The sequence below is a fragment of the Flavobacterium aquariorum genome (assembly GCF_003254745.1).
In the GTDB taxonomy this organism is placed as follows: Bacteria; Bacteroidota; Bacteroidia; order Flavobacteriales; family Flavobacteriaceae; genus Flavobacterium; species Flavobacterium aquariorum.
The window spans coordinates 403,701-491,842 of the sequence record NZ_QKXH01000003.1; the positions used below are offsets into that span (position 1 = coordinate 403,701).

The 88,142-nt window shown below is 35.1% G+C and carries 66 protein-coding genes and 1 tRNA gene (1 of these 67 only partly in view); 29 read left to right on the forward strand and 38 right to left on the reverse strand.

Annotation, left to right across the window (positions count from 1 at the left end; translation table 11 throughout):
* The 8 genes from gatB/aspS to DOS84_RS07110 all read right to left on the reverse strand — a co-directional run.
* Positions 1-2,530, reverse strand: partial view of a bifunctional amidotransferase subunit GatB/aspartate--tRNA ligase AspS gene (gene gatB/aspS / locus DOS84_RS07075; RefSeq protein WP_111409416.1) — the 5' portion only. It extends 800 nt beyond the left edge of the window; the window shows 2,530 of its 3,330 coding nt (coding positions 1-2,530); its start codon is at positions 2,528-2,530; its stop codon lies off the left edge, out of view.
* Positions 2,530-3,927, reverse strand: a complete 1,398-nt coding sequence (locus DOS84_RS07080; RefSeq protein ID WP_111409417.1) for an amidase — start codon at positions 3,925-3,927, stop codon at positions 2,530-2,532. Before DOS84_RS07080 ends, gatB/aspS begins: the two co-directional genes overlap by 1 nt.
* A 4-nt stretch (positions 3,928-3,931) precedes the next feature.
* Complete coding sequence (locus DOS84_RS07085) at positions 3,932-4,201, reverse strand: Asp-tRNA(Asn)/Glu-tRNA(Gln) amidotransferase subunit GatC (protein ID WP_207802027.1); 270 nt, start codon at positions 4,199-4,201, stop codon at positions 3,932-3,934.
* Between the two features lie 260 nt (positions 4,202-4,461).
* The gene (locus DOS84_RS07090) at positions 4,462-6,087 is read right to left on the reverse strand and encodes an amidohydrolase (RefSeq protein ID WP_111409418.1); all 1,626 of its coding nucleotides are present in this window, start codon (positions 6,085-6,087) and stop codon (positions 4,462-4,464) included.
* A gap of 87 nt (positions 6,088-6,174) precedes the next feature.
* On the reverse strand, positions 6,175-6,624 hold the full coding sequence (locus DOS84_RS07095) for a hypothetical protein (RefSeq protein ID WP_111409419.1): 450 nt from the start codon (positions 6,622-6,624) through the stop codon (positions 6,175-6,177).
* Positions 6,625-6,663: 39 nt separating this feature from the next.
* A complete protein-coding gene (locus tag DOS84_RS07100) occupies positions 6,664-8,475 on the reverse strand; it encodes a TonB-dependent receptor (RefSeq protein ID WP_243636332.1) in 1,812 nt (603 codons plus the stop codon).
* A 74-nt stretch (positions 8,476-8,549) separates the two neighbouring features.
* On the reverse strand, positions 8,550-9,413 hold the full coding sequence (locus DOS84_RS07105) for a PhzF family phenazine biosynthesis protein (protein ID WP_111409420.1): 864 nt from the start codon (positions 9,411-9,413) through the stop codon (positions 8,550-8,552).
* Between the two features lie 9 nt (positions 9,414-9,422).
* A complete protein-coding gene (locus DOS84_RS07110) occupies positions 9,423-12,437 on the reverse strand; it encodes a tetratricopeptide repeat protein (RefSeq protein WP_111409421.1) in 3,015 nt (1,004 codons plus the stop codon).
* Positions 12,438-12,652: 215 nt separating this feature from the next.
* Between DOS84_RS07110 and DOS84_RS07115 the strand changes: the two genes are divergently transcribed.
* Both DOS84_RS07115 and DOS84_RS07120 read left to right on the forward strand, forming a co-directional pair.
* Positions 12,653-13,336: a cell division ATP-binding protein FtsE gene (locus tag DOS84_RS07115; protein WP_111409422.1), complete on the forward strand. Its 684-nt coding sequence runs from the start codon at positions 12,653-12,655 to the stop codon at positions 13,334-13,336.
* Positions 13,336-14,223 carry a glycosyltransferase gene (locus tag DOS84_RS07120; RefSeq protein WP_111409423.1) on the forward strand — a complete coding sequence of 296 codons (888 nt, stop codon included), beginning with the start codon at positions 13,336-13,338 and terminating at the stop codon, positions 14,221-14,223. Before DOS84_RS07115 ends, DOS84_RS07120 begins: the two co-directional genes overlap by 1 nt.
* Before the next feature lie 3 nt (positions 14,224-14,226).
* Here DOS84_RS07120 and DOS84_RS07125 read toward each other — a convergent pair whose 3' ends face one another.
* From DOS84_RS07125 to DOS84_RS07135, 3 genes are read right to left on the reverse strand one after another with little or no spacing between them, the layout of a single operon-like run.
* A complete protein-coding gene (locus tag DOS84_RS07125) occupies positions 14,227-15,318 on the reverse strand; it encodes a glycosyltransferase family 4 protein (RefSeq protein ID WP_111409424.1) in 1,092 nt (363 codons plus the stop codon).
* A complete protein-coding gene (locus DOS84_RS07130; protein ID WP_111409425.1) occupies positions 15,315-15,719 on the reverse strand; it encodes a sugar 3,4-ketoisomerase in 405 nt (134 codons plus the stop codon). The genes DOS84_RS07125 and DOS84_RS07130 overlap by 4 nt, the downstream gene beginning before the upstream one ends.
* A 1-nt stretch (position 15,720) precedes the next feature.
* Positions 15,721-16,818 carry a glycosyltransferase gene (locus DOS84_RS07135; RefSeq protein WP_165830405.1) on the reverse strand — a complete coding sequence of 366 codons (1,098 nt, stop codon included), beginning with the start codon at positions 16,816-16,818 and terminating at the stop codon, positions 15,721-15,723.
* 52 nt (positions 16,819-16,870) lie between these two features.
* On the opposite strand from DOS84_RS07135, the gene DOS84_RS07140 reads away from it, so the two are divergent.
* Complete coding sequence (locus tag DOS84_RS07140; protein WP_111409427.1) at positions 16,871-17,773, forward strand: glycosyltransferase family 2 protein; 903 nt, start codon at positions 16,871-16,873, stop codon at positions 17,771-17,773.
* A 14-nt stretch (positions 17,774-17,787) separates the two neighbouring features.
* Here the strand turns inward: DOS84_RS07140 and DOS84_RS07145 are convergent, their stop codons facing one another.
* From DOS84_RS07145 to DOS84_RS07165, 5 genes are all read right to left on the reverse strand, one after another.
* Positions 17,788-18,552, reverse strand: coding sequence for an acyltransferase (locus DOS84_RS07145; RefSeq protein WP_243636333.1), 765 nt, complete (start codon positions 18,550-18,552; stop codon positions 17,788-17,790).
* Positions 18,545-20,032, reverse strand: a complete 1,488-nt coding sequence (locus DOS84_RS07150) for an oligosaccharide flippase family protein (protein WP_111409428.1) — start codon at positions 20,030-20,032, stop codon at positions 18,545-18,547. Before DOS84_RS07150 ends, DOS84_RS07145 begins: the two co-directional genes overlap by 8 nt.
* A gap of 4 nt (positions 20,033-20,036) precedes the next feature.
* The gene (locus tag DOS84_RS07155; protein WP_111409429.1) at positions 20,037-21,116 is read right to left on the reverse strand and encodes a DegT/DnrJ/EryC1/StrS family aminotransferase; all 1,080 of its coding nucleotides are present in this window, start codon (positions 21,114-21,116) and stop codon (positions 20,037-20,039) included.
* Positions 21,113-22,090, reverse strand: a complete 978-nt coding sequence (locus tag DOS84_RS07160; RefSeq protein WP_111409430.1) for a GNAT family N-acetyltransferase — start codon at positions 22,088-22,090, stop codon at positions 21,113-21,115. Before DOS84_RS07160 ends, DOS84_RS07155 begins: the two co-directional genes overlap by 4 nt.
* Positions 22,091-22,221: 131 nt before the next feature.
* Positions 22,222-22,827, reverse strand: a complete 606-nt coding sequence (locus DOS84_RS07165) for a trimeric intracellular cation channel family protein (protein WP_111409431.1) — start codon at positions 22,825-22,827, stop codon at positions 22,222-22,224.
* 161 nt (positions 22,828-22,988) lie between these two features.
* Here DOS84_RS07165 and DOS84_RS07170 point away from each other — a divergent pair, with 161 nt between their 5' ends.
* The 6 genes from DOS84_RS07170 (at position 22,989) to nudK (ending at position 30,500) form a co-directional block, all read left to right on the forward strand.
* Positions 22,989-23,774: a TrmH family RNA methyltransferase gene (locus tag DOS84_RS07170; protein ID WP_111409432.1), complete on the forward strand. Its 786-nt coding sequence runs from the start codon at positions 22,989-22,991 to the stop codon at positions 23,772-23,774.
* A gap of 64 nt (positions 23,775-23,838) precedes the next feature.
* Complete coding sequence (locus tag DOS84_RS07175) at positions 23,839-25,389, forward strand: serine hydrolase (RefSeq protein ID WP_111409433.1); 1,551 nt, start codon at positions 23,839-23,841, stop codon at positions 25,387-25,389.
* A gap of 139 nt (positions 25,390-25,528) precedes the next feature.
* On the forward strand, positions 25,529-27,748 hold the full coding sequence (locus tag DOS84_RS07180; protein ID WP_111409434.1) for a RelA/SpoT family protein: 2,220 nt from the start codon (positions 25,529-25,531) through the stop codon (positions 27,746-27,748).
* 344 nt (positions 27,749-28,092) lie between these two features.
* The gene (locus DOS84_RS07185) at positions 28,093-28,572 is read left to right on the forward strand and encodes a Fur family transcriptional regulator (RefSeq protein ID WP_111409435.1); all 480 of its coding nucleotides are present in this window, start codon (positions 28,093-28,095) and stop codon (positions 28,570-28,572) included.
* Between the two features lie 18 nt (positions 28,573-28,590).
* Positions 28,591-29,862: an adenylosuccinate synthase gene (locus DOS84_RS07190; protein WP_111409436.1), complete on the forward strand. Its 1,272-nt coding sequence runs from the start codon at positions 28,591-28,593 to the stop codon at positions 29,860-29,862.
* A 56-nt stretch (positions 29,863-29,918) separates the two neighbouring features.
* Entirely contained in the window at positions 29,919-30,500 is a 582-nt protein-coding gene (nudK, locus tag DOS84_RS07195) for a GDP-mannose pyrophosphatase NudK (protein WP_111409437.1), read from the forward strand.
* A 56-nt stretch (positions 30,501-30,556) separates the two neighbouring features.
* On the opposite strand, the gene DOS84_RS07200 is transcribed toward nudK, so the two are convergent.
* Positions 30,557-31,195: a peroxiredoxin gene (locus tag DOS84_RS07200; protein WP_111409499.1), complete on the reverse strand. Its 639-nt coding sequence runs from the start codon at positions 31,193-31,195 to the stop codon at positions 30,557-30,559.
* A gap of 104 nt (positions 31,196-31,299) precedes the next feature.
* The gene (locus DOS84_RS07205; RefSeq protein WP_111409438.1) at positions 31,300-32,211 is read right to left on the reverse strand and encodes an AEC family transporter; all 912 of its coding nucleotides are present in this window, start codon (positions 32,209-32,211) and stop codon (positions 31,300-31,302) included.
* A gap of 74 nt (positions 32,212-32,285) precedes the next feature.
* Between DOS84_RS07205 and DOS84_RS07210 the strand changes: the two genes are divergently transcribed.
* From DOS84_RS07210 to meaB, 3 genes are all read left to right on the forward strand, one after another.
* Positions 32,286-32,768, forward strand: coding sequence for an RrF2 family transcriptional regulator (locus DOS84_RS07210; protein WP_243636334.1), 483 nt, complete (start codon positions 32,286-32,288; stop codon positions 32,766-32,768).
* A 56-nt stretch (positions 32,769-32,824) separates the two neighbouring features.
* A complete protein-coding gene (locus tag DOS84_RS07215; RefSeq protein WP_111409440.1) occupies positions 32,825-33,466 on the forward strand; it encodes an NAD(P)-dependent oxidoreductase in 642 nt (213 codons plus the stop codon).
* Between the two features lie 92 nt (positions 33,467-33,558).
* On the forward strand, positions 33,559-34,647 hold the full coding sequence (meaB, locus tag DOS84_RS07220) for a methylmalonyl Co-A mutase-associated GTPase MeaB (RefSeq protein WP_111409500.1): 1,089 nt from the start codon (positions 33,559-33,561) through the stop codon (positions 34,645-34,647).
* A gap of 83 nt (positions 34,648-34,730) precedes the next feature.
* On the opposite strand, the gene DOS84_RS07225 is transcribed toward meaB, so the two are convergent.
* Complete coding sequence (locus tag DOS84_RS07225; RefSeq protein WP_111409441.1) at positions 34,731-35,672, reverse strand: NAD-dependent epimerase/dehydratase family protein; 942 nt, start codon at positions 35,670-35,672, stop codon at positions 34,731-34,733.
* Between the two features lie 329 nt (positions 35,673-36,001).
* On the opposite strand from DOS84_RS07225, the gene DOS84_RS07230 reads away from it, so the two are divergent.
* A complete protein-coding gene (locus DOS84_RS07230; RefSeq protein WP_111409442.1) occupies positions 36,002-37,624 on the forward strand; it encodes an ArnT family glycosyltransferase in 1,623 nt (540 codons plus the stop codon).
* Between the two features lie 67 nt (positions 37,625-37,691).
* Here the strand turns inward: DOS84_RS07230 and DOS84_RS07235 are convergent, their stop codons facing one another.
* Positions 37,692-39,632: an LTA synthase family protein gene (locus DOS84_RS07235; protein ID WP_111409443.1), complete on the reverse strand. Its 1,941-nt coding sequence runs from the start codon at positions 39,630-39,632 to the stop codon at positions 37,692-37,694.
* 631 nt (positions 39,633-40,263) lie between these two features.
* On the opposite strand from DOS84_RS07235, the gene DOS84_RS07240 reads away from it, so the two are divergent.
* Genes DOS84_RS07240 through DOS84_RS07250 form a run of 3 tightly spaced genes read left to right on the forward strand, consistent with a single transcriptional unit; the run spans position 40,264 to position 43,224 of the window.
* Positions 40,264-40,977, forward strand: a complete 714-nt coding sequence (locus DOS84_RS07240) for a glycosyltransferase family 2 protein (protein ID WP_111409444.1) — start codon at positions 40,264-40,266, stop codon at positions 40,975-40,977.
* Positions 40,977-41,609, forward strand: a complete 633-nt coding sequence (locus DOS84_RS07245; protein WP_111409445.1) for a lipid-A-disaccharide synthase N-terminal domain-containing protein — start codon at positions 40,977-40,979, stop codon at positions 41,607-41,609. Before DOS84_RS07240 ends, DOS84_RS07245 begins: the two co-directional genes overlap by 1 nt.
* Entirely contained in the window at positions 41,590-43,224 is a 1,635-nt protein-coding gene (locus tag DOS84_RS07250) for an ArnT family glycosyltransferase (RefSeq protein ID WP_165830406.1), read from the forward strand. Before DOS84_RS07245 ends, DOS84_RS07250 begins: the two co-directional genes overlap by 20 nt.
* On the opposite strand, the gene DOS84_RS07255 is transcribed toward DOS84_RS07250, so the two are convergent.
* The 3 genes from DOS84_RS07255 to DOS84_RS07265 all read right to left on the reverse strand — a co-directional run bounded on the left by DOS84_RS07255 (position 43,225) and on the right by DOS84_RS07265 (position 45,894).
* Positions 43,225-43,452 (reverse strand): hypothetical protein, encoded by a 228-nt coding sequence (locus DOS84_RS07255; protein WP_056247475.1) that lies wholly within the window; start codon positions 43,450-43,452, stop codon positions 43,225-43,227.
* 82 nt (positions 43,453-43,534) lie between these two features.
* Positions 43,535-44,443 (reverse strand): prohibitin family protein, encoded by a 909-nt coding sequence (locus DOS84_RS07260; protein ID WP_111409446.1) that lies wholly within the window; start codon positions 44,441-44,443, stop codon positions 43,535-43,537.
* A gap of 68 nt (positions 44,444-44,511) precedes the next feature.
* Entirely contained in the window at positions 44,512-45,894 is a 1,383-nt protein-coding gene (locus tag DOS84_RS07265) for an MATE family efflux transporter (RefSeq protein ID WP_111409447.1), read from the reverse strand.
* A 223-nt stretch (positions 45,895-46,117) separates the two neighbouring features.
* On the opposite strand from DOS84_RS07265, the gene DOS84_RS07275 reads away from it, so the two are divergent.
* Positions 46,118-46,627, forward strand: a complete 510-nt coding sequence (locus DOS84_RS07275) for a hypothetical protein (RefSeq protein WP_111409449.1) — start codon at positions 46,118-46,120, stop codon at positions 46,625-46,627.
* 55 nt (positions 46,628-46,682) lie between these two features.
* Here DOS84_RS07275 and DOS84_RS07280 read toward each other — a convergent pair whose 3' ends face one another.
* The gene (locus DOS84_RS07280; protein ID WP_111409450.1) at positions 46,683-48,446 is read right to left on the reverse strand and encodes a cytochrome c peroxidase; all 1,764 of its coding nucleotides are present in this window, start codon (positions 48,444-48,446) and stop codon (positions 46,683-46,685) included.
* Between the two features lie 82 nt (positions 48,447-48,528).
* Positions 48,529-49,983: a PhoX family protein gene (locus DOS84_RS07285; protein ID WP_111409451.1), complete on the reverse strand. Its 1,455-nt coding sequence runs from the start codon at positions 49,981-49,983 to the stop codon at positions 48,529-48,531.
* Positions 49,984-50,431: 448 nt separating this feature from the next.
* On the opposite strand from DOS84_RS07285, the gene DOS84_RS07295 reads away from it, so the two are divergent.
* The 3 genes from DOS84_RS07295 to DOS84_RS07305 all read left to right on the forward strand — a co-directional run bounded on the left by DOS84_RS07295 (position 50,432) and on the right by DOS84_RS07305 (position 53,086).
* Complete coding sequence (locus DOS84_RS07295) at positions 50,432-51,268, forward strand: DUF6929 family protein (RefSeq protein WP_111409453.1); 837 nt, start codon at positions 50,432-50,434, stop codon at positions 51,266-51,268.
* Positions 51,269-51,278: 10 nt separating this feature from the next.
* Positions 51,279-51,995, forward strand: coding sequence for a 3-ketoacyl-ACP reductase (locus tag DOS84_RS07300; protein WP_111409454.1), 717 nt, complete (start codon positions 51,279-51,281; stop codon positions 51,993-51,995).
* Between the two features lie 551 nt (positions 51,996-52,546).
* A complete protein-coding gene (locus DOS84_RS07305; RefSeq protein WP_124020620.1) occupies positions 52,547-53,086 on the forward strand; it encodes a hypothetical protein in 540 nt (179 codons plus the stop codon).
* A gap of 122 nt (positions 53,087-53,208) precedes the next feature.
* On the opposite strand, the gene mtaB is transcribed toward DOS84_RS07305, so the two are convergent.
* Entirely contained in the window at positions 53,209-54,537 is a 1,329-nt protein-coding gene (gene mtaB, locus DOS84_RS07310) for a tRNA (N(6)-L-threonylcarbamoyladenosine(37)-C(2))-methylthiotransferase MtaB (RefSeq protein WP_111409456.1), read from the reverse strand.
* 524 nt (positions 54,538-55,061) lie between these two features.
* On the opposite strand from mtaB, the gene DOS84_RS07315 reads away from it, so the two are divergent.
* A complete protein-coding gene (locus DOS84_RS07315; protein ID WP_111409457.1) occupies positions 55,062-55,583 on the forward strand; it encodes a hypothetical protein in 522 nt (173 codons plus the stop codon).
* Positions 55,584-55,685: 102 nt separating this feature from the next.
* Here the strand turns inward: DOS84_RS07315 and DOS84_RS07320 are convergent, their stop codons facing one another.
* The 10 genes from DOS84_RS07320 to DOS84_RS07365 form a co-directional block, all read right to left on the reverse strand.
* Positions 55,686-56,213: a GNAT family N-acetyltransferase gene (locus DOS84_RS07320; RefSeq protein ID WP_111409458.1), complete on the reverse strand. Its 528-nt coding sequence runs from the start codon at positions 56,211-56,213 to the stop codon at positions 55,686-55,688.
* Complete coding sequence (locus DOS84_RS07325; RefSeq protein WP_111409459.1) at positions 56,213-57,031, reverse strand: Cof-type HAD-IIB family hydrolase; 819 nt, start codon at positions 57,029-57,031, stop codon at positions 56,213-56,215. The genes DOS84_RS07320 and DOS84_RS07325 overlap by 1 nt, the downstream gene beginning before the upstream one ends.
* 113 nt (positions 57,032-57,144) lie before the next feature.
* Entirely contained in the window at positions 57,145-57,363 is a 219-nt protein-coding gene (locus tag DOS84_RS07330; RefSeq protein ID WP_111409502.1) for a putative signal transducing protein, read from the reverse strand.
* Between the two features lie 109 nt (positions 57,364-57,472).
* Positions 57,473-58,192 carry a DEAD/DEAH box helicase gene (locus DOS84_RS07335; protein WP_111409460.1) on the reverse strand — a complete coding sequence of 240 codons (720 nt, stop codon included), beginning with the start codon at positions 58,190-58,192 and terminating at the stop codon, positions 57,473-57,475.
* 80 nt (positions 58,193-58,272) lie between these two features.
* A complete protein-coding gene (locus DOS84_RS07340; protein ID WP_111409461.1) occupies positions 58,273-59,436 on the reverse strand; it encodes a sigma-54-dependent transcriptional regulator in 1,164 nt (387 codons plus the stop codon).
* 48 nt (positions 59,437-59,484) lie between these two features.
* Positions 59,485-60,801, reverse strand: a complete 1,317-nt coding sequence (locus DOS84_RS07345; RefSeq protein WP_111409462.1) for an ABC transporter permease — start codon at positions 60,799-60,801, stop codon at positions 59,485-59,487.
* 96 nt (positions 60,802-60,897) lie between these two features.
* On the reverse strand, positions 60,898-61,818 hold the full coding sequence (locus DOS84_RS07350) for an ABC transporter ATP-binding protein (protein WP_111409463.1): 921 nt from the start codon (positions 61,816-61,818) through the stop codon (positions 60,898-60,900).
* 281 nt (positions 61,819-62,099) lie between these two features.
* Positions 62,100-63,212 carry a molecular chaperone DnaJ gene (gene dnaJ, locus DOS84_RS07355; protein WP_111409464.1) on the reverse strand — a complete coding sequence of 371 codons (1,113 nt, stop codon included), beginning with the start codon at positions 63,210-63,212 and terminating at the stop codon, positions 62,100-62,102.
* 98 nt (positions 63,213-63,310) lie between these two features.
* Positions 63,311-63,886, reverse strand: a complete 576-nt coding sequence (locus DOS84_RS07360) for a nucleotide exchange factor GrpE (protein WP_111409465.1) — start codon at positions 63,884-63,886, stop codon at positions 63,311-63,313.
* Positions 63,887-64,204: 318 nt separating this feature from the next.
* Entirely contained in the window at positions 64,205-64,657 is a 453-nt protein-coding gene (locus tag DOS84_RS07365) for a DUF4442 domain-containing protein (protein ID WP_111409466.1), read from the reverse strand.
* Between the two features lie 481 nt (positions 64,658-65,138).
* On the opposite strand from DOS84_RS07365, the gene DOS84_RS07370 reads away from it, so the two are divergent.
* The 6 genes from DOS84_RS07370 (at position 65,139) to DOS84_RS07395 (ending at position 70,527) form a co-directional block, all read left to right on the forward strand.
* The gene (locus tag DOS84_RS07370) at positions 65,139-65,594 is read left to right on the forward strand and encodes a DUF4870 domain-containing protein (protein ID WP_111409467.1); all 456 of its coding nucleotides are present in this window, start codon (positions 65,139-65,141) and stop codon (positions 65,592-65,594) included.
* 133 nt (positions 65,595-65,727) lie between these two features.
* Entirely contained in the window at positions 65,728-66,057 is a 330-nt protein-coding gene (locus DOS84_RS07375; RefSeq protein ID WP_111409468.1) for a PadR family transcriptional regulator, read from the forward strand.
* A 5-nt stretch (positions 66,058-66,062) separates the two neighbouring features.
* Positions 66,063-67,784, forward strand: coding sequence for a PspC domain-containing protein (locus tag DOS84_RS07380; protein ID WP_111409469.1), 1,722 nt, complete (start codon positions 66,063-66,065; stop codon positions 67,782-67,784).
* Positions 67,785-67,790: 6 nt separating this feature from the next.
* On the forward strand, positions 67,791-68,858 hold the full coding sequence (locus DOS84_RS07385; protein ID WP_111409470.1) for a M23 family metallopeptidase: 1,068 nt from the start codon (positions 67,791-67,793) through the stop codon (positions 68,856-68,858).
* Positions 68,859-68,869: 11 nt separating this feature from the next.
* On the forward strand, positions 68,870-69,610 hold the full coding sequence (locus DOS84_RS07390; RefSeq protein ID WP_111409471.1) for a head GIN domain-containing protein: 741 nt from the start codon (positions 68,870-68,872) through the stop codon (positions 69,608-69,610).
* A gap of 83 nt (positions 69,611-69,693) precedes the next feature.
* Positions 69,694-70,527 carry a GIN domain-containing protein gene (locus DOS84_RS07395; RefSeq protein WP_111409472.1) on the forward strand — a complete coding sequence of 278 codons (834 nt, stop codon included), beginning with the start codon at positions 69,694-69,696 and terminating at the stop codon, positions 70,525-70,527.
* A 90-nt stretch (positions 70,528-70,617) separates the two neighbouring features.
* On the opposite strand, the gene trxB is transcribed toward DOS84_RS07395, so the two are convergent.
* Positions 70,618-71,565, reverse strand: coding sequence for a thioredoxin-disulfide reductase (gene trxB / locus DOS84_RS07400; RefSeq protein ID WP_111409473.1), 948 nt, complete (start codon positions 71,563-71,565; stop codon positions 70,618-70,620).
* A gap of 149 nt (positions 71,566-71,714) precedes the next feature.
* Here trxB and DOS84_RS07405 point away from each other — a divergent pair.
* Positions 71,715-71,789 (forward strand) — tRNA-Pro (locus DOS84_RS07405).
* A gap of 142 nt (positions 71,790-71,931) precedes the next feature.
* Here the strand turns inward: DOS84_RS07405 and DOS84_RS07410 are convergent.
* On the reverse strand, positions 71,932-82,134 hold the full coding sequence (locus DOS84_RS07410) for an HYR domain-containing protein (RefSeq protein ID WP_111409474.1): 10,203 nt from the start codon (positions 82,132-82,134) through the stop codon (positions 71,932-71,934).
* A gap of 1,168 nt (positions 82,135-83,302) precedes the next feature.
* Here DOS84_RS07410 and DOS84_RS07415 point away from each other — a divergent pair.
* Positions 83,303-88,142 (forward strand): beta strand repeat-containing protein (locus tag DOS84_RS07415; RefSeq protein WP_207802028.1); only part of this gene is annotated, 4,840 nt, incomplete at its 3' end.

An 88,142-nucleotide genomic window follows, 5' to 3' on the forward strand; every position in this document is an offset into this window, starting at 1 on the left:
CCTTGATACATTTTACAATTCCGCCATCTTCAATAGGTTTGCTAAATACTTGAAAAGTAGTATCTTTTACAATGCCGGTAATGTCTTGCATTTTCAATCCGTAACGCAAATCTGGTCTGTCACAGCCATAGAAATCCATAGCATCTTTGTATGTAATAACTTCAAACGGACGCAAAATCCACTTGTTACCATATATCTTTTTAACTACTTCATTAAACATTTTTGTGTTTAAATCTATAATCTGCTGCATACTTGAATAGGCCATTTCCATATCCAATTGCGTAAATTCCGGCTGACGATCTCCACGAGAATCTTCATCTCTAAAACAACGCGCAATTTGAAAATACTTTTCATAACCGCTCACCATTAACATTTGTTTGAACTGCTGAGGCGCTTGTGGCAATGTATAAAAGAAACCTGCTTGTTTACGTGTAGGAACAATAAATTCACGTGCTCCTTCATCGGTTCCCGCACTTAAAATTGGGGTTTCAATTTCTAAGAACTCTTCTTCATCTAAAATGTCACGCAATAATTTAATTACTTTATGACGGTTTACGATTGCTCTCCTAACCTCTTCATTTCTGTGATCCAAGAACTTGTATTGAAAACGAATTGCCTCGTTCGTTTTGGCAGCTCTTTTAATTTCAAAAGGCAAGGTTTTGGATAAGTTTAAAATCTCTAATACCGAAGTTTCCAATTCAATTTTACCTGTACGCAAACCTGCATTATAATCATCTTCATTACGGCCTACCACTTTACCAGTAACAGAAATTACCGATTCCGGTTTTAATTTCACCAACTCATCTATATTAGGAAATGATTCTCTACTAATTCGTACTTGAAAAATCTCATAACTGGAATCACGTAAATCAATAAACATCAATTCACCATGGTCACGAACACTGGCAACCCAACCGGACAATATCACTTCTTGTTGGATATTTTCTTCGGATAATTGTGAAATTTTATGCGTTCTATAAATATCTTTTATAATAATAGGAATTTCAGGAAGCGATTCTTCTTGACTTTCTTTATTCTCTACAACTGTTTCTTTGGAAACTTTTTCAGATGCTTCTTTCTTTTCTAAAATAGCAGCAGCTCCTAATTTATCTAAAATAATTTGACGAATTACTTTCCCATTCGCTCCTTTTCCAATAACTCCTAAAACTTTACCAACCAAAATACCAGCTTTCCCTTGGTCCCCAGCTTTAATATCATTGGCAACAGCCTCATTTTCTGAAATTACAGTAGTTATAACCTCTTGAATTGTATCTTCAGAAATGGTATTGTCTTCAAAATACTTATTGTAATCAAAAGTTCTGTCTTTTAAATAAGCTGTTATTGCATTTTGAACCAAAACCGCAGTGATTTTTTCGGCCTTGAATAATTTAAAAATATCCGTTAAATGGGCAATACTATGGATTTCAGTATAATCTTCTGCCTTAATATTGTTTGCCAAAGTTTTGGCAACAAATGAAGGATCTTTGATTTCATTATTTATTTCCACAAATGTTTGTGAACGCAATTTATCTGCTGTGAAAAATTTAGCGTCTTGTGGCAAAACACCTCCATTAATTAAAATAGATTCTACTGCATAAGGCAAAGCACTTGTATCTACCTTAATCGCTTCAATTTCGGCTTTAATATTTACAAAAGGCAAATCTGGCTCAGAAATAAAACGGTAATCCGCTTCAAATTCTTTTTTACGCATTACTTTGGTCTGCTTTAAATCGGCATCCCATAATACAGTTGTTTGATCAGGTCGAAACTCTTTGTGCTCTATAAAATAATTGAACTGTTTTTCCACTTCTTCCTTCAAAGCTTCCACCATAAACTTAAACGAGTTCAAGTTTTTGATTTCCGTTCTTGGATTTAATTCATAACTGTGTTTTTTTCGCAAAGACACAGAAACATCCGATTTAAATTCTCCTTTCTCCAAATTCGCTTCAGAGATTCCCAAGTTTTGAACTATACGTTGAATGTATTGTGCATAAGTTGAAGCGTCTTCAATATTTCTAATACAAGGTTCCGTAACAATTTCAATCAACGGAACACCTGCTTTATTAAAATCAACTAACGAAATTTTCTTTTCGTGCATCAATTTTGCAGCATCTTCTTCAATATGAACCTGAGTTAAATTTACGGTAAATTGAGAACCATCATTTCTATAACAAGAAACTTGTCCATCAGGAATTATTGGATTGTGAAATTGCGTTATCTGAATATTTTTTGGATTGTCTGGGTATTCGTAATGTTTTCTATCCCAAGATATCACTTCATTACTAAATGACGAACCTACAGCTTTTCCAAAATAAATTGCCTTTGTAATCGCTTCTTTGTTTAAAGCAGGTAAAACGCCCATTTGCCCAGTACAAACCGAACATATATTTTCGTTAGGTGTTTCTATTTCTTGATTTGGACAAGAACAAAACAACTTGGTTTTGGTATTCAATCGAACGTGTGTTTCCAGTCCAATTACCAATTCTAAATCGTGGGCTTTTATAGCCGCAGTTAATTGCTCCAATTCCATTATATTGTATCTTTTAAGAAGTTAGCAAACTTCAACACTAATTCATCACTATTTTTTGCTGCAGTAATTTGCAATCCTGTGCTTGTTCCTTGTGGCACGGTCAAAGTTGGTAATTGTCCCAAACTAAAGCCAACTGTGTAAGCATCAGACAAATACATCGCCAAAGGATCTTTCAAACTGTCTCCAATTTTAGGAGGAGTACTTGGTGTAACTGGCGATAAAATAATATCCACTTCTTGAAAATCTTTACTGAAGTTTTCAGAAATCTGATCTCTTAAAGCCAATCCTTTCAAATATATTTCATCAGAGAAACCTTGAGACAACACTTGGTTTCCTCCCACAATTCTACGTTTTGTTTCTTCTGAAAAATTTTCAGATCGAGTCACTGCATAAGTTTCAATTAAATTTTCAGCTTCAATACGGTTACCATAATTTGTTCCGTCTAAACGAGACAAATTCGAAGCTGTTTCAGCCATTGCTAATGTATAGTAAGTCGAAACCAAAATATCCGATTTGAAAAAATCCAATTCTTTTACTTCAATTCCTTTGGCTTTTATTTTTTCGATACTTGCTAAAAAATCAGATTTTATTTGAGCATCAATAGCATCACTTTCAATAAAATTTTTAAAATACCCTATTGTTTTTACGCTTGAAGTTGCAATCGCATCTTCACTAATTTCATTTGAAGTAATTGAAGTTTGATCTTTTGGATCTTTTCCGCTCATTACGTTCAAGACAATTCGAATGTCTTCAATTGATTTAGCCAATGGGCCAACACAATCCGTAGAAGATGCATAAGCCATAAGCCCGTATCTGGAAATCCTTCCGTAAGTTGGTTTAAAACCATAAATATGATTGTACCCGGCAGGCTGACGAATTGAACCTCCAGTATCTCCACCAATAGAAAAAACAGTATATTCTTTTGCAACGTTGACAGCAGATCCACCGCTTGAACCTCCAGCAACTAATGTTGGATCGATAGCGTTTTTTACAGCACCAAAAATAGTGTTTTCGCTAGAAGATCCGTGACCAAAACTATCACAGTTTTCTTTTACCAATGGTATAGCGCCCGCATCCAATAATTTCTGAATTGCAGTTGCAGTGTAAGGAGATTTATAATTTTTTAACAACTCAGAACTTGCAGTAGCGTAAGTTCCTTGCAACATATATACATCTTTAATTCCAAAAGGAATTCCTTCTAACAAACCTATTTCTTCTCCGTTTGCAATTTTAGCATCTACTTTAGCAGCTAATTCCAAAGCCAAAGCATCTAATAAAGAATTTACTGAATTATAAGTATTTTGTTTAAGTAAGTCTAATTTTTCTTGTACCAAAGCCGTACAAGTTATTTGTTTTGACACCAGTTGTTGGTGTATTTTTTTTATTTGAGAATCCATTTTTTTATCCTTCTATAACTTTAGCAACTACTAAAAAACCATTTTTCTTGTTCGGGAAGTTTTCCAAAATTATTTGTTTCTCAATAGCCGAACTCTCTATCACAACATCTTCTCTTAAATTATTTACAGACACACAATTACGATTGACATTATTTGCAGCATTATTATTTGTTGGAATTGCATTTTTGATTACATCAAATAATTGGTTCACGCTCTCTGAGGGCTGTGCTCCTTTAATACTCGACAATATGTCGACTGTCATTGTTTTGCTCATAATTTCATTTAGTTTTAAAGTCAAACTTTTAAGGTGGCGAATTTACAAAAGTTTTATTAGGGAATCATGTTTATTTTAATGATTTCAACTGTTCTCAACATAAAAGAACAACATTTTAACATTATGTTAAATTTAATTACAATATGTAACAGTATTTCAAAATAGTTTAGGCAGAATAGAGAATTTCGCAAAACTGCAAAAGAATCAAATCCGTTTTTTGAGTTATAAATTGTGATTTTTTTACTTTTTGCCAAAAAAAATTATTTCACTTTCTCCCCTTTCAAAAACACTTGTGTAGGTATTAATTTAACCATTTGATTTTCTTCAACTTTCATCAAATCCTGATCAAACATTACAAAATCGGCCCATTTACCCGCTTCAAGACTTCCTTTTTCTTTTTCTTCAAAATTAGAAAAAGCAGCCCAAATCGTCATTCCTCTCAACGTTTCTTCCCTTGTCAAAGCATTTTCCATTTGAAAACCAGCCTTTGGATAGTTCTTAATGTCTTTTCTTGCAACAGCAGCATGAAAAGTAAGCATTGGATTTACTTCTTCAACAGGAAAATCTGTACCCAAAGCAACTATTCCTGCTTTTTTAAGTAATTTTTTATAAGCATAGGCATTTTTCAATCGTTCGTTACCCAATCTTTCACCTGCCCAATACATATCAGATGTGGCATGAGTAGGTTGCACTGAAGGAATTATTCCAGTCGCGAAATAATCAAAATCGGCTTCTTGAATCACTTGTGCATGTTCAATTTTCCATCTTCTGTCTTTTTTACCAGTCAATGCTTCTTTGTATATTTTCAACAAAACGGTATTTGCAGAATCTCCAATAGCATGTGAATTCAACTGAAAAGGAGAACTGCCAATTTGTTTGGCTACATTTTTTAATTCTTCCACAGAAGAAAGCAACGTACCATATTGTTTCGGACTATCCGAATAAGGTTTATGCAAACAGGCGCCACGAGAACCCAATGCACCATCTCCATACATCTTAAAAGAACATACATTTAAGTTATTGGTTTTGCAAATTCCTTTTTTCAAGTACAAATCGATATTCTTCTGATTTGCCGTAATCATCGCATACACATTAATTTTCATAGCTTTTGCTTTTTGCAAGCTATCCATCAAATTAATGACATCCGGATCTAAACCAGCATCATTGACTGTTGTCAACCCATATTGAAACATCACTTTTTCGGCGTCTAATAATCCAGCGATTTGTTTTTTTCGATTTGGTTTAGGTATTATTTTGAAAACCAACTCCATTGGATTATCAATTAAAATCCCATTAGGTTCACCATTTTCCAAAACTATTTCTCCACCAGAGACTTTTGTCGATTTTGAGATTCCTGCCAATTTCAAAGCCAAACTATTTACAACAATTGCGTGACCATCTATACGATTTAAAACTACCGGAATATTTGGAAAAACTACATCTAAATCTTCTTTCGTTGGAAATTTAGCTACTTGCCAATCATTTTGATCCCATCCATTTCCAATAATAAACGTAGATTTTCTTTCTTTTTGATATTTCTTGATTCTATCAATTACTTCAGTCATACTTTTGGTTCCCCGTAAATCGACTTCTTGCAGACTCAGTCCATAACTATAAAAATGACAATGGGCATCATACAACCCTGGATAAACAAATTTCCCTTTTGCATCAATAGTATTTTTGGAATCATAAGAATTTGCTATTTCATCATTGGAACCAATAGCCACAATTTTACCAGATTGAATCGCCATAGCCGAGGCTTTACCAAAATCTTTATTTACGGTATAAATATTGGCATTCGCAACAATAGTATCTACAGCAATCTTATTTTTTTGATTACACGAAACCAATAAAATCAATGAAAGCAGAAAAGAAATTTTCTTCATAATAAACAGTTTAGTTATTGGAGCTAATATAAAAAAAAGAGCTCCAATAAACTGTAAATTACAGAATGAATTGTTTAAAAGAAAAAACTATAAAATTTCTTGTATTGTGTATTTGGTGGTATTAATCTCAAAAGCAAATCCAACTTTATTTCCCATCAATTTATTTCCAAGCGGGGATTGTGGAGATAAAGCAATAATATTAATACCGTCAACGTTGATTTTTGGAAGAGCAAGACTTAAGTACAAATAAATCCCATTGGCTTTTACTAGACTTCCCAGAATAATAGTTTCTGCTACAACCGAAGAATCTAATTTATCCAAAACGCTTTTTTGAGTCAATACTTCTTTGAGTTTCGTATTGAGTTTTTCCTGTTCAATATGCATCATAGACAAAGCCGTCTCATGCTTATCACCTGCCGAACCTTTGGCATCATTTTTAGAATCTTCGGTCAAAGCCGCAATCATGTCCCTGAAAGCATCTATTCTATCTTGAACTAATTGATGGTAACGATGGTATATTTTTTGTTTGAAAGTCATTTATTAGACTACTTAGATTTTTAGATTCTTAGATTTTTTTTAAAAATCAAATTTATAATTCCCTCCCAACATCACTTGAAAACCTTGAACTGGATAATTCAACCATTTTTGGTATCCATTATTCATAATGTTATTGGCTTTTAAAAAAGTAGTAAATCGTTCACTGTATTTGAATCGAATATTCGCATTCAAATCGAAATAACCATCCAATGTGATTGGTCCCGGAGCAGTAACATAAACTATATCGGTATTTAGTTGCTGGTCCTTACGTTCACCTACATAAAACAAATTTATACCAGCAAACCATTTTTCGGTAACCATAAAATCAACTTTGGAATTGAATTGAAGTTCTGGTAAATTCCAAGCTTCTCCTTGTATTTTATTGGAATAACTATTAATAGTTACATCAGCTTCTACTGTAACACCTTTGGCTAAATCCGCTTTAATTTCTCCGTAAAGACGTATGGTTTTCATATCATCATAAATTACTTGAAATGAATTCCCAAAAGCATAATTGGCATTTGTATTCTTTTCATTGTAGTCATTGCTTTTAAACAACGCTTTGTTTTCATCATATATGTATGAAGCTTTTACATCATAACTCACAGTGCTGGCCAATTTTCCCTTTAAACCTGCGTGAACATCATACAACTCATTGGTTGGCTTAATCTCCAATGTAGGAGAAACAAAAGGATTCGCGTCAACAAAATCTTTATAGGTATTTTGTTGCAAGTTCCCAATTGCACTTGTATAAAATATCATCAAATCACCCACAACATTATAAGAAGCCGTTACCGATGGATAAACATAAAACTTATTGCTCGTGTTATTCTTACCCATACTATAAACCAAGCCAGCTCCAATGTCGATTGTCCAATCGTCTCTTTTCATAACAAAACTTGGCACTATTCCTAAATTTGTAAAGCCGTATTTAATATCTGCTGTATTTGTTCCTGAATAATCTTTCTTAAAACTACCATCAACATAATCAACAAACACTTTGGTTTTTATTGCTTCATCCAAAACATCAAACTTAAAAGTTGGTGCTAATAAAAATCGATTCTCCGCCGAACTGTACGCATCCGAAAAGTGAGTAAGTTCTAGTTTAACATCTTTCAAAAGGGCTTCTTCAAAAACCAGTGAACCACCAGCCGTGATTGTATTGTAAGATTGTTGTGGATTAATACCATTAACCAAAGCCATACTTTCTGGAAGAGTTAATGTATTTCCAAAATCGGCAGGCAGCCCATACCAATTATAAATTTGATTCTGGTATCCTAGTTTTACATTCCAAGCCATTTCCTGCTCATTTGACCCATAAATCAAATCAATTTTGGTATCATAATAAAAGTCGTCCAAAGTAATCTCTTTTATTCCTCCCTGCGAAGAATTATGACGAAACATTCCTCCTATATATTCATTATTATTAAGATCTTCATTCACATACAATTCGGCATTCAAAGAACCATAATTTCCAATTCCGAAAGTTGCATAATTTTTAAACAAACGTTCTTGCTTTGCTTTCTCAACTCCTTGTGCATTTCCTTTGGAAGGAGAAAAAGTTGAAGCCACGGGAAAAGGCAAAATCGAATATTTCACAATTTCTTTTTTAGCATTTTCATCATTTGTAATCACTGGAACTTCATTTACTTTGAAAGCATCAGAGATTGTTGGCGTATATGGCTTAACCACATTTACCACTTCTGTCCCAATATTGTCATTTTTATCTTTTTTGTCTTGTGCAAAAGATAATTGTGAAAAAAACAAGAGTAAAACCCCCATCGTAATCCTCCCCTCAATTGAGAACATTGATTGTTTATTTATGAATGCTTTTATGTTTTTGATTATCATCTTTGCTGTTTTTTCTATCTCTGTTTTCTAATTTCTGCCTTCTTTATTCTGCCTTCTTTATTCTGCCTTCTCCTTTACACTTCCCATTCACCTTTTGCAATGAATTGTGTTTTCCCTCCAATTTTAATATCAAAATTATCTCCAGACAATTCCCCGTCAAAATAAATTCTTGAAGGACGATTGATAAAATCTCCTTGATGGTTGATTGTTTTAATTTCTGGCGAATGGTATTTCAAAAGAAAAGCCTGCAGACAAGTACTCGCACTTCCTGTCCCTGCATCTTCAACCAATTGATTATTTTCGATACAAAACATTCTGCTGTAAAGTTCTCCTTTATCAAAACAATACAAATACAGCGCTCTATGATTTGTTTTACAATGCCATTGCAACCACTCATTCATTTCACCCAAATCAAAACGTACACTTTCTAAAGCCTTTATACTACTCAAGGGAACAATCACAAACGCACTTCCTGTAGTTACTTCCTGAATGGGTAATTTATCCTCAAAATCTGCACTAGTTAAATTACTAAAAGACAAAATATCTGATTTTGCGAAAATATCTAAAAAACGAGGTTGTGCCGCCTGTAACCAAACCAAATCACCTGTTTGTTGAATCGGAATTTCACCAATTGGCACCGATAATTTAAAATTTCGAGGATTCGTCTCCACTATTTTATTCATCAAAACCCAAGATGTCCCTATAACTGGATGGCCTGCAAACTGCATTTCGTGTTCTGCTGTAAAAATTCGAATTGCGGCACTATTATTTTCTGGTTCAATCTTGGTAATAAAAGTGCTTTCGGCAAAGTTAATTTCCCGTGCAATTTTCTGCATTTCTTCGGTATTCAAACCTTCCGCTTCCAAGAAAACGGCCAGTTGATTTCCGGCATATTTTTCCTCTGCAAAAACATCTACTATATAAAAAGGTAATGTCATTCAGCTTTTCTATTTAGTTATTGATGAATTTGTTTTGGCTTCTTCAGTTTTTATTCTGTTCAATTCCGTTTTAGCTTCTTCAACCACATCGGAATAGTCAGTGAAATTTTCAATCACATTATCCAAAACATAGGTCGCTTGATAACTGTCTTTTAAACCATAATAGTTCTTCGCCATTAGAACCAAGCCTTTGGCTCCAAAATAACGGTAACTAGAATAATTTTTGGCTAATTTTTGAATAGCCGCATTTGAAATCTCAAACTTTCCTTCTTTATTTTTAAAATAAGCATCATAATACAACGCTTCCGCAGCCAGTTCTCCTTTGCTCACACTTAGTAATTTTGCGTAAGCAGTTTTAGCTTTGGCTTCATCACCAGATTGCATAGCAGAACGGGCAACGATGATTTGGGCATCACTTTTTACATTTTCCTCCGCTTTTGGATTCGCCAACACCTTGTCGGCATAAACCACTGAATTTGGATAATCCTTTGTTTCATAATAACATTTCATCAAATTCGCTTGCGCAAAAGTCTTATTCTGTGGAAAATCTGCTTCTTTTTCTATACGAACCAAAACCGGAATTCCTTTATCACAATTTTTATCTTTCAAAAATATTTGCGCTAATCGAACCAAAGACTGCTCAGTATATTCACATCTAGGCTGTCTTATCACATACTCATAATTAGGGACCGATTTACTTTCTGAACCTTCAGCGTAAAGCAATTGTGCCAATTGAAAATTGGCCTTCAGGATATTTACACCATTCGGAAATTTGGCGACATAACTGCTGTATCCTGAAATTGCTTGTTTATTATTTCCTTGCCCTAACTGTTTCTCGGCAGCCTCAAAAGTATCATTATCCAATTCCAAATCGGTCACCGCAACAAAATCTAATGTGCGTACCCAAGTGGCATATTCATCCACTTTTCCGTTATCAACATAGATCAATCTGGCAGTAGAAACCGCTTCGTAAGCTTCGGGAGTTTTAGGGAAATCAGAAGCCACTTTTTTAAATTTGGTTAAAGCCAAATCATCTCGATCCGAATTATAATAAACCAAACCTTGACGCAAAACTGCCCTTGATGTATACGAACTGTTTTTGAAAGTTGTCACTAATTTATCATAGGTTTTTATGGCCAAATCCTGTTTGTTTTCGGCAACATAAGTATTCCCTAATTCAAACAAAGCGTCATCTTGGTAATCTGATTTTGGATATAATGTCAAAAACGCATTGAGTTCTTCTATCTTTTTACTGTTTTTCGAAAGAAATCCATAACAAAGCGCTTTTTGGAAATAAGCATAATCAGCATCAACACTTTTGGATTCTATTACCTTAATATAAGCATCCAATGCTGATTGGTATTTCGTTGTTACGAATCTACAGTCGGCAAGACGTAAATAAGAATCATTCAAACGAAATTTATCCGCTTTATTATTGTCGATTTGGTTTTGGAAAGAATTCCCGGCAGCTTCGTATTCTTTCAACTTAAAATTAGCGTAAGCTATATTGTAATTTACGTTTTTAAACTCAACTGTTTCTTTGGCTTTTGCCAAATCCGAGAATTGCTGATAACTCAACAAGGCTTCTTTGTAGTCTTCTAAATTATATTCGGATTCCGCTTTCCAAAAAGTGGCACGTGCAGTTATAAGGGCATCCTTTTGTTCTTTTACTGCTTTTTCAAACATCGACAAAGATTCGGAATAATTCCCTTCGTTATATAATTCCAATCCTCTATAAAAAACTACTTTTTGATAGGCAATTCTATTTTCTGGAGTTTTGTTTTTCTCCAATAAAACCAATGCTTCTTTGTAGTTTTTGGATGAAATATAAGAATCAATCAACAGTTTTTCTATAACATCATTATTTGGATTCGTTGGGTATTTATTGATAAAACCCAATAAAACTTCAGGAACACTTTGGTACGAATTCCCAATTTCATAGCTCAATTTGGCATAATTAAAACTGGCATCTTCCTGCAATTTTAAATTAAAATTCATTTCGGAAGCATTCTTAAAAGCATTCAAAGCTTGTTGCTTTTTATTAGATTCCAAGTAACTTTCTCCCAAATGGTAATAAGCATTTTGGGCTATGAAATCGTTTCCATCAATAATTTTGTTGAATTGCGAAATGGCATTTTCATAATCCTTTTGTACATAATAGGCATAACCCAATTGGTAGAAATCGGTATTATTCCATTTCCCTTTTTTGCCTTTATATCCAACCAAATAAGGGATCGCTTTATCGTATTGTTTTAAATTAAAATAGCTTTCTCCAATAATTTTATTCAATTCTGATTTTTCTTCAGGAGTAGAATTCGGCATTGCTTTGATTCCTAAATCGATAGCTTTTTGAAAATCCCCCGATTTGAAACTCATATCCGATTTGTAGTACGATAATTTTTCGGCATACTTTTCATTGCCCGAAACTTGGTCAAATTGTTTATTAGCCTCTACATAATCATCAGACTCATAAGCCATAAAACCCATGTAATATTTGCTCTGAGTACCGTATTCATCAGTATTGGCTACTTTACTAAAATATTTTTGGGCTTCTTTTGTTTTTTTGGAATCAAAATAAGCATATCCTTTTTGAAAATTATACTTGTTGCGTTCACTGTCTTTCAGGACACTTTCATCTACCCTATTAAACCATAGCAAAGCTTCTTTAAAATCCCTGTGATCGTAATAATAATACGCAACATCAATAAAGGCTTGATTTTGCTTACGGCTTGCTGGATATTCTTCAACGAAACGATTAATCAATTCTTCAGCATTATCCTGATCGGTACGAATGGTACAATTCGCAATGTAATAAGCACAATCTGATTGCAAACCTTCGGTCGTGGCAACAGCCTGAACATTCTTAAAAATGATTTGCGCTGAAGCATATTGTTTGTCCTCATATAAAGAGAGTGCTTTATCGAAGTCTTTTAATGGGTAAGTGTAAATGGTCGATTCTTGTGAATAAAGGGACGTTATTTGAACAGTAAAAAGGAATAAAAAAAGTCCGGGAAGTTTACGCATTGTTGTTTTTATTTAATGTTCAAATATATTTAATCTGATTCTATAACGAAAGGCTGACAGCTTTTATTATAAACTATTTTTAAACGGATTCCACATCCTCTGCCTAACTCCAAAGGAGAGTGGAGCTTGAATTGGAATTTGAAATTTAATTTTTGCATTTTACTTTTGTATTTGGATTTTATCTTTTTACTTTTACCCAATAAACAAATTCTATTATGTCACAATCAGTACTGTCTTTAAAAAACGTAAACATATACCAAGAAGGAAAAATTATTTTATCTGATGTTAATTTAGAGGTCAATCACGGCGAATTTATTTACATCATTGGAAAAACAGGTTCTGGAAAGAGTAGTTTGTTAAAAACATTATATGCCGATTTGCCATTATTAGAAGGCGAAGGCAAGATTGTAGAATTTGATTTGGCCACTTTAAAAGAAGATGATATCCCGTTTTTGAGAAGAAAATTTGGTATTGTTTTTCAAGATTTTAAATTACTACCAGATCGTTCTGTAAAAGACAACATGCTTTTTGTTTTGAAAGCAACTGGTTGGACGGATACAAAAGAAATGGATGCCAAAATAAACGAAGTACTTGACAAAGTAAACATGAAAGACTTTGCAAGCAAAATGCCTCACCAACTCTCTGGCGGAGAACAGCAACGAATAGCTATCGCAAGAGCATTATTGAATGATCCAGAATTTATTCTTGCCGATGAGCCAACAGGGAATTTAGACCCGCAAACCAGTATTGAAGTTCTTGAAGTTTTAAGAAAAATCAATGCCAATGGCAAAACAGTTATTATGGCTACGCATGATTATGCTTTGTTAATGAAATTCCCTAGCAAAACCTTAAAATGTGAGGATGCCACCATTTTTGAAGTGGTACAAAGAACGGTGTAATGTTATCAATTCTTATCCCTGTATATAATTACAATACATTTCCACTAGTTTTAGAATTACACAAGCAATGTTTGAATTGTGGAATTGAGTTTGAGATTTTATGTCAGGATGATGCTTCAGGCTTAAATTGGAATACCGAAAACCAAAAAATAAACTCTTTAAATAACTGTTCCTTTTTTATTAATAATTCCAACCTCGGAAGAGGCGAGAACATTAATTCATTAGTAAAACAATCGAAATACAGTTTGTTGCTTATAATGGATTGCGATACTTTTCCAACCCAGAATAATTTTATTCAAAAATATTGCGAAGTCATTCCGAATACATCAGTCGTATTTGGAGGTATTCGATACGAAAAAAAAACACCTCGCAAAGAGCAACTTTTACGTTGGGTTTACGGAAATAAAAGGGAATCTCTTTCACTTGAAAGCAGGAATAAAAATCCTATTTTCAATGCACTGACTTCCAATTTATTGATCAAAAAAAAAATTTTAGAACAAAACCCTTTTGATCTAACCATTACAAAATATGGCTATGAAGATTTGTGTTTTCTCTCGGTATTAAAAACAAAAAGCATTAAGGTTTCTCATATTGATAATCCAACCTATCACTTGAATTTAGAGACTTCAGTTATTTTTTTAGACAAAACAAGAACAGCTATTAAAAACCTAGTTTACATTATCAATTCAGGTAAATTCCCAAATATCGAGAGCAAAATCAATTCGGTTTATATTATTTTAAAAAAGTTAAGACTCGTTGCAATAACGACTTGCATTTTCAACAAAACAGAATCAGCGATGATTTCTAATTTACTTTCCAATACCCCTTCCCTTTTTCTATTTGACCTTTATAAATTGGGCTACTATTGTAATATTCAATCCAAATAATTATTATTTTACCAAACTCTCAAAAAGAGCTTTCCATTGTTGCATTATGCATTCTAAATCATACTTCTTTACACTCTCTTGAGCATTTTTACCCATTTGCATTCTCAAATTTTCATCTTCAATAAGTAACTTCAGTTTTTGAACAAATGAATCTGCATTTCCATCTTCAATCAAAAAACCATTTTCTCCATCATTTATAATTGCTCTTGGGCCAATTGGACAATCATAAGCTATACAAGGCAAACCAGAAGCCATCGCCTCAAGCAATACCATTGGAAAACATTCGGAACGAGAAGTCATAACATACAAAGATGAAGACAAGTATTTTTCTGAAATATTTTTTACGGGTTCCTTTAATTTTACATTGAATTCCATTCCCAACTCTAGAACTACAGATCTTAAATGCGCTACCGAATCTCCATAAATATCTAATATCCAATCGGGGTGTTCCGCGACCACTTTTTGCCAAACAATCAGTAATCGATCCAGTCCTTTTTCATAAGAATTCCGAGCAACCGCGATTACTTTTTTTGGTTTTAAATTTGATATGTTTTCGTTTTGGATCCAAGATGGATTTGGAATTACCAAACCGTTATTCACATTCCATTCTTTCAAACTTTCATTTGACAATGCTACTACTTTTGAAAATTTATTTGCACCAAAATCTTTGAATTTATATTTAAGCGCGTTTTTAAATTTTGAAATCAAATCCGATTTCAATTGTTTTTCTTCTATATATTTTGAACCGTGACATTCAAAAACAATCGGAATTGCATCAGAAATAATAAATGGAATCGAAAAGGCTTTCAGACCATTATCACAAACCATAATAACATCCGGTTGAATGATTTGTATTTTACTTTTTAAAGATTTCCGAAAAGAATTAAAGAAATTAAAAATCGTTCCCTCCAGCATCATATCATGGAAAACAATCTTTTCATGAAAAGAATAAAATAATAACGAGTTTCCTTGATTTTGCGTAAGAACATGAACCTCATATCCAAACTTTTCGATAAGATAATTCAGTTTTAGCGATAAGACTCTGGCGACTCCACCTTCATTATTTAGTTTGGGAACTATAAAGAGCAATTTCATTTTTTTGAAATCAAAAATTCATCAAAATCCCTTATATAATCTTCTTCCAAAAAATCATCAGAAGCCAAAACCAAACAAACAGCGCCAGAAGAAAAGTTTTCCAATTCACGCCAAATTCCTATTGGAATCAATAATCCAACATTCGGTTTGTTTAGTAAATAACGTTTTTTTTTCGTTCCATCATTTACGGTTACTTCAAAACTCCCACTCAAAGCAATGAGCACTTCTTGTTGTTTAATATGGGCATGTCCGCCTCGAAAAGCATTGCTTGGCACATCAAAAAGATAATAAACCCGTTTGAATTCAAAGGGCAAAAAATCACTTTGAATAATCCCTAGATTCCCCCTTACATCTTCAACAACAGGTATTTTTAATAATTGAATCGTGTTTACTGTTCCCATTTTAAATTGTATTGATTTGCATTAAATCCAACCATTGTTTTCCTATTGTTTCCAACAAAAATGGAGTTACACTTTCTTTTGCATTTTGCTTACAATATTGATATAATTTTTCATCCCCAACCATTACATTCATTGCTTCTGTAAGTTTTTCTATGTTTTGGTCCTCTACTAGAATTCCATTTTTTAAATTACTGATAATTTCTCCTGGACCGCAAGGACAATCAAACGAAACAACTGGAGTTCCACAAGCCAACGCCTCTAAAATTACATTAGGCATTCCTTCATTTTTACTGCTCAAAACTAAAAATCGAGCATTTTTTAGATATTTAAAAGGATTATTTTGATAACCCAAAAAATGCACAAAATCAGATACATTAGACTCTTTTGCTGCTTTTTTCAATTCTTTGCTATCTCCTTCTCCAACTATTACAAGATGAATTTGTTTGTCCTTTAAAACAGAATTGGCATAACTCAAAATCAATTTATCAAACTGTTTTATATTATTTTCATATTGCCCAATTGCAATTATGTATTCAAAATCAATAGTAATTGGTTCATCACACTTTTCATAAATCTGCTCCAAATTAACCGGATTTGAGATCGTAATTACATTGTTCAACTGATGTTTCTTGACAATTAATCCTTCCATTTGATTGGTTATTGCGACATTGGCATAACAGTAATTGTACGTTAATTGTGTCAACCAAGAATTATTTGGCATATAATGGTCAATCAAAAAACTATGGACTGTAAAAATTGTTTTTGTATTATAAATAAATCTGGCTAATATTAATTCCTGAATGACTTTGGTTCGAAAACGAAAATCAATAATAAAATCAAAATCGTTTTGTTTAAGATACTTTCGCAAAGAAACTAATCGTTTCATTTTATTGAATAGGCCGTTACTTTTGTTCTTCAGCAAACCCAAATTGACCAGTTTCCCGGAGTATGGATACGAGACTTCATCCAAAACAATAATAATATGAACATCAATATTATTCTGGGCAAAGAAAACAGACAAATTCGCCATCACTTTATCACTACCGCCTCCACTCAATCGATAACCGATTAATGCAATTTTATATTTTTTGTGAGGCAATATCATTTTCGTTTTGTTATTTTCGTCTCAAATATAACTATTTTAAAAAATAATGCAGGACAATCCACTCGTTACTATTATTTGTTTGTGCTACAACCACGAAGCGTACGTAGTTGAGAGTTTGAATTCTGCCATTAATCAATCGTATCCTTCAATTGAACTCATAATCGTTGACGATTGCAGTAATGATTCTTCGAAAGCCATAATTAGAACTTGGCTCAAAAAAAATCCTGAAATTCAGTTTATCGCCAATGAAACCAATTTAGGAAATACCAAATCCTTTAACAAAGCTCTAGAATTGGCCAAAGGAGAATATGTAATCGACCTTGCTGCTGATGATGTTTTATTACCTAATTGTGTGACGTTGCAAATGAATGCTTTCGAGAACAGTCCTTATAAAAACCTTGGAGTTGTTTATGGCAATGTTGAATTGATTTCGGAAAACGGCTCGTTCGACTCTTATTATTTTCCAGTAAACAATCAAAAAAAAGCAATCGAAAACAGAATTACAGGAGAAATTTATCAATCGGTTCTTTCTGGAGGTAATAGTATTTGTTCGGTATCAGCCATGATTAAGAAAACGGTATTCGATCGTTTACAAGGTTATGATGAAACATTGGCTTATGAAGATTTGGATTTTTGGATTCGGGCTTCTCGCCTATATGAATTTGATTTTATCGACGAACCTCTTGTTCAAAAAAGAATAGTTGCAAATTCATTAGGGAGTGATTTCTTCAAAAAAAATGATAGTCGAGCCAAGAAAATAAATCATTCTACGTACATAATCCTAAAAAAAGCAATCACACTAAACCAAACTAGAGCCGAAGATTTGGCTATTCAAAAAAGAGTACATCATGAAACTATACACACATTAAGGATTAATGAGTTTGGTTTGTTTTTGAAGTTTATCGGATTACGGATTTTGTTGATTAAGAGAAAGTTTTTTAAACATTGATTATTGTTTGAATACTATAACTGAACAATCAAATACTTCATCAAAGGCTCTTTCTCGTTTTCCCAATCACGGCTATAATTATTTTTCAAGAGCTTGACCGGAATCCCTCCTAATAAAATATTACTTCCAAAATTTGTATAATCTTTATTGCACAAAGAATTTGAGGCAACAACACAAAAATCAGGAGTTCTAGTATTTGGCATTATCGAAATTCTGTTGGAAAATGCATTATAACTACCAATATAGATTGGGCCTTTTAGAGGATAATGTTCACCTGTCAGCGTGTTTATCATAGGGTGAAAATTGGTGTCCATTATTTGTGATTCATGCCCTATTCTTGACCAATCTCCAATAACAAGTTTATGGGTACAAATCACCTTAACACTGGACCCTAAACAAGACATATACCCAAACTCACAGTCGGCATTTTCGCCGACATACAAAATAATATCTTTCCCCATATGTGCGTATCCATTGAATGTTAGCTTTCCATAAAGTGAAAGTTGCGCAATTCCTTTAGATCTAATTTCTATTTCAAATTGTTGTCCAAATCCAATCATCGCTGTTTTGATTGGTCCGTTTATTTTGATTTCACCTTGAATGCTTTGAAAATGAACCTTCCCGTAAAAAAAGACAGGAAGCTTTTTTGCGGTTTGAAAAGGAAATTTTTTAAAATTAAAATAAAGCGTTTTTGTCCAATTTACAGAATAATAAAATTTTAATTTATGATATATCGAACGCAATTTGCAATACATTTTCTTCACCATCTTCTTAAACATTTTTTTTCTTATTAATCGAATTAAATAAAAACTTAAGGCCTATTTTTTCATTCAAATGGTACAAAACAAATCCTAACGATAAAATTATCATAACCGCCATCAAGCTGTATTTTAAAATTGGATTTGGTATGTATCGCATAAAAAAAGTGGCAACGCACATGACGATGCAAATCATATAAGCACGATAAAATTCAGCATCAAAACAGAAATCATACCGCATCTTTGTAATGATTTTTACAGCGAATAAATGTATTAAATAATAAATCAAGAAACTAAAGCCAAGTCCTTCTAAACCATAAAAATAATATCCCAGTATATTTAAAATCACAGACAAAAAATTAAATCCTAAAGCGGTTTTAATAAAAATTTTCGAATCTCCTTTCGCAATTAATATATAACCCATTGACCACGAAACAGCCCGAAACAACATCGCCAGTATTCCAAAACATACCATTGGGATAATCGAAATGAATTTTGACGTATATAAAATTTTTATAATAAGCGGAACAAACGTTAAAAATAGAATTATTATTGGAGTTATGATAAAGATGGACATATAGGATTGCTCCATCACACTAATCCTAATTTTTTTGTTATCGTTGCAAATTGAGGATAATTTCGGAAAATAATCGGTACTCATTACTGCAAAAACAATTCCCACATAAGAATTCAGCAAGGTAAAACCTGCATTATAAAATCCTACCTCTTTTAAACCTCCATTTTTTCCAATATAAATCTGAATGATATAAGATGCCAATAATGTCAGTAATCCACTTAATGTAAGCATCACTCCAAGTTTGATTATGCTTTTCCCTTCAATGATTAGTTGGGCATTAGAAACAGTCGATTTTTCAATTTTAATCTTTCTTGAATAATAAAAAGATACCAACAAAGATGAAACAGCCGTTACCACAATCGTTGGTACAATGGCATCAATTCTATAAAAATAATACAAAGGAGCGGAGAACAACAGTCCTGTCAAATTTCCATAAAAATTAGCTTTGGCCAATATTTTTAATTTTCGTAATCCTTGAAAAACCACCATTTGCCCTACAGACAACTGCTTAAACAACAACGTTATTGACAGATAAACAAACAGATAGCTGTAATTTGAATTACCGAAAGTGAGTTCGCTTAACCAACTTGAAAACAATGCAACCATCAATGTTCCAAAAATCCCCGTTACAAATGCAATTTTTTTAACTATTGCAATTATTGGAGAGACCGTGTTTAAATCTGCTGAATTATACTGTTCAGAAATGTGTTTTATGGCAGATGTTTCTATTCCCAAACCTGTAATGCCGCTAATCATATTCAGTGCTGAATTCAACAACGAAATAATTCCCATTCCAGCTGGTCCAATAAATATTGCAATCAATTTTGTCCTCACAATTGAAATAATAATATTTAAAAATTGCATCCCGCCAAAAATAGAGGTCGCTTTTACAATTTGCAGATATGAAGATTTACTTTCGGACACTATTTCAATATTTATTTAAAATTTCGACAACATAATCCACCTCCTCCAATGTCATAACTGGACTTATAGGCAAACTCAATACTTCTTTGTGTATTTTTTCGGTTATCGGGAAAGATAAATTATTCCACGATTCCAAAGCCTTTTGCTGATGTGGTGGAATCGGATAATGAATCACCGTTTCTATATTATTCTTTGCTAAATAGTTTTGTAGATCTTCTCTGTTTTGGGTTCGAATAACAAAAAGATGAAAAACATGATTGTTACTTAAATCCCAAAAAGGCAAAGTGATTTTATCATTCTTTATTTCGGACAAATAACCTTTGGCAATGGATCTTCGTTTTTCATTATCGGTATTTAAATTGGATAATTTCAGGTTCAAAAAAGCGGCTTGCAATTCGTCTAATCTGGAGTTAACTCCTATAAAATCATTTTGATATTTGATTTCTGAACCATAATTGCGAAGGGATTTTATGGTTTTTGCGAGCTCGGCATCATTCGTTACTACAGCACCTCCGTCTCCAAGAGCTCCGAGATTTTTTGTTGGATAAAAACTATATGCTACTACCGATTGTTGATTACTGATTGCACCTGATGATTGTGCTGCATCTTCAACCACAATTAAATTATTTCGATTCACAATTTCATTTATAGCATCCATTTTGGCCAATTGACCATAAAGATGAACGACTAGAATGGCTTTGGTTCTTGATGTTATTTTATCTTGAATTAAAGTCGGGTCAATATTATAAGTTTCTAACTTTGGCTCGACCAAAATTGGTACTAAATCAGCTTGAAGAATGGCGAGTATACTGGCAATATACGTATTGGCGGGTACAATAACTTCGTCTCCTTTTTGCAGTTTTCCCAGTTGAATATATCCTTTAAAAATCAGTGTTAATGCATCTAAACCATTCCCTACTCCTATGCAATATTTAGCACCACAATATAGAGCAAAATTGATTTCAAACTCCTGAACTTCCTTACCTAAAATATACCAACCACTGGACAAAACCGATTTCAATTTTTCTTGAAAAGCAGTTTCATAGGGTTCGTTTATTTTTTTTAAGTCTAAGAATTTTATCATTTTATGACATTTTCAAGTTTTGAATAATTAATCGTTTCTACTTCATAAAAATCCTGTAATACGGTACTTGCACCAAAACTTTCTTTCCAAAAAGACAATCCTTTATTGAGTATTCTGCCTTGATTTAAATTGGAAGTTCCAAAATCAAAAAAACGCTTCTCCTTAAAAATTTCAGTTATTAAGTGATGGTATAAAAAATCTAAACTCCCTGTTGCACTTTTGTTTTTATCTGCGGAAATATATTGCGAATGAATTACATTTTCGCTTTCAAACAATGTCGCTCCAGCTACAATTTGGTCTTTATAATACACATTAAATTGGCTAATGTTTTTAGAAAATTTTCTTTTTAAATCTGTAATTTCTTCTAAACTATGAACCGGTTTTGCTTGATATTTTTTTTCTAAATTTGGAATCAATATAGTATTCCAAAAATCATCAAACTGATCAACTTCTCTAATTTCCAAATTATTTACCATTCCTTTTTTTACACCTTCTTTCCTTCCGTTTGCTATTAAAATTGGTTTAGATAAATCAATTACAGAAAGTGTTTCCCTTCTAATTAATTGGGCTTCCGCCAAAAAAAGAGCATAATTTAATTCTTCGGCTGGTTTGTTATGATAGATGGACGGCAAAGTTTTGACTTGGATTTTGGAAATTTTATTTTCATTTAAATAAAACAAAACGGCTTTGAAAACAAGAATTACCGAGGCTAATTTTAATTTCTCCCCATAAACTAAACCTCCATATGTTAATCCTTGATGGGAATAAACTACATTTTCAACTCTACTGGCGGGTAAAACGGCAACTACTTTTTCGTCCTCATAAACCACCAAAGAATAATCCTCGAATCGATCTTTGTGGTAATCCATAAAATCACGATGAAACAGAAAAGTAGCGTTCTTGGCTTGGCTTATAAAAGTATTCCAATTGGAATAATCACTTTCTTGATATCGTTTTACAGTATAGTTTTTCACAATTGAGTATTAAAGAGTGGAAAAGTACACAATTAGGGTAATATTATAAATACGAATTGCAAAAAAACGTGAATAATCAACAATAAAAAAACAAACAACGTTTTCACACCCGAACGATAAACAAAATGACTTTATTTTTTATGTTCTATAGGAGAAAAGTGCCACTTATATTTTACGGCCAGTAAACGAATGACAATAATAACCAATGAGGTAATGAGGTACAAAATTTCATTCTCTAAATTCATTTTTCGAAGTATAAAAAATACGATTCCTCCCAAAATACAGATCGTTGCATAAACTTCCTCTCGAAAAATAACTGGAATCTCGTTACATAAAATATCCCGAATGACGCCTCCAAAACAGGCGGTCATGGTTCCTAAGGCGATACAAATAGTTGGATGAAGTTGGTATTCTATTCCTTTTTGAATTCCGATTAAGGTAAAAACACCCAATCCGATAGTATCGAATAAGGCTAATGAAGTGCGGAGTTTATCTAATCTTTTTCGGAATAGTATTGTCAAAATAAAACCTAAGGTAATCACATACACATAGGTCAAATCCTGCATCCAGCCAACAGGCATGCGTCCTATCATAACATCACGCAAAGTTCCACCTCCAACTGCGGTCACAAATGCAATGATGAAAACGCCAAACGGGTCTAGTTTTTTACTCATCGCCGTTAAAGCGCCTGACATGGCAAATGCCATGGTTCCGATGATGTCAAGTAGGTGAAACATTGATATTTTAGAATTTAGACTGCAGTCCCGATAGCTATCGGGATAGATTGCAGATGTACTTAAGATTTCAAAATTAAATAAAAAACGACTTACTATTGATTATTTTAAGAATTTAAAAAATGGTAGTACCTTAGCACCATAATAACTTAGCACTTTTACCTTTGAAACAAATCACTTCCATCCAAAATCCTTTTATTAAATCCTTGGTGCTATTGCAGGAAAAAGCAAAAGCCCGCAAACAATCGGGAACGTTCTTAATTGAAGGAAAGCGTGAAATTTCACTTGCCTTAAAAGGAGGATATGAAATAGAAACGATTTTGTTTTTACCCGAAGTTTGTTCGGAAACGGAAACCCGTAAATTATCGAATAACGCTGAATTGATAGAAATTAATAAAGATGTCTATCAAAAACTAGCATATCGAGACACTACCGAAGGTATTTTGGCTATAGCCAAAGCCAAATCGATGCAGTTATCCGATTTACAATTATCCGAAAACCCATTGATTATTATTGCCGAAGCCCCGGAAAAACCGGGAAATATTGGCGCTTTATTACGTACCGCCGATGCCGCAAATCTTGACGCTGTGATTATCGCCAACCCAAAAAGTGATTTATACAATCCAAATGTGGTTCGGTCGAGCGTTGGTTGTTTGTTTACCAATCAAATTGCAACAGGAACCACTACTGAGATTATTGCTTTTTTGAAAGAACGAAACATCAATTTTTATTGTGCCACGCTACAAAACTCCACTTCATACCATACCCAAGATTACACTTCGCCAACTGCATTGGTTGTAGGAACAGAAGCCACGGGACTGACACAGGAATGGCGTGATGCTGCCACCCAAAATATCATTATCCCAATGCAAGGCGAAATTGACAGTATGAATGTTTCGGTAGCCGCAGCAATTTTAATATTTGAAGCTAAAAGACAGAGGGGATTTTAAATTGTAGATTTTAGAATAAAACACATAGATAATATAGATTTCCAGATTTAATTACATAAAAAATATGAAAAAAATTAGCCTTTCACTTTTAGTACTTCTTGCATTTAGCGTCCATTCTTTTGCTCAGATTTCGGAACAAGAAGTGGACAATGTTGTTAACAGAACTTTAACCGCCTTTAATGTTCCAGGAATTGCAGTAGCGATTGTAAAAGACGGGAAAGTGGTATTGGCAAAAGGGTACGGAGTGAAATCTATACTAACCAATGAAAAAGTCGATGCAAATTCACTTTTTGGAATTGCTTCCAACAGCAAAGCTTTTACAAGTGCTGCTTTGGCTATGTTAATAGACCAAGGCAAACTAAAATGGGACGACAAAGTCATTACTTACCTGCCAAATTTCAAAATGTACAATGATTATGTTACCAACGAATTTACGATTCGGGATTTACTGACTCACAGAAGCGGATTGGGACTTGGCGCAGGAGATTTAATGATTTGGCCTGACGGAAGCAGCTTTACCGCACAGGATATCACACAAAATTTACAGTATTTGAAACCGGTTTCTGCTTTTAGAACACAATATGATTATGATAATTTATTATACATTGTTGCAGGAGAAGTTGTTCATAAAGTAAGTGGTATGAGTTGGTGTGATTTTATTGAAAACCGAATCATGAAACCACTCGAAATGAATAACAGTGCAGCTTCTTTTGTTCGCCTGAAAGACACCACTAATGTTATTGCACCTCACGTTCCTATTCACGGAAAACTAAAAGTAATTAAGCGATACCAAAATCAATTGTTCGATGCAGCAGCTGGAATTTATTCTAGTGTAAATGACATGAGCAAATGGATAATTATGCAATTGAATAATGGAAAATACAGCCCAGAAAACAAACAATTATTCTCCGAAAAAGAACATACCGAAATGTGGACTCCGCAAACTATAATTCATGCAGTAACAAAACCGCCTTACAATACTCATTTTAGTTCTTATGGATTGGGTTGGTTTTTGAGTGATGTAAAAGGATACAAACAAGTGACTCACACGGGAGGATTAGAAGGAATAGTGACTCAGGTGACTTTAATTCCTGAATTAAATTTAGGGATCGTAGTATTAACCAACCAGCAATCGGGTGCGGCTTTTAACGCGGTAACCAATACTATAAAAGATAGTTATCTAGGCATCAAATCGGATGATTATGTCACTGTTTACAGTAATAGAGTAAAAGCCACCGAAGAATCGGCTGATAAAGTAACTGACGAGGTTTGGGCATTGGTTGCCAAAAACAAAAAAGAAAATAACAAAATTAACATCAACAATTACATTGGCACCTACAAAGACAATTGGTTAGGCGAAATTGTAATTAGTGAAAAGAAAGGAAAATTATATTTTGCATCAAAAAGATCTCCACAACTTTCGGGAGAATTATTTCTTTATAAAGACAAAAATTTAGTGGTAAAATGGAATAATGCTTATTTCCATGCCGATGCCCATTTGTTTTTTGAATTTGATGCAACTGGAAAAGCAATTGGCATCAAAATGAAACCGATTTCCGAACTTACAGATTTCAGTTACGATTTTCAGGATTTGGACTTTAAAAAAGTATTGTAGACTGCAGAAGGCAGAATTCAGATTACTAAATTCTGCCTTCTTAAATCTAAAATCTACAATTTAAATTCCAAAAATCCCTCCTCCTTCCCTTGTATATTCTCTAATTTTTTTTTATATTTAAGAATTGAACCATGCCGTTATGATAGAAATCGATATAGAAAAAGAAAACAAAGCAATTGCTCAAGAATATAAAGAGTTATTACGCATCAGTTACCAAACCTTGACCGCAGAGGATAAAAAACTGATACGCAAGGCTTTTGATGTGGCAGTTGATGCCCATAAAGACCAGCGCCGTAAATCAGGAGAAGCCTATATTTTCCATCCTATTGCCGTCGCCAAAATTGTAGCTTCCGATATTGGTTTGGGAGCAACTTCCATCGCCGCAGCCTTAATGCATGATGTTGTTGAAGATACACCAATCACCGTCAAAGACATTGAAAAAATGTTTAATCCCAAAATCGCCCAATTGGTTGAAGGATTAACCAAAATATCATTGGTACAAAAAGACCTCAATGTATCGATGCAGGCCGAGAATTTTCGCAAAATGCTATTGACCCTTAATGACGACGTTCGGGTAATCCTCATTAAAATTGCAGACCGATTGCACAATATGATGACCATGGACTCCATGGAAGATTACAAACAAGTCAAACTGGCATCTGAAACCTTATACATTTATGCGCCATTAGCGCATCGATTAGGACTTTATAAAATCAAAAACAAACTGGAGGATTTAGGGCTAAAATATACTGAACCTGAAAGATACAACTCCATTGTCAGCAAAATAAGAGAAACCAAGGAAGAACAAGATTTATATATCAAAGACATTTCTGAAGTACTCCAAAAAGCATTGGATGAAGAAAACATAGATTACATCATCAAAGGCAGGCCAAAATCCATCTATTCTATCAATAGAAAAATGTTGGCTCAAAATGTGACTTTTGACGAAGTTTACGACAAATTTGCCTTGCGTATCGTCTATAAATCAAATCCACATGATGAAAAATTCCTAGCTTGGAAAATTTACTCCATTGTGACGGACCATTACAGACCCAGTCCAAGTCGTTTACGTGACTGGATTTCCTCACCAAAATCAACTGGTTACGAAGCATTACACATTACCGTAATGGGGCCAAAAGGTCGTTGGGTAGAAGTACAGGTGCGAAGCGAGCGCATGGATGAAATTGCCGAAAAAGGATATGCAGCACATTACAAATACAAAAACGGAGCCACCGAAGAAAACGGTCTCGACGTTTGGTTAAACCTTTTGAAAGAAGCTCTCGAAAACTCCGAAACAAGTGCAGTAGATTTTGTGGAAGATTTCAAAATGAACCTATATTCCAAAGAGATTTATATTTTTACCCCAAAGGGAGAAATCAAATCTCTGCCCAAAGGTGCCACTTCATTGGACTTTGCTTTTAGCATCCACTCCGAAATTGGAATAAAAACGAGAGGAACAAGAGTCAACGGGAAATTAGTTCCTTTAAATTATGAATTGAAAAGTGGAGACCAAGTAGAAATTATCACATCTCCTAACCAAAAACCAACCATCAACTGGCTGGATTACGTAACCACTTCAAGAGCAAAAAATAAAATTAGAAACGTCCTCAACGAGAACACCAAAAAAATTGCCGAAGATGGAAAAGAACTTCTTACCCGTAAACTAAAACACCTAAAAGTCACACTAAACGAGCAAAGCATCAACGAATTGGTCAACTTTTTTAGGCTAAAAACGAGTTTGGATTTATTTTACAGAGTGGGTGTAGGTTCCATTGACAACCAACAATTAAAAGATTATGCTGCCCAAAAAAGCAACACTTTAATCAACTTTTTCAAAAACAAAATCAAGCGTTCCCATAGCACTGCCGACGAAGATATTCACAAACAAGTCATCAGTAGCAATTACGATATGCTCGTTTTTGGAAAAACACACGACAAACTCGATTACAAATTATCTAGCTGTTGCAATCCCATCCCAGGAGACGAAGTTTTTGGTTTTGTAACCATAAATGACGGTATCAAAATCCATAAAAAAGACTGTCCAAATGCCATTTCTCTTCAGTCAAATTATGCATACCGAATCATGCAGGCCAAATGGATCGATTCCACCCAGCAAGACTTCAAAGCCACCATCAACATCATGGGAATGGATACGTTGGGACTTACAAATGAATTGACAAAAGTGATTTCAAACAACATGAATGTAAACATTCAAAGCATTTCTCTTAACGGTGAAGCCGGTATTTTCAAAGGTCAAGTATCCGTAATTGTGCCCAACATCACCATTCTGAAAAAATTAATGGATAACATCAAAAAAATTGACGGAATCGACAAAGTAACCCGAGTGTATAAAAACTAACAAAAAGCATTCAATACAAAAACAAACTTTAAAAGTCAAAATTGTGATAATCGCAACCAAAAGACAAAAACAAATAGTTCCAAAAACCATTTGGGCGTGCCACCATTAGGAAAAGAGGCCAACTTAACTAACCGCCGATTCGGCCTCTTTCCCTAATGCTGTCGGGCTATCCGTGCTACTTCGGTAGCTTGCTCCTATCCCTCACGCACTAAGCCAGATCAGTAAGTTTTCATAAAAAACATCTTCTATTATCCGTCACCATAGCCAAAAAAATAAAACACTGGATTTAGAATTAAAACTCTAAATTTTTATACTTTTAAAATAATAATTTATCTTTGCAAGATATGACACTCATTTCCACAGATAACAACAAAAATCAGGAGATTGTAAAAAATGTTTTTACAATGTATCTCGAAAACAAAGGACACCGCAAAACACCAGAACGGTATGCTATCCTTCAAGAAATATACGACAGTGAGGAACATTTTGATATAGAAAATCTATACCTCAAAATGAAAAACAAAAACTACCGTGTCAGTAGAGCAACCCTTTACAATACAATAGAATTATTACTGGACTGCGCTTTGGTTCGCAAACATCAGTTTGGACAAAATCAAGCACACTACGAGAAGTCCTATTTTGACAAACAGCACGATCATATTATTATGACCGATACTGGTGAAGTAATTGAATTCTGTGATCCACGAATTCAAACTATCAAAAAAACAATCGAAGAAATTTTTGATATCGAAATTACCAATCATTCCCTATACTTATACGGAAACAGAAAAAAGACAAACGCAGAAAATACAATAGAAAATTAACTACAAATAAAACATAGAATGACTGTAGATTTATTATTAGGATTACAATGGGGAGATGAAGGAAAAGGTAAAATTGTTGACGTTCTTACATCAAATTATGATATAATTGCTCGTTTTCAAGGAGGTCCAAACGCAGGACACACTTTAGAATTTGATGGAATAAAACACGTTCTTAGAACTATTCCATCAGGAATTTTTCATAAAACTGCCATAAACATTATCGGAAACGGAGTGGTAATTGACCCAGTAGTTTTTCAAAAAGAAATTGAAGGTCTTGAAAAATTTAATTTAGACATAAAAAGTAAATTAATCATTTCTAGAAAAGCACATTTAATCTTACCAACACACCGCTTACTGGATGCAGCTTCTGAAGCTTCAAAAGGGAAAGCAAAAATTGGTTCTACACTTAAAGGAATTGGTCCAACTTACATGGACAAAACGGGTAGAAACGGATTACGTGTTGGAGATACAGAATTAGAAGATTTTAAAGAACGTTACAGAGCATTGGCTGACAAACACGAAGAAATGATTAAATTCTACGATGTTAACATTCAGTACAATTTAGTTGAAATGGAAAAAGAATTTTTCGAATCTATCGAAGTTTTAAAATCATTAGACTTTATTGACAGCGAAGAATACTTAAACCAAGCTCAAAGAGCAGGAAAATCTATTCTTTGCGAAGGTGCTCAAGGTTCATTATTAGATGTTGACTTTGGAACATACCCATTTGTAACGTCATCTAATACTACTGCAGCTGGAGCTTGTACAGGTTTAGGAATTGCCCCAAACAAAATCAAAGAAGTTTACGGGATTTTCAAAGCTTATGTAACTCGAGTAGGTAGCGGACCTTTCCCTACTGAACTTTTTGACGAAGATGGAGCTACAATGGCCAAAGTTGGAAACGAATTTGGATCAGTAACCGGAAGACAAAGACGTTGCGGATGGTTAGACTTAGTTGCATTAAAATACGCTGTTCAAATCAACGGAGTAACACAATTAATGATGATGAAAGGCGATGTTCTTTCTGGTTTTGAAACGTTGAAAGTTTGTACGGAGTACAATTACAAAGGAAAAACCATTTCGCATTTCCCTTACAATATCGAACCGGAAAATGTAACTCCAGTTTTCAAAGAATTCAAAGGATGGCACCAAGATTTAACTGGCATGACCACTTACGACCAATTGCCGATTGAATTAAAAGAGTACATCGAATTTATAGAAAAGGAAGTAGAAGTTCCAATAAAAATTGTTTCTGTTGGACCAGACAGAAAACAAACAATTCTAAAATAATAAATTAACGTCTCGATAAATCGGGACGTTTTTTTTAGCACTTAAAATTAAATCCCATGAACAATCCTAAAATAAAAAACTTAAAAACCGAACTACTTTCCGATAATTGGTACACCTTAAATAAAATTACCTACGACTATCAAAAGAAAGACAATACTTGGGAAACTCAAATTAGAGAAGCTTACGACAGAGGAAATGGAGCTACCATATTGCTATACAACAAAAGGAATAAAACTGTAATTCTGACTCGGCAATTTCGATTACCAACATACCTAAATGGCAACAAATCAGGCATGATGATAGAAGCGTGTGCTGGACTATTAGACAAAGACCACCCAGAGCAGTGCATTATCAGAGAAACCGAAGAAGAAACAGGTTATTTACTTCCCGCAGTACAAAAGATTTTCGAAACATATATGTCTCCCGGATCAGTAACAGAGATCATCTATTTTTTTATAGGAGAATATGATGAATCCATGAAAGTAAGTTCTGGTGGGGGCTTAGAACAGGAACATGAAGAAATTGAGGTGCTCGAAATGCCTTTTGACCAAGCATATGGTATGATAGAATCCGGTGAAATAAAAGATGCCAAAACCATTATGCTATTGCAGTATGCAAAAATCAATAATTTGGTTTAATGCTAAAAAAAGAGTACTATATCTTAAAATAGTACTCTTTTTTTTTAATTCAAGACTTATAAATTAGGTTGTGGTGTCATACGCAAATATGGTTTAATACGAGTATGCCCTTTTGGAAACTTGCCAGCAATATCACTATCCGAAATAGCCGTAGATATTACCACATCTTCCCCATTTTTCCAGTTAGCAGGAGTAGCAACACTGTAATTAGCCGTCAATTGTAAACTGTCAATGACCCTAAGCAATTCTTCAAAATTTCGCCCTGTAGAGGCAGGGTAAGTCAACGTCAATTTTATTTTTTTGTCAGCTCCAATCACAAAAACCGAACGAACCGTAAATTTATCACTCGCATTGGGATGAATCATATCATAAAGCATAGCGACTTCTTTATTTTCATCAGCAATAATTGGAAAATTAACTGTTGTATTTTGAGTTTCATTTATATCTTTTATCCATTCCTTGTGAGATTCTAAACCATCAACACTTAAGGCAATAACTTTTGTATTTCTCTTAACAAATTCAGGATAATAATTCGCTACTGTACCTAATTCAGTAGTACAAACTGGTGTAAAATCAGCTGGATGCGAAAACAATACACCCCACGAATCGCCTAACCATTCATGAAATTGTATAGTTCCCATTGATGTTTCTGCTTTAAAATCTGGAGCAGTATCTCCTAATCGTAATGTTGACATAATTCTAATGTTTTTAGTTTCCTTAAAATTAAATAAAAAAACAACAAACACTAGAAAAAATCATGAATGTAATTACTACAAATCAAACAGTTACTCAAATATTCTCAAATTAAACGGACTACAAAGTACCAAAACAACAAAGTGAAAAATGAAATAGGAATTCCAAAACCAATCATCATACTACTCAATCTTGGTTTCAACCCATAAGTAGAAGCTAATATGCAACCCGTAATCATAGGTGCCATCGCCGATTCTAATATAGCCACTTGAATATCTTTCGAATGTTGATGTAACACTATCACGTATAAAAAATAGATAATGGCAGGAGTCAAAATTAATTTATAAAACAATCCCAAACCTAAAAAATCCCAATGCATACTCCTTTTTTCAAAACGCAATTGCAATCCCACTGAAAGTAATGCCAAAGGAGTCACTGCACTACCCACCGACTTGAATAACCATTGTTCCCAATCTTGAAAATCGAATTGAAAAAAATTCATCAAACAGGCTATACAAAAAGTAATGAATGGAGGAAAAAAAGCAATCTTTTTGGCTATTTGCACACTACTCAAACTTCCCTTCGCATAGATCGTGGCAACCAAAATGCCCAAAGTAGAAAGTACCACAAAAGAACCTGGCTGATCAACGATAATGGCCGTTTTCAAACCCTCCTCTCCATACAATGCTTCAATTATTGGAAAACCTAAAAAAGAAGTATTACTAAGTCCCGCACAAATAATCAAACAACCTATGAGCTTTCTTGGCCATCCTCTTTTTTTCCCTAAGTAACTAAAAAAGAAATAAGAAACAACAAATCCTATCCAAGCCACTCCAATCGGAAACAGTAATTGATTGTCCCACTTAATTTTCGGAATATAATATAACGCTAAAGCGGGAAGACAAATATAGACGACAATCCAATTTAGAATCTTATGCGCATTTTTGGGTATTTGCTTTATGTTTTGCAAAATAATACCAAGGAATAAGAAAACAAAAATGAGAATAAAGTTGTTCATCGCATAAAATAGAACACAAAAATACCACTAAAAACACTTTAAGCAAAACCAATCTATTTAATTAAACGCAATAAGTGAAAAAAATATTTAACCAAAGTAATGCATCAATTCAAAATAAACAATACATTTGCAATAAATTTTATTACAGTATGATTTCAGGAAAGTTTGCCATCACATTACATATCCTAACATTGCTTTCTAAATTTCCAGATGACTATTTATCATCAGACTTTATAGCAGGCAGTATGAACGTACATCCTGTTTTAGTTAGAAAAGAAATTGCTAACCTTAAAAAAAATCATATTGTAGAAAGTAAGGAAGGAAAAAATGGAGGTACTCGATTACTAAAATCAGCATCAAAAATTACTTTGGATGCCATTTTCAAAATGACTTTTGACACCGTAACATTGGGTTTTTCTAAGAACGAACCCAATCCAGATTGCCCTGTTGGGAAACAAATTAATAAAAATTTAGAGCATTTATATGACGATATTAATCAAACTATTAGCTTGCAATTGAACGAAATAACGCTGGAAGATTTTTCCAATAAATTCTAATCTATTTTTTTTTACAAAACTGTAACTTTTTTTATTACTCTTAAATACATATTACTATGAAAATCGCACTTATCGGAGCCACTGGATTTGTAGGCTCCAACATTTTAAATGAATTATCAAGCAGAAATCATGATATTACTGCCATTGCAAGGAATCCTAAAAAAGAAACAAATGCGAATTGGGTTTCTGTAGATATTTTTGATACAGATGCATTAGCTGAAATTTTAAAGGGCAATGATGCTGTAATAAACGCATACAATCCAGGCTGGGCTAATCCAAACATTTATGAAGATTTTATCAATGGATCCAAATCAATTCAAGAAGCTGTAAAAAAATCCGGAGTAAACAGATTCATCACCATTGGTGGCGCAGGAAGTTTATTTGTTGCGCCAAATCTACAAGCCGTTGACACTCCTGATTTCCCTAAAGAATATCATGCAGGAGCAACTGCTGCCAGAGACTATTTAAATATTCTTAAAAAAGAAAAAGAGTTGGATTGGGCTTTTTTCAGTCCAGCATTCGAAATGCATCAAGGAATAACGACTGGGAGAACAGGTAAATATCGATTAGGATTAGAAAATCCAGTTTTTGATGAAAATCAAAGAAGTATTTTGTCGGTTGAAGATTTAGCGGTTGTCGTCGCTGATGAAGCCGAAAATCCAAAACACCATCAAATTCGTTTTACTGCTGCATATTAAGAAATATAACTCGATTAATAATAAACAGTTTCAAAGGTCCGTCTTTTGAAACTGTTTTTGTTTTGATTACTTTTACTTTCAAAAAAAATATTTTGTCTATCAAAAAAAATAACCAAAGCGCTTTAAATGAAAAAGCTGGCATTTCACCTCCAGAAATTACCAGTGCAACTGCTATTGACCAAATCAAAATATCCAGAAAAAAACAACCTACTGCACAAGAATTGATCGATGGAATTTTGGCAGGAAATATAACGGCACTCAGTCGCGCTATCACATTAATTGAAAGTACTAATATTGTGCATCTGGAGAAAGCAAGCGAAGTAATTAATGGCTGTTTACCTTATTCCAACAAATCAATTCGAATAGGAATCACTGGAGTACCAGGTGTTGGGAAAAGCACCTTTATTGAAGCTTTTGGGAAACACTTAACGAATTTGGGCAAAAAAGTAGCCGTTCTTGCCGTTGACCCAAGTAGCACAATTTCGCACGGAAGCATACTGGGCGATAAAACCCGAATGGAAGAATTGGTAAAAGACAAAAATGCATTCATCCGCCCATCGGCATCCGGAGAAACCCTAGGTGGCGTCGCCCGAAAAACGCGAGAAACCATAATACTTTGCGAAGCTTGCGGATTTGATGTTATTCTAATTGAAACTGTTGGTGTGGGTCAAAGTGAAACAGCCGTTCATAGCATGGTCGATTTCTTTTTGCTTCTAAAAATTGCTGGTGCAGGTGATGAACTTCAGGGTATCAAACGCGGTATTATGGAAATGGCCGATGCCATTATTATCAACAAAGCGGATGGTGATAACATTAAAAAAGCACAATTGGCAAAAGTAGAATTCAATAGGGCTTTGCATCTTTTTCCTGCAAAAAAGTCAGGATGGATTCCAACTACAGCGACCTGTAGCGCAATAACCCACAAAGGAATTGACGCAGTTTGGCAAACTATATTAAATTATCTAGAATTGGTGAATTCAAATCATTATTTCATAGAAAAACGCAAGGAACAAAATCAATTTTGGATGATGGAAACCATTGACGAACAATTAAAAAATCATTTCTACAATCAACCAAGTATTATTAAGTTATTGGACTCTACAAAAAAAGCGGTTCAAAACAATGAAGTATCTCCATTTGCTGCAGCTCAAATTTTACTGGACAGTTATTTTAAAAAATAGAACTGAATTATACTTCATCAAACAAAAAAAACTGCAAAAGCTTTTAATTCACTTTTGCAGTTTTTTATTTATAAAACGATATGCTATAAAAAATTATCCTGATACCATTGTACTTGTGCTTTCAAACCATCGTACAAACTGGTTTTAGGATTATAGTTTAATAATCTTCTTGCCTTGTCAATTACAGCTTTAGTTCTCAATTGATCACCAGTCCTGGCCTCAACAATTTGCAGGTCAATTTTTTTATTCAAAATTTGCTCAACAATTTCAATTCCTTGCTGAGTTGTATTTTCTTCCTCAGTACCTAAATTGATAATTTCATTATTGACCACATCTTCCTTTCCAATTACACTCACCACGCCATCAACAATATCCTGAACATAAGTAAAGCTTCTTAAGTGATTCTCACTTCCTTTAAACAGGGGAAATGGAACGTTATTAAAAGCATTAGCAATTAATTTGGTGTATAATTTTTCAGGTCTTTCGCGTGGTCCATAAACTGAATACAGGCGCAAAGAACAAGCCTTAAATTGCCCAAGTCTGCTGCTCGCCAAAACCAATTGTTCGGCTGCTAATTTAGTCACTCCATAAAAAGAAGCAGGTGATGGAGCCACAGTTTCATCAAAAGTAGCATGAATCCCATAAATGGAAGATGTGGCAATATTTACAAAAAGAGCTAATTTTTTATTTTTTAAGGCAAAATCAAGCAAGTTTTTCGTTCCAATTACATTATTTCCCAAATAATCTTCAAAACTAGAAGTTGCAGAGATCCCAGGTTGAGCTGCAAAATGAAATATATAGTCAAAATCAGTCGGCAATTTTTGAAGTTGTTGTTCAAACCTCAAATCTATTTTTTCGATTGTAATTCCTTTAGAATTCAACACATTCGCATTCAATTGCTTCAAAGAAACATCATAATAATCTGAAAAATTATCCAAACCAACCACTTCATGTCCAATAGATCGCAGTCGTTCGGCTGTGTGCGAAGCAATGTATCCAGCAGCACCAGTAATTAAAATTCTCATAAATTAAGCTTTAGTGATTAATATCGGTAGCAAATAATTTAAATCTCAATTCTATTTTCAATCAAAAAACTTTTCAGTTATTTAATCAAAACAAAGATAAACAAATACAATAGTACGGGATAAAAAATATTTGTAAAACAATCCGTATTAATAAAAAATATACGTAACTTAGTCATTATCATACTTTTAATAATTTTATTCGAGATAATAAGATTTTTTAAAATAACATTAAAAAAAGCTAACAAATAGCACTACCGCTTTAATAAATTATCAACAATACTAAAAAAATATTTAACGCTTAAATTTTTATTAACCCAAAATTTTATTTAATGAATAATAAATTTTTAGTTTTAATTACAAGAAACCCCGTCTATTTAATCCTGATAGTCATTTTTATTGTTACTCTATTTCAGCTCGGAACATGGGGTCTTACTGAAACAAGTGAAGCCCGCTATGCGCAAATCGCCAAAGAAATGTTTGAATCTGGCGACTATATTCATCCCAGAAAAATGGGAATTTCACATTATCACAAACCTCCACTTACATATTACATAACCGCCTTAGGCTACGCCATCTTTGGAATCAATGAATTTGGTGCGCGTTTCTTTTTATCAATTGCGCTTTTGGTCCAATTGATTCTGATTTACAAAACCTCTCTACTTTTGTTCAATGACAAAAAAACATCCTTACTTTCTGTCGTTTTGTATTTTTCAACACCTTTGGTTTTGGCATCTATCCGAAATTTAACCACAGACGCCTACCTGAACACCTTTGTCATGATGTCGGTCTATTTTTGGCTACGCTATGTAGATGAAAAAAAATTCTTTTTCCTGTTTTATTTATCACTATCACTGGGTTTCTTCACAAAAGGTCCATTGGTGCTTATTCCTGTTTTTGTCTTTCAATTAACTTGGCTTTATTACAACAAAAAAAGAATCAATTTTTCAGTATATGATTTTTGGGGAATCATAGTGTTTTTTATTACCTGCGGTTGGTGGTATTTGGCCGTTATAAAAGAAAACCCAATGGTTTTAGATTATTTTACCAGTAATCAACTTTACCAAAGAATGTTTTCAAATGATGCGTTCAATAGAGGAAAGCCCTTTTGGTATTATATCGTTTTTCTTCCTTTGTCTGTGCTTCCGTGGATAATTTATATCTTACTGACTTTAAAAAAAATTGATACAACTGTTTTAAAAAGAAAGATATTATTGGTCTCATTTTTCATAATTATTTTAATTTTTTCGCTATTCAAAACCAAACTGATTTTCTATGTTTTACCTTCTCTGCCTTTTCTGATAATGTTCGCTTCGACTCATTTGGTTCAACTAGATGAAATCTATTGGAAAAAATTTACCCTTTATCTATACGGCTATTTTACTCTATTGTTTAGTGCCATTTTTGTAGCTATCCTAATTCACAAAGTCGAACTTGAACTTCCTTATGTTTTGATCTTGCTATCCGGATTGTTAGTTAGCATTTTTGGTATAAAGAATTATAGTTGGTTTTACAAAAATCTATACACACTCGTAATAAACACATTGGCTTTACTGCTTTTTTCAGCTTTCATAATGAGGTCAAACGAGTTGCTCATCAACTCCGCAAAACCTATCGCTACTTTTGTTAGTTCGCTAAAAACTAAAAAAGTATATGTCTATAACTACCTGCTTCCGTCTATGTCTTTTTATACCGATAAAAACATAATAACACTTAATAATGGAAATTACACTTGCAAAAGAGAAGTCCAATTCGAACAAAATTTAAACTATAAAAAAACCTATTACAACTTGGAGAAAAACAAAGAAATCAAGCAATTCAAAACCGATTTCAAAACACAAAACACAGTTTTCTTGGTGAGAAAAAAAGAAATATTACCCGAATATATCAAAACAGAAATTACTCCTTTTAGAAACAAAAAATATTTTGACAAATGGATACTTTATTACAATTAAAAACAAAAAGCCACTAAAGATGAAGTTCCATCTTTAGCAGCTTTCCATTTTCATTAGGAGCAGAAAATTATTTTTTCACATCCCTCGACTTATATTCTTTCTCTTTGTACAAATCTCCCGCCACTATCACATGCGCCAAAGCATCTTTTGCAAATTCTTCATTCAATTTGACCGGAATGAAAGTAGTATCATTTTTGATTATAAATTGTAGCGGCTTCAAATTGGGTTGCATGATTACCACATTATTTTCAACTCGGAAAGCGTTGATATCATTAAATTGCATTAGGCTTCTTCCTTTTGTTACAGGCTGATTACCGTTTAGATTTCTACCAACCATAGGCGTTTCAAACTGACCTCCAACATAACTTAACAAAGTAGGTGGAATATCAATCTGACTTGCCAATTGACTGTACACTTTACCCTTTGGCACACCGGGACCCAATATCAATGCCGGAATATGGAATTTATTGATTGGAACTAAATTCTTACCGTATGTTCGTGTATTATGATCGGCAATAACAATAAAAATAGTATTCTTGAAATAGGCCTCTTTTTTAGCCAACTCAAAGAATTTACCAATTGAAAAATCAGCATATTTCATAGCATTATTAACCGTTGCCGCTTTTTTGTCGTAGAGTTTGATTCTACCTGCAGGATACTCGAACGGTTCGTGGTTTGAAGTTGAAAACATTAAAGAGAAGAAAGGTTTATCTCCTTTGTCTTTGAAATAATTATTAGCCTTTACTGCCAAATCCTCATCAGAATAGCCCCAAGTACCTTTGAAAGCATATTTACTTCCATCAGAATCAAAATCATCCTGATCTACAATATCCTGAAAACTATTGCCATTAAAAAACGAAGCCATATTGTCAAAATTTGACATCCCTCCGTAGATAAAACTGGTTTCGTAACCCTTTCTTTTAAAAGCATCTGCCAAAGTAAAAAATCCTTGTTGAGACCCTCCTAACTTTACAACGCTCTCTGATGGTGAAGGAAGGAATCCTGTAATTACAGCTTCAATTCCACGAACGCTACGGGTTCCTGTACAATATAAGTTTGTAAAAAGAAGCCCCTCTTTTGAAAGACGATCAAATTCCGGGGTCAATGGTTTCCCACCCAAACTTCCCACATACTCCGCGCCAAGACTCTCTTGTAAAAAAACCACCAAATTATAAGGTCTCTTTAAAAGTACTTTCGGGTTCTGAACATGAAGAAAAGGAATTTCGGGAGTACTGAAATCATTCTCATCTACAGTCATATATTTTTTTACACGAGCGATCGCTTCTGCTTTGTCCATTTTGCCATACATCTCCGTATTTGCCTCATTTTTCAAAGAGTATGCGGCAAAAGCAACAGTATAAAATGAATTTATGCCTAAAGAATTTGTCAACTGATCGGTCGAAAAAACAGCATTACTTCCATTAATCGGTCGCTTGGAAGCAAGGCTTGAACGTGCACCAAAAAACAATAAAAAAGCAACCAATGGAAATATTGTCAATTTGCTTTTATAATCTGAATCCTTGATGTGAAAAAACTCTTTGCCTTTTTTGATAGCAAAATACAAAGCAATTCCTAAAATTGAAAAGGTAACAATTATCGAAATCAAATAACTTTTTAAAAGCATTCCAACAACTTCTCGTGGATAAATCAGATAATCCAAAAATATTTTGTTTGGCCTTGTATCATATTGTTTAACAAAATCTGGAGTCGCCAATTCGATAAAAAGAATTAGAAAAAGAAATAAAAAACTATAAAAGACAAGAAATTTATTAGTGAATTTGATCCATTTATTTGGCAAAAAAGTTATTAACAGCGCCGGAAGAAATGAAATATAACACAACAGTATCAAATCCATTCGTAAGCCAATAGGAAAAATGTACCAATAATTATGAGTTTCAACAACTCTGTCCTCAAAAAGAAAAAACAAGAACATGCGACTTAACGTCATTATGAGTAAACCAAATAAAATGAAATTCAAAATAGGTTTTAGAAAATTGAATTTTCTCATTAACAAAAATTTAAAATTTAAGAGCAATTGTATCTTAAACGATTAATAAAATCATAAAAAGGAAGTTGAATTTTGAACCACTAGTAAGTATTGAACTACACGTCTTAACCCCTTATTTTTGGAGGGCAAATATAGCTTTGTTTATCTAATAATTCCGTTCAAAATTTATTAAAATCATAGTGGAGAATAAAACTGCAAAACAGCCTTAAAAATTCAAAAAACAATCATTTCAATAATGCTTTTTTAAAACAACTAATTATATAACAACTATTTACACTAAAAAATTAACCTTATTATATTATACTTAATATGTAAACGGACTCAACAGAAACGAAACACTTTCAAATATTTCAATTAATCATCAAAGAAAAAGTAGCTTGAAAGAGTTATTTGAAGAATAAAACTTTGAATTGCTTCCTATTTTAAGTTTAGAATACTTTAAAACGAATAAACTACATAAACTGTCCAAACAACTTTCGTATTCAAACTTTATATACTTGCGGATTTTCCAAAAAAGGTTGTACATTAGAGATAAAAAACTTTAAATCTACACGTTAACCAATGTATTTTTAATGAAATAACCACATGAATCTTCATAAAATTAAATACTTTTGTACAAACTATCCTAAATATGAATTTTGAATTAACAATCATTATACCTGTTTATAACGAGGAGGATAACCTTAATCGTGTACATCAAGAAATGAAACAGTTTTTGACCATTTCGAAGAAAAAGACAAAAATCCTATTTGTCAATGATGGCTCCAAAGACAACAGTCAAGCATTAATTGAGGAAATCTGTAAAGACAACGAAGAATTCACTTTTATTTCTTTCGAAAAAAATGCTGGTTTAAGCGCCGCCATCAAAGCCGGTTTTGATTACACAGACACTCCGTGGGTGGGCTATATTGATGCCGATTTGCAAACTGCCCCTGAAGATTTTAATATTCTAATGGAATATGCAGGTGAATACGACCTTGTAACCGGAGTTCGTTCTAACCGAAAAGATTCTTTTACAAAAAATATGTCATCCACCATTGCCAACGGTATCCGAAGAGCTTTTACTGATGACGGCATGGATGATACAGGATGTCCCCTAAAAATAATCCGTACGGATATGGCTAAGAAAATCCCTATGTTTAATGGATTGCACCGCTTTTTGCCAGCCATGATTTTGTTGCAAAATGGTAAAATCAAGCAAACTCCAGTTAGACATTTCCCTAGAGTGGCGGGCGTTTCAAAATTCAATCTTTGGAATCGATTATTAGGACCATTACAAGATTGCTTCGCTTATTTGTGGATGAAGAAAAAATACATCAATTATAGTGTAGCAAAACAAGGATAATGAACAACATCATCATTTATTCCATAGGATTCATTGCTCAAATTTTGTTTTCGAGCAGAATGATATTGCAATGGATTATTTCTGAAAAAAACAAAAAAGTATTGACTCCTGTTTTGTTTTGGGAAATCAGTTTATTTGCTTCTTTTTTATTGTTTGTTTACGGTTATTTTAGACATGATTTCTCAATTATGTTGGGACAGACAATCACCTATTACATTTATATCAGAAACATTCAACTGCAAAATGACTGGAAGAAAATCCATGTGGCACTCCGATGGTTCATTCTTTTATTCCCTGCTTTTATAGTTTGGTATTCCTATAACAATAATGTCTATGATTTAGACAATTTATTAAGAAATGAAGCAATTCCAAAATGGTTGCTTTGGACAGGAATTACAGGACAAGTATTGTTTACATTACGTTTTGTCTACCAATGGATTTATTCTGAAAAGAAGAAGGATTCTGTATTGCCGTTGGGATTTTGGATTATCAGCTTGACGGGATCACTTATCATATTCATTTATGCCATAATCCGAAAAGACCCTGTGCTATTAGCAGGTCACGCCATAGGTTTAGTCATTTATACCCGAAATATAATAATCATAAAGAAGGATGTCAAAATTAATTCATAACTACACTTTCTGGCTTTTTGTAGTAGCCTGCTTGATGCTTTTTCCACATTTGGATGTTATAGAAGTGAACATCATGGAAGCAAGAAATTTTATTACTGCAAGAGAAATGGCAACCCATAATCATTGGATACTGACAACCCTCAATGACTTACCACGTTATGAAAAACCACCATTACCAACTTGGCTAACGGCTGTTTCCGGAATTATTTTTGGATTTGACAGTATTTATGGAATGCGAATCCCAGTTGCATTAATTACTTTATTGCTGGTATTTGGAGTTTATAGACTTTCTGAAAAATTAGGTTTATCCAAACAGCAAAGCTTCCACAACGGACTGATTTTGATTACTTCTTTTTACATTTATTTCGCCGGAAGAGACAACCAATGGGACATGTACACCCATAGTTTTATGGTCGTTTGCATACTGTTCCTATGGAATTTATTAAACGACTCTAAAAAACCCCTTTTTAATGCTGTCATGGCAGGATTGTTTTTTGGTTTTTCTTTTTTAAGCAAAGGGCCTATTTCGGTTTACGCTTTATTATTACCCTTTTTAATTGCTTATGGATTTACCTATAAGTTCCAATTGAAAGACAAAAAAATATACCTGCTTCTTATCCTAATATTAGGTATAGCTATTGGTTTATCATGGCCCTTATATGTGAAATGGGCAGATCCCATAACCACCTTAAAAGTGACCAAAATAGAAAGCAGCCGATGGGGGAATTACAACACCAGACCTTTTTATTATTATTGGAGCTTTTTTACCCAAAGCGGTATTTGGACAGTCCCTGCATTTATTGCTTTAATTTATCCGTATTTAAAAAGCAGAGTCAGGAATTTAAAAGTCTATAAATTCACATTAATCTGGACGTTGGCTTCTGTGGTTTTACTTTCGATAGTACCCGAAAAAAAATCAAGATACTTATTACCTGTTTTAATCCCAATGGCTTTGAACACTGGATTTTACATCGAATACTTAATAAACAATTTTAAAAATATCCGTTTAAAAAAAGAAAAAGGAATTGTTTACTTTGCTTTTGGACTCATCGGAATCATTTGTATTGCCATTCCTGTTGGAATTTTTATTAAAGTAAAAAATGATTTAGCAGGATTCGAAATTTGGTTGATTGGATTAGCTTTATCACTATTAGCAATAGGCTATGTTATATTCAAAAACCTCAGAAATAAAAACTTTATAAAAGTATTTTATGCGGTAATAGCTGTCCAGGTGGCCGTTGTTGTTTTTGGAATACCGTTCACGGAACTCATTTTAAAAAATCCGGATTACGCCAGTGCAAAAGCAATCAGAGAGAAAGAAAAGAATTTGAGTGTTCGCACCTATGAATTAAATTCTTTTACACCCGAAATTATTTGGGATTATGGCTTCAGTATACCTATATTATTAAATGAAGAAACTAACAAACTAAACTTACCCACAGAGAGTAAATTTGGTTTATTGGCTTTGGAAAAAGACAGTATTGATTCTAAAAAAGAATTTCAGAATTACGATCTAAAAAAGGTTTCCTATATCGATTTGAATCATGTTCCCTCGGATTCCAAAAAACACAATGACCGATTGACCCGAATATACTATATCGTTACGAAGAAATAATTATTCTTCGTAACGAGTTATTTCTCTATCATAAAATTCATTGGCAAGAACAATCAGTCCTTCCATTTCGGCGTTTAATTCAGCTTCATCAAGGTCTTCTGCCTCTTCCATAAATTCAACCTCATCGTCTTTCAAATTGATGATGAATCTCGGGTAATCCAAGTGAATGATAAAAATATCATCTGGAAAATCAGTATTGTCTCCCAGTAAAAATTTTGGTAATTCCATGTTTGTATGTTTAATCGTTAATTTGGTAATGTGTTTAATCGATTAACCGAATAAACGATTAACCGATTAAACTTTTTAAGCTCTATTTGTCCGACAAAATAACCGGTGCACTTCCTTTTCCATTCATAAAAATAATTTTGGAATTTGGTGAAGCCGCCAGTTCTTTTTGTGCTTTAATTTGTTCGTATTGCAATTGCTTATCCGTCAATCCAAGAGAAATAATTCTTTGATAATCGGCGATACCTTGCGCTTCTACTCTTTTGCGTTCAGCTTCTTGTTTTTCTTTTTGAAGCACGAATGTCATTTTTTGAGCATCTTGTTCAGCATTAATTTTACTTTCTATCGATTTTTTTACAGAAATTGGAAGATCAATATTTCGAATTAACAATTGCTCCAGTACCAAACCTCTCTTTTTAAAGTCAGCCTCAATACTTTTAAAAATTCGTTCCTGAAATTCATTTCTTTTGGTCGAATATAAGGCTACAGCATCATAAAAAACCGCGTTGTCTCTTATTCGTGTTCTAGTGATTGGTCTCACAATTTTATCCGTGTAATCAACTCCAATTGTCTTAAAAATCTTTGGTGCATCAGTAGGAACTACACGATATAAAACGGTCAAATCGATAACCACCTCAAGTCCATCATTGGACAAAACCCTGATGGCATCGTCTCCTTCCTGCGAACCTTCTCCGTGGACAGCAGACATGGTGTAGTTTTGTGTTTGAATGTCAAATTCGGTAATGTCCAGAAGTGGGTTTATAATATGCAGACCACTTTCCAACACATCAGAATCTACACTTCCATAAAGAGACTTAACTCCTACTTGCCCGGCATCAATCTGTTTAAACATTGAAGAAAAAATTCCTAAAACGATTAGGATAAATCCAATAATCCTTAATAGACCGGTAAATTTAGAAAACGGATTAACATTGTGGCTTAATGCAAATCCAACAATCAGTAAAATTATTCCAAGAATAATAAATAGTATCATTTTATAGTTTTTAATTGGTACGATGATTATACGTTAAAACCAATTATAAGTTACATTCTTACAAACACTTATTTTCCTGAATTTTCAAGAACCAACTTTTTTGTCAAACGAGCAAAACGAATGTACAAAAACAGAGCCGCTGCAGTCAAACCTGCCAAAAGGCCGATCCAAACACCAACCGCTTTTAAGTCGGTATATTTCCCCAAATAAAAAGAAATTGGGAAACCCACAATCCAATAGGCCACAAAAGTAATATACATTGGAACTTTCACATCTTGCAAACCCCTCAAAGCACCCAAAACAACTACTTGAATTCCATCCGAAATCTGAAAAATAGCAGCAATCAGCAATAATTTTGAAGTGATAAAAATTATTTCCCTATTATCCAAAACCTGAGCAGGATCATTCATATTCAAAAACAGATGGGGCAAGAAATTATGAAAAACAACAAAAATACAAGCAAAAAAAGCTTCAATCATTACAGCCAATAAAAAGATAGATCGCGCAACGATAATCAGCCCTTTATAATCCGCCAACCCTTTGGAATGACTTACCCGAATCATGGCTGTAACACTCAAACCCATAGCCACCATAAATGTTGACGAAGCCAATATAAGTGCAATTTGATTAGCAGCCTGACTATTTTTCCCCAATGTACCCGAAAGCCAAATAGCAGCCGTAAACAAAGTCACTTCAAACAGCATTTGCATTGCCGATGGAAAACCTAGTCCAATAATCTTTTTAACGATTGATTTTTTTATTTCTTTAAAAGTAAAATTTTTAAAATACTGTTTCATAATGACATTGTGTTTCATCAGATAATGCATAAAAACCACCATCATAATTCTGGAAATCACAGTTCCTAAAGCAGCCCCTACAACCCCCAATTTTGGAAAAATCCAAAACCCGTAAATCAATACATAATTAAAAAAAACATGCACCACATTAGCCAAAATAATAGAATACATTGAATATTTAGTCAAAGACAATCCATCAGCAAATTGCTTATATCCTTGATACATCACAACCGGAATTAGAGAAAAAGCAACCCAATCAATATATGGTGCCGCCAGTGCAACAACAGCTGGAGGCTGATTCATAAAATACATCAATTGCTTCGACAGCACAGTCAATATAAACAACGACACACCAAGAATGGTACACAACAACAAACCATGGTGAAATGTAGTTCTAATTTTCTTATCGTTTTTCTCGGCATCGGCCTCAGCAGTTAATGGTGTTATAGCTGTAGAGAAACCTATCCCAATCGACAAAGCCAAAAAGATAAAACTATTCCCCAAAGAGACGGCTGCCAACTCAGTTGACCCTAAATTTCCAACCATATAATTATCCACAATTCCTATCAGAGTATGCCCAAGCATTCCCAGAATTACGGGATAAGCCAATTTTATATTATATGAGAATTCTTTGGTGTATTGTTCAATGTTCATTTTAGTTTATTAAGTCCGCAAAGATAAATAGAAGCTTTCAATTGGATCAACAGTATTAAAAATATAACATCCCTTTTTTAGATATTTTTTGCGTAAATCAAGTAATTCTATAACAGTAAGCAATAATTCTATAACATTCCTGGCAAATCCTAACCTTACATTTGCAGGGTAGTTCTGATACAAATAAACAGAACCAATTAAAAAAATACCCAAAATTTCAATTATGAAAACTACTGTAAAAATTAAAGCATTATTTACATTCGCAATCGCACTATTCTTTGCAAACAATTCACAAGCTCAAGAAACAAAAAGCTTTGACCAAGGATTCCGATTAGGAATTGGTCTAAACGGAGGAATGCCTACAAACAATGATACTTATGACTGGTCACTTGGTGGTGATGTCCGCCTTCAATATGATTTAACTCCAAAAGCGTCTCTAACGCTTACAACTGGTTTCACTAATCTTTTCGTTGATCCAAATGTAAATGATTTAGGTTTTATTCCTGCAAAAATTGGATTTAAAGCATTCGTTTGGGAAGATCAATTTTATGTATTAGGTGAAGTAGGTGGTGGTTTTGCAGTAACCAATGGTTATGATCAAAACACTTACATCTGGTCTCCTGGAATTGGATATGCACATGACAATATTGATGTAAGTTTACGTTATGAAGCTTACACTGATTATGATACCAATCAAATCGCATTGCGTGTAGCCTACGGATTCAAATTATAAAAAATATAATTATCTAAAAAAAATGCCCTGAAATTCAGGGCATTTTTTTGTTTCGTTAATATTGTCTTTTATCGGTTAAGGTCTTCATAAAAGCAATTAACTGTTTCTTTTCTAATTGGGTTAAATTTAATTTATCAATTGGCAACGTTTGATTGGGTAAATTGAATCCCAAACCATTTCCGCCTCCGCCATCATAGAAATCTATTACTTCTTCCAAAGTTTTGAAAATTCCATTATGCATATAAGGTGCTGTTAATGCAATGTTTCGAATCGTAGGCGTTTTAAACGAATAGCGATTCACTTCAGCTTTTGTTAAATCAAATTTACCAAAATCTCCATCTACCATTTTATTTTTTCCAGGAACTCCAAGAACTTCACTCTCAGACCTGTCAAAATTAGGAGGAACGGTTCCATTTGTCAAAGGGATAAAATGACAGGTTGCACATTTGGCTTTACCTGCAAAAAGATTAAAACCGGCTATTTCATCAAGATTAAAATTTTCTTCCCCTCTCATATAACCATCAAATCTTGAATCATAATTACTCAGAGACCGAATGTATGATGCTAATGCATTTTTGATGGTAAAAGCAGTAATTTCTTTGTTTGGAAATGCTTTATCAAAATTGGCTGCATATTTTTCACTCTTTTTTAAATCAAAAACTGATTTTTCCAAAGACCCGTGCATTTCATTCTCATTTGTAATAACGGCAACTGCCTGATCTTCGAGGTAATTCACTCTCGAATCATAAAAAAAACTGCGCTGAAAAGCAATATTGGAAAGCGTTGGCGTATTTCTTTTGACCATTTGTTTTCCATCCAATGTAACTGCTTTTTCCAAACCATCAGTAAAAGCTTTGTCTGCATAATGACAGGAAGCACAAGAACGAGTATTATTACCCGATAAAACAGGATCATTAAATAACAATTTACCTAATTCTATTTTCTCCTTTGTGGTTTTATAATCCGGAAATCCTGAAAAAGCTTCGGTATCAAAAGCATTTTTATCAAATAATGTTTGAGCCGTAACTTTCAATCCACGGCTTTCCTTAAAAAAAGGTATTTTAAGAGCCAACTGTGTTTTATAAATCGCTTTACTCAAAGGATTCAAATATTTTTTAATAAAATAAGCTCTGTCAAATTCATTAAATTTCGAATTTTTATCCAAATAATCCTTTCCTTCTTTTAGTATTTTTAAAGTCACCGAATTTTGTTCATTCTCACCATAAACAGCAAGTTGTTTTTCGATAGTTTCCAATGAAGTTTTAGCTTCCGTCAAAGAATTTTGAGCTATCGGGGAATCAAATCCAGTTATTCCCAATGTAATTATTCTAAAAACCTCCAAACGCATCGCATCAAAAACAGAAGAATCTGTCAGTTCATTAGTTTTGGAAATCATTATCAAACGGTACAAATTTGCATTAAGAATTCCAATTTCCTTTAAGATTTCCTTTTTGGATTTCTTATCATACACTGGAAAAAAATATTCCTCAATTACCTGAAGACCTGCTGGCGGAACCGTAATTCCTTCATCCTCCTCATATTCATCTAGTGCCGGACCGTTTATTGCTTTCGATACTGTCGGAAAATAATATTCACTTATGGACTCGACTCTTTTATAACTTTGATGAGCTTTTAAAAATTGATTTTGTAATTGCTTTTGAGTTGCTCCATTTTCGACTAAACGTTGCAATTGAGTAACCTCTTTTTGCAAAACAACCAAATCCGATTTATACAAATCATTAATTTGCTCGGCTTTGGATTTAGAATCGGAACAAGAAAACAGTAAAAAAGAGATAAAAAAGAAAACAATATTTTTCATAAAACTATAAGAATAAAAAACAAAAACCACGGTTTCAATAAAATGAAACCGTGAGCTTCTGAAAAAAAAATAAAAAAATAAATTATCTTGCTAATCCTTTGATCAATACAATTTGGCTCGCTTGATTTTCATTTGGACGACCATTTCCACCGTCAATATTTTTATATCTATCACCAGTCCAGGTATGCGGTTGAACACTTAATAAAAAAGTATCGTCTATTCCCAATTGCTCAGAAACATCAATTAAAGCACCATATTCCCAGTCTCCAAACTTAGAAGTTCCACCAACATTATATTTGGCTGCATCAGTTGCTGTGCGGCGGTGGTCTAATTCTACTACCACTTTTAATTGTTTTGTGGCAATACTGTACTGATAAATATAGGCGTCATGAGTTTCATCACCATACCCGTTAGCATCCTCTTCTACATAAACATAGTTTTTAGTTACACAAATATTATCCGGGTTTTGAAATTTTCTGGCAATCCCCGTACGATCATCTCCGTCAAGCAACACCTGTAATGTTCCAACCAAAGGATTGGCCGCATCCAAATTCAATTTATAGACTCTACCATATTTTGTTCTGGAAGCATCAGCATTTGTTTTAACGTAATCTTGACCTGTAACATTAAAATAAATTTCGCGATCGGCAGCATCACCACCTTTTCTATAATCAAGGTCTTCTACTCTACCAAATTTTATGGCTGATAATTTATTTACTGATGCATTGATTTGCGCTCCTGTCAAAGTAGTATGGTTTTCTATTTTCACGAAAGAAACAGGATAATCCTTCCCTGTAATCATATCTTTTTCTCTCTGATTACCATCCGTTCTTTTCATCATGTACAAAGAACCGTTTGTAAGATCCCCAACCGTATTGGCTACATACATAAACAATTGACCTCCATAAGTTCCAGAATCATCATCACCAATAATAACAACAGTTTTACCAGCAAAAGCAGTTTTTCTTAAAGGCAAAGCATTTTCCGCGCTTAAGCGTCCAAAACCAGATAACTCTTTAGAAACACTAGATGTTCCTACGTCTCCATAAGGATTCAAAGCATGCGTACGAGACTCTTCACCAGATTCACCACAAGTCAGGTAAGTTGGTCCAAAACCATGTTCTGCAGGAGTAGCCATTGTAGCTCCACATAATCTCCAAGTACCTCCTTTTGAATTCAATAAATATTCTCCTTTTACCGGCTTGAACGTTTTGTCCAATGTTATTCTTGATACCGAAAAGTTGTCTTCTTGATTTACTAAAAATGTAAAAGTCCCATCTTCATTTTTTAATAATCCGGAACCATCTGCAGAGCCCCCAAAAACATAATTTGGGCTTCCCGCCAAAACATCATCAGAACTAATAAGAGAAAACAATTCCAGTTTCTCAAAACCAGCTTGTTTTTTCAATAAAACGGGTGTTACAGATTGGTTAGCCGCCAAAACAGTACTGTTAATTGGATTTTCTTCTGCACTTTTATCATCGTTACATGACACTAATGATGCAACTGCAAGCATCGATAGAATAATTTTTTTCATTTGGTTGTTTGTTTAAATTCAACACAAAGAAACCTCCATATTTTTAACTAAAAATGAACTAAACATTAACAAAACTTCAATAAAAGTTGACTAAAGTAACATAAAAAGTAATTATTTTACACAAACCCGCAAAATAACTAAAGAAATGAAGATTCAAAAAATGTCCTATTTTCGTTGTAATACCTTTCAAAATAAAGGCTCCGTTTTCTTCTCCCACCAAAAAAGATTACTTTTGGGAAGCAAATCCAGCTGTTCGCTACAAATAAAATTCACTGAACTCCTATGAGAATAAAAGTTAGTGAAGTAATCTTTTTCAAGAACTGCATTTTTTCTAAGTCCTCGCATTAGCTTCCTCTGGTCGCTTTGCCAGTAAAAGAAAAAAAAGCCATTTTTCAAAAGGGTTTCCGCTTCCATCTGGGCTAGGGCATTCATTTTCAAAACAACTTTCATGGAAAAATTCACACTTGAAATTCTTTTTCACATTATCGGAATTGGTTCAGCTTCCGGACTTATTTACAAAGACAACAGTTTATTTATCATAGGCGACAACAGCGGTTTTCTATACGAATACAATATAGAATCCAAAAATCTGCAACGTCACGAAATCATAGAAAACGCTACCGAAAATATTGCAAAAAGTGAAAAACCCGATTTTGAGGCTATTACTTATTTTGGCGACAATCTTTATGTTTTTGGCTCTGGATCTACCGAAAAAAGGAATAAGATGATCCAGATCAATACACTTGAAAAAGAAATAAGTACCAATGACCTCGCCGGTCTCTATGGCGTTATGCAAAGTTTTGGCGAAATAAAACCAGAAGATTTCAATATAGAGGGCGCTGTTTATACGGGTGAAGAATGGTATTTATTCAACCGAGGAAACGGAAAATCGGCCAAAAATGTATTGTTTACTATTCAAGGCAAAAATTTGATTAACGAATTCAACATCCTTTCCAACAATTACAAATTGCCAAAAATAAAAGGAGTTCGCAGCAGTTTTACCGATGCTGTTATACTTGATGATAAAATTTACTTTTTATCAACTGCCGAAAACACAGATTCTACATACCATGATGGTGAAATATTAGGTAGTTTCATCGGGTGCATCGATACCAAAACCATGAAAATTGATTTTACCAAAAAAATCAGCGATACCCATAAATTTGAAGGACTAACTGTTTATAAAAATTCTGCTGATAAGATCGAATTTTTACTTTGTGAAGATAGCGACACTGAAGTTTTGGAAACCAATATTTATAAATTGACATTAAACAAAAAACATTAAAAGTAAAATAATGAACAACTTAAAAAATAAAAACGCCCTAATTACGGGTGCTGGAAAAGGAATTGGTAAAGCAGTAGCCATCGCTTTGGCTAAAGAAGGGGTGAATGTAATTTTATTGGCCCGTACACAATCAGATATTGATCAAGTCGCCAATGAAGTAAGAGCTTTAGGAGTAAAATCATTGGCCATAACCGCTGATGTTGCTGATATCAACTCCGTAAATTCAGCTGTAGAAAAAGCCTTAACCGAATTTGAAACCATTGACATTTTAATCAATAACGCCGGAATTGCAGCTTTTGGTAAGTTTTTAGAATTAGAACCTTCCGCTTGGGAACGTATTATTCAGGTGAACTTAATGGGAACCTATTATGTTACTCGAGCCGTTTTACCAAATATGATCGAAAAACAAACAGGAGACATTATCAATATTTCCTCAACAGCAGGATTAAACGGAAATGCACTAACCAGTGCTTACAGTGCATCAAAATTTGCAGTATTAGGTTTGACGGATTCTTTGATGCAGGAAGTACGAAAACACAATATTCGTGTGACAGCCTTAACACCAAGTACTGTAGCAACTGATATGGCAAAAGAATTAAATCTTACGGATGGTAATCCAGAAAAAGTAATGCAATCTGAAGATATGGCCGAATTAATCATTGCCCAGCTAAAATTAAACCGACGCGTTTTTATCAAAAACAGCAGTATTTGGTCAACAAATCCTTAGCCAATACCAACGTCAACTAAAAACTGCTTCTTTTAAATTTGCCAAAATACATTAGTTTACAAAGTAAACATATAGAATTTTGAGATAATATCTTTGGGGGAAAATATTCTGTAATAAATAAATGTATAGATATCAAATATTTATAAATCTAAAAAAACAATAAAAAACAGATTACTTCTAAAAGTATTGACAAGTATTTATTTCATTTTGATAATGATGAGCTCGATATTGTATCGGGCTCATTTTTTTTAAATATAATTACTGCATTATAGTATAATTTGATGTTTTATACAATCTTTTGCATTACTCCTAATACTTGTATTTTTTTTAAACTTAATTAGAATGTTTCTCTAAATAGATTGATGAATGGATTTCATATTAACTCTATGACAATAACAAATTCGCTATAAACGTTAAAATAAAGTTAATTTTAAGTACTATGCGATACACAATACCTTTTTTAAGATATATATTTGCATAGGATATTATTATATGATTTTAATACCTACAAAACAACAATCAAAAAAAACAACAATCAAAAATCAAGTATCATGAAAAATTCAATTTTAATCTTAGGAATCGCATTAGTATCTTTATCTAATGTTTGTAAAGCTTCAAACACAATAAACAGTCAAGTTGGTACTTATCAAGCACTAGTTTCTTTGAGCGAAAATGATACAATAACATCAAATGAAAAAACAGCAATAGTAAAACCGGAAGTAATTATGGATTCTGAAATTTTTAATCCAGAAACTGTAATTGGGTTCAATGCTAAAACGGTTAACGAAATTATTACTGAAAACGATAAATTAATAGAAAACACAACTTCGGATGAAATAGAATTTATAGTTTTCGAAGATTCTATGAAAGATATTATAGCCCAATCTGACTTAATAATTGAGAATACAGTTTCAAATGAAGCTTACCCTCTTTCCACTGAAAACAATATTGAATCTGAAATAGCACAACTTGAAATGGTTATTGAAAGCTCTGTTTCTGATGAAGTAAGTTCCTTGAACCTTAAAGAAATTAATAAAAATACATTACTGCAAAACAACCTGAATAAAAAAGCTTTTGTTGGAATGAATTAATGACAGTAAAATAAGAAGTAGCTAAATTAGGGCAGGTATAAAGTTTACCAACTAAAAAAGCACCATTATAAAAAGTATAATGATGCTTTTTTTATGTTTAAAAATCGTTTTTACCTTAAATTTTAAACCTCAACATTCAAAAATTCCATTCGAACACTTCCATCTTCATCAATTTTTGTCAAATTAATATCACGAAGAGTATTTACTAATTCAGGATTCCAAGGAGTTTTCACTTTTACGTAATTCTCTGTAAAACCATGAATATAGCCTTCTTTATTTTCACTTTCAAAAAGTACGGTTCTATTGGTTCCCAACTGGCTTTCATAAAAAGCACGTCGTTTTTTAACCGATAAACCCCGTAACATTTTACTGCGTTTGGCACGAACGTTTCCGGGAACAACACCTTCCATTTCAGCGGCTTCAGTATTATCACGCTCCGAGTAAGTGAAAACATGTAAATACGAAATATCCATTTCATTTAGGAAATGATAGGTTTCCAAGAAATGCTCATCGGTTTCACCTGGGAATCCCACAATCACATCAACACCAATACAGGCATGTGGCATGACTTCACGAATCTTATTCACTCTTTCAGTATAGACTTCACGTAAATAACGACGTTTCATTAACTTCAAAATATCATTGCTTCCCGATTGCAACGGAATGTGAAAATGGGGTACAAAAGTTCTGCTTTTAGAAACAAATTCTATCGTTTCATTTTTCAACAGATTAGGCTCAATCGAAGAAATACGTAATCTTTCAATTCCTTCAACTTCGTCCAAAGCCTTAACCAATTCCAAAAAAGTGTGTTCGTGTTTTTTATTCCCGAACTCTCCTTTTCCATAATCACCAATATTGACACCAGTAAGGACAATTTCTTTGATATTTTGTTTCGAAATTTCGTAGGCATTCCTCAAAACATTCTCCAATTCATCGCTTCTCGAAATTCCACGAGCAAGAGGAATTGTGCAATAAGTACATTTATAATCACAGCCATCCTGAACTTTCAAGAAGGCACGTGTTCTATCCCCGATCGAATAACTGCCCACATAAAAATCAGCTTCGGCAATTTCACATGAATGAACTTCACCAAAATCATTCTTCGATAAATCATTGATATAATCTGCTAATTTGAATTTCTCAGTAGCTCCAAGAACCAAATCCACTCCATCAACATTGGCCAATTCTTCAGGTTTCAACTGTGCATAACAACCTACCGCAGCGACAAAAGCTTTATCGTTCAATTTCATCGCCTTGCGCACCACTTGCTTGAATTGCTTATCGGCATTTTCCGTAACCGAACAAGTATTGATTACGTACATATCAGCTACATCCTCAAAATCAACTCGATCAAAACCTTCATCCTCCAAATTACGCGCAATAGTCGATGTTTCCGAAAAATTCAGTTTGCAGCCAAGCGTGTAAAAAGCAACTTTTTTTCTATTCTCCATAATTACCTTAAATTAATGAAATCGTTGTCAAAAAATTTAAGTGCGCAAATTTACGAACAAAAATTTACACTGTAAAGCCGATGATTATATATATTCATATCATTTACAACCGTTAGATAAAACACCATGATATTGTTATTTAAAAAGATGGAGCGATACACTTTAAAAAGGCTTTATTTTTCCGCTCAAGGTTTTGTTCTTATTTATTTAAATACTAATTTCACACCTCCAAAAACAACTTAACGGCACTAACTTTATCTTATACCAAATAAAATTGCCGTGATTCGTCATTAGAAATATCAAAACTAATTATTTCAAAAAAATAATTCAGTGGAGAAGTAATAATCTATGATTTTATCTGTTTAAAAAATAGATTAAATTAATGACATTACTTTTCTTGCATTTGATGTTCCTTTAATTCTTCAAAAAACATACTTTAGAAACAAAATTATACTATTAATAACAGTAAATGGGATCGCCGAAAACCATAAAGAGTAGGTAAATATTAAATAAACAAAAACAAAATGAAATCGTTCTGCCTCACAATCTCCCTACTATTTGTTACACTTTGCTCACAAGCTCAAAATGCTCCGTCAATAGCTACCAAAAATCCTTTCCCAACAATAAGTACTTTAACTACTTGGGCGAGTTACAATTCACAAGAAAAATTCAATCTTGATATTAGAGCTCTTGGATTTAAATTCGAAGAAAAATCAGTTGAAACGGCTTCAACTTCCTACACTTATATCAGAAAAGTTTCGGTGGACAACATCAACTATACAGACAGAATAGTTTACAGAATCGCAAATGACAACTCTGCAAGCATAATTTCATTGGTAACGGCTTCAACCGATTTAGTGTCTTTTTACACTCCACAATTAGCTGGTTATAAAACAGGGAAATGTGACAACGAAATGTCGAAAGACAAGAAAACAACTTGTACTTGTTATGACAATGGCAAATTCAACATCGACGTATGTGACGAAAGGGTAAAACTTACGATGGGTGACGGAAATAATTATTTTATTTCGGTTGCGAAAAAATAAAAAAAATGTAGGAGGTACGTCTCCACACAACGACAAAAAATCCATAAAAAATCCGTCTCATTCGACAACGAGACGGATTTTTCATTTTGTAAAAAAGGATTTTTATAAATTTGGATTTTCCATTTCATACCAAACTTCTTCTTCACCATCGTATTCAAAGAAATTGACATAATGCATTCCCAGTTTTTCCAGTATATTTCTTGAGCCTATATTTCCAGCATCTGCATAAGCATACAACATTTCCACTTTCATTTCATTAAAGGTTAAATCTATAAAAGCCAATCCAGCTTCGGTAGCGTAACCTTTCCCCCAATGTTTCTGAATAAAACGATAACCTATCTCATAAAAATTTTGATGGTTATTGATAGTCTCTTTAATTAACTTTATACCCGACCAACCAATAAATTCATTGGTTTCCTTAAGAATTACAGCCCAACGCCCAATTCCATTATCTGCATATTGCCGCCTTAAATTTTCAATATATAACCTACTTTCATCAATGTGTTTTACTGGCTTATTCCCTAAAAAACGATGCACTTCAGGATTCGAATCCAATTCAAACATTCCTTCATCATCTGAAGCAATCATTTCCCTTAATATCAACCTTTCGGTTTCTATATAGGATTTCATTAATTTAAATTTAAAATATAACGCTTGATGACTTCGGCAACACCATGATTATTATTTGAAGCAACAATTAAATCTGCTTTGTCTCTTAACTCAGGTGTTACATTGTCCACCCAAACACCTAAACCAGCATATTCAACCATTGTCAAATCATTTCCTGCATTTCCAACAGCAATAATTTCACTTTGATGAATATCTAATTTCTCTGCCAATTTTTTCAGACTGTAGGCTTTGTCAATTCCTTGCTGAGCAACTTCAAGAAAGAAAGGCTTTGACATCGACACACTCAAATGTGGCATGGCCAGTTTCAAATCATCTTCAACTGTTTTTAGATAGGATGGTTCTTCAAGCAAAATACATTTGACGGCATTCGATTGTACAGCGCCCTTAAAGCTCACTACTTTATTGTGTGTCAACCCTGTAATATGTTTTTCAATATCTATATATTCCGAATCAGTTTCACTGACAATTTCATCATTTACATAAGTAATTATGTGTGTTTTACTTTTTAAACTATAGTCGTACAATTCATGGATTTGTTCCTTGGTCAATGTTTGCTCAAATAGAACTTTATCTTCTTTCAGATCTGTAATTACAGCTCCATTGTAGGATAGCATAAATGAATTATAATAATCCATCTTCAATTCTTTAGCATAAGCTGTCATCGCAGAAGTGGGCCTTCCTGATGCCAAAACCACATATACTCCCAATTCCTGGGCTTTAAAAATCATTTCTTTATTCTCATCCGATATGGTATGATCGTCGGTTAACAACGTGTCATCCATATCTAAAACAAGCATTTTGTATTTTACTTCTTTCATTATATAAAATTTCGGCTAATAAATTATAAATTAACAAATTACAATTATTGTGCCATTAAAAAACCTTGACACTCGTAAAAGTCTCAAGGTTTTAAAAAAATCCTTCTTTCCAACTAGATATTCAACCTAAATTCTTCGATAACCGGATTTGCTTTTGCAAAATCAGTTTCCTGGATAAAAACCTCAACAGCTGCGTCTAAGTTTGGAAAACCAGACATTCTAGCCGATTGGACATTATTTTTAACTGTAGTTTCCACTCCAACGGCTTCAATTTTTTCTTGTAAAGCCAATGCTAAAATTTCACTTCCCGAAAATACTTTCATTAATCCCATGATGCTTTTATTTTTTAAATTACTATTATATCGAATCATTAAACTAAAAGCACCTTAAAACCTGTCCGTTCGGAGTTATGCTTCCTGCCTTCTGATCTATTATTAACTTTTACTCCTCTTCGTCATCATCAATTTCTTCGTCTTCTTCTTCAAAATCATCAACGTCTGGATTCACTGATTCTTCTTCTTCCAAATCCTCCTCATCTTCGTCATACTCTTCCTCAAAATCAAAAACATAAGGCTCCAACAACATTTTATCAGCCAAGATTTCAATTCGTTCGGTCAACTGGTCAGTAAAAATAATACGTTGCGTTTTGGCAATACTATTTGAGATTCGCATGATTTTTGTTTCATGACGCAATTTCAAAATCGGGTCTGCATCATCAAGAATGAACATTCTCAATCGGTTTACATTATATCCCGCTGTGGTAAACATATCACTCAATTTATTTGGAGTTCCAATAAGAACGTCAATACCTGTTGAAATATAGTTTTTATCATATTCCATATCGCCTTTATCATGAACACCATATACTCTCAAGTTGGTATACTTTCCAAACTTCTCGAAAAGTTCTTCCATTTCAAGAACCTTAGTTTTGTCTTCAACAATAATTAGGGCACGAGGCGATTCTTCTCCTTCACAAACCAATTGCTGAATCACATTCATCACAATAGTTGTTGATTTTCCCGAACCTTTTGGTGAAACAACAATTGCATCTGCACCACTTTTTATAGTCGAAAAAGTTTCTTTTTGCATCTCATTAGCTTCAGTCAACCCGCTATCAATTAAGGCTTCTTGCAATACTTGATTTATTTTCTTTAGTTTCATTTTTTTTAGTAATTAGGCATAAGACATAAGCCAAAAGCTAATGAATTATTACATAAAATATTCTTGTTTTTTATTTTACTTTATTTACTGGCAAAAGCTTTAACATCACTTTCGGAAATTTCGTTTCCACCAAGGATTATCAAACGTTCTACCACGTTTCTCAATTCACGAATATTACCCGTCCAATCGTATTCTTGCAATAAACGAATGGCTTCTACTGAAAAATGCTTTACCGCATTACCTTGTTCGACTGCAATTTTATTTGTAAAATGCTCAATCAAAGAAGGAATATCTTCCCTCCTATCATTTAAGGAAGGAACTTTTATGAGAATTACAGCCAAACGATGGTATAAATCTTCTCTAAAACGGCCTTCTGCAATTTCAGTTTTTAAATCTTTATTGGTGGCAGCTATAACACGCACATCAATTTTTATATCACTGTCCGCTCCTACTCTTGTTATGATTCCTTCTTGTAAAGCTCTCAAAACTTTGGCTTGGGCTGACAAACTCATATCACCTATTTCATCCAGAAAAATAGTTCCTTTATTGGCTGCTTCAAATTTTCCTGCGCGATCTTTTACCGCCGAAGTAAAAGCGCCTTTTGTATGGCCAAACAATTCACTTTCTATCAATTCACTTGGTATGGCAGCACAATTTACTTCTACCATTGGAGCGCTTGAGCGATCGCTTTTGTCATGCAATTGATGGGCAACCAATTCTTTTCCGGTTCCATTTGGTCCGGTAATCATAACTCTTGCATCGGTTTTAGCTACTTTATCAATCATGACTTTCACCAGATTGATTGGTTCGCTATCTCCAACTATTTCATATTTTTTACTGACTTTCTTCTTCAGAATTTTATTCTCAACAACCAGTTTTTTCTTGTCCAATGCATTACGAACCGTATTTAGCAATCGATTTAAATCTGGTGGTTTTGAAATATAGTCAAAGGCTCCTAGACGCATCGTATTGATTGCCGTTTCCATATCACCATGCCCTGATATCATTACGATGGGAATTTCGGTATCTATTTTTTTTACGGCTTCGAGCAATTCAACGCCATCCATTTTTGGCATTTTTATGTCACATAAAACCAAATCATAGTCGTTTTCTTTTATTTTTTCAAGTCCCACAATACCATCTTCAGCTACATCCACTTCATAAGACTCATTTTCTTCGCAAAGTATTTTGGCTAACACTCTTCTAATGGCTTCTTCGTCTTCGATAATTAGAATTTTCGACATAAATAACTTTTTTATTTTGGCTTTATCACTTAACTATTCAAATAGCCTTTAATATTTTAACCATTTATACAATTCTTTCCAGCTCGGCTTTTTTCCGTACATCAAAATACCAACACGGTAAATTTTGGCAGCAAACCAAACTACACCAAAGAACGTGGCGAACAACAAAGATACGGAAATTGCAATTTGCCACCACGGTACTCCAAAAGGAATACGCATTAACATTACTATAGGTGATGTTAAGGGTACCATTGAAAAAACTACAGCAATAGTTCCATGCGGATCATTAATAACCGTAAAAAAACCAATATAAACACTAAGCATCAATGGCATTATGATAGGCAAAAGAAATTGTTGCGAATCAGTTTGATTGTCTACAGCCGCTCCAATTGCGGCATAAAAAGAGCTATAAAGAAAATATCCGCCAATAAAATAAACCACAAAACTGATCAAAATACTTGCAATAGGCAGATTCCATAATTCTTTAATATACATTTGGGCAGCCCCCGCAAATTCTTGTTGGGCAACATTCATCATTTCAGGAGAAACTCTGGATGTAGGTCCAATATTAACCCCAAAAAATGCAGAGGCAGCAAACATTAACGACAAACCGATAACAGTCCAAATTAAAAACTGCAGTAAACCTGCCAATGAAGTTCCGATAATTTTCCCCATCATAAGTTGGAAAGGTTTCACCGATGAAATGATAATCTCGACAATGCGATTTGTTTTTTCTTCTATTACACTTCGCATCACCATATTTCCATAAATGATGATGAACATCATGATAAGGTAACCAAAAGCACCACCTATTGCAATTTTTATTTCGTTAAGTCCCTTAATACTTTCTTCACCAGATGCTTTTGACAGATTCAAAACTACCTCGGCTTTGGCAGTTTTTATTGCCAAAGTGTCCAAATGCGCCATTTCGAGATTATTTTTAGTCAACTTATCGGCAATAATTCCTTGGGCTTTTTCGATAAAAATAATACTAGGACTATTGTTTGAAATTAATTGAATTTTATTTTCCAAATCTTTGTTACTGGTCGTCTTTGGAATATAAAGTAAGGCTTCAAAATCTTCTTTAGTGATACTGTCTTTAAGAGCCTGAATATCAATTGCCGACAAGTCCAAGTATTTGTATTCGCTGTCTTTATTATTTTGAGCTACGAACTCGTTGACAAACAAACCCGATTCATCATGAATTGCAATACGTTTTGTTTCGGCTTTCATAGAACTTAAATACGCAACAAATCCAGCAATTCCAACAAATAGCAAAGGACTTAAAAACGTCATGACTACAAACGACTTATTGCGAACTTTGGCAATAAATTCTCTTTTTATGATTAATGAAATAATGCTCATTTATATAGATTATTCGATTTTTAGATTATTTGACTATTCGATTATTGGATTTTTGATTTTTAATCGAAAAGTCTAAAAATCAAAAATCCAATTAATCTATCCTGTTACTGTTTGAATAAAGATATCATTTACACTCGGAATTTTTTCAACAAAATGCATTACCTGACCGCGTTGTGACAAGACGTTTAGCAATTCGTTTGGTGTGGCATTCCCGAGTTGAATCTCCAGTTTTATTTCATCGTTTAACGATTTGAAATTGGCTTGTCCCACTTTAAATTTTTGAGTAATGTCAAACATCAAACCTTCTACATTGTCCGACAGGATACCAACTTCAAAACTATTGGTCTTGAATTTTCTTTTTACGTCAATCAGTTTACCTTCTATCAGTTTATTCGATTTGTGGATGAGTGCAATATGATCACACAATTCTTCCACACTTTCCATTCTATGGGTAGAAAAAATAATCGTGGCACCTTCATCTCTCAATGCCAAAATTTCGTCTTTGATAACATTGGCATTTACTGGGTCGAATCCAGAGAAAGGCTCGTCAAAAATCAACAATTTTGGTTTATGTAAAATACAAACCACAAACTGGATTTTCTGTGCCATCCCCTTAGATAATTCTTGGATTTTTTTATTCCACCAACCTTGAATCCCCAAGCGATCAAACCAATATTCCAATTGTTTTTTGGCTTCGGCTTTCGACAATCCTTTCATTTGTGCCAAATACAAACATTGCTCACCTACTTTCATGGTGCTATACAATCCTCTTTCTTCAGGAAGATATCCAATATATTGTATGTGTTTGGGCTGAAGCTTTTCACCATCAAGGATGATTTCGCCACTGTCCGGCATCGTAATTTGGTTGATAATTCGAATTAGTGAAGTTTTTCCAGCTCCATTTGGACCTAAAAGCCCATATATACTTCCTTTGGGAACGGTCAATGAAACTTCGTTAAGCGCTACATATTCACCATATTGCTTTACGACTTTATTTACTTCAAGTATATTACTCATGCTACTTTTTTAATTGGCGTAAAAGTAAATAATTTCGAGCCTAAATTCTCTTAATTATCCACTAATACCGTTTAAAATTAGAATTTACCGTAATAAAATGTTCTTTTTTCCTTTCTTCTTCAAAATAAAAAGATACCGTAGCGATGCTATGCTTTATTTTTCTATATCGAATAAAGAAAAAAAATCTAAATTTTCTTTATGGCAAATTCTAACTTTAAATGGTATAAAAAACCCATCCTTAACGAATAAAGGATGGGTTTGTATTTTATTATTTATAAAAGTTAAGAAAACATATCTTTTACTTTCTCGAAAAATGATTTTTCAGATTTTTCAGGGTTTGGAGTGAAATTATCATCCGTTAACGCTTTTTCAAAAAACTGTTTTTGCTCTTTGTTCAAAGTTTTTGGAGTCCAAACATTTACATGTACCAGTAAATCTCCACTTCCGTAACCATTGATACTTGGAATACCTTTTCCTTTTAATCGTAGAATTTTTCCTGATTGAATTCCTTCTTCCAGTTTGATTCGCACTTTTCCGTTCACGGCATCAATATCTTTTGAAATTCCAAGTACAGCTTCTGCGAAACTGATGTATAAATCGTAGTGCAAGTTTTCACCTTCACGTTTCAAGAATTCATGCTCGATTTCTTCAATAACTACAATTAAATCACCTGGAACACTATTTCCTGGGGCATCATTTCCTTTACCGGAAACTTTCAATTGCATTCCATCTACTACACCTGCTGGAATTTTGATAGAAACCGTTTCGTCTTCTACAACCATTCCTTGAGAATCTGCATTACTTGGTTTCTTGTCCAAAATTTGACCAGAACCACCACAAGTAGGACAAGTTGAAGCCGATTGCATTCTACCCAAAATCGTATTGGTTACTCGCATTACCTGACCTTGGCCATTACAAGTCGAACAGGTTTTATAAGTAACCCCGTGAGCTTGAACTTTACGCTTTACTTTTACTTTTTTCTCAACACCATTGGCAATTTCCTCAAGAGTCAACTTTACTTTAATACGCAAATTGCTACCTTTTACGCGACGGGGGCCACCACCTCCGCTTCCGCCAAATCCACCGAAACCTCCACCGAAAATATCTCCAAATTGACTAAAGATATCATCCATATTCATACCGCCATGACCTCCGCCAAATCCTCCGGAACCATCAAATGCCTGATGTCCATATTGATCATATTTTGCTTTTTTGGCAGGATCGCTCAAAACTTCATAGGCTTCAGCCGCTAATTTGAATTTTTCTTCTGCCTCTTTGTCGCCCGGATTCTTGTCAGGATGGTATTTCAATGCACTTTTTCTGTATGCCTTTTTTATTTCAGCAGCATCTGCACCTTTTGAAATGCCTAATATTTCGTAAAAATCTTTTTTCATAATAATTTAAAGTAAATTGTAAATATTAATCCCGAAACTTTCGGGATCAAATTCTAACTGTTCAACACATTAGAATTTATGATTTACAATTATATTTTTTAGTTACCAATTACCACTTTTGGAAAACGAATAATTTTATCTCCTAGTTTATATCCTTTTTCAAGAACATCCACAATTTTCCCTTTCATTTTATCTGATGCCGCAGGAATTTGAGTAATTGCTTCAGCAAAATCAGCATCAAATACATCACCCGCTTTAACATCAACTTGCTCTAATCCTTTGGAAACCAAAGTTCCTTTCAATTTTTCATGAATCAATTCTACACCTTTGGCTAACAATTCATCTTCCGATTTGTTGATTTCAACCATTGCTCTGTCAAAATCGTCTAGTACTGGTAACATTGCAAGCAAAACTTCTTGATTGGCTGTTTTAAACAACTCGACTCTTTCTTTTGTAGTACGTCTTTTGTAATTTTCAAATTCAGCAAATAATCTCAAAAACTTATCTTTTTCTTTAGCTAAGTCTTGTGCTAATTGCTCTTCAACACTTAATTCTTCAATAATAAGTTGCTCACCATTTGCATTATTCTCTAATGTCACATCATCTATTTCTTGATCGAATTCTGTATTTTCTGTAGTCATATTACTTTTATTTTTAAAAAAATTCTTAAACATAGTTTTACTCATTAGATTCGATTGCAAAAGTACTGCCAAAACTTATAAAATGTCAAATTGTCATCTTTTTTTAAGAATAAAAATTTCCCAAAGTAAATATCCTCTTTTCTTAGACAAAACTTTAATATAATTTTAAGACTACTACGTTATAGTTTTATTTAATTTTGGACAAGATTTTTATTCGTTCCCCCAAGGATACAACTCTCAAATATTGAAAGTAAGGTTGTTTTCTATATAATTATTAATTCACTATTGCCTTATATGAAAAAAAGCTTCGTTTCTAGTTAACGAAGCTTTTTTTTATTTTTTAAGACAACCTTATTTTAATCGAATACTCCATTCAAAATCCATTTCGGAAACCTGTACGCCTTCCTCATTCGTTCCGATAGATTTCATCCAAAACGTTTGACCTTCACCTGTAGCAATTGTCTTTTGAATCGCCTCCTCTATTAGGTGACCATCTTTACACTCAAAAGTAATTCGGCCGGTAGCTTTTTTCGAAAAATTAGATTTATTATTAGCGACAAGCATTGATATTTTCTTTCCGCTTTGTTGGATTTTATCAATCACCATCGCACCTGTTGTCAACTCGGCTGCCATTGCTTGTACAGCAAAATACATAGAATTAAATGGATTTTGGTTTATCCATCGGTGCTTTACCGTTACCACACATTTATCTTTATCTATAGATTTCACCCTAACCCCACAAATAAATGCAGAAGGCAATTTGAAAAATATGAATCGATTTAATTTAGACACTGTTAATTCCATGACTTACATTTTTTGCTAAAATACAAAAAATACTATGCGTACATATAAAAAATAACAATTAGTTTATTTTACTTCTTTCCATCTTGTACAAAATAATTCTACTTTCAATTAAACGATAACTTTCTCAAATCTTTGGGCGTGCCACCACTAGAAAAAGGGGCCAAACAAATAGGAACACATATACCGCCCCTTTCGCTAGTGCTGTCAGGCTATCCGCGCTACTTTGGTAGCCAGCTTCTATCCTTCACGCTCACTACACTTCAACATCATATAGTAAAACAAAGCAATAATTTGTTCAAAAATGATATATTTTTCTTTCAAAATTTCTATTTTTTGTTAATATTATGTTAATATACACTACTATGCGATACAAGATACTCTCTTTTGAACATATATTTGTATAAGAAATTACTAGGTAAGTCACTTTATCAATTTCTGTCATCAATCATCAATCAAAAAACGTAATCAAAAAATCAAAAAAATGGAAACTTCAACCGAAAGAAACATTGCAGCATTTACACACTTGAGCACTTTTAGTCAATATATAGTTCCGTTTGGAAATTATATATTTCCAATTATCCTTTGGACATCCAAAAAAGAGCAATCGGAATTTGTAAACCATAATGGTAAACAAGCTTTGAACTTTCAATTGAGTGTTTTAATTTACTCTTTGATATTGGCCATGATTGCCATTCCAATATTTCTATATACCGTTCTGAAAAACATCTCATTCAATGAATTGATAAACAACGACGATATTATTTTAAAAAATTTTGACTACGGCAACAGCATAGGGATTTTGACAGTAGGTGTTATAGCACTTTTTATCTTTGCCTGTATGAAAATTGGCGAATTCTTTTTAGTCATTTATGCTTCAATAAAAGCTTCTAATGGAGAAGAATACAGTTACCCTTTGACAATATCTTTCCTTAAATAATAAAACATCATGCTCAAATCAGCATTGAATTAAATTATACAAACATAATATCACAAAATAAATTAATCATTCAATCATCAATCAAAAATGAACAGTTTCATCAACAAATCTAATCAACTCAAATTAAAAAATTATGAACATTGAAAACACAAAAGCCCAGATGCGTAAAGGTGTTCTTGAGTTTTGTATCTTATCAGTATTAAAAGAGAAAGACGCTTATACCTCAGAAATATTAGACACTTTGAAAAACGCTAAATTATTGGTCGTGGAGGGAACCATTTATCCGCTCTTAACTCGATTAAAAAACGACGGATTACTCAACTATCGTTGGGAAGAGTCCACATCGGGACCACCTAGAAAATATTATGGTTTGACTGAAATTGGACAAACCTTTTTAAGAGAACTAGATGGCACATGGACGGAATTGTCTGATGCCGTAAACCTAATAACCAACCAAAAATAATAGTCATGAACAAAACTGTAAATATAAATCTAGGCGGAATGTTCTTCCATATCGATGAAGATGCATACCAAAAATTAACCCGTTATTTTGACGCTATAAAACGATCGCTGTCAAAATCATCTGGACAAGAAGAAATTATCAAAGATATCGAAATGAGAGTTTCGGAATTATTGACAGAGAAACAAAAAACAGAGAAACATGTAGTTACGATTAGAGAAGTAGACGAAGTTATTTCCGTTATGGGACAACCTGAGGATTACATTATCGAAGAAGATGGTCCAACTTCAAATGACAACAGAGACTTTTCAGCTCCCAGACATACTAAAAAACTATACCGTGACAAAGAAAACGGAATGATAGGTGGTGTTGCCACAGGTTTGGGACATTATTTTGGAATTGATGCCGTTTGGTTAAAAATCATGTTCTTAATATTTGTTTTTGCTGGATTTGGAACTGGAATTTTGGCTTACATTATCCTTTGGATTGTAACTCCAGAAGCTGTAACAACATCAGAAAAACTGGAAATGACCGGAGAACCTGTTACAATTTCAAATATTGAAAAAAAGGTTCGTGAAGAATTTGAAAATGTTTCAGGAAAAATCAAAAATGCTGATTACGATAAATACGGTAATCAGATAAAAACAGGAGCCGAAAAAATTGGCAGCGGATTAGGCGACTTTATCATGACCGTTTTTAAAGTTTTTGCCAAATTCCTAGGAGTAATTCTAATAATGGGAGGTTTAACAGTATTAGTTTTACTATTCATTGGAGTATTTACATTGGGAACTAGTGTGTCTATGGATTTTCCTTGGCAAAGTTTTGTTGAAGCAGGCAATTTTACCGACTATCCTATCTGGTCTTTTGGTTTATTAATGTTTCTGGCTGTTGGTATTCCTTTCTTTTTCATGACATTATTAGGTTTTAAATTGTTAGCACCTAATATGAACTCTATCGGGAATATTGCAAAATACACTTTATTGGCTCTTTGGTTAATTGCTGTTTCGATTGCAATTTCAATCGGAATAAAACAAGCCACAGCATTTGCCGTAAACGGTAGATCGGTTCAAAAAGAAACCATCAATCTAAAACCAACGGATACGCTTTTAATCAAATTCAAACACAATGATTATTTTGCAAAGGATGTGAATGATAGAAATAATTTTATGATTACAAAAGATTCATTGAATAATGATATTATTTACTCCAATCAAGTGAGTATCAGAATCGAAAAATCGGATGAAAAATATGCGTACCTTCAAATCGAAAAAGAAGCTAAAGGAAAATCATTATCTGAAGCTAAGAAAAGAGCTGATGCCATTAGATACAGCTATAAAATTGTGGGTAATCAATTAATATTTGACAACTATTTAATCACCGATTTGAAAAACAAGTTTCGCGATCAGGAAATCGAAATCACTGTATTTTTGCCTAAAGGAACATTATTAAAACCAGACGCTTCAATGTCAAATTATGATCGTACAGATGGTGATTCCTTTTTATGGCACGCTGATTCAACGAATGAAATTTTCAGAGTAGAGGACAACAAAATAAAATGTATCAATTGTCCTGAAGATGACAATGATGATAGCGATGATAATGACAATGAAACTAATGTAACCATCACTAAAAACGGTGTTACTATTGAAAGTGATTCTGTTGTTAAAACAAAAAAAGAATTTAAAGAATTGAAAATCAACAAAGACGGTATAATCATTAAAACTGAATAAGTAAAGATGAAAACCATTCAATCTTTTGCAATACTTATTTTTGGACTATCTACGTTGGCTGTTAATGCTCAAAACAAACTGACAATTGAATGTAAACCTGAGCATCCGCTGAAAGAGAAAATCAATGAACAACAATACAGTTTGAATTTTGATTTTGTCATAGAAAACCAATCAACGGATAGTCTTAAATTAACCAGATTAGAAGTATCTGCTTTTGACAGGCAAAATAAACTTATCCAACAAAAATTTTTGGATAATAACGGTACAGCTCCTAGTATAAACACTATTCCAAACATTGAATGGAATAGTGTTTCAAAAAGAATGCTTTTTAATCCGTTTCCGGATCAAAATAGTATGGCTGCTAAACTGGAATACACATTTGTTTTCAATGATAGCATTGAGATTAAAAAAGTAGTTATCCCTACAGATTATGATCAAAAAACGGATTTTATTCTGCCTCTAAAAAACAAAATACTTGTGTATGACGGGCATGATTTTTATTCACATCACAGGCGTTTTGACTACGAATTTACTCCTATCAAACAATTAGGTTTCACTGGCAATTTCATGAGATACGCCTATGATTTTGTAGTAGTTGATTCTGAAGGAAAAAAGCACCTTTCAAAGGGTGAAAACAACACAGACTGGTATGGTTTTGGAACTGATGTTTTGGCTGTTGCCGATGGAGAAATTGTAGCTATTGAAACGAATAAAAAAGACGATAAAACTTTTGATATTCCTTCTTTAAAAGATAATCCATTAACTTTATACGGGAATTATATTGTTATAAAACACAATGAACATTTGTACAGTATATATGGACATCTGAAAAATCAAAGTGCAATCGGAATGAAAGTGGGTGATAAAGTAAAAAAGGGCGTAAAAATTGCTTCTATTGGAACTTCTGGTAGTTCATTCTTTCCACATCTGCATTTTGAAGTTCGCAATTCTATCAACCATCAGGCAGAAGGCCTTCCATCCTATTTTAAAAATTATTATTTAATTCTTGGTTCAAACAAAAAAGAGGTAACAACACACACCATTTCAACCGGTGATATTATTCAATCTAAATAAAACCAATAGCCATGATAAAAGTCATCACATTAATCACCCAATTTATTATTGTTGCATTAACAGCTTTGCTTTTTGGCTCATGCAATCAACTTGGAGAAATAAATGCTATTACAGGAAGCGGTCATGTAACTACAGAAAAAAGAACAGTTACTGGCGATTTTAAAAACGTAGAAGTAAGCAATGCTTTAGACCTTGTTATTGAACAATCAAACAAAACAGAAATCATTGTAGAAGCCGATGATAATTTACAAAAAGAAATCACTACTAAAGTAGAAAATGGAGTATTGGTTATTTCTTGTAAATCGGGTAACTTCATCAATGTTTCCTCCAAAAAAATTACAGTAAAAATGCCTATTATTGAAGGGATTGAAGCCTCATCTGCATCAACTGTTAATTCTAATACCACACTAAAAGGGAGCAACCTTACCTTGGAGTCATCTAGTGCTGCCCATGTTAATGTCACTGTTGAATATGAAACTGTACAATTAAGAGGCAGCAGTGCCAGTAATCAAACCGTCAAAGGAAAAGCATTACATATTGATGTATCGGCTTCTAGCGCTAGTGTAATCAATACTGCTGACCTGCTAGCAAATAAAGTGGCAGCCAATTCATCCAGTGGTGGATCGGTAACTGTTCATCCTATTGTAAACCTAAAAGCGAAAGCTTCCAGCGGTGGGAATATTACCTATAATGGAACACCGAAATCAATTCAAAAAGAGGAAAATTCTGGAGGAAGCATTCATCAAGAATAAGTGATTCAAACTTAAAAATTTTAAAAATCATCCATCAAAAATGGGTGATTTTTTTATATTTGTGCCCAACCAAATTGTATAAAATGAAATATTCATACCTAGTTGTATTTTTCTTACTTGCAACAACAATGACCATTGGTCAAAATAAAGAAAAAATAAAAGGCTCTAAAATAGTAGTCGAAAAACCAAAAGAAATTGGTGATTTTACTGCTTTGGAAATCGAAGACAACCTAACTATTTTCTTGGAAAAAGGCGCTAAAAATGAAATAAAAATTGATGCTGATGACAATCTTCACGACAATATTTCCTTTGACATCAAAGAAAAAACACTTCGCATTTACACTTCTAAAGAAATCAGCAGTTTCAAAAAATTGGTCGTAAAAATTACTTATACCAATGATTTAAAATCGGTTGTTGCCAAAAACGCTACTATTGTTAATGCACTTGAAGCCGTAATATTAGATGATATTACCTTTAGCTCATTAGATTTTGCAAAATTATACTTGAATGTCAATTCAAAAAATTTCACACTAATATCTGATGATAAATCTAAAATAGAATTGAATTTAAAAGCTGAAAAAGCTAAAATTCAGTTAAGTAAAAACGCCCAAATCAAAGCACTTACCACAACTACTGATATTGCATTTGATTTGTACCAAAAAGCAACAGCAATAATAGAAGGAGATGCTACTAATGCAGTTATTCGACAAGATAATAATACTGTATTTACTGGTTTTAATTTCACTATAAAAAATGCTGATGTAACTACCGAAGGCAGTGCAATATGCAATCTAATGGCCGATACTTCACTGATAGTTGACGCAAATCATACATCTAAAATCTACTTGCTCGGCACTCCAAAAATAGAGGTGAGAAAATTTCTGGGCGAAGCTCAATTGATAAAAAAAGCGAAGTAATCCAAAAGTTGGATTTTAGTCACAGTTTTCAGTCCATAAAAAAAGTCCCAACTTAAAAAGTTGGGACTTTTCATTTTATAAAGAAAAGATTTAATCTTTAGAAGCCAAGTATCTTTCAGCATCAAGAGCAGCCATACAACCAGTACCTGCAGCTGTTATTGCTTGACGGTACACATGGTCTGCAGCATCTCCCGCTACAAATACCCCATTTACATTAGTTTTTGAAGTTCCCGGTGTATTTATGATATAACCCGTCTCATCTAATGTTAAATAGTCTTTGAATATTTCGGTATTCGGTTGGTGTCCAATCGCTACGAAGAAACCTGTAGCTGGAATATCAAACACCTCTCCAGTAGTTTTGTTTCTAGCTTTCACGGCAGTTACCACTTGTTCGTCTCCCAATACATCTACTGTATCGTGATTCATCAAGATGGTAATATTTTCCGTTTTGCGAACACGTTCTTCCATAATTTTGGAAGCTCTGAACTTTTCGCTACGAACTAACATTGTTACTTTAGAACATAATTTAGACAAATAGTGAGCCTCCTCACAAGCTGAATCCCCTGCTCCTACAATAACAACTTCTTGATTTCTATAAAAGAATCCATCACAAACGGCACAAGCTGAAACTCCGCCACCCATTTTCAAATAATGTTGCTCCGATGCAATATTCAAATATTTAGCAGAAGCTCCTGTAGAAATGATCACAGTTTCGCAATGCAATTCTATTTTATCATTGATCCAAACTTTGTGGATATCTCCAGAGAAATCTACTTTGGTAGCCCAACCATCACGGATATCGGCACCAAAACGTTGCGCTTGACTTTGCAACTGGACCATCATTTCGGGACCGGTAACTCCATCTACATAACCAGGGAAATTTTCTACTTCATTAGTCGTGGTCAATTGTCCACCGGGTTGCATTCCTTGATATAATACAGGACTCATGTTGGCTCTTGCTGCATATATGGCAGCAGTATAACCCGCTGGCCCAGAACCTATAATAAGGCATTTAATTTTTTCTATTGTATCCGACATATTTTTGATTTTTGAATTGCAAATGTAATCTTTATTATAAAAAATACACACTCAAATAAATCCAAAAAACTGATGCCGAAATAAATTTTAATTATTTCTCTAAAATGTTTTGAAAAGCAGAATTAAACCTTATATTTGCACTCGATTTACGGGGTGTAGCGTAGCTCGGTTATCGCGCCTGCTTTGGGAGCAGGAGGCCGCAGGTTCGAATCCTGCCACCCCGACAAAAAAGCCGAACAGCAATGTTCGGCTTTTTTTGTGTAAAAAAATTAAATCCCTTTTTTTTATTAATCCCAAGCACCTTTAAAGTACAAAAGCCACTCCAATTATATTGGAATGGCTTTACTTTTATTGTTAATGTTTAAATTACTTTTTAATAAGCTTAAGAGCTTTTCGGTTAGATCCTTGACTTACTATTGTAAGGTAAGTACCTGTCGGTAATTCCTCTCCAAATACAATTGATTGGTTAAAGTCGCTTTCAATATGTTTGATATGTCTACCACCCATGTCATATACCTCAACTTCAATTTTTTCAACGCTGCCGCCTTCCACTTCAAGAGTAAATTGATAATTACTTGGGTTAGGATATGCTTTCACATCGAAAGGATCTGGGCTAATTGTTGGCTCTATTTCTTTGGCTACAATATTCTCTATACTACCAGTTTTAGCAGTAGGATTTGCACAATCGAATTGATTCCAAAAAACATTTTTATTTGTCGAAGTAACATAATTAGCTATATAAGCACCTTTCATATTCGTATTTTTAGCAGCATCACCGTCCACTTTGACTGTTCCATTCGGTGCAAACACACTGGCATTTACGGTTACATTACCTCCAGGCAACACTCGGAATTCATTTCCACCAATAAAGAAAACTGCTTTATAACCACCAATTGGATTTACCATCGATGATTTACCAATAGACACAGTAGTTTTTACTCTTACAGATATATCGGAAGCAAAAAGTAATTTCGTAGGTGAAGCATCAGTTCCATCTGCTAAGCTTATACTATTAACATTCAGAACACCTGTGTTGTTAGCATTAAATTTAACCTGACTACTTTTACCAATCGATATTGTGCCAAAAATTGTTCCTGTAGTAAAGGTTACATTACAATTGGTTCCAATCGTTACATTTTTGTAATTACCAGTTTTAGTCACCGTAGTATTATTTGGAATACTCAAGTCTGCCAATCCTGTTGTACTAGTGTTATTTACCTGCATATTAGGCAATACTACTGTAGCTGCGCTATAAATTCTTACTGGAACATTGGACATAGGCTGAACTGTAATAAACCTTGCTTTCACAAACGCTCCTGGCGCTGCCACTGTACTGTTGGTGCCGATTTTTGCATAACCCAAAGGTTTTGTAACCCCGACGCTTCCAGATTGAACATAGTTTCCGTTACCCAAATCCACTTGATTAAAGGCAAGAATCGTGTAGTCATTAATAAGGTTTTGCGGTTGGAAATTATAACTAGCCTGTGCGGTTCCACCACAGCCTCCCACTTGAGTTACAGTTACTGTATAGGTGCCTGCCGTAGCAGAATTATACAATGTTATACTTTGTGTAGTTGCACCTCCCGGGCTCCATAAATAACTGTAACTTCCGGCTAATGAAGGATTCACTGTAAGTGTCAAACCACTGCAGAATGCATCAGGACTACTGGTTGCTATCGATGCAGTAAATGAAGAACCTGAATTGTTCGTTACTTTCACATCATCATACGCTGTACAAGAACCACTGCCAACTGTCCATCTTACCGTTACGTTTGTTCCCACAGCCACTCCTGTTATCGTTGTGGTTGGAGAACTTGGTGTCGTAATAATTGCGCTTCCACTGCTACCAACAAATGACCATGTACCTGAACCGCTTTGTGTCATCGTAAAGGTTGATGTGTTGCATAAAGTTTGGTCTGGCTGATTGCTTACGGATGGTGCAGCAGTATTATTAGTTACTATAACATCATCAGACGCAATACAAGAACCACTACCAACTGTCCATCTTACCGTTACGCTTGTTCCTGCAGCCACTCCTGTTATTGTTGTGGTTGGAGAACTTGGTGTCGTAATAATTGCGCTTCCACTGCTACCAACAAATGACCATGTACCTGAACCACTTTGTGTCATGGTGAAAGTTGAAGTATTACATTGTGTTTGGTCTGGCTGATTACTTACTGTTGGCAATACGGTATTCGACAAAGTTACATCATCATATGAAATGCAAGAACCACTTGTTACTGTCCATCTAACAGTTGCACTTGTTCCCACTGCTACTCCTGTTACCGTTGTGGTTGGAGAGTTTGGAGATGTAATATTTGCGCTTCCGCCTATTAAACTCCACGATCCGCTTCCAAGAGATGGTGCGCTTTGTGTTATTGTAAAACTCGAAGTATTACATAAGGTTTGATTTGGCTGATCGCTAACGGCTGCCAATGTAGCATTAGTCACTGTTACATCGTCATAATTACTGCAATTTACGTTTGTCACCGTCCATCTTACTGTTGCACTTGTTCCTCCTTGTATTCCAGTAATAGTTGTAGTTGGCGAATTAGGCGACGTGATAGTTGCTATTCCGCTTTCTAAAGTCCAAACACCCGTTCCTACTGATGGCGTGCTTTGTGTCATTGTAAAACTTGAAGTATTACATAAGGTTTGGTCTGGTTGATTGCTTACGGATGGCAATATGCTATTGGTTACCGTTACATCATCAGAAACACTACAGGAACCATTGGTTACTGTCCATCTAACTTTTGCGCTTGTTCCTACTGCCACAGCTGTAATAGTTGTGACTGGAGAGTTTTCATCTGTAATACTTGCGCTACCGCTTATCAATGTCCATTTTCCTTGTTGACCAGCCGAGGGTGCAGTTTGTGTCATTGTAAAACTCGAAGAGTTACACAAGGTTTGATTAGGCTGATCACTTACGGTTATCATACCATAAACAGTTAATATCACCTCGTCAGATATTATATCGCCGCATGAACCTTTGACAATCACTCTGTAATGGATTCCATTCATCTCATTTGTAACTGAAGCAATGTTTAAACTGCTATTAGTCTCTGAATTAAGATTTCCCCATCCACCACCAACATCAACTTGCCATTGATACCCTGTCGCTGAAGTGGCACTAACACTGAATGTTGCAGGTTGCCCTTCGCACTTAGTCAAACTAACCGGTTGGGTATTGATAACTGGAGATGAAGAGGTAACATTCACTGTTTGGTTTTGAGATGAACTTTTTCCATGACTGTCTGTATAAGTCCACACAATAGTATGTGGTCCAGCAGTATTAAAAGTTGGATCGACATCCGAAACTCCTGTAATGGTTCCATCGCAGTTATCCAAAGCTGTTGGAGCTGTCACTGTTACCGAACATTCAGCGTTTAATGTTGGCAAGGAAGCGACATTCGGAACAGGAGCTTGATTATCAATTACAGTTACTGTAAAGCTACAAGAACTATGATTTCCTGATGCATCAGTCGCTGTCCAAATTACCGTTGTAGTTCCTACAGGAAAGATATTACCCGACAAATAACTGTTATTATCAATACCGTTATTGTTAATAGTTAAAGTTGCACCATTACAATCATTTACATTTGGCTGTACGTAGAATACTCTCGCTCCGCAAATGTTATTATCATTATTAACTGTTACATTAGTTGGACAATTTGTAATAGTAGGAGCTATATTATCAATCACAGTTATTGTAAAACTAGCTGTTTCGGTATTACCATTTACATCAGTAGCAGTATAAGTGATTGTGTGCAGTCCTATACCCAATAATGTTGAGCCGTTTTCATTGAAGGTATCATCATTACTAAGCAGACTAGCTACTCCACAGTTATCCGTTGCAGATGGAGCATTCCATTTAACCAAAGCAGAGCAATTACCTCCGGAAAGATTAACCGTTTTATTCGCTGGCATATTGCTAATAACTGGTTTAATAGTATCTTTTACAGTTACAATAGCTGTCCCAGTGTTTACCTTACCATTAGTATCAGTTACGGTTAAGGTTACTGTGTTTGGGCCTACGTTGGCACACGTAAAGCTATTCGGTGAAACACTCATCGATTGAATAGCGCAATTATCATGCGAACCATTATCAACATCAGAAGCAGTAATACTTACACTGGTTGGATTCAACTCAACATCGATATTTTTTGTAATAACAGTGGGCAGTTCAGTGTCATCCACTATTACTGTTGCTGTTGCATTATCTGTACAGCCATTGGCATCAGTCACTGTTACATGATAAGTCCCTGCTGCCAGATTGGTTGCGGTAGCAGTAGTCTGTGCCAATGCATCATCCCATAAATAAGTATATTCAGGAGTTCCCCCTGTGGCAGTTACTGTAGCTGAACCGTTGGTGTTACCAAAGCAATCCACATTGGTAGATTCTGTTATCGATGCGTCCAATACTTCCAATGGTTCTCCAATAGTGAAACTTGTTGTACCAGTTATGGCACAGCCGTTGGATTCTGTAATTGTTACAGTATAGGTTCCAGAAGCTAATCCGCTAATATCCTGAGTGCTTTCTCCATTGTTCCATGAATAGGTGTATGAGCCACTTCCGCCGCTAACACTCAAATCAATGGATCCGTTTGTTCCTCCTTTACAGAACACATCTACTTTAGTTCCGCTGGCTACCACTGTCTCATTCACCGTAATAGTAAATGTACATGAATTACTGCAGCCATTGCCATCCGTATAGGAGTACGTTATCGTATGTGGACCAACTCCAGCTGTGGCAGGATCGAAATTATTCGCACTTACGCCTGTTCCGCTATAGGTTCCTCCTGATGGAGAAGCCCCTGTTAATTCATAAGCTACTGCATCAACACAAACTGATGAGTTTGATGGACAGGTCAGAGTAGGTAATGGATTCACTGTAATAGTAAATGTGCATGTATTGCTACAGCTATCCCCATCCGTATAGGTGTATGTTATAGTATGCTGACCAACGCCTGCTGTCGCAGGATCGAAATTGTTCGCACTTACGCCTGTTCCACTATAGGTCCCTCCTGCTGGAGAAGCCCCTGTTAATTCGTAAGCCGCTGCATCAACACATACTGATGAATCGGAAGGGCAGCTTACAGTTGGTAATGGATTCACAGTAACAGTAAATGTGCATGAATTACTGCAGCCATTGCCATCCGTATAGGTGTACGTTATCGTATGCGGACCAACTCCCGCTGTCGCTGGATCGAAATTGTTCGCACTTACGCCTGTTCCACTATAGGTTCCTCCTGCTGGAGAAGCCCCTGTTAATTCATAAGATACTGCATTGAGACATACTGATGAATCGGATGGACAGCTTATAGTTGGTAATGGATTCACCGTAACAGTAAATGTACATGAATTACTGCAGCCATTGCCATCCGTATAGGAGTATGTTATCGTATGCGGACCAACGCCTGCTATCGCAGGATCGAAATTGTTCGCACTTACACCTGTTCCACTATAGGTTCCTCCAGAAGGAGAAGCCCCTGTTAATTCGTAAGCTACTGCATCAACACAAACTGATGAGTTTGATGGACAGGTCAGAGTAGGTAATGGATTCACCGTAACAGTAAATGTACATGAATTGCTACAGCCAACCTCTTCCGTATAGGTGTACGTTATCGTATGCTGACCAACTCCTGCTGTCGCAGGATCGAAATTGTTCGCACTTACACCTGTTCCGCTATAGGTTCCTCCTGCTGGAGAAGCTCCTGTTAATGCGTAAGCTGCTGCATCAACACAAACTGATGAATCGGAAGGGCAGCTTACAGTTGGTAAAGTATTCACAGTAATGGTAAATGTGCATGAATTACTACAGCCATTACCATCCGTATAGGAGTATGTTATCGTATGCGGACCAACTCCCGCTGTCGCTGGATCGAAATTGTTCGCACTTACGCCTGTTCCGCTATAGGTTCCTCCTGCTGGAGAAGCTCCTGTTAATTCGTAAGCCGCTGCATTGAGACATACTGATGAATCGGATGGACAGCTTACAGTTGGTAATGGATTCACCGTAACAGTAAATGTGCATGAATTACTGCAGCCATTGCCATCCGTATAGGAGTATGTTATCGTATGTAGACCAACTCCCGCTGTTGCAGGATCGAAATTGTTTGCACTTACTCCTGTTCCGCTATAGGTTCCTCCTGCTGGAGAAGCCCCTGTTAATTCGTAAGCCACCGCATCAACACATACTGATGAATCGGATGGGCAGGTTACAATTGGTAATGGATTCACCGTAATAGTAAATGTGCATGAATTGCTGCAACCATTGCCATCTGTATAAGAATACGTTATGGTATGCAGACCAACTCCCGCTGTTGCAGGATCGAAATTGTTTGAACTCACTCCTGTTCCGCTATAGGTTCCTCCTTCTGGAGAAGCTCCTGTCAACGCATAAGGTGCTGCATCAACACATACTGATGAATTCGATGGGCAGGTTAAAGTTGGCAATGCATTCACTGTAATCGTAAATGAGCATGAATTACTACAGCCATTACCTACATCAGTATAAGAGTATGTAATCGTATGTGGGCCAACTCCTGCTGTTGCAGGATTGAAATTATTAGCACTGACTCCTGTTCCGCTATAGGTTCCTCCTGCTGGAGAAGCCCCTGTTAATTCATAAGCCGCTGCATCAACGCATACTGATGAATTGGATGGACAGGTCATAGTTGGCAAAGGTTTTACAACAAAATCAGTCTTAGTTCGACAACCCGGAACCGAAGTACATTCTGCATAGAAAGAAGTGGTGCCGGCAGTATTTGTATCAGGCAAGCCTGAATTTAAAACTCCAACTGGGTTAAAGGGTGAACCTGTACCGATTAATGTTCCTCCAGAAGAAGCTGTGTACCAATTGAGGACACCATTCGCTAGATAGTAAACCGTAATTTTCATATTATCTACAGAAGCTGTATTGACATTAAAACCAGATTTAGCGATATTTGCAGATAAAGCGACTCCAAAATTTACAGTCTTAATATCGGTTGGAGTCCAGGTTGTTCCCCATAAATCGGAAGCTCCACCATAAGAAATAACAGTTGTATTTGCAACAAGCCAATTAGTTCCTGTATTAGCATAATTACTACCTGCTACAACTCCTGCTTTCATTAAACTAACTGTATTGTCCCTTACAAAATCGCTAAATGAATCGACACTAGAAAATCGTTTAATGGAAATCTGAATCCCTAAAATAGTTGCAGTATTTGGAATTGCCGAGAAATCAAAATTTGTTGCTTGAAGACTATTCGTTGTTACAGCACCACCTCCAAAAGTAGTAGCTGCCGTAGCATAACTGGCATCATCTAAAACAACCCTAGTTGGATTAGTCCAAGCCGTTCCCGCTCCAGCTGCACTAGCACCTGTTACTGGATCTTTTGGTCCCACGCTTACATTTGGATTAGGACAAGAAGAAGTCAACACTCCTCCACTTTCCCCTAAGCAAACCGAAGCTCCAACAGTGACAGGAACTGGATTGACAGTAATAGTTGCAGATCCAGTCATATTCGAAGAACAATTTGTAGTAATATTATATGTTGCTGTTGCAACCACTGTGTAAGTACCCGCTACCGTTTTGTTTCCAAAAGTGATTGCAGATCCCGTTGTTCCTGCTACAGCAGGTCCATCGGGAGAAGCTCCTAAATACAATTGGTAATTTACTCCTGTTTGCGAATTGCTTAAACCAATAGGCATACCTGCCCCACCTTCGCAATATGCACCTCCACCTGTAACAGCATAAACGGTTGGTAAAGGATTGACTGTTATTTTAACAGCAGGTGAAATACTAGCACCACATGGGGCAGAAGTAACTGTTCTTCTATACCATGTTGTTACTGTTGATGGGGGTGTTTGAGGCGGCGTATAATTTTGAAGCGTTCTTGATGCGCTTGCACCATTAGTAATACTCGCATTAGCCCAAGTACCTGTACCAGTATCATTATTTGTACTTTGCTCCCATAAATAAGTATAAGTTCCATTACCACCTGTAGGTGTGCTTCCAACCAAACCTGCCGGTGCAGTTCCTGAACAAATAGATTGATCTGAAGTGATTGTATTGTTTGAAATTAAAGAATTTACCGTTACAGTAGGTGTTCCACTCATTTGCGCTGTACAACCTGTTGCATTGATTGTAGCCAACACATTAAAGGTAGTTGTAGATGTCAAAGCCAATGTCGATAAACTGAATGAAGCAGTACTTGTATTCGAAATCGTAACCGTACTACCTACTATATTACTATTATCGGCATTATTTCTTAACTGATAAGTTGTCCCATTAACACTTGCTGAAGCTGTCCCCACAGTAATAGTTGCTGTGGATCCTGTACATATCGCACCTGCTGGTCCCGTTATTGTTCTGTTTAGTGGTGCCGGATTCACGGTAATTGTTACAACATTTGCCATTTGTACAGAACAATTTGTATTCAAATTAGTAGCCAACACATTAAATGTAAATGTAATTGGATTAGCTGTACTATTAGTCAAGATTCCCGTAGGCAAATTAATTGTTGCTCCAGTGCCTGAAACTGGAATTCCAACAGCTGCATTATTTGAATTATTTCGCAATTGGTACTGTATCCCTAGAGTAAAATCATATTCAGAATCGACAACTTGTATATCTGTACTGGATCCAGAACAAATGGTACCGGTACCTAGTAGATTCTTACTAACCGGTAATGGATTAACCACTACAGTATAGGTTGCTGTCGCGTCTGGACAGGGACTGTTTGAAACGGTCAAAGTTAAAGTAACTGTGTTACCTGCATCACCTACTACAGATGTATATGTTGGTGTCAACGTATTTGCATTACTTAGCGAACCACTTCCATTGTGAGTCCATAATATCGTTCCGTTACTGGATGTGGCGCCGCTTACTATTGCACTACCGCCTGGGCATATACTTGTACTACCCCCAGCTGTTGCTATTGGCGCTTTCTTAAAAGTAATGGTTTTAGACCTAGATACCGCGCCAGGACATAATCCTCCCGGGTCTTCAGAGGTTAAGGTCAAGGTTACTGAACCTAAATCTATTTCAGCTTGGGTTGGTGTATAACTTGTTGCCAAATCTGAATTATTTGGAAAAAACGTTCCATTACCACCCGACCATGTTCCAGAAGATGCACCACCTCCAACTATCCCTGACAATGGTACCTCTCCCGGAGTTGTCATACAAACCGTAACATTGGTTCCCGGATCTACGGTAGCTGCACCGCCATTTACAATTACAACAGACGTTACGGAAACTGCTATACAACCCGCATTAGTAACGGTCATGGTTAAAGTAGCTGTCCCTTCAAAGTATTGATCTGGTGTAAATACAGGCGATTCTATATTTGGATTATCAAGTGTACCTACAGTTGCTCCTCCATCTACTGTCCAAACTATAGTCCCATTTAAAGCTGTTCCGTTTATAATAGCAGTTTTATTTGAGCATATCGTTTGAGTTTCTCCTGCTAATGCTGTGGGTTGGATATTTACTACTTGAGTTTTTGAAGCTGTTTTAGTACCACATAACCCTCCACTTGATGTCAGAGTCAATGTTGCTGTGCCACTATATCCGGGAGGTGGTGTCCAGGTAGCATTCAAATCAGTATCTCCTGGGCTAAATGTTCCTCCAATTCCACCATCTGACCATGTTCCACCAGTGGCGGTACCTCCTACGGAACCTCCTAATGCAGCTGAGGTTCCTCCTTGACATATGGGACTTAGAGCAGCACCGGCATTTGCAGTAGGTAATGCATTTACAGTAACACTTATTGGAGTGGTAGAAGTACACCCCCCCGCATTGGCAATAGTCATGGTTCCATTATAAGTACCTGCTGCAGTCGATGCCGGTATTGTAATACCAGTTATTGTCCCACCAGCAGCATTAAAAGCAAATGCAGTTGAACTTTGATTTGCCATACCTGTCCATGCGATGCTATAAGAAGTTGGACTATTTGTAGTAGCAGTATATGCCAAAGTAGTGGTTTGTGAACTAGCACTAAAACAAACAACGGCAGCTGTACTACTAGCTGTAATAGTTGGTTGTGTACAATAATAAACTCTTACTAAAACTTGATCCAAGTTTATGGTTCCACCACCACCTGTTGAAGCAACTCTTGCGAAAAAAATACCATTACCAAATTCGCTAAGTGCCCAAGGACTATGCCCCCATGTGTCTGATGGAGAACCAACAGTACGGAGAGCATCGGTCGTGCCAAATGCCGTTATTGTTTTAGTAGCAGTAAAATTTGTTTTATTATTCCAAGTAAGTTGAACAGTTACATCCCTTCCACCACCAGAAGGACGATTCCCTTCTAATTGTACCTCTATTCCTAAAATAGTGGCCCCCGCAGGTATGCTAATATTAAACCCTCCATAATCTCCAGTATCACCATTTGCGTCGAAAACAGCATAAGCATTATCCGATGCCAAACCATTGCCAACATTTATAACACTACTAACGCTCAAGCTGGTTGTTGGAGATAAAAGCCCTGTATTTTGTCCAAATGAACTACTAACAAAAAATAAATTCGCAATTAAAAAAACAATAGCAAAAATTCCGGATTTAGGTAGAAATGTTTTCATATTTATGAAATTAAAATTATAAATAAACAACTACAATATGTGTGACATATAGACTAAAATCGGCAGAATGGGGTATCTGTGGGTACTGAAAAAAATCGATAGAATTTGGGGTATCTATCTTAATGAAAAAATATAGAGTTGGGGTTTCTATTTTTTTATATAATCGAAATTCATTTTTTAAGAAAAAAGTAAGCCTTTTTTAAACCTAAACAAATGTTAATTCAATTATAAAATTATAGTACTAAGTTATATTATTCTTAAAATATAAAAGCCGTTTTAACCGTATTTTCGACATAAGTGTTAAAAAAAGCCACAAACTACACTTTGTTAAAATTTAAATGAGATAAAAACTGTTTTTTTTAATTTACCTGGTTAAAAAAATTCCTACATCATTGATTTTAAATTACTTAAAAACTTAAAGTACACGCTTAGATTCATAAAATTATTTAACAGATAGGAAACGTAAAGAAATCCGTTCTGGACTTAACACCTTCGTGAGAAAAATTAAAGCTTAACTCACACAAGCAAAATCGAACAAACAAAATAATCTACAAAAGTAACTCAACAAGCCGAGTCCTATGAAATGCGGAATGCAGGGATGCCACCTTTGTGAGTATGAAAAGTCAGCGGGTTTTTAGAATTGCAAAACGTTTATGACCGCAACACAATTTTGAATGTGAGGAACCAGTAATACTTCTTGACTGCAATTGATTAGACAAAATAGGACTGAATTATATTTATAATCGTTTTTGGTATAAAATCAATCCGTAAGGTTAGTACCTTATTTGCAACCAAATAGTATCAACTCACAAGATCATTAAAAAAAATTATAAGTCGTTATTTTTAATAAAAAATGGGGGTTAGAAATAATAACAAAGATTTAACCCAAAAAAACATCTATCTAAAAAGAAGTGTAAAAAAAAGCGTCACAACAACGGATAAAACTGAATTTCAACGACTTAATTTAATTTTTAACAATTGTCGTTGTATATTTATCTGTTGTTTTTTAACATATTAAAAATCAATATTTTAACTACTTAAAATATTGATTTTCATATAATTGATCCCTTACCCAAAATCTTCTTTTCTCACCTACAACTGCCAATTAAAAATGGATGTGTAACTCCCGTTTTTAAATTCATCTAAAGAATAATAAAAAAGGTGTAGCATGAAAAAATTCTATCTCAACTTGAAACAGTATGTATCGAAAACAGTTATTTTATTTTGGACTGTTTTAATCCTTTTTGCGTTTGGGAATTCCGTTTTTGCCCAAACCACTGTAGATCTTACGACCCCTGGTTCAGCTACTTGGACAGTTCCCTGTGGTGTTACTTCCCTTACCGTTGAGGCTTGGGGAGGCGGAGGCGCCGGTGGTGCAGCTACAATAATCCCCAGTGGAGGTTCCGGCGGAGGTGCTGGTGGATATAGTACTTCAGTAATTACAGTTACTTCTGGTCAAATTATAAATTACACCATTGGATCTGGTGGCATAGGAGGCACAGGAAATGGCGGGGATGGTGGCACAACTACAATTCTAGCATTGACCGCCAATGGTGGAAGTGGTGGTGGTCAAGACATGGGTGCATTCGGAGTTGGTGGAGCTGCTTCTGGTGGAACTACAAATACTACTGGTGGCAATGGAATAATAGGAACTACAACTACAGGTGAAGTCGGAGGAAATAGCACTGTCGCTGGAACAGGTGGCCTTGCTGTTACTTCAGAATCAAATGGAAACAACGGAACAGCCCCTGGAGGTGGTGGAGGTGGTGGCTTACTGCTGTCAGGAGCAGGTCCCTCTCAAGGCGGAAATGGAGCCAATGGCCAAATTAAAATAACATATACCCAACCTGTTCTCAATGCTCCCACAGCAGTTACACCTTCAGCTGCTACATCTATATGTAGTGGAAAAAGCACTAACTTGAATGCCACTTCTGCTGGAAATACCATTAATTGGTACACAGTAGCTTCTGGAGGCTCCTCTATCGGATCATCTGCAAGTGGTGCCAATTTTTCGGTATCACCTACGGGAGATACCACTTATTACGCTGAAGCGGAATCATCTCCAGGATGTGTCAGTACTACAAGAACAGCAACTGGTTTGATTACAGTAACCGCTCTTCCGGTTATTACTGCTCAACCCGTTGCACCTGCTGCTGTTTGCGCTGGAAACGGGACAAGAACTATTGATGTTACCGCAACAGGAACATCCTTAACCTATCAATGGAGAAAAAATGGAACGAATCTGACTAATGGTGCCCCATATACAAATGTTACCACAGCGTCCATGTCCATAACCAATCCGGCTATATCTGAAAACGGTGCCTCTTTTGATGTGATTATAACAGATGCTCAAGGTTGCGATGTAACCTCTAATGCTGTTGCTTTAACGGTAAATGCGTTACCTGCAATTACTGCTCAACCCGTTGCACCTGCTGCTGTATGTCCCGGAACCGGAACAAGAAACATCAGTGTTACTGCAACTGGAACATCTTTAAGCTATCAATGGAGAAAAAATGGAACGAATTTAACTAATGGTGCTCCATATACAAACGTTACCACAGCGACTATGACAATAACCAGTCCAGCTTTCTCTGAAAATGGTGGCTCTTTTGATGTGGTAGTAACAAATGCCGCAGGATGCACGATAACCTCTAATGCAGTAGTTTTGACTGTAAATCCGTCCGCTACTAATGCTACCCTAGTTACTCCTAATACTCCTCAAAATATTTGCAACGGATCGAGTATCAACTTAAATGCTACTTCTGCCGGCAATACTATTTTTTGGTTCACAGTACCAACAGGAGGTGCTAATCTTGGAAGTTCAGCAAGTGGTGCAAATTTTCTTACAACACCCCCTAACAGTGCCACAACAACCTATTATGCTGATGCACGTACTGCAGCAGGATGTTTTAGTGCTACACGAACAGCAACTGGTACAGTAACAACAAGTGCTGCCCCTACTATCAGTGTTCAGCCTGCTTCTCCTGCAGCAATTTGCGAAGGATCTGGGACAAGAACTATTAGCGTAACTTCTACAGCCACTTCCTGGCAATGGCGAAGAAATGGCGTGGACTTAACTAATGTTGCCCCCTTTAGCGGAGTTAATACTGCAACTTTAACCATAACCAACCCTACCACTGCAGATAGTGGAACTTATACTGTCATGCTCAATGGCACAACATGCGGACTTCTCTCGAACAATGCAACCTTAACAGTAAACGCCACTCCGGCAGCTCCTACAGCAGTTACACCAAATAGTCCGGTGGTAGTTTGTACCTCAGACGGAAAAACTCCTTTGAATGCCACTTCTGCTGGTAATACCATTGAATGGTACACTGTCGCTTCCGGTGGTTCTTCGCTTGGAACCTCTACAAGTGGCGCAAATTTTCAGGTATCCGCCCCAACAGCTACGGTTTATTATGCAGAAGCTCGTACCAGTAGTGGTTGTGTCAGTCCCACCCGAACCGCCACTGCCTCGGTAACATCAAATGTTCTTCCTGTTATTACTACACAACCTGCAACTCCTGCTGCTGCTTGTGCCGGAACAGGAGCGGTAACTATTAGTGTAGCCGGAACAGGAGTGACCACGTATCAGTGGAGGAAAAATGGCACTCCTCTGTCTAATGTGGCTCCTTATAGTGGAGTTGCTACCGCAACGCTAACGATTACCAATCCTCCTATAGGTGATAATGGTGCCACTTTTGATGTGGTACTCAATAATGCAACCTGCCCAGTTACTTCTAATTCCGTTACTTTAACGGTAAATACCACTCCCACTGCTCCAACTTCTGTTACTCCAAGCTCTACAGTTACAATATGTGGCTCTGGAAATATTAATCTGAATGCCACTTCTGCTGGTAATACGATATATTGGTACACAGTAGCAACACTGGGCTCTACTATTGGAAACAGTAACAGTGGGGCTAATTTATCTGTTACGCCCCCTGGAGGCACGACCACTTATTATGCGGAAGCTCGTACCCCTGCAGGCTGTAGTAGTCTTACCCGAACAGCAACGGCTGCAATAACATTAACCCCAACACCTGTTGTCACTATTGAGTTTACTGAACAGGTGAATGATAAAACTTATAGTATAGCTGCTTGTGGACATATTGCGCAAGCCGAAAATGATATTGATGTCCATTCAGGTAATCCTGCTGGAGTAAACGCTACTACATTTGGTCCTACAGCAACAGGGCAATGGCAGGTAAGCTATGATAATCAAGCAACTTGGGTAAATGCCCCTGGCCCTACAAGTACTACACCACAATATCTATTTGACCCCGCTTACACAATTTTTGAAACCACACCCGGTACTTATTATTTCCGACTAATACTTACCGTTAATGGATGCCCAGGCACCAGTGACGTCATTACATTAACCACAAATGGAAACCCTACTCTAACTCCAGGTTCAATTGCCGCAGACCAAAGTTCCTGCACATCTCCTTTTAATCCTGCTGCATTTACCCAAACAGCAGCTCCATCGGTTGCAACACCAATAAGTGGGTATGGCTTTTCTTATATATGGCAATCTTCGACAGACAATGTCACCTTTACCAATATTGCTGGTGCAACCGCAAGTACATACGACTCACCAAATATTAGCGTAACAACATACTTCCGCCGCTATGCCATATACGGATCTGCAGGAGGTGGCTGTAGCGCTGTCAGCAACACCGTTACTGTTATGGTTGGATCTCTTCCCCCTCCAACTGTTGGAACCATCACACAACCCACTTGTGGAGTAGCCACGGGTAGTATGGTATTAAGCGGCTTACCTACACCTGGCACCTATACACTTACAAGAACTGGTACTTCTGGTGCAACTACATCTTTAAGTGGAGCAACCACCACAGTCTCTGGACTAGCTCCTGGTACGTATAATTTTACAGTAACACAGGCAGGGTGCGCTTCGGCTTCGGCACCATCTGCCAATGTAGTTATTAATGTACAACCTGTAACACCTGCTGCACCTACGGCCAGCGTAACCGCACAGCCTACCTGTCCCACTCCAAAAGGAACAATAGTGGTAACTGTCCCAGCTCCAGCAGCTAATGTAACTTATACCTTAACAGGAACAGCTCCAGTGGTGGCAGCGGTTACGCAAGCGGGAGCTACATTCGCAAACTTGAATCCCGGAACATATTCGCTAACAACTACCAATACTACCTCAGGATGTACTTCAACTGCAATAAGCCTATCCATAAATTCCGTACCTGCAAATCCGCCAGTACCTACTGCCAGTGTAACAGTACAGCCTACCTGTACCACTCCAACAGGAACAATAGTCATAACAGCGCCTGCGCCTAATGCCAATCTTACTTATACGGTAACAGGAACGGCTCCAGTTGTAGCTGCGGTGACACAGGCAGGAGCCACATTTGCGAACTTAACTCCAGGAACGTATTCGGTAACTGTTAATAATACTCTTACTGTATGTACTTCAAGTGGATTAAGCCTAACGGTAAACCCTGTACCGGCTAATCCGGCAGCGCCAACGGCCAGTGTAACCATACAGCCTACCTGTACCACTTCAACGGGAACAATAGTGGTAACAGTTCCTGCTCCGGCTGCCAATGTAACTTATACCTTAACAGGAACGGCTCCGGTTGTAGCTGCGGTAACGCAGGCGGGAGCAACATTTGCCAGTTTAAATCCGGGAACTTACTCTGTGACCACAACCAATACAACTACAGGATGTACCTCAAGTGCCACAACCCTTACAGTAAATGCACAACCAGTAACACCTGCAGTTCCGACACTCAGCAGCACGGCGGCAAGCTGTTCGGCTGACGGAACCAGCACCATCAGTAATTACAACGCGGGTAACACCTATACCTTCACTCCGACAGGTCCGAGCGCAGGTGCAGGAGGGGCAATCAGCGGAATGACCGTTGGAACCTCCTATACCGTTACCGCCACCAGCGGAGGCTGTACCTCTGCCGCTTCGGCATCGTTCAGCAATGCGGCGCAATTGCCAACACCTGCAGTTCCGACACTCAGCA

What these genes read in the sequence shown, in the direction of transcription:
- DOS84_RS07080 (WP_111409417.1), bottom strand. Translation starts at nt 3,927, where the DNA reads ATGGATTCTCAAATAAAAAAAATACACCAACAACTGGTGTCAAAACAA.
- DOS84_RS07085 (WP_207802027.1), bottom strand. Translation starts at nt 4,201, where the DNA reads ATGAGCAAAACAATGACAGTCGACATATTGTCGAGTATTAAAGGAGCA.
- DOS84_RS07090 (WP_111409418.1), bottom strand. Translation starts at nt 6,087, where the DNA reads ATGAAGAAAATTTCTTTTCTGCTTTCATTGATTTTATTGGTTTCGTGT.
- DOS84_RS07095 (WP_111409419.1), bottom strand. Translation starts at nt 6,624, where the DNA reads ATGACTTTCAAACAAAAAATATACCATCGTTACCATCAATTAGTTCAA.
- DOS84_RS07100 (WP_243636332.1), bottom strand. Translation starts at nt 8,475, where the DNA reads ATGATAATCAAAAACATAAAAGCATTCATAAATAAACAATCAATGTTC.
- DOS84_RS07105 (WP_111409420.1), bottom strand. Translation starts at nt 9,413, where the DNA reads ATGACATTACCTTTTTATATAGTAGATGTTTTTGCAGAGGAAAAATAT.
- DOS84_RS07110 (WP_111409421.1), bottom strand. Translation starts at nt 12,437, where the DNA reads ATGCGTAAACTTCCCGGACTTTTTTTATTCCTTTTTACTGTTCAAATA.
- DOS84_RS07115 (WP_111409422.1), top strand. Translation starts at nt 12,653, where the DNA reads ATGTCACAATCAGTACTGTCTTTAAAAAACGTAAACATATACCAAGAA.
- DOS84_RS07120 (WP_111409423.1), top strand. Translation starts at nt 13,336, where the DNA reads ATGTTATCAATTCTTATCCCTGTATATAATTACAATACATTTCCACTA.
- DOS84_RS07125 (WP_111409424.1), bottom strand. Translation starts at nt 15,318, where the DNA reads ATGAAATTGCTCTTTATAGTTCCCAAACTAAATAATGAAGGTGGAGTC.
- DOS84_RS07130 (WP_111409425.1), bottom strand. Translation starts at nt 15,719, where the DNA reads ATGGGAACAGTAAACACGATTCAATTATTAAAAATACCTGTTGTTGAA.
- DOS84_RS07140 (WP_111409427.1), top strand. Translation starts at nt 16,871, where the DNA reads ATGCAGGACAATCCACTCGTTACTATTATTTGTTTGTGCTACAACCAC.
- DOS84_RS07145 (WP_243636333.1), bottom strand. Translation starts at nt 18,552, where the DNA reads ATGTTTAAGAAGATGGTGAAGAAAATGTATTGCAAATTGCGTTCGATA.
- DOS84_RS07155 (WP_111409429.1), bottom strand. Translation starts at nt 21,116, where the DNA reads ATGATAAAATTCTTAGACTTAAAAAAAATAAACGAACCCTATGAAACT.
- DOS84_RS07165 (WP_111409431.1), bottom strand. Translation starts at nt 22,827, where the DNA reads ATGTTTCACCTACTTGACATCATCGGAACCATGGCATTTGCCATGTCA.
- DOS84_RS07175 (WP_111409433.1), top strand. Translation starts at nt 23,839, where the DNA reads ATGAAAAAAATTAGCCTTTCACTTTTAGTACTTCTTGCATTTAGCGTC.
- DOS84_RS07180 (WP_111409434.1), top strand. Translation starts at nt 25,529, where the DNA reads ATGATAGAAATCGATATAGAAAAAGAAAACAAAGCAATTGCTCAAGAA.
- DOS84_RS07185 (WP_111409435.1), top strand. Translation starts at nt 28,093, where the DNA reads ATGACACTCATTTCCACAGATAACAACAAAAATCAGGAGATTGTAAAA.
- DOS84_RS07190 (WP_111409436.1), top strand. Translation starts at nt 28,591, where the DNA reads ATGACTGTAGATTTATTATTAGGATTACAATGGGGAGATGAAGGAAAA.
- nudK (WP_111409437.1), top strand. Translation starts at nt 29,919, where the DNA reads ATGAACAATCCTAAAATAAAAAACTTAAAAACCGAACTACTTTCCGAT.
- DOS84_RS07200 (WP_111409499.1), bottom strand. Translation starts at nt 31,195, where the DNA reads ATGTCAACATTACGATTAGGAGATACTGCTCCAGATTTTAAAGCAGAA.
- DOS84_RS07205 (WP_111409438.1), bottom strand. Translation starts at nt 32,211, where the DNA reads ATGAACAACTTTATTCTCATTTTTGTTTTCTTATTCCTTGGTATTATT.
- DOS84_RS07215 (WP_111409440.1), top strand. Translation starts at nt 32,825, where the DNA reads ATGAAAATCGCACTTATCGGAGCCACTGGATTTGTAGGCTCCAACATT.
- DOS84_RS07225 (WP_111409441.1), bottom strand. Translation starts at nt 35,672, where the DNA reads ATGAGAATTTTAATTACTGGTGCTGCTGGATACATTGCTTCGCACACA.
- DOS84_RS07230 (WP_111409442.1), top strand. Translation starts at nt 36,002, where the DNA reads ATGAATAATAAATTTTTAGTTTTAATTACAAGAAACCCCGTCTATTTA.
- DOS84_RS07235 (WP_111409443.1), bottom strand. Translation starts at nt 39,632, where the DNA reads ATGAGAAAATTCAATTTTCTAAAACCTATTTTGAATTTCATTTTATTT.
- DOS84_RS07240 (WP_111409444.1), top strand. Translation starts at nt 40,264, where the DNA reads ATGAATTTTGAATTAACAATCATTATACCTGTTTATAACGAGGAGGAT.
- DOS84_RS07245 (WP_111409445.1), top strand. Translation starts at nt 40,977, where the DNA reads ATGAACAACATCATCATTTATTCCATAGGATTCATTGCTCAAATTTTG.
- DOS84_RS07250 (WP_165830406.1), top strand. Translation starts at nt 41,590, where the DNA reads ATGTCAAAATTAATTCATAACTACACTTTCTGGCTTTTTGTAGTAGCC.
- DOS84_RS07255 (WP_056247475.1), bottom strand. Translation starts at nt 43,452, where the DNA reads ATGGAATTACCAAAATTTTTACTGGGAGACAATACTGATTTTCCAGAT.
- DOS84_RS07260 (WP_111409446.1), bottom strand. Translation starts at nt 44,443, where the DNA reads ATGATACTATTTATTATTCTTGGAATAATTTTACTGATTGTTGGATTT.
- DOS84_RS07265 (WP_111409447.1), bottom strand. Translation starts at nt 45,894, where the DNA reads ATGAACATTGAACAATACACCAAAGAATTCTCATATAATATAAAATTG.
- DOS84_RS07275 (WP_111409449.1), top strand. Translation starts at nt 46,118, where the DNA reads ATGAAAACTACTGTAAAAATTAAAGCATTATTTACATTCGCAATCGCA.
- DOS84_RS07280 (WP_111409450.1), bottom strand. Translation starts at nt 48,446, where the DNA reads ATGAAAAATATTGTTTTCTTTTTTATCTCTTTTTTACTGTTTTCTTGT.
- DOS84_RS07285 (WP_111409451.1), bottom strand. Translation starts at nt 49,983, where the DNA reads ATGAAAAAAATTATTCTATCGATGCTTGCAGTTGCATCATTAGTGTCA.
- DOS84_RS07295 (WP_111409453.1), top strand. Translation starts at nt 50,432, where the DNA reads ATGGAAAAATTCACACTTGAAATTCTTTTTCACATTATCGGAATTGGT.
- DOS84_RS07300 (WP_111409454.1), top strand. Translation starts at nt 51,279, where the DNA reads ATGAACAACTTAAAAAATAAAAACGCCCTAATTACGGGTGCTGGAAAA.
- DOS84_RS07305 (WP_124020620.1), top strand. Translation starts at nt 52,547, where the DNA reads ATGAAAAATTCAATTTTAATCTTAGGAATCGCATTAGTATCTTTATCT.
- mtaB (WP_111409456.1), bottom strand. Translation starts at nt 54,537, where the DNA reads ATGGAGAATAGAAAAAAAGTTGCTTTTTACACGCTTGGCTGCAAACTG.
- DOS84_RS07315 (WP_111409457.1), top strand. Translation starts at nt 55,062, where the DNA reads ATGAAATCGTTCTGCCTCACAATCTCCCTACTATTTGTTACACTTTGC.
- DOS84_RS07320 (WP_111409458.1), bottom strand. Translation starts at nt 56,213, where the DNA reads ATGAAATCCTATATAGAAACCGAAAGGTTGATATTAAGGGAAATGATT.
- DOS84_RS07325 (WP_111409459.1), bottom strand. Translation starts at nt 57,031, where the DNA reads ATGAAAGAAGTAAAATACAAAATGCTTGTTTTAGATATGGATGACACG.
- DOS84_RS07330 (WP_111409502.1), bottom strand. Translation starts at nt 57,363, where the DNA reads ATGGGATTAATGAAAGTATTTTCGGGAAGTGAAATTTTAGCATTGGCT.
- DOS84_RS07335 (WP_111409460.1), bottom strand. Translation starts at nt 58,192, where the DNA reads ATGAAACTAAAGAAAATAAATCAAGTATTGCAAGAAGCCTTAATTGAT.
- DOS84_RS07340 (WP_111409461.1), bottom strand. Translation starts at nt 59,436, where the DNA reads ATGTCGAAAATTCTAATTATCGAAGACGAAGAAGCCATTAGAAGAGTG.
- DOS84_RS07345 (WP_111409462.1), bottom strand. Translation starts at nt 60,801, where the DNA reads ATGAGCATTATTTCATTAATCATAAAAAGAGAATTTATTGCCAAAGTT.
- DOS84_RS07350 (WP_111409463.1), bottom strand. Translation starts at nt 61,818, where the DNA reads ATGAGTAATATACTTGAAGTAAATAAAGTCGTAAAGCAATATGGTGAA.
- dnaJ (WP_111409464.1), bottom strand. Translation starts at nt 63,212, where the DNA reads ATGAAAAAAGATTTTTACGAAATATTAGGCATTTCAAAAGGTGCAGAT.
- DOS84_RS07360 (WP_111409465.1), bottom strand. Translation starts at nt 63,886, where the DNA reads ATGTTTAAGAATTTTTTTAAAAATAAAAGTAATATGACTACAGAAAAT.
- DOS84_RS07365 (WP_111409466.1), bottom strand. Translation starts at nt 64,657, where the DNA reads ATGGAATTAACAGTGTCTAAATTAAATCGATTCATATTTTTCAAATTG.
- DOS84_RS07370 (WP_111409467.1), top strand. Translation starts at nt 65,139, where the DNA reads ATGGAAACTTCAACCGAAAGAAACATTGCAGCATTTACACACTTGAGC.
- DOS84_RS07375 (WP_111409468.1), top strand. Translation starts at nt 65,728, where the DNA reads ATGAACATTGAAAACACAAAAGCCCAGATGCGTAAAGGTGTTCTTGAG.
- DOS84_RS07380 (WP_111409469.1), top strand. Translation starts at nt 66,063, where the DNA reads ATGAACAAAACTGTAAATATAAATCTAGGCGGAATGTTCTTCCATATC.
- DOS84_RS07385 (WP_111409470.1), top strand. Translation starts at nt 67,791, where the DNA reads ATGAAAACCATTCAATCTTTTGCAATACTTATTTTTGGACTATCTACG.
- DOS84_RS07390 (WP_111409471.1), top strand. Translation starts at nt 68,870, where the DNA reads ATGATAAAAGTCATCACATTAATCACCCAATTTATTATTGTTGCATTA.
- DOS84_RS07395 (WP_111409472.1), top strand. Translation starts at nt 69,694, where the DNA reads ATGAAATATTCATACCTAGTTGTATTTTTCTTACTTGCAACAACAATG.
- trxB (WP_111409473.1), bottom strand. Translation starts at nt 71,565, where the DNA reads ATGTCGGATACAATAGAAAAAATTAAATGCCTTATTATAGGTTCTGGG.
- DOS84_RS07410 (WP_111409474.1), bottom strand. Translation starts at nt 82,134, where the DNA reads ATGAAAACATTTCTACCTAAATCCGGAATTTTTGCTATTGTTTTTTTA.